This is a genomic window from Veillonella tobetsuensis (assembly GCF_002959935.1).
Classification (GTDB): Bacteria; Bacillota; Negativicutes; order Veillonellales; family Veillonellaceae; genus Veillonella; species Veillonella tobetsuensis.
In genome coordinates, this window is record NZ_PPDF01000014.1 from 1 (window position 1) to 115343 (window position 115343).

Genomic DNA, 115343 nt, shown 5'->3' on the forward strand with positions numbered 1-115343 from the left:
TTGTACGCCGAATAGGCATGACTAAACCCCCAGTTAAACTGGGGGTCGGTAAAAAATTCTTAGAGAAAAGGAAAGAACCTCCTAGTGGTAAAATGAAGTTGGTCTGGCAACCACAACATTTCAACATAGGAGGTTCAATGTCAATGAATGACGTAAAAAGCTTATCACATAGTAAATGGAGATGTAAATATCATATTGTTTTTGCACCAAAGTATAGAAGACAAATAATTTATGGTCGGATAAAAGCTGATGTAGGTAAAATTTTAAGAGATTTATGTAATAGAAAAAATGTAGAGATTATAGAGGCAGAATGCTGTCCGGATCATATTCATATGTTAGTAACGATTCCACCACATTTAAGTGTATCAAGTTTTATGGGATATTTAAAAAGCAAAAGTAGCCTCATGATATTCGATAAACACGCAAATTTAAAATATAAGTATGGAAATAGACATTTCTGGTGTAGAGGATATTATGTGGATACAGTGGGAAGATACGAAGGAGCGATAAAAGAGTATATTCGCAATCAATTACAAGAAGATATAGCACAAGATACATTAAACTTTAAAGAATATACCGACCCGTTTACGGGTGAGCCGGTAAAATAGGCAAAATAAAAGCCCCCGAGTAGGGGGCAGCCAGTGGTAATAGAGTGGTTGTCAGATCATTCAAAGCCCTCTTTAGAGGGCTACCACTAGAGAAAGACCCTTATAGGGTCAGAGCAAACCACCCGTTCTACGGGTGGTTATGATTTATATAAAACTTCATCTAATATTTATGTAAAAATATTGCATTTTGATACATACAGGTGTATAATAATTTTCATCGACAAATAAATATACATAATTTATGAATAAAAATATAAATATGAGGGCAAGACAATGAAAGAATTTAGACAATTAACAGTAGCAGATACAGCAGAATATCATAAGGTTTTAATCGACGGTTATGCAGCTATCAAAGACTTTCCAATTACCTTTGATGCTATAGACTTTACGGAAGAAGAGTCAAAAGAGTGGATAGAAAATTATCCTGTATATGGCTTGTATATCGATGGGCAATTAGTAAGTTCCATTACATTCTGTATGCCTTGGGTTAAATACTCTACACCTGATAAATATCCACATATTGCACATTTTGTAACAGCGCCAGCTTTCAAAGGAAAAGGCTATGCGCGGGAAACACTAGGGTATGCAGAGGAACTATTAAAGAATCAATTTAAGACTCATTCAGTTACGCTTGGTACTGCTAAAGAACATCCGTGGTTGCCTAAGATGTATGAGTCATTTGGTTTCAAAGCATATGATCAAGTTCATTTTAGAGGGAAACAACACACTACAGTATTGTTTAAAAAAGATTTGTTATAGTAACCGTATAGGCTTCTACGTGTATCTATAGGATACCTTAATATTACAACTATACCTTGCATATAAATTTAATTGATATATCAATCTATTTGGTTGAGTATTAAATAGGTTTAATGTGCAAGGTTTTCTTTTTTATTGCTTATGCAGGAGTTTGGCTATCAGATATCTAATATATACTATGTAGTGTATCTATGTGTCAGAAGCAGATCATAGATATTTTTTGAAAGGATGTGACACTATGTTAGTTTTGTCTGGTATTTTGGTGATGGTTATCGGTTTGATGCTTCGCTTTAATGCCTTGTTAGTTGTTGTTGCAGCAGGTTTTGCAACGGGTCTTGCAGCTGGCCTTAGCATAAATGATATCGTTGGTGCTATCGGTGAGGCTTTTATTAAAAATCGTTATATGTCATTATTTATTTTGATTTTGCCTGTAATTGGTATTATGGAACGTCATGGTTTGCGTGAACGAGCAGAAATTTTAATTGGTAAGATTCATGCCGCTACAGCAGGTCGCATTTTCATGATTTACCTATTTGTCCGTCAAGTGACAGTGGCATTAGGGATTAGTATGTCAGGTGTTGTAGCCATGGTTCGGCCACTCATTGCACCAATGAGTGAGGCCGCAGTAGCACAAGGTCGTCCTATCTCTCAACGTACACTTGATAAAATTCGTGGTGTAGCAGCGTCCTCTGATAACATAGGCAATTTCTTTGGTCAAAATTTATTTTTGGCTGCCGGTGGATTACTTTTAATTAAAGGCGTTATGGAGCAACTAGGTTATACTGTAGAACTTACCGATATGGTGCTTTATGGACTGCCAACAGCAATCTGTGCGTATGTGGTTAGTGTCATTCGTTTCTTTATCTTTGACAAAACAATTCAATCCTATATGGCACAGGACGAAGCAGATATGAAAGCTGGTAAACTGGTACCTAATGAGCTAAATATTCTAGTAACACCAGAAGACCTAGAGAAGGAGGGGAAATAAAATGATGGAACTATTAAATCAAATGAAACCCTTAGATTATGTATACCTTCTCGTAGGGATTATTTTATTCATATTCTCGATTCTATCTTTCCTTGATAAAGAGCACAAACATCGTATTGGTACAGGATTATTCTGGCTTATATACAGTGTATCTTTTATTTTTGGCTCCTACTTGTCTAAAGAAATCAATGGCTGGCTCGTAATGGTTATGGCCGGTATTGTTTTAATCAAACAACTGGGTAAAGGTGCTTACTTTGAATCTCCTATCGACTTTAAGAAACTTGAAGCGTTACGCATTGGTAATGTAATTTTCATTCCGGCGTTAATGGTAGGTATCATTACTTTTATTATTGGTTTCTTTACTAAACTCGGTGCTCTTGTAGGTCTTGCTATTGCAGCGATTTTCGCAATGTTCGCAGCCCTTTATATTACAAGAGCCAATGTTAAACAAGGTTTCCATGAAGGCCGTCGTCTTATCGATGCCATCGGTTGGACTGCTATTTTGTCCCAATTGTTAGCCGCTCTTGGCTATTTATTCAACCTTGCAGGGGTAGGCAAGATTATTTCTAGTGCTGTTGCAAGCATTGTGCCTGCAGATAATGTATTCCTTATCGTTGTAGCCTATTGTATCGGTATGGCATTATTTACAATGATTATGGGTAATGCCTTTGCAGCATTTGCGATGATCACAAGTGCTATCGGCGTTCCTATGCTTGTAGTTGCTCATGGCGCTAACCCTGCTATCATTGGACCTATTGCGATGCTTGCTGGTTATTGTGGCACTTTGATGACACCTATGGCTGCGAACTTTAACATCGTTCCTGTAGCGCTTCTTGAAATGAAAGATGCGTACGGCGTTATTAAAGCACAAATTCCTGTTGCTGTAGTTATGCTTGTATTGAACATTTTATTAATGTACTATTTCCTTTAATCCATAAGTGTACACAACATCATTGTATGTTGTTATGAGGTACTAGAATGAAAACAATTTTAATTACAGGTTTTGATCCTTTTGGTGGTGAAAGTGTTAATCCTGCGTGGGAAGCAGTAAAAACAATGGAAGGCTATACAGATGGGGACTACAAGGTGGTCACTCAAATGGTGCCAACCGTACGTTATAAATCTGTAGAAACTGCTATAGCAGCAGCTGAACAATGCAAACCTGAGTATATTCTCTGTGTAGGTCAAGCCGGTGGTCGCCCAGATATTACGATTGAACGTGTTGCTATTAACTGCGATGATTTCCGTATTGCAGATAATGAAGGCAACCAACCAGTTGATGAACCTGTTGTGGCCGATGGTCCAAGTGCATACTTTGCAACACTTCCTATCAAGAACATAGTGAATGCATTGCACCAAGCAGGCGTTCCTGCAAAGGTGTCCAACACAGCGGGTACATTCGTATGTAATCACATTATGTATGGCGTATTGCACTATGCAGCTCAAAAGGGCGGTATCAAGGTGGGTTTTATGCACATTCCGTACTTGCCAGCACAAGTAGTGAATAAGCCAGATCAACCGAGCATGGCCGTTGAAACAGTACGTGCTACACTAGAAACAATCGTTCACGTATTAGCTCATGGTGAAAGCTACGAAGCACAAAACATTACATATACAACTCCACATGAATAAGGTGTTGTAGTTTGTTATATACTAAGAGGCTGTCAAATGACAGCCTCTTTTGCTATGTATGTAATTATTATTGTTTTGGTATATGAGGGTGAGTAAAATTAATATATTTTCCATCCAGTAGGTCTATAAAATAAGCCGCCCTTTGTTGGATATAGGATTCTAATAGATCTAATTTTTTATCTGTTAATATGTCAGATGGAAGGCGATTAAATGTAAAATCCAGTAATGGGGTTAACATAGATCGATGTGAGTCATGAAGATATAATTTTGCTAGTGTATCAAAGGAGAGACCCCAGAAACTTATATCTTTTATAGCGTTTAAATCTGAGTATTCATCGTCAGTTATATTGTAGAATAATGAATTGCCATGATCGAATAAAGGTGCAGGCCCCAGAATACGATTGCTTTTATTATTGATGAGAACACCAAAATTATTGAGGTGCCTATCAGTATTATGTATGAGCGCATCAAACACCATCATATCGGAAAATGGCATAATACCGTATAGGCTAGCTATATCGTATTGTTTATCATACAACATGAGTTCATCCCGAGACATCGCTTCATCTAAGAGCCCAGATATAGGCATATATCCAATCTGTTCTGACGTGAATAGAGGACACGCACTAACTAGTTGGTCGTGGAATGTAGTGAGTTTATATTCCACATGTGCTAATCCCATAGCGGCCGCAATCTGGCTAGCATATACTTCACTGAGTGCCTCAAGTCCACCATTAGCGTAGCGAGGGGTTGACCCTTTGTATAAATAGATGACGTCATTTTCGCGATGCCAACACTTACGGAGCATACCATTCGTAGTGTACTCTGGTGTTGTAACAATTCCTTTTATGTGACTATCTTCGCCGGTGAAAGCAATGCTTGCTACAATTTCGCTAAATGGATTGTTGTATAAATTAACATCTGACCATGAAACTGAAGAACTCATTGGTTTTACCCAGAACGTATCATTTAAGGATAGGCCGTAGGTTATATCTAAATACCGATAGGGATTTTCTGTGTCGGAAATAGCATCTAATAAACTCTCGACGAATGTACGGTTATTTGGTACCTTACGCTGTAATAGCCAGTTTTTTAACCCTTTTACAGTAGGTTGCATATTCAATGGCAATGCCACATTATCTATGATTGTTAAATCGGTAATATTCATGTGAACTAATGCGGTTAAATTGATAATCTCTTCATGCCTCTCAATGCGAAACTGCAACACAGGAACATCCTTGTTGAGTAATATATAGTCCATGAAAACCCTCCTTTCCTTTGTGTCTTATATATGCTCATTATAGCATAAGAAAAAACCTTTCTATGGATGTAGTTACAACTCAGATTATCTGAGTTTATTAGCTTTTAGATTGGATGCTATAATAAACAATATAAAGTTGTTTATGGAGAGTAATGATAATGTATGAAATTGTAAATGAATCTAATTTAACAATAGCATTTGATATGGATACAGAGTTATCTCAATTTGGTGTGTTTGGCATATATATTAAACGGGGTTATAATATCTGTGCTGGGTACATTGACCCTAGTGACTGGTCAGGGATTCGTATTGGTTATAAAGAATTAGTTGACTTGTATGAAAACTGCAAAGGAGAAGCAACCTTTACATATATTCTGACGGGAGAAGGGGATACGCTAAAATTCTCGTTAGACCAAAAGGGTGTTTTGACAATGGATGTTAATATCTGTACCACTTGGAATTACAAATGTAATATGACGATTGAAAGTTTAGATCAAACGTATTTACCAAAATTCATTACATTTTTCAAGGAACTTTTAGAACGAGAGCCAAAATAAAAAGAGTCGCATCTAAGGATGCGACTCTTTTTCTGTACCCAGTTTCTATATACAATTATTTTTTAACAACTTTAAGATCTACAGGGATTTTAGCTTCTACAGCTTCGCCTTTGATAACTTTTTGAGCTGTATCGATAGCAATTTTACCCATTTGGTCTGGTTGTTGAGCAATTGTTGCAGCCAATGTACCGTCTTTAACAGCTTTGTCTGCGTCAGCAGTACCGTCGAAGCCTACGATGAAGATTGTTTTGCCTGCGGATTTAGCTGCTTGGATAGCACCCAATGCCATTTCGTCGTTATGAGCGAAGATAGCTTGTACATCAGGGTTAGCTTGCAAGATATTTGTTGCTACGTTCAAACCTTTTGTACGGTCGAAGTCAGCACTTTGTTTTGCTACTACTGTTAAGTCTTTGTCCGCTACGTTGTGGAAACCTTGGCCACGTTCACGAGTTGCGGAAGCACCAGGGATACCTTCGATTTCAGCTACTTTTGCAGCTTTGCCTACTTTATCAACGATAAGTTGTGCAGCCATTTCGCCGCCTTTTACGTTATCGGAAGCGATGTGAGCAACTACTTTGCCTTTATCAGCAGAACGGTCAACAGTGATTACAGGAATGTTTTTAGCATTTGCTGCTTCTACGGAAGTAGAGATAGCTGCAGAGTCTACAGGGTTAATGATCAATACAGAAACGCCGCTTTCAAGCAAGTCAGAAATATCGTTTGCTTGTTTTGCAGGATCGTTTTGAGCATCAACGATTTTAACTTTAAGACCAAGCGCTTTAGCTTGAGCCTCAACGCCTTCTTTCATAGTTACGAAGAATGGGTTGTTCAATGTGGAAACAGAGAAGCCGATAGTGCCGGATTTTTTGTCGCCGCCGTTATCAGCGCTTTTACCACAGCCTGCTACAAGACCGATAACCATAACGGCCATCGCCAATAGTAACAATAGTTTTTTCATAGGAACCTCCTAGGCTTTCTTACGGTCTGCAAGAACAGCCAGTAAAATAACAATACCTTTTACAACTTGTTGATAGAAACTGGAAACGTCGAGAATATTTAACCCGTTGTTGAGGGTACCAATAATTAGGGCACCAATTAATGTGCCAACGATATGACCACGACCACCAGCAAGGCTTGTACCGCCAAGAACTACGGCTGCGATAGCATCAAGTTCGTAGCCTGCACCTGCTGTAGGTTGTGCAGAGTTAAGACGAGAAGTGATGATTGCACCAGCGATACCACAGAGCATACCAGTTAAGGCATACACGAAGATTTTAACGCGGTCAATCTTGATACCAGCAATGTAACTAACCTTTTCGCTACCACCTACGGCGTATGTTTTACGGCCTAAGGATGTGCGGCTCAATACAAACCAGAGGGCGATGAAAGCTAGGAACATTGTGATGGCTGGAACTGGAAGGCCTGCAATATCCCCTTGGCCAAAGCCGTGGAATAGAGGATCTTGAGTAAGACCGGAGATTGGGTTACCGTCTGTGAATACCAAAGTGGCACCACGGTAGATGGTCATGGTCGCTAAGGTAGCGATAAATGGAGCTACGCGGCCATAGGTAATAACGAGACCGTTAATACCGCCTAATACTAGGCCAGCACCGGCAGCTAATACGATAGCCAATACAGGGTCAGTACCAGTTACGATGAGGTTGGCCATCACTGCACTAGAGAGGGCGAGGATGGAACCAACGGATAAGTCGATACCGCCTGTTAAGATGACGAACGTCATACCAAAGGCGATGATCGCATTGATGGATACTTGGCGTAATAAGTTACGCAAGTTAGAGAATTCAAGGAAACTGTCGTTCATGACAGAGATAATGATAAATAATAGGATGAGGCCGATGAGGGGGCCTAATTTTTTTATATACTGTAGAGCTTTGCTGTCCATTATTGTCCTCCTGTGGCTAATGTCATAATCGATTCTGGTGTTGCATCGCAGCGGTCCAAGATACCTGCTATGCGACCTTCATGAATGACCATAACGCGGTCGCTCATGCCTAGCACTTCAGGTAACTCAGAGGACACCATGATAATGGACACACCATCGTTCGTTAATTCGTTCATTAAATCATAAATATCACGTTTGGCACCGATGTCGATACCGCGTGTCGGTTCGTCCATGATGATAATGGATGGCTTTTTACCTACCCATTTAGCGATAACCACCTTTTGTTGGTTACCACCAGATAGGGACGATGCCGGTTCGTGAATAGATTGTGTTTTAACGCCTAGCTTTTTAGACAATTCGTCAGCAAAGGAATTGAGCTTGCCCTTATCCAGTACATTAGATGGACAAATGTCGCCAAGGTTCGGCAATGTAATATTGGAACCGATGGAGAAATCGAGGATCAAGCCTTCGCTTTTTCTATTTTCTGTGATGAAAGCAATGCCAGCTTTGATGGCATCTTCTGGTTTTTTACAGTTCAGAACGGAGCCGTTAACTGTTACGGTACCGCCATTGTGTTTATCTACACCGAAGATAGCGCGCATAATTTCTGTACGGCCCGCGCCCATGAGACCTGCTACGCCGAGGATTTCGCCTTTGCGTAAGGAGAAGGAAATGTCGTTGTCGAAACCTTCTGGTTTGAGGTTATCAACGCTCATCACAACTTCGCCAGGCGTTGTAGTACGAGCAGGGTAGAACTCGTCGATAGAACGACCTACCATGTGGCGTACCACTTCATCTACAGAAATCTCAGCAGTTGGTTTTGTAATGATGGTGTGACCATCACGCATAACTGTGATCGTGTCGCATTCGCTAAATACCTCTTCCATACGGTGAGAGATATATACAATAGCCACGCCGCGTGCTTTCATTTTGCGCATCATTTTGAACAATGTCGTCGTTTCACGCTCTGTAAGGGCTGCTGTCGGTTCGTCCATGATGACAACCTTGGCATCTAACATCAAGATACGAAGGATTTCTGTCATCTGTTGGTGACCGACGGAGCAAAGGCCTGCTTCCGTTGTAAGCGGCAATTCGATGCCTAGTTCGCGGCACGTATTTTGTGCTTCTTCGAGCATCGCCTTTTTATCGAGCATACCGAATTTATTGCGCTTCGGTCTCATTAAATATAGATTTTCTAACAATGTTAGATTTGGCCAAATGTTGAGCTCTTGGTGGATGAAAGCCACACCGTTTAGCTCGGCCTCTCTCGGGTTCGGGAAGGTGCGCTCTACGCCGTCGATGGTGATTTTACCAGCGTCTGCCTTGTGAATGCCTGTAAGGATATTCATAAGGGTGGACTTGCCGGCGCCGTTTTCGCCCATCAAGGCGTGAACCTCGCCCTCTTTGAGGGTAATACTTACATCGCGCAGTACTTGGTTCGTACCAAATGCCTTTGCAATGCCAGACATAACAATTTCCATAACTACTCCTATATGACTTGTGAAAGTATCTCTTAATCTATTGCTCTAGGGACGATCGCTGAAAATACAATCGGCGCGCAAGATAATGTTCGCATACGGAGATGCTTCACCAGTTCTAATAATGCATTTGCATTGTTTTGTTGCTTCTTTGAAAGCTTCATGGCTCGTTTCAATCCATTCGTATTGATTGGATGGGAAGGTAGACTCCAAGAAGTCATAAGCTTCAGGATTATGTTCCTTAATTTCCTTTGCCACATGAACTGCTTCAGATTTCATATGCTTAGCGATGATGGATACCACTTGCTCGAAGCTTGGTACACCAAAATCTAAGGCTAAGTCAATCTTTTGAACCCCTTCAGGTACTGGTAATCCGCAGTCGGAGATACAAATTGTATCTGTGTGACCTAAATCAGCAAGTACCTTAGCAATATGGCTATTTAAAATGCCGTATCGTTGCATAATAAACTCCTTAATATATTTATGATAAGAATGTGTCGACCTCATCCTTCGTAGGCATACCACCTTGGGCGCCCAAACGTTGGATGGAGAGGGCCGCAGCTGCGTTACCGTAGTACAATGCGTCGGCTAAGCTTTTACCATTGACGATAGCTGTTGCGAAGGCTCCGTTGAAGGTATCGCCTGCGCCTGTTGTATCTACTGGTTCTACCTTGAAACCAGATACGGTGTGGATTTCGCCGTTGTCGGCATAGCCCACGCCTTTACTGCCAAGAGTAACGATGATTTTGTTTTCGTTTGCTAACAATGTTTCCTCTGTAGATTGGTTAGGGTAGAGGGCAGATAACTCATGCTCGTTTGGCGTAATATAGGTTGCCAATTCTAACCATTCAGGATTGAGGTCCGCCGCTGGAGCCGGATTTAAGAGGACCTTCACATTAGCCTGGTGACAACGACGAACGATATATTCGATGGTTGGAATAGGAATCTCATTTTGCACCATTACAAGATCTGCTTGTTCGATAGCGGACCAAGCATTATCTACGACAGATTGGTCCACCTTAGCATTAGCACCTGCAATAACAATAATACTGTTATCGCCTTCAGCCAATGTGATGTGGGCTGTGCCAGTTGTAGTATTTGGAACCGTAACGATGTAGTCTGTATTGATATGATTTTCTTTTAGGTTATCCATAATCATTTGGCCGTATGCATCTTCGCCGGTACAACCTACCATAGTAACCTCTGCGCCTAGACGAGCAGCAGCTACCGCTTGGTTGGCACCTTTGCCGCCGTGAGCGATGTGCAATTCGTTGCCCATAATGGTTTCGCCTGCAGTAGGGCGTTTGTCCGCAAGGACCACAATATCCATGTTGCAACTACCAATAACAACAATGCGATTCATATTAACTCCTTATATACCTATTAGTGTATCTTAATCTTATATTAGTATAGCGTAAATAACGCGGTTTATCTACATAAATAAGGATAAATTATGGGAATTAAAAAACGGTATACACTTTCTGGACATGAAAATGTATACCGAATGTATTTTATAGTTTTATAAACCGTTAAGGATATTAATGTAATCTTGTCGTTGATCCACTATAGAGAGTAAGTAAATAGTTTTAGTTTCTTCTACAACTGTATAGAATATAATGATTTTATTTAAAATTAGCATACGAAAATCATTGTCTTTAAGATTTCTGATTTTAGGGGTAGTACCCATATATGGATGTAATTGAAGATTTAAAATAGCTGTTTGAATATTATCTTTAACTTGTAGTGCCGTCTCTTTAGAGAATTGCATAGCCACATAGAGTATCTGCTGATGTAACTCTTTATTGAATTTTTCTGTATGAATACTGGTGTAAGTTTTTATGGTCATTATCTTACTCCATTTGTTCTAACATTTTATCGATGCTATTAAAAGCTTCTTCTACGGTAGTAGTTCGACCATGAATAATATCATTTTGTCCTTCAATTAGTGATGATAGTAATTCGATTTTTGCTTTTAACATATTATATGTGTTATATCCTAAGCTGACAGTATCACCACGACCATTTACGGTAATTATGGCTGCCTCATCTTTTAGTTGTAAGGTCTTAGATATTTCAGGATACTTATTTCGTAAATCTGATGATGGACGAATTGTTTCACGTAAGATGCCCATATTTATCTCCTTATAATTTACAAGATTTCTATTTCTAATTTACATACTGTAATTATATCATTTAAACATTATAATTACAGTATATTTTTATATTGAAGTATCAATGATAGTACCTCGATATAAAAATAAAAGACTATCTTTCTATTCGGGATAAGAAAAGAAAGATAGTCTTTGCATCCTATAAAAACGATGGTTTATCGTAGTGTGTACCTGGTTCACCAACACCAATGCTAGCACGGCTGAATGGTGTTTCGTCCTCAGCGTGTAGGATATCATAGACGGCTTTTGCCACAGCTTCTCGTGTAACTTGTGCGTCGTTGAAGGGTTCACCTTCAGGGATGAATTCGTAATTTGTGTTTTCCATATCGTTATAGAGCCAAGGAAGACGCAAAATAGTGTAGTTCAAGTTGGATTCACGCAATACATTGCGTGCTTGGCGTTCGCCTTGTACGTAGCTGATTGGTAGTCTGTCGAAGGTCCATTTTTCCAATTCTTTTGGGAATTCACCGGCAAGGCCTGCGATAGATAAGCCGATGATACGGCGTACATTTTGGCGAGAAAGGGCTTTCACAATGGCAGCCACATCGCTACCAGTTTCCATTGCACTGAGGAATACGACCTCTGAATTTTTTACTGCTTCCTCTAATTTTTTAGGGTTTTGAAAGGAGCCTTCGATAACGGTTATGCGATTATGTTCCAAAATTTCTGGATGAATACGGGAGCTCAATTGACGACCATATAAAGTAATGTGCATATCTGTATATGTTAATAACGTCGCCGTTAAGCGTTGTGCGATTTGGCCCGCAGCGCCTAAGATTGTAATGTATTTGTACATATAGACCTCCTATGTCCGAGCGTAAGTAATACATCGCATTATATCACAACTATGTGACGAGAAAGTGAGAATGGTATGTATAGTGAGGTTACAATTTATTCGTTTATATAATGCTGTAAAATTTATTGTTGAATTTACATGATAATTTAACTACAATAATAATAAGATATTTGAAAAATGAGTGTTATATTACTAAAGTTTCTTGGAGGTGATAGTATGCCGAATATAAAACCTATTTCAGATTTACGCAATTATTCAGAAGTGTTACGTGATGTTGCTATAGATAGTCCCGTATTCTTAACTAAAAATGGTAGAGGACGATATGCAATTATGGATATTCAAGATTATGAACGTGTGATGGCTACGATAAAACTTATGGGCGCTTTAGAGGCAGGTCGTAAATCTGGTGAAGAACAAGGATGGATTTCATCAGAGCAACTAAAGCGTGAATTGGGGATTTAATTATGGATAATCAAATTAGCTATGCACCAAAAGCCCGAGAAGATTTACTTGAAATAAAATCTTTTATAGAAGAAGAAACCGGTGATATTGAGTTAGCTAGGAAAACTGTTTCGGATATAGTGACTACGAATGATTCGTTGCGTGTTTTTCCAGAAATGGGACAGCAATTATTGATTAATCTAGGAAGTAAAATTGAATACAGATATTTACTTTGTCATAATTATTTAAGTTTTTACCGTTATTTTGACCAGACTATCTATATTGACAGAATATTAAACAGTAGACGTGATTATCTTAGAATATTATTAGATGAAGTCCATTAGTTCTTAAAAGCACTATCGTTAATAGATGGTGCTTTTTGTTATGGGCTTGATATAACATAAAATGATTTTAATAGTAACATGAAGATGCATGGATATTCTTTATAATTGAGATAAATTATGATTTAATGATATAAAAGCTAGATTTTATTTAATCTTAATTCGTAATTGAAAGAGAGAAGATATTCATTACAAAATTAATTGGAGGAAATTAATATGAAGTTTCTAGATCATTTGAATGATGCTGTAAAAGACGTAAAAGAATTAGCCAAATCTAAGGCTAGTGTTGTAAAAGACCTTACTGCTGATGCAGCACAAGACATTAAAGTGCTTGTAAAAGAGAAAGCAGAAGATGTTAAAGCTAAATCTGCTGATGCGGCGCAAGATATTAAAGTGCTAGTAAAAGAAAAAGCTGGAGATGTTAAGGCCAAATCTGCTGATGCAGCACATGAAGTAAATGAATTAGTAAAGGCTAAGTCTGCTGTTGTAGCAAAAGATCTTGAAGTTACCCTCAAGGAGAAGGCAGAAGAGTTAAAACAAAAGGCTAAAGAAGTAAAAGATATAACTGCTGATGCGGCTAAAGATATTACAGAAACTGTTAAAGAAAAATCCGCAGGGGCAGCCAAAGAAATTAGAGAAAAAGTTGCTGAAACAACAGAAGCTAAAGAAAAGGCTGAAGAGCCTAGCGAAGAATCTGTTACAGAGAGTGAAAAGAAGGCTGAATAATTTTTTATGTTATGAGTTGTAGGAAATTAAATATATCTATAATGCTATTGCTTAAAGAAGAATTTAGTTTTGGTAGATAAGGTGTAATATGGTCCTATGTCTTTATGAGATGTTGGACCATTTATTTTAATTAAATAAAAATGGTTTTTAAAAACCGCTTGACAGATAATTTTTGAAATGGTATTATTAAACCAAGATAAGACTCCTGGATTCCAGGAGTTAAAAAATAATGTTTGTTAGATTGGTATGCTTAAACCAAATTAAGGGCTCCTAGAGAAATGGAGCAAAATTTTTTACAGTAATTTGTAACGGTTTATAAAAACCAGAATGGAGGTTCTCTTGGAACACACAATTACGAATCTAAAAAAAATGTATCTTGATACTCAAGATAAGGTGCAAGAATTTAAACGTGCTTGGAATGATATTCACTTCACAAATAGTCGTGAAAGACATGATATTAATGTTATGGCAGCATTAATTTATTTCTATAAACAAAACGAAAGTGATTTTAATTTGTTAGATGCGTATTTCAGTTCAAATAAAATTAAGAACTGGGACTTTCAAAATATGGTGAAAGCTTATATTGGAGAGACATATGTTCAAAAGTTTATTGCTGATAATGCGTATTTAGATGATACTTTTCTGTTAGGTGTTGCATTATTTTATGATACACATAACTTAATTCGAGATGATGGCGTTAGAGAAGATAATGAATCTCTTAATACTCTATTAGAAGAACTATTAGATTGTAATAGTTTTAAAGAACTCTCTCTTTTACAAGGTAATGCAAACCCAGGTCGTATTTTAATAGATATGGTAAGTAAACCACATTTATTAAACTATATGGCATATGCTGTACAGCCTGATTTAATGGTTATTTTACAATTACGAGCTTTATTACTTGAAAATATTCAAGAAAACTTGAAGTTAAAAGGTATTGTTACCCCACGAGAAATCGCCGAAGAAGAATTATTTGATCGGATTTTAACAATCCCTACTTGGAAGCCTTCTACTAGAGTTATGGAAAGATTTCCAGACAGATCATTCTTGACTGAATTAGGATTATCAGAACCTAAATTTACTGATGGTGAGTGGCATGAAATTCTATTTGCTTTCAGCAAATTAAAGCAAACAGGTAAAATGGTTGTCTTAGTTACTAATTCAGCGTTAGCAAATAATCCTACTGTAAAAATAAGACAATTTCTAGTTGAAAATGGTAATATCGAATCCATTATTGAATTGCCTGATCGCTTACTAGAGAATGTAGGTATTGAACTTTATGCAGTCGTACTATCACACGGCAATAAAGGCATTAAATTCTTAGATGCTAGCCAAGCCTATACAGAACAGCGTCGTAAGAAAAATATAGATGTAGATATTGTATTAGAAAATTTAGGTAATCCAGATATCTGTACATTTGAAAGTATCGAATCTATTGCTAGGGAAGACTACAATTTATTACCTAAACGATATACGTTAAAAACTAATATTATTGATGGTGTACCTTTAGGTGAAATCTGTAGTATTAATCGGGGATTAGTTATTTCTTCTAAAGAATTAGATGATTTTGTTACAGATAAAGATACAGGTGTTCGGTATTTGTACACAAAAGATGCTGATGGTGATGCTGTAGATTATTCACAAAGCCCATTCATTGATGTGGAAAAACTTAAAAGAAAGTTCACACTTTTAGATAATGATACTTGGCTATTGGGGAGAACATCACCATTTAGATCTAACATGCTTTATGTAGAAGGTAATGATAAATTGATTGCAAATGGTAATCAATTCTCTATTACCATCTTACCTAAATATAAAAATCAATATTTGTTACCATACCTAGCACTTTACTTTAACAGTAAAGCTGGTCGTGAACAAATAGAACGTTTTGCAGTAGGGCAATTGATCAAGTCTTTGGCTATTAAAGATTTGAAGTCACTACAAATACCTAAAGTTTCTATTGAACGTCAACGAGAAGTTGTTGAACATATACGAACTATAGAAGATGATATTAAAACTACAAAAGAAAAGCTAGAATCACTAAAACGTGAAAAAGAATTAATTGTAGAGGAGGAATTCAATTGGTAACGCAAGTAAATATGATGAATGATGCATCCTTATTGGGTGATGCGATTAAATACATTACAGAAGAACTTACACAGGCTTTTAAAAACAATAACTTAAAAACTGTTTTAACGAAATATCACTATCCAGATTTAACACGAACTATGGTTGATGATTCGATTGGCTCTCCAGACGGTAAAATTCTTATCATCGGTGAAACGAATTGTAAGGTGAAGGATCTCGAAGGTATCTTTAATGCAATGGGATTAAGAGGCCGCGTAGAATGTCATACTGATTACGAAGATATCCAACGTTATCAGTTTAATAACCTTATGTATAACGATAAGTATAGACTAATCATAGTTGGTCCAATGCCACACTCTACCTATGGCAAGGATGATTTCAGTAGTGTTATTAATCGCATGGAAAATACTGAGGGATTTCCTTTGGTAAGACGTGCTACTGCTAATGGTGGATTGAAAATCACAAAAACCAATATTAAACAAATCCTTCAAGAAGAATTGGAATCTGGATTTTTAGCAGCGTAGATATCAATATGATAGTACTTGGTATAAAGTACGGTATATTTATGAGCTGAGCATATGTAATATGTATAAGATGGTATAATTAAATTGATTAATTTACCTATCTAGATTTTTAGGGGAGATAGTAATATGGCTAAGAAGAAGGCTAGTGAGAAAGTTTTAAATATAGATAATATCCTATTTAATTGTAGGGATATATTGCGTGCTGCACGTAATTCGGGATCATTCTTTGAAAAAAGAGATATGATGTTGACCTTAATATTTTTAAGGTTTATTGGTGAAAAATATGAGGATGGCATTGAAAACCTTCGTAAAGTGTTGATTGATCAAGGTCTTGATCCAGATGATGAGAATATTCGTACTGCTTTTTTTGAGGATGCTACATTTGCGGATGGTACATATAATCTTTCCAAAGAAGCTAGATGGTCTACAATTATTAATACTCCTGCACCAGAACTAAATGTTGCGTTGGATACTGCACTTCATAGTATTGCCTTTGAGTCTAAAGATTTGAAGGGATGCTTTATTGAAGGGACTTTTACTACTAGAAATCTTGCACCTAATGATATAAAAAAATTGGTGGATGAGGTTAATAAAATTAGTCATAAAGTTTTTGGTGAAGAGAAAGATCTAATTGGTCGTGTATATGAGTATTTCCTCAAGGAATTTGCTGTAAATGCAACTAAAGAAGAAGGGGAGTTTTATACTCCACATGATGTGGTACAGTTGATTGCTGCTTTAATAGAACCATACGAAGGGACTTTATATGATCCTGCTTGTGGCTCTGGTGGCATGTTTATCCAGAGTGCTGAACTTGTTAAAGCTCGCCAAGGTGATATAAACCGTATTAATATATATGGTCAAGAGAAAGACGCTGCTACATATCGCTTGGCAAAGATGAATCTAGCTTTGCGAGGGTTGAGTCATCATTTAGGGGATACAAATGACTCTTCCTTTACACATGACTTACATAAAGGATTGTATTTTGACTATATAATGGCAAATCCACCTTTTAATCTTAAGGGTTGGTATGACGAAAACTTAAAAGCTGATGCTCGATGGAGTGATTATGGAATTCCTCCTGAAAGTAATGCTAACTATGCTTGGATTTTACATATACTTTCTCATTTAAAATCTGCAAATGGTGTGGCAGGATTTCTTTTAGCTAATGGTGCGCTTAATGATAGTGATACTTTAGAGATTCGGAAAAAATTAATTCAAAATGATAAAGTGGAAGCGATTATTGTGCTTCCGAGAGAATTATTTATTACTACTGATATTAGTGTTACATTATGGATTTTAAATCAAAATAAAAAAGGTGGAAAATTCCAAGGTCGTATTCTTCGTAATCGTGAACATGAAATACTATTTATGGATTTACGTCAATGGCGAGAAAACTCCGTTAAGGGTGAAAGTAAAAAGAAAGTTCGTCTTGATGAGAGTCAAATCGCTCATGCTACAAATATTTACCATACCTGGCAGGCTGATGGCACAGATGGTATTAATTATGCAGAATCAGAGTTGTATCGTAGTGTAGATATTTCAGAAATTGAAAATAAGAATTGGGCATTAATACCTAGCAAATATATTGAGTTCATTGATCATGATTTAGATATTGATTATGAGACGGAAATGAGACGTATTCAAAATGAGATAAAATTAATTTTAGAGCAAGAAAAAGAATCTCAAAAGATGTTAGAAAATGCATTTAGGGGGATTGGGTATAATGTTAAATAAGCAAAAATTAGGCTCTTTTCTTTCTCTTTGTAATCAAACTAATGAAGAGCTATTGTATGGATTAGGATGTGTGAGAGGGGTATCTGTTAATAAGAATTTTATAACTACAAAAGCTAATATGGTAGGCGTATCTCTAAAGCCATATCTGATTATTAATCCAAATGAGTTTGTTTATGTAGCTGATACATCAAGGCGTGGAGATAAGATTGCAATAGCTAGAAATACTTCTAATGAGGTGTATATTTGCTCATCAGCATATACAGTTTTTAAAGTTTCAGAACCAAGTAAGTTGCTACCTGAATATCTATCTTTATTATTTGAACGTGCGGAATTTGACCGTTATGCAAGATATAATTCTTGGGGAAGTGCACGAGAAACGTTTGACTGGCAAACTTTTTGTGATTATGAAATAGAGTTACCTCCAATTTCCATTCAACAAAAGTATGTTGATATTTATAAGGCAATACATAAGAATCAACAATGTTATGAGAGAGGATTAAACGATCTTAAGTTAACATGTGATGCTTATATAGAAAACTTAAGACATTCAATGGTGTCTGAGGAGATTGGTAATTATATAGTTAGAAAAAATGACAAAAATACTGATAATAAAATAAAAACTGTTTTAGGCTTAAGTACTTCAAAAGAGTTTAGAGTTCCTCAAAGTAGAGTTAACAAAAAAGATCTTGAAGGATATAAGATAGTTAATCCATTTGAATTTGCATTTGTTCCAACTACTGATACATGGAAGGTGTTAGCTTTCGCTATTAATACTTATAATGAACCTATAGTTGTATCACCTATTTATGAAGTGTTTTCGGTTTGTACTGAAAAGTTATTACCTGAGTATTTAGCATTATGGTTAAGTCGAGAGGAGTTTGATAGATATGCTAGATACCACTCTTGGGGGTCTGCTAGAGAAAACTTTTCTTGGGAAGCAATGGGTGAAGTTCAAATTCCAGTTCCTGATATTGATGTGCAGCAGAGTATAGTAGATATTTATAAGGCATATAATATTCGTAAAGAGATTAATGAAAAGCTAAAAGCTCAATTAAAAGACATATGTCCAATTTTGATTAAAGGCTCTATTGAGGAAGCAAAAAATTGAGGAAATAGTTTATGGGTAAATTAAAAGAATTTAATGGGATTTATTGTGAATCAGATTATGAATATACCTTTATTGAATTGCTAAAACGAGAGGGTTGGAAGTATTTAAGTGGCAAGGCGTTAAAACGGCTAAAGAAAACTGATGTTTTAATCGCAGATGATTTTATAGAATTTATATCCTCAACTAATAAAACTTTGGCTGACGATGAGATTCAACAAATTTTTGATACAGTTCGTTTAGTTGGTAGTGAAAGTGATTTTGAAACATTACATAAGGTATATAACTGGCTTGTAGATGGCATACAATTTACTCCTAATGACGGATTGCCTCAAATGGTTAAGTTGATTGATTTTGAACATCCGGAAAGAAATGTTTTTCGCTTAGTTAATCAGCTTGAGATAGAGTATACTAGCCAAGGCGAGAAGCGGCCTAGAATCCCAGATGTTTTGTTATATGTTAATGGCTTTCCAGTATGTATAACAGAATTAAAGAATCCCACAGATGCTAGGGCGACTATTTATAATGCATGGGAGCAAATTAATATTCGTTATTGGCGTGATATTCCGCACCTTCTACATTATTGCCCTTTAGCATGTATTTCAGATGGTGTAAAAACTAGATTAGGGACTGTACGTACTCCATATGAACACTTTTATGCATGGAGACGAGTGAATGATGGAGATGAGATTACTACTTCACCATTTGCAGAGACCGAAGCAATGATAAAGGGGGTTTATTCACCAAAGCGTTTTTTAGAGTTATTCCGAGATTATATATATTTCCAAGATAGTATCTATGATGCTGAAGAAGTTGAAATTGTCTGTCGGTACCCACAATTTTTTGCAACTAGACGTTTGAAGCAAAGTATCGTGAAATCTGTTGAAGAGAAGAGTGGTAAAGGTGGAACATACTTTGGGGCGACTGGCTGTGGAAAAACCTTTACAATGGCTTTTCTAGCGAGACAACTATCATTAAGATGTACAGATATAGAGGCAATTGGATCTCCGACTATCATACTAATTGTTGACCGAGATGAATTACAGAAGCAAGGTGCTAAACTATTTACGAAGAGTAAAGAATTTTTGAACCTGGGGGAGGTATCGGTTGTTAAAGATCGAGCACATCTTAGACAAGAATTAGGTGCTCGTCAGAGTGGCGGATTTTATATTTGCACTATTCAGAAGTTCTGCGATAGAGAAGAGGATAAAATTGGATTAATAAATGATAGACAAAATATTATCTGTTTTTCTGATGAAGCACATCGAACTCAATTAGAACATGCTAAGAAAATTAGGTTTAGTCACGATACTGACGAGAATATGAAGGCGATGCTTTCAAAACCGTATGCAAAAGTTTTAAGAGAAGCTTTCCCACAAGCCACTTTTGTTGGATTTACAGGAACTCCTATTGCTGAGACTTATCAAACATTTGGGGACGAAATTGATCGATATACGATGGACCAAGCTGTAGCCGATGGCTTGACGGTTTCTATTAAGTATCATCCTCGTATCGCTAAAGTGTTATTTGATACTGAAAAAATAAAAGAAATAGAAGAATACTATAAGAAATGTGCTGATGATGGAGCTACTGTAGAAGATATAGTTGCGAGTAAACGTGCTATGAGCTCTATGGAGGTTATATTAGGTGAACCTTCACGATTAGAACGACTTGCAACGGATATACATGATCACTATACTGCAGCATGTAATAGTGATCCAGAAAGAGTCCAAAAAGCAATGATTGTCTGCTCTAATCGTAAAATAGCATATGATTTACTCACTACTTTTAAAAAGCAATATCCAGAGTGGTTTATAGAGAAAAAATCAGCAGACGGAATAGACGTTACAGAAGAAGAACTGAAGTCTTTAACACCAATGCCATTTATAGCTATGGTTGCCAGTGTGGGAAGTAATGACCCAGAGGAAATGTATGATTATCTTGGGGGCGTTAAAAATCATAAGCGCTCTGAAATGTTGGATATGGCATTTAAACAAGATAAGTCAAATTTTAGAATTGCGATTGTTGTAGATATGTGGATTACAGGGTTTGATGTTCCTACACTTACATATTTATATAATGATAAGCCGTTACAAAAACATTTATTAATACAAACTATCAGTCGTGTTAATAGAAAATATCCTGGTAAGGAATTTGGTATGGTTATTGATTATATCGGCATTCGAAAAAATATGCGTGAGGCAATGAAGATATATGGTGGAGATGTATCCGTTGCACCTACTAGTGACGATGTTGAGCAGGCAACGAATGTATTCAGAGATTATTTGGGCATGTTAAAAGCTCTATTTATTGAGTGTGATTTGACAGTGTTTATAAATCCTCAATCTGATAGTGTAGAGCGATATTGGGCGCTTACTAATGCTGCGGAATATGTTTTTAGTTCGACTACATTGCTAAATGTTGATGGGCTTGGTTCTGTTCAAAAGGTTTCTTTTAAAACGTATTTCTTAAAATTAGTTAAGCGAATGAGAACTGCATATGATATCTGTCAGCCTTCTGGGGAACTTGGTGAAGAAGAGTCTTCATTAGCCCAATGCTTTATGGCGATTGCTGGACTTGTACGTAAAATGAGTGGTACTAGTGATATTGATGCGGATATTATGAATCGCACTGTTGAGAAAATGGTTACAGAGGCTCTACAATATAGTAATGTTGAGAGTGTGCTTGATAATGGTGAGGAAGAAGATATATTTTCACCTGAATATTTTGAAAAACTTTCTGATGTGAAGCTCCCAGCTACAAAGTTGGAAGTTTTAATTAAAATGATCCGTAAAGAAATAAAGGAATATGGTAAAACTAATAGAGTAGCGGCTCAAAGTTTCCAAGAAATGTTGGAGAAAACTATTGAAGAGTATCATGAGCGACGTAAAACGTTATCTGCGGAAGAAGCTAGTGATGCACAAAAACATGCTGTAAATGATATTATAGAAAGCATTACAAAGCAGGCTTTAGAGATCTTACAACAGTTAAATGAGAGCCGCGATAGCTTTAGAAAAATGGGCTTAACTTTTGAAGAAAAAGCATTCTATGATATTCTTATAGCTTTACGTGATCAATATAACTTCGAATATGGTGTAGACGAAGAGCACAATGGAGTGGTTATTAATAATAAATGTAAGATTTTAGCCCAAAAGGTTAAAGAGCTTATTGATACAAAATCCTCCTTTGCTGATTGGTTAAACAATGAAAATGTGCGTAATCAATTAAAGCTTGATATTAAAATTTGTTTAGTAAAGAATGGATACCCTCCTCAATATAGTCCTGAAGTATTTTCTAAGGTAATGGAACAAGTAGAGAACTTTGAAGAGAACTCTAACTTATCTAATATTGATAATATCTTACAATTCCATGACAGAAACCTTCGTTATGCTGAATATGACACTGTAAAAAAAGTAGCAGATGAGGTAATAAAGGATTAAATTGACTTAAGCTTTAGCTGTATATAATATAATCAATATATTCATATTCACTATAAAAATAGCAGGATTACCCCTCTGCTATTTTTTATTATGTTCTAAACTTTCACAATACCCATATAAATGTTAAAATAGACAGTATATATTCTATTGAAGAAAAGAGGGTATTATGGAACGAATAAAGAATCTCGTGTACACCCATGATCAGGGTGGACAGTTTAGATGGGTAACGGTGAGCACCTTAATGCTCGCGTTAGGTACAATTTTGCACTTGGTGAGTCCTAGTTTTGCAGGTATTACACCAAACTGGATGATTGCAGCGTATTGCGTAGCGATCTTGCTGACAAAGCCAAGCATCTCCCAAACATTGGGCATTGGTTTAGTAGCAGCCTTGATTGAGGTGTTGACATCAAAATCTGGTTTCCCATATGGTAACTTGATTTCAGAACCTGCTGGTGCATTGATGGTAACGCTTATTGCTCGCACTATGGCTACTATGAAAATTAGCAAAATTGGTTCTTTCGAAATTACGCCAATCGTAACCGCTTTTTTAAGTACTGTTGTATCTGGCGGTATTTTTATTACTCTTTTGTGGCAAATTGCAGGCCTGCCTAACAATGTATATCTCTTTGTGATTTGGCCAGCCGTACTCGCTGTAGCTGCTGTTAATGCGGCCATTACACCGATTTTATATATTCCAGCTCAAAAGATGTTTGCTAAACGCGGTATGTTGCCTACCGGTAATGCAGAATCTAGTGATCATAGTCATTTGGTGATTAATCCTGAACGAGAAGCGAAGATTTCCATTGAGCATATGAACTATTACCATCCTAAGGCGACTACGCCTACATTAAAGAACATCAACCTTGATGTACATGATGGGGATTTCTTAGTTATTACTGGTCCTGCCGGTTGTGGTAAAAGCACGCTTTGTATGGCCATGGTTGGGGCGGTGCCTAAATTCTACGGTGGTCGTCTAGAAGGCATGGTCTTTGTAGATGGCAAAGCTACTACTCAAATGGATATTCCAGATTTGGCAAACTATATTGGCGTCGTTCTTGCAGACTACGATACACAACTCGTAACGATGACTGTTCGTGAAGAAGTGGCCTTTGCTATGGAAAACCGCGGTTATGACCGTGCTGTTATTGAGACTCGTTGTGCAGAGGTGTTTAAGCAAGTTGGCATTGAGGGTTTAGAAGAACGTAAGATTACGAGCTTGTCCGGCGGTCAACGTCAACGCTTGGCAATTGCCTCTGTATTAGCTACTAATCCATCTGTTCTCGTTCTTGATGAACCAACTAGCTCTCTCGACCCAGAGGGGACTGCTGAATTGTATCGCCTCGTTGGTGATTTGAACCGCAATCACGGTATCACCGTTGTGGTTATCGACCATGATTTACACGCTGTATTGCCATATGCGAATCGCATGGCCCTTATGGTAGACGGTGAAGTCGTATGCGACAGCGATGTGGCGACTACGTTGGGCTATATGTATGATCATAATATTTATGTGGATGCATTGCCATCTGTGTTTACTACATATATGGAACTTGAAAAAGCAGGGTACCACAGTGATGCTCCTTGGCTTAGCATCGAGTCCGCTATTGAGGGTCTTCATCAAATCGAGATGGCTAAGGCTATTGAACGTTCTCGTTATGATGAGCCGAACCATACAATTGCTGATGGTGAAAGCATAACTCAAGATACTAATAATGTAGGTGAAAGTACAGGAGGTGGCGCACATGCTTAAGGTAGAAAACTTGCGATTTGGCTATGTGCCTACCGTAGATATTTTTAGAGATGTAAACTTTACCATTCATGAAGGCGAGTTTATTGCTGTTGGTGGTAAGAATGGTTGTGGTAAAACTACTATTACACGCTTGTTAGTGGGCCTTGAAAAGGCTGCTGAAGGTCGTATCCGTTATAATGGCAAGGACATTACATCTATGCCAGCGTCTAAACGTGGTCAATTCATTGGCTATGTATTCCAACAGCCAGATCGACAAATGTTTAGACCTACTGTGGCTACAGAGGTGGCGTTTGGTCCTGAATCCTTGGGCCGCACAAAAGCAGAGGTTGAACGCATTGTAGATGAGGCGTTAGAGCGTTGTGGTATCAGTCATTTGCGTGAAGAATATCCACCGACATTGCGCCGTGGTGAAAAGCAGCGCGTTGCCATTGCGTCTGCATTGGCGATGCAATCTAAAATTCTTATCTTAGATGAACCGACTAGTGGTCAAGATGGTAAGGAAACGAAAGAATTACTAGCATTGCTTCGTCAATTAAACAGCGAAGGTTTAACAATTCTTTTGATTACACATGATATGGAAATCATGGCAGCTGAATGTTCTCGTGCTATTATCATGGGCCATCGTACGGTCGCCTTTGATGGTACACCAGAAACTTTATTTTCAAAATCTACCGATGAATTATATGACTTAGGTCTTACAAAACCGCCGAGTGTGGAACTTTCACAAGCGGTACCGGGACTAGGCTATTGCAAATCGATGGATGAATTACGGACGCGCCTTATTGCGCAGTTAGCAGAGTAGGAGGGAACCATGGAACGATTAGTACCATTAACAAAAATTTTGATGTCCCTCGCTGTATCTGTGTGGGCTATCTTGCTACGCGACTGGATGTCATTGATGGCGTTAGTTGTAGTAGAACTAGTAGCACTCTTGTTGACAGGTTTGTTGTGGAAACAATATAAGGCCGTATTTGCATTGACTGTGTTCGCCGTATTCTTAGGCGTAGTTCAATATTTAGGCAGTGGCGATATCGTATCTGCCGCAGTAGCAGGCCTTCGTATGTTAGCGATGACCCTCGTATTTATCGCTTTGTTGGCCACTACAAAATTACAAGATTTAACGGCAGCCCTCGTAACGCAATGCAAAATTCCTTATGAATATGCATTTATGTTTACCGCAGCACTTCGCTTTGTACCGGATTTCATTGGTGAAAGCAAGGCTGTTCAAGAGGCACAATCTTGCCGTGGCCTTTCCCTTGAAGGTAATATCTTTAAACGCATGAAATCCTATGCCTCTGTTATCCAGCCATTGCTTTTAAAATCCTTAGGCCGCTCTGAAACGATGGCATTGTCCTTGGAACTTAGAGGCTTTGGCAGCAAAAAACATAGCTTTGCCGCATCCGTAGGCCTGAAACTATTAGACTATATAGTCATTGTTACGTTAGTTGTAGTTACGCTTATTCTATTTGGAGTACTATAGAGATATAATTGACTATCCTCTATTACTAGTCAGTGTTATATATTTATGATAGACTACAAATAGGTAGTAAAGCGTACAAAATTACCTACAATATAACAAAAAAGGACGAGTTGCAGCTCGTCCTTTTTCTTGCTTATTTTTTGTCTTATTGTTGAGCCAATAGTTATAGGTAGTTACAACTAAGGTTATTTTTATAAACTGTTTTAGAGGAATATATGAGTGAATTAATAATTCGATCAATTGCAAAAGATGATGTGTTTGCTTGTTTATCTATTTACAACTATGAGGTCGAACACGGCGTAGCCACCTTAGACCTCGAACCACGCACATTAGAAGAGTGGCGTGAATGGTATAATGCTCACAGCGATGAGCATCATCCTATCATTGTGGGAACCATTGATGATGTGGTGGTAGGGTATGCATCGCTTTCACCGTATCGATTAAAGGATGCTTTCAAAAGCACTGTAGAATTATCTATTTATATTCACCAAGATTACCGAGGTCAAGGTGTGGCAACGCGGCTGATGGAACATATTTTGGAGATGGCTAAAGCGGATACGATGATTCATAATGTAGTATCTGTTATCACTGCAGGTAATGAGGGAAGCACAAAATTACACAATCGATTCGGCTTTACCTATTGTGGGCTTACCCCTGAAGTTGGTTTTAAACATGGAAAATATCAGGATACCGAAACTTACGCATTATTGGTATAATAATAGATATTAAATCATTCATATATTCGTGGGGTTGCGGATTATATGTTCCACATAGATAGGGGTTAGGTAGTTATGATAAATATGAAAGCAGAACGGCAGTTCATAGGCAATAGTACGTATCGTAGCCGATTGGTAGATGGTCATTTTCATACTGAATTATGTCCACATGGTAGCGGTGATAGAACGGCATTGATGATTGAAAAAGCCATTGAATTGCGTATCGAAAAGGTGTGTTTAACAGAGCATGCTCCGTTACCAAAGGCCTTTGAGGCTGAGTATGGCGGTGATAAGATTGCCTATGATACGGCGTCTCTTAAACTCAATCAAGTGGATTCTTATCTTGAATTGGGTCGTGAATTACAACGTGCCTATGGTACGCATATCGATATTTCATTAGGTTTTGAGGTAGATTATATTCCTGGCTTTGAAAGTGATATCCAAGACTTTCTTGATCGTTATGGTCCATTGACGGATGATAATATACTATCTGTTCACTTTATGGATGGCATAGGTGGAAAATACTACTGTGTTGATTATAATACAGATGAATTTGCAAAGGGTTTTGCCCCTTGGATGTTTAACCAAAGTGAACTGTACTATAAATACTTTAGTATCATTCGCCAAGCGGTACGTGCTGATTTAGGTGCCTATACGCCTAAGCGGATTGGTCATTTTGATTTAATTAAGAAATACCAACACCATTTCGGTTTTGAACACCATTTAGATAAACGAAATGCTCAATTAGTGAGCGATATATTACATATTATGCGCGTTCAAGGTCGTGAGTTAGACTATAATATGAGCGGGTTCTTTAAACCGGACTGCGGTGAAATGTATCCAAGTCGCTTTATCCAAGGCATGGCCGCTATTATTGGGGTTCCCTTTGTGTTGGGCTCTGATGCACATAGTGTGGCGGATGTAGCAAAGGTTTGGGATTAGATATAATACTCCTCTATTGACAATTCTATAGAGGAGTATTATTATAGTTTTATGCTTTAGCGTGATAAAGTGATAAAATCTAAAAGAGTCTATATATTTAAAATAGTAATATTAGGATAGTTAATAGAAAGGATGATTCTCATGGTACAGAAACAGTTGCCTACAGGTTTTCGTGATGATATAGGGGCTGTAGCGGAGCGCAAGGATGATGTCAGTCAATATTTGCTCAGCCTTTGTCGCAATCGTCAATACACAAAAATCTCTACACCTCTCGTAGAATATAAAGATGTGTTCAATGGTTACACATTAGGCTGTGGTCAACATATGTACGAATTCTTTGGCAGTTCTGATGCATCTGTGGTCATCCGTCCTGATCTGACTATGCCTATCGGTCGCTTCCTAGCAACAACGAATATTGAATTGCCTCGTAAGTTCTACTATCTTGGTGATGTGTTGATGAAAAATAAACAGCACCGCGGTGATATCAACCAAGTTACACAAGGTGGTATCGAAATGGTAGGGTACGAAGGTATTGAGGCCGAGCTAGAATGTTTTAATATCATCAAAGAGGTAAACGAGTCCCAGCTAAATAATACATTGTTGTTAGAGATTGGTGATGCTCGTTTTTCTCGCGCCATTACGGATGCACTAGGATTGACTGATGGTGAAAGATCAGATTTGCTCGATGCGTTATTTACAAAATATTTGCCACGATATAATGAATTAATCAGCGAGTTTAAAAATAATGCACTCTATCCATTCCTTACGATTTGGCCTCGTTTATTCGGTACTGTAAATGACATCAAAAATGAGCTCACTCAAGTCATCTTGCCGGCTGGGGCGCAACGTATTTTAGATAGTCTTATGGATTTAGCTGGTCAAATCGAGGCTACAGGACAACAGGTTCGCATTGATGTCTCTACAGAGCCGCTTCAATCCTACTATACAGGCCTTACCTTCAGAGGTTATGTAGATGGCGTATCTCAATATATCGTCAGCGGTGGTCGCTATGATGGCTTACTATCTGGCTTTGATGGAACGCCAATGCCGTCTGTGGGGATGGCTTTCAACATTGATGTCCTTACAGAGGTTCTTGTACAAGGTGAAAGCAATACAAAAGACAATGGTAAATTGCGTATTGCCTTGACGAAGGGTCGTGTGGAAAAGGATTTCATTCCTCTCTTGGAATCGTGTGGTGTAGATTGTGAGCCGCTACGCAACAAAGCTCGTAAGTTGATTATTCCATTAGGTGATAGCATCGAGGTTATTCTTGCGAAAGGTCCTGATGTAACAACCTATTTGAATAATGGTGTTGTTGATTTAGGCATCGTTGGTAGTGATGTACTGGATGAACAAGATAATACATCTTATGAAATGCTAGATTTGAAAACGGGCCAATGTCAATTTATATTGGCCTCCTTAGAGGGCTATGATCCTAAGGAAGGTAGACGTCATCGGATTGGTACTAAATATCCAACTGTTACAAAGCAATATTTTGGTTCTCAAGACGTAGAAATCATCAAAATTGAAGGCTCCGTTGAATTGGCGCCCCTCGTAGGCCTTGCTGATGCCATCGTAGATATTACAGAAACAGGCACAACCCTTCGAGAAAATAATCTTAAAATTTATGATTGGCTCCAACCAATCTCTACGCGGTTAGTGGCGAATCCATTGGCATTAAAACAAAAAAGAAATACCATCTTTGCGTTGATTGACCAATTACAAGCGGCTATCGATAAGAAATAAATGTACTGTATCGATAAGAAATACATATACTATATCGAGAAAGAAATAGAAATATATTCTATCGTGATATGATGAGAAACGTTTACAATAGAAGTATAGACATACATAGTTTGAAATGAGGACATACGATGAAAATTTACAAAGAATCACTTGATGCAATGCTTAGCATTGTCCGTCAATATACACAACAAACAACAGATATGGAAATCGAGCGCCGTGTATACGACATCATTGAAAATGTACGCACCAATGGAGATGCTGCGCTACGTGAGTATTCTGAACAATTCGATGGTGTAAAGCTAGATGATTTCAAGGTGGATCAATCCATTATTGATGAGGCATGGGATAATTTGCCAGAAGATTTAAAACACGCTTTATTGGTAGCAAAGAAAAATATTACCGAATTTCACAGCCGTGAAATAGAACAAGGCTTTGTAGATATGGATACACCGGGCATTACACGTGGTCAAAAGGTAACGCCATTGGCACGTGTGGGCCTCTATGTTCCGGGCGGTACAGCAGCATATCCATCTACGATTATGATGACTGCGTTGCCGGCAAAAATCGCAGGAGTTAAGGAAATCATCATGGTTACACCACCGCAAAAGGATGGTATTAACCCTGCTGTATTAGGTGCTGCAAAATTAGCTGGCGTTGATGCGGTATACCAAGTAGGTGGTGCTCAAGGTGTAGCAGCTCTTGCATATGGTACGGAACAAATTCCAAAGGTAGATAAAATTGTAGGTCCTGGCAATATTTATGTGGCCACTGCCAAGCGCCAAGTATTTGGTCAAGTTGATATCGACATGATTGCAGGTCCTAGTGAAATCGGTGTCATCGCGGATGATAGTGCCAACCCTGTTCACTTAGCCGCGGATTTATTGTCCCAAGCAGAACATGATCCACGAGCTCGCGCTATTATGGTTACCAATAGTGAAAAACTAGCACAACTCGTATCTGATGAGGTGGAACGTCAACTTTCACAATTACCTCGTGAAAGTATTGCTCGTCCAGCTATCGAAAACAATAGCTATATTGCTGTTATGGATAGCGTAGAAGATATGTTTACTGTGATGAACGAAGTAGCGCCAGAACATTTGGAAATTCAATTACCGGACCCTATGGAATACATGAGCATGGTCGAAAATGCCGGTTCCGTATTTCTTGGCAGATATGCATCTGAACCATTGGGCGACTATGTAGGTGGCACAAATCACGTATTACCTACGAGCGGTACTGCAAAATTCTCGTCCCCACTTGGTGTGTACGATTTCGTAAAACGCATTTCCTTTACTCAATTTAGCCGTGAACGCTTACAAGAGGTGGCGAAGGATATTACTACCTTGGCTCGTACAGAAGGCCTTGAAGCCCATGCTCGTGCTATCGAGGTGCGTTTCGAAGATTAGTTGTGTGAATGGAGCAAACCTTTATGGGAGCTCTTAGGTAATAAAGAGGATAGTATGATGAGAACAAATCGGTCTGCTACGGTAACTCGTAAGACGGGCGAAACAGATATTACAATTACACTTACGTTAGATGGCAATCAAGAGATTCAGGTTGATACAGGCATCGGTTTCCTTGACCATATGCTCCATTTGTTGGCAAAGCATGGCCGTTTTGGTCTTGCTGTAAAAGCCGTAGGCGATACGTACGTGGATGCGCATCATACGGTAGAGGATATTGCATTGACCTTAGGGCAAGCATTGACACAGGCCCTTGGTGACAAGGCGGGTATCGAGCGTTATGGAGACGCGTGGGTGCCTATGGATGAAGCGTTGACACAGGTTGTTATCGACCTTAGTGGCCGTCCATACCTTGTGTTTAATGGCGAGTTTACGACTCCTGTATTGGGTGGTAATTTTGAAACAGAATTGGTAGAGGATTTCTTCCAAGCCTTGGCTGTGAGTGGTGCCATGAACTTACATGTGCGCAACGAATATGGTCGCAATACGCATCATATTATTGAAAGCATGTTTAAGGCTACGGGCCGTGCATTGCGTAAGGCGGTTACCATTAATCCAGATATTCAAGGTGTTAACTCTACAAAGGGCATGATTTAATAGGGGTCTTGTAGATTGTGAAAACAAAGCCTTATGATTGTTGCAAGGTTCGTAAATAAAGGAGATTCTATGATTTTTCCAGCTATAGATTTACAAGATGGTCGCAGCGTTCGCCTTTACAAAGGTGACTTTGCGAAGGAAACCATCATCAATCCAAATCCAGTAGACCAAGCATCACAATACGAATCTGCTGGCGTTGGCGCTTTGCACCTCGTCGACTTAGATGGGGCAAAGGCGGGAAAACCAGTCAATGTAGATATCGTCAAAAATGTACGTGCTGCATTTACAGGAATTCTAGAAATAGGTGGCGGTATTCGCGACAAAGCGGCCGTAGATTTATATTTAGAAATGGGCGTAAACCGTGTAATCCTCGGTTCCGTAGCCCTTAAAAATCCAGAGCTGACAAAAGAGGTTGTTGCTGAATATGGTGCAGAACGCATTGTTATCGGAGTAGATGGCAAAGATGGTAAGGTTGCTGCAGAAGGTTGGCTCGACCAATCTGATGTGCCTATGACCGACCTTATCGGTGCAATGGTGGCCGCAGGAGCGAAGTATTTTATCGTTACCGATGTGGATCGAGATGGTACCATGCAAGGGGCTAATGAAGCATTGCTTGGTTCTTTGCAAGACCAATTTCCAACCGCTCGTATCGTTGCCTCAGGCGGTGTCCGTAATTTGGAAGATATTAAAAACCTTGAAAAATGCGGTGTTGTAGACAGCATCGTAGGCAAAGCATTATACGAAGGTACTATTACATTAGAGGAAATTGCTGCATTTAATAAGGAGAATCCATCATGTTAGCAAAACGGATTATTCCTTGTTTGGATGTAGATAATGGGCGCGTTAAAAAGGGTGTCAACTTTGTAAACCTCGTCGATGTAGGTAGTCCTGTAGATATTTCTGCTACCTATGAGGAACAAGGGGCGGATGAGCTCGTATTCCTAGATATTACGGCAACCGTAGACAGGCGCACGACGATGCGTGATGTGGTGACAGATATTTCAAAACACGTATTCATGCCTCTCACCGTAGGTGGTGGTATTAAAACCGTAGATGATATGAGCGCATTGCTGAAAGCAGGTGCCGATAAGGTGTCTCTTAATTCAGCCGCTTTAGCACGACCAGAACTCATAAGTGAAGGTGCTCAAAAGTTTGGTAATCAATGCATGGTTGTTGCTATTGATGTAAAGACGGATCCTGAGACAGGTAAATGGTATGTGTATACCCATGGTGGTCGCAATCGTAGTGATTGGGAAGCCCTAGCGTGGGCTAAAGAAGCGGTGAGCCGTGGCGCTGGTGAGCTATTGGTTACTAGCATGGATAAGGATGGCACTAAATCCGGCTTTGATATCAAATTATACAAAGCCTTAGAAGAGGTTGTAGATGTACCGATTATCGCCTCTGGTGGTGCTGGTACAGTGGAGGATTTTATCGATGTATTCACCAAAACCGGTGTTACTGGTGCTCTAGCAGCGTCTATATTCCATTTTGGTGAAATCAGTATTCCCGACTTGAAATCACAACTTAAAGCAGCCGGTATTGCTGTTAGATAGATTAGGAGATTGTAGTATACATGAAACCAGATTTTAATAAGGGTGGTGGCTTGCTGCCAACCGTTGTGCAAGATAGTATAACTAAAGAAGTACTTATGGTGGCGTGGATGAACGAAGAGAGCTTTCACAAAACGCTAGAAACCAAGGAAACTTGGTTCTGGTCCCGTTCTCGTCAGGAGTTATGGCACAAGGGTGGTACTAGCGGCAATGTACAGCATGTTGTGGATATGAAGCTCGACTGTGATGGAGATACATTGCTTGTACTCGTTAAGGCAGAAGGTCCAGCGTGTCATACGGGGGCTGTGAGCTGCTTTTTCAATGATGTAGAAGCCTAGGAATATAAAAGAAGCGATATATTTGTTATATGATGTGAAGTGGCGCAAAGGCGTTAGCTTTCACAAAGGAGAATAGATATGGCCCATGAACAAACATTAGAGGAATTATACGCCATCATTAAAGGGCGTAAAGAAACGCCGAAAGAAGGATCCTATACGAATTATTTATTCGATAAAGGGCTCGACAAAATCTTGAAAAAGGTGGGCGAAGAAGCGACAGAGGTTGTCATCGCTGCGAAAAATGAAGACACTCAAGAGCTAGTGTACGAAACGGCGGATGTATTGTATCATTTGCTCGTATTATTGGTGGAAAAGGGCGTTCCTTATGAAGCGATTTTAGAAGAGTTGGCAAGCCGCGAGGGCGTGGTGAGTAAAACAGCGGAGCGCAAAGCGATTACAGATTTGTAAGGAGTATAGTATGAAGAAGATTATTGGCCAATTAAAGCCCTATGTGCCTGAGGAGCCTGCAGAGTCTGTAAAGGCACGCCTCGGCGTAGATCGTCTTGTGCGATTGTCTGCCAATGAGAATCCTTATGGTACATCGCCAAAGGTGCGTGAGGCAGTGCTTGATTATGTAGTTAACAATGATGCTAACTTATATCCAGATGGTAATGCATCAGCTTTGCGGGCTAAATTGGCAAACTATTGGAATGTAGAGGAAAATCAACTGGTTATCGGCGTCGGCCTTGATGAAGTGATTTCCATGGTAAATAAAACATTTATCAATGCCGGTGATTCTATCGTTATCAGTGTGCCCGCTTTTTCTGAGTACGGCCTTAATGGTCTTGTGGAAGGTGCTGTGATTCGCGAAGTGCCTTGTATCGAAGCAACCGGTCAGTATGATTTCGGTGCTATGCGTAAGGCCGTAGATGATACAACACGCCTCGTATGGATTTGTAACCCTAATAATCCAACAGGTACCTATGAATCTGTTGAAGATATTCGTAAATTCATAGGTACATTGCCAGATAATGTGTTAGTTATCATCGACGAAGCATACATAGATTTTGTAACCTCTGTTGAGGTGCCTACCGCACGAGTGTTACTTGATGAATTTCCTAATGTATGTATCATGCGCACCTTCTCTAAGGCTTATGGTCTTGCGAACTACCGCGTAGGCTATATGATGAGTAGCGCTGAATTAGCGAATTATATTCAAACGATTCGCTTGCCGTATAATTTGAATACCTTGTCTCAGGTGGCTGCAGAGGCGGCGTTTGAGGACCAAGAATTCTTGCGTGCTACGGTTAGAAAAAATGCGGTAGAACGCGATTTATGGGAACAGACCTTAGATGAGGTAAAAGCGACTTACTATAAGAGTGGTGCTAACTTTATCTTTATGTCCGTACCTAATGCAGAGGCCCTCGCTGATGAGTGGCTTGCTAAGGGCTATCAAGTGCGACGTGGACAACGAGAAAATTGGCTTCGTGTAACATTGCCACCTGCAGACGATGGTGTTATTATGCGCTCTATTTTGAAAGACTATATGGCACGCCAATAATATAAATCGATTATATAGCGATGTATATTATGATTTTTATAGGCGTAAAAGAAAGGATATCACTATGATCGCCATAATTGATTATGATGCTGGTAATACATTTAATGTACAAAAAGCATTACAACATATCGGACTTGATGCGGTGTTGACTGCTGACCGTGACACCATATTAGCGGCTGATGGTGTGATTCTACCTGGTGTGGGCGCCTATGCATCGGCTGTTTCCGTCCTTCGTGAACGAGGTCTTATCGAGGTCATTCACGAGGTGGTAGACCGCAATATACCTTTATTAGGTATTTGTCTTGGTATGCAGCTCTTATTTGATGAATCTGAGGAATACGGTCCTACACCTGGCTTGGGAATTATTCCGGGCACTGTGAAAGCCATTCCCAGTGATTTAGGCCTGCGCGTTCCTCATATGGGATGGAATCAAAATACATTATGTCGTAAAGACAGCGTTTTTTCTGATGTGGCTGATAAATATACATACTTTGTGCACTCTTATTATGTGGATACCGAATCTCAATATATTACAACAACAGCCGATTATGGCATTCAAGTGCCCGGTATTGTAGAGAAGGGGAATGTGTACGGCATGCAGTTTCATCCTGAAAAAAGCGGTAATGTAGGGCTTGATTTGTTGCGTACGTTTGGAAATATCATATTAAAAAAATAAAATAGTCTTCGATATATGCTTTTAACGAATAATGAGTATCTAGAATGAGAAAGTGTAAATTGACATATCCTTGTTTAGTTATACAATAAGATTGTAAGTACTCATCAATTTATAAGCTACAGTGGCATTGGAGACCTAGTTTTATTAGAAATATTTATTCGGCACCTCCGATGTCACGAACATTGGAGGTGTCTTTATGGTTATGAATGGTATTTACTTTGTTATAGCCTCCGCGTGTATTCTGATTTTAGCATACCGCTTTTATGGGGTTTTCATAGCTGCGAAGGTATTGACGTTGGACCAGTATCGTCCTACGCCGGCTATGATACACAATGATGGTCATGATTATGTGCCAACAAACAAATGGGTTACCTTTGGTCATCACTTTGCTGCTATTGCTGGCGCAGGACCGTTGGTAGGTCCAGTTATCGCTGCACAGTTTGGTTATTTACCTGGCGCATTATGGATTCTAATTGGTTCCGTAGTAGCAGGTGCTGTGCACGATATGGTTATTCTATTTGCATCAGTTCGGTATGATGGTAAATCCATCGCGGATATTGCGCGTGAAGAAATCAGTAAACTCGCTGGCTTTGGTGCTATGCTTGCTACCTTGTTCCTATTGGTTATCACCCTCGCTGGTATGGCCGTAGTAGTAGCCAACGCATTGCATAACTCTCCTTGGGGGTTCTTCTCCGTATTCGCTACCATTCCAATTGCTATTTTTATCGGTATTTATTTGAAATGGTTGCGCCCTGGTAAAATCCAAGAGGCTACAATCATCGGTGTAGCATTAATCTTTGCCGCTATTATTTATGGTCCAAACGTAGCAGCTAGTGAATATGCACACTGGTTCACCTATGATTTGCAAACCATTGAAATTATGCTTGCTGTGTATGGTTTCTTTGCTGCAGCATTACCAGTATGGTTATTGCTTGCTCCTCGTGATTATTTGTCTACATACCTTAAAATCGGTACAATCGGCGCCTTGGCGCTTGGCATTATCGTTGTAATGCCTGAAATCCAAATGCCAGCTGTTACTCCATATATCTGGGGTGGCGGTCCTGTATTGAAAGGTTCTGTATTCCCTTACATCTTCATTACGATTGCATGTGGTGCTTTATCTGGTTTCCATACAGTAATTGCTACAGGTACAACACCTAAAATGCTTACTAATGAAAGAGAAATCTTGCCTATCGGTTATGGTGCGATGTTAACAGAAGGCTTCATCGCTATGATGGCGTTGATCGCAGCGACTGCATTGCATCCAGATGATTACTTTGCTATTAACTCCACAGTTGAATCCTTCAAGGCATTAGGACTTCAAGTTCATGAATTGCCAGCATTGTCTGCAATGGTTGGTGAAGACTTGATGCACCGTCCTGGTGGCGCTGTATCCCTTGCAGTAGGTATGGCTCATATCTTCTCCAGATTGCCTAACATGGATCACTTGATGGGTTACTGGTATCACTTCTGTATTATGTTCGAAGCATTGTTCATCATGACTTTGATCGATGCTGGTACTCGCGTAGGTCGTTACTTACTTCAAGAATTATTAGGTCATTTCCATCCTAAATTCAACGACCAACATTGGGTTCCTGGTGTATATGGTTGTGCAGCTTTGATTTGTATCTTGTGGGGCTACTTAGTTCTACAAGGTAACATCGGTATTATCTGGCCTCTATTCGGCGTATCTAACCAATTATTAGGTACCATGACATTGGCCGTAAGTACTACCGTTATCATGCGACTTGGCCGCAAACGCTATGCGTGGGTTACAGGTGTTCCATGTATCCTAATGGCTATCGTTGCTATCGCTGCAGACTATGAAAATGTATTCTTCAGCTACATTCCTGCTGGTAAATGGATTCTAGTAGCATTTAGTGCTGCTATGTTCCTCATGATTCTTATCGTATTAATCGAAGCTGTACGCAGCTGGATTCGCTTGTCTGATGTTCCTCAAGATTATCGAACACAAGCCGAAATTGAGGCTGAAAGCCTTGTAAAATACGGCAAAGGCGTAAAAGCATAAATCTGATTTGCTATACTAAACGAAAGCGCACTCACATTAGTGGGTGCGTTTTCTATTTGTAAATCTATAGTATGATTGGTTTTGTAAAATTTAATGCTATAATAAACGTATGACTAGACGAATTCGCTCGTATTGGAGCAAATATATACAACTATATAAGCGAGGTATATTAGGCATCATTGCGTTTATTGGCATTACAGTAATCATTATATCTATATTAGCCACTGTTGCTAGTCGCGGTATGGGGGTCATTTTTAATGAGGTAATAGCACGTCAGACGATGATGAAAGGGACCATTACTGTTGCTAGTTTAACTGCAACCCCATGGGGGACTATATCCTTTGAAGATTTACAGTGGAACGATGAAGAGGGGCATCAGTTGATGTCTGTTCCATCAGGTAAGATACGCGTTAATATGTGGGATGTGATTACCCGTAATTTTAAAGCATCTGCTATTCGCGGTATAGAATTAAATGATGCGGTTATTGTAGTAGATTTGGATGATGATAATCGAGTTGATTTTGTGCCAGCATCCCCTGATGTTAATAAGCCTTTAACTGAGGTAGCGCAATGGCCTAAAGCACCTAAGAAAACGACGTTAGAACGTCAAGAGGAACTTGGCAAAAAGGTGCGTAACTTTAACTGGAACGGTCAACATATCGATGCGATTGTTAAGCTTTCAAACTGCCAATTGGAAATATTCCAAAAGAATCGACATTATGTGATGAACGATGTTAATGCGCGGTTTGATATTGACACAAAGCGTGCCATTCGCGTAGACATGAAAACAGGCAAATTCGGTGGTACTGCCATTGGCGATGGTCTTACCTTAGAAGGGCGTATTGATTTAAAGGACGTGCTAAAGCATCGTATGCCTACGCTAAATATGAATCTAAACATATATGGCGTAGATCCTGCATCACTTGGTTTTGGTGATAGTATTCACGATAAGATGACCTTGCTTACACGAGTAAATGGTGATTTTAACAGACCATTTGCCTCTGGTCGGGTTACGATGCCGATTCTTAAAATTCCAGCGTTAACCTTTGAAAATGTAGTAGGCGATGTGATGTACCAAGATGGCATCTTGAAATTTCAAGATGTGTACGCCAATGTATTTGGAGGCAAACTAAAAGCAGAAGGTATATATAATCTAGATACTCGTGCCTATGAGTTGACGGGTGTAGCCACAGATGTAGATAGTAGTATCGCCTTGAAAACACCGGACTTTGCCGTTCCAGTCTCGGCCAATCTTAATTTTTCTAGCAAGGGTCAGCCAAAGGATATGGTCGTATGGGGCGATTTTACATCTGGTGCAGGCCGGTATATTTTAATCCCTATACAGTCGATTACAGGACGCTTTCACAATCAAGGACGACATTTATCCTTTGCAGATGTAAAGGTACATACGTCGATATCTACAATTTCTACGAATGCATTACATATCGATAATGGGGAGTTAACACTGGGGCCATTAAATATTACATCCAATGGGGGAAGTAATTTTGCCATTTACGATGAGGATACCTTCGATGAACTAGGTAATACAATGAATCGCATCAAAAATGATACAACTCAAGTCGGTCAAAATATGAAACGTGTTACAGACAATACGAAATCGATACATCAAGTAGAGTTAAGACCGCCGAGTGATACAAAAGACGTCTTGAATGATGCAAAGGAATCGATTAATGGCATATCAGACAGTTTAAAAGTCATTAAGATACGATGAAGTTTAAAATTTTTCATACGCTATTTATCTCTTAATAATACAATTCGAATTGTTATCAGAATTTTTGATAACAAAGAAAATTTCACCTGTGGAACCTGTAACAACTACGGTGACACCAGCGCCTGCTGCTAAAACTACAGTAACAGCAGAACCTACTAAAACAGCTGGTTCTGTAACAACAGTTAACACAACAAATACAAATTCTACGGACAAAACAGCACAAGACATTCTTAGCTCTTTGCTTTCCTTGCTACAAAACTTGTTCAACGTCTTCTTTAAATAAAATATGATTAACGGAACGGCGACTATTAATATGAAACCGCCGTTTTACATATGCTAAAGCCCTTCGGTTGCGTCCGAAGGGCTTTGTTAGTTGTAGTATTATTTTGTGTTTTTGTCAGTTGTTTGTGTACGTTTAACCTTGATTAAAGGTTCGTCCTTTGTAGTGGCTTTTGTGTTGGATTCTACTTTTGTAGTCGCCTTGTCAGATGGTGGCAAGAATGTATTAATTCCGTTTGTATGCACTACATCTGTATTTGTTGTAGATTGAAGTTGCATGCGTTGTGGAGCAATAAAGATTTCATCCTTCGTGATTTTTACATCATTTAATAATAATTTGAAGACATTAGGGCTAACGAATAATTGACCATCTATCATGCGTGGTGTAGGTAGCATAGATTCGGATGTATCAAGGTTGATAATTTGCAACTTGCCTTTTCTCACGATTTGCGCTTGATCTGGCTGGATAGCTAGTGTGGCAATGCTCATATCTACCAATGCCGTTTTTGTTGGTGTGTCCCACGCTACCTTATAGCCTAATGCTTCCGATACTTGTCGTAATGCTACGAGCGGTTGGCCGTTTACATAGGTTACGTTTTGATGATCCTTCACCGGTTCTAATACCTTGCCATCCACGTTAATATGATGTTGTGTCGTTACGGATGCAGGTTTCTCTAGATTTTGAGCTGGTGCTGGGGATTCCATGCCGATTGCTGCATGTGCTGGTTGTGCCATGCCTACTGTGAAAGCTAATGCACCTAGAGCGATGCTAGATAAAATAAGCTGTTTTAATTTCATAAGGGACCTCCATAAGGTGTTATATTGTTCTGAATGTAGTAATGTTACCAAGTGTATATGAATATTTTATTATAAACTTTAATTTTGTGCAATTAAAATAGAGCGTGCGGTATGTGATATAATTAAGTATTAATTATATTATTTAGTATGATTGTATATAGAAAGAGGTTTCTCATGGCAAGTGGCAGATCCCAAGAAGAGTTACAAGGGGTAACGATGTTAGGTCACAAGACCGATTACCCTACTGATTATGCACCACAGGTGTTAGAGGCGTTTGATAACAAACACCCAGACAATGATTATTTTGTAAAATTTAACTGCCCTGAGTTCACAAGCTTGTGCCCTATGACAGGTCAACCAGATTTTGCAACGATCTATATTTCTTATGTGCCAGATAAGAAAATGGTTGAGTCCAAATCTTTGAAATTATATCTATTTAGTTTCCGCAATCATGGGGACTTTCACGAGGACTGCATTAATATCATCATGAAGGATTTGATTAAGTTGATGAATCCTAAGTACATCGAAGTGTGGGGCAAGTTTACACCGCGTGGTGGTTTATCTATTGATCCATATGCAAACTACGGCAAGCCTGGTACAGACTGGGAAAAGACAGCGAAAGAGCGCCTTCATTTCCACGATATGCAGCCTGAACGCGTAGCGTACCGTTAAGATGAATTACGAATTTATAGCGGCCATCTCGACATTCATATTTTGTTTTGTATTTGGCCTGTTGTTGTCATTACATCCAGCAGCGCTTGTCGTTGGTAGTCATAGTTCACTACATACATACAGCCGATGGACACGGTGGAGCGCTTACATAGCGTTGATACTATTAGTATTGCGTATCGACATGGCTGTTACAGACTGTATGGTGCCATCTAGTTGGCTATTTAGTGAATGGTTTCAACTTGTCACTATTGGTATATTTGCTCTTGTCCTATTACAAACATTAGGATTGGTAGATATTACACATGGGGAACGTTATATTCAGTTCTATTTTTTGCAAATGAAGCAAGGGCATAGTTCAAACTCTTGGATAGAACGATATTTACGTAAGTATCATGGTCAAGTGGCAGGGGCTTTGGTAAATTATGGTTATATTCTATGGATGACATGGCGTTCTATGTGGCCTGCCATCTTGATGCTATTGTGGTATAAATTATGGGCCGTTGAGGTAAATGGCTTGCTTTCACCAATTATATCTAGAAAAGAGCATATGCCAGACGTGGTTTCTTATTTGATATTAGATCCACATATTGTAACGTATACCTTGGCTGGTTTTTTATGGGGATATATTGTATTGCATGAACGAAAGAACATCATCTTATATGGCAATAGTAGGGCTTTCCAGTTTGTGCTCTCTAGGCTTATAGTTATCGTGGGTAGTCTTTTATGGATAGGAATCGCCGTAGCTATTATGACGGTGCCTATTACGTGGGATTCGGTGATTAACACGCTTAGTAAGATACGATAAACTCAGTTATTTCCTGTAAACTGCGGACTTTAAAGGTGTTCAAAATTCTTGACAGATATATTCCTAGGTGTTACAGTAGGAATATATCTATAGAGTGTACAAATGATTATACCCGGTGTATAGTTTGGTGATAGATGAAACCGTGACTTACGCCCTTGGGAGCATCCAAGGGCGTTTTCTTTTTAATGCCTAAGAGAGATAGGCTAGGTAAGTAGATATGGAGTAGTTATAATGCAAGGTTTGCGTGAATTATGGGGGAAAATTCAATATAATATTCAACGTGTAATGGATTCTGACCCAGCCGCATCAAATGTATGGATGGTTTTATGGACCTATCCTCATATTACAGCTTTGTTTTGGCATTTCTTTGCACATCGTCTCTATAAAGCGGGATGGCCTACATTGGCACGCCGTATAGCACTTCATTCTCGTCATGTAACAGGCATTGAAATTCATCCGGGAGCTACCATTGGTCGAGGCTTATTTATTGACCATGGTATGGGTGTTGTTATAGGTGAAACGGCTATTGTAGGGGATAATGTAACATTATTTCATCAAGTAACTTTAGGCGGTATGTCCTCTAAAAAGGTGAAACGCCATCCAACTATAGAAGATGAAGTGCTTATCGGTACAGGTACGAAAATTTTAGGGGATATTACGATTGGGGCACGCACCAAAATTGGATGTAATCTTGTTATTAAACACGATATTCCTAAAGATATGGTCATCTTTGAAACGGATCCTGAAAATATGTATGTGCGCAAACCTCGGAGAAGTGCGAACAATGGGGCGTCTACTGATAGTCCTTATCCAGAAAACTACATAGAGTACTATATATAAATAGACTGGCTTAGACCTCTTGCTGTTAGATGCATATCTGATGGTAAGAGGTTTTTTGTTTCATAAAAGTATTATTGAAATAATCGATAAAGTTATTGACAATAAAAATCATTATTGATATTATAATTATGTAATCAATATTGATTACAAATTACAAAAATAAATAACAAACATAAAAGCCGACTAGATTTATCCTGATGTTAGGATAAATAGTAATTGAGAATTAAATGAAAAAGGAGTAATTATTATGAAAAACGTACAACAAGTAAATCAATATTTAGCAGATCTTTCCGTATGGAATGTAAAATTACACAATCTTCATTTCAACGTAACTGGTCCACAATTCAAATCTATCCATGAATACCTGGAATCCATTTATGATGAAGCGTTTGAATACTTTGATGCCGTAGCTGAACATGTAAAAATGCAAGGTGAATTCCCATTGGTAAACTCTGCTGAATATGCTAAATTGGCAAAAATTGGTGAGTTAGGCCAAGAAGATATTCCTCAACATAAAGTTATTGAAATTTTACTTCACGACTTCAAATATATGAAGGATCAAGCTGCTGCTATTCGTAAGTCCGCTGGTGAAGAAGATAACTTCTTGCTTTCCAACATGATGGAAGACCACATTGCATATTATGTAAAACAAATTTGGTTCATCGAATCTATGTTGAAATAATTCAATTGACAATGCCTTATTGGGTATGATATGATTACCCAGTAAAGCATGGAGGATTACTCAAGAGGCTGAAGAGGACGGTTTGCTAAATCGTTAGGGCGGGTTACCGTCGCTAGGGTTCGAATCCCTAATCCTCCGCCATGCTGAGCCCTCACATCGTCTGATGTGAGGGCTTTTTTTATAGTAAGAAAAGGGATAGAGTTGACGTATTCATATCTGATTGATTATAATAGATTGTATAAAATTTAATTTAAGGAGACTCTTATGAATACAATATATACACATCGCTTAACAATGATTCGCCGTGCTTTAAGTATAGGCGCATTATGTTTTGTGGCAACTTTAGGTACAGTTCATGCTAATAGTGTGGAAATCCCTAGTGCACGACCTGTAGTAGATGGTATTAGCTTTGATACAGATGATGTTAAAGTTTCTTCATCTTCACATCGTGTAAGTCAAGATGTGATAACTCCAAATGATTGGACGTATACAGCGCTGCAAACACTTATAAAACATGGGGCTATTACAGATACACATGGCTTTGTTTTTGATGGCAGTACTAGTTATACAAAAGATGAGTTGATGCCTCTTATTGATGAAGTGGTAGAAAAGCGGGAGCAAATGAACGAAAATGACCGTCAATTTGCATTGCGCATCTATCAGGAGAATATGCGTGAGGTAATGGATTACCGCATTGCACGGGATAAGAAAATTACAGAAGAACGACGCCAAAAATTAGAGGAAAAAAGAGCTAGAAAATCTGGCAAGACAAAAGTATCAGCGGCCCAACAAGAGGCTCTTGATAAAGCTAATGATGAGGTTGCAAAACCTGAAGAGCGCGCGTTAACAGATGAGCAAATCAAAGAAAAAATGAAGAAATTTAAGATTGATGACTCCCGCGTTAAAGTAAAGAATGATGTGCGTATTCGCTATACTGGATCAAAGGATAATAAGTCTAAATCAGATGCTCGTATGCAAACGGAGATAACATTTAAGTTATAAGTCTATAACTCTAGAGTTTGTTTAAGCCATTGCTACTGGTAGATGTTACCAGTAGCAATGGCTTTTTTGTATCTACTTATAAAAGCCCTGATATAGTATATTCTTAGGAATAAAATATGATACAATAAAAGATAGAATTTAATTTGCTAGTATAGCAGTTTATATATGTATTTTAGGAGGCTTTCATGGCAACAGAAAAAGAAACTCATATTTTAAATGCCCCATTACAATCTGATTATAACGAGGTTGTTCGCGATATTGGTGAGGAGTTATTGGCTCGTCTTAATATTGAACCAGATGGCACGATTATCGACATGTTCCAAACAGGTTCTCTCGATCCTTGGCAATTATTTGTGTTCTTCTCTGCGTTGGAACATGCATTAATGGAGTTTAGAACGGATAAACGCAAGAAAACAGTTATCGTTCATGCACAACCAGAGGCTCTCATTGGCACTGGCGCAGTTGTAACACCCGTATCTACCATGTTAGAGCATATTTTGATGGCTCGTGTCAGCGATATGAGTGAAGGCCGTTTGGAAACAGGATTGCTTACTGTTTCTGGTGAAAGCATCGATTACGAAGGGGTTAACCTCAAAGGTCGCCACGTGGTTATCGTGTGTGATGTTCATGATAATGAATCTCCATACTTAGCAGAATGTATTAACTTATGTAAAGAAATGAAGGCTACACATGTTGTGGCAGTTCCTCTTATGTTGTGGAATCCTGATTTAATCGATAACCTAACAGAGGAAACTCTTAAGGCGGAATTGTCCCATGAAAATCGTCCTCTCTCCTAGTAAGACAAAAACGATTTCCTCTGATGTAACGGTCAAGGTTCCATTAGCGGCTGAATTTCAACCAAAAATTACGAAAAAGATTCTAACACATGTGCAGTCTCTTGATGTGGTAGCTCTTGGCAAGGCTCTCAAGCTCAAGGCTGATAAGGCACAGGACCTCTATGACTTCTATCTAGACTTTGAGGCGCAGCCAGTGGGTCATGCTTGTGAAAGCTACGATGGCATTGCCTTTAAATATTTAGACTGGGCAGGGCTATCTAATGAGGCTAGGGCGTTTGGTGAACATCATCTCGCTATCATGTCTGCGTTATATGGCGTTGTAGAGCCTACGATGGGCATCAGAGACTATCGATTAGATATGGTCGATAAGGTAGGGATTAATTTATATGAAACTTGGCGTGAAGCGGTAGATGCATACTTTCACAAGGAAGATTGGATCCTAAACCTAGCATCTAAAGAATACGCCAAAATGGTAAACCATCCTAAGGTGGTAACCGTTGAATTTTGGGAATTACGAGGCGATACATTTAAACAGATGAGTACGTCCTCCAAAATGAGTCGTGGTATGATGGCACACGCATGTTTGACGAACCACGTGAAGCATGTGCGAGATTTACCACGCGAAATTAATGGATTTATCTGCGTTACTGATATTGAATCCATTACGATACCAAGCGAATCGATGACGGTTCGTTACGAAAGGAAGTGATTGTTTGCAAGTGCAAGACATTCTTGCAAAAGACCTCGTCGGCGATGAATGGCTGACCGAGGAGGAACTACGATTTCTCATGTCTGTAACTGATGAAGACGAGTTGCAGTTAATCTATAAAAAAGCTTACGAAGTGAAGGCGAAATATGTAAAGCCTGTAGCTTATTATCGGGGCCTCATCGAGTTCTCGAACCGATGCATTAAGAATTGTAATTACTGCGGTATCCGTCGTGAAAATGACAAGACGGAACGCTTTGATATGAATCGTGAAGATATCATCAAGATGGCACAGTGGGCGTATGACCATGAATATGGTTCTATTACACTACAATCTGGTGAACGCAGTGATGATATATTTGTCGATTATGTGGTAGATCTCATTCGCGATATTAAGGCCATCGGCGATGGTTCTCTTGGCATTACGATGTGCGTAGGGGAACAAAGCGAAGAGGCGTACCGCCGCATGCGTGAAGCCGGTGCGAGCCGTTATTTATTGCGCATTGAAACAACAAATAAAGAACTATACTACAAGATTCATCCTCAAGATGAACTGCACTCCTTTGAAACGCGCGTAGAATGCTTACGTCGTTTGCGCCGCGTAGGCTTCCAAGTAGGTACGGGCGTTATGATCGGCTTGCCTGGTCAAACGGAGGAAGATTTAGTGAATGATATCTTGTTCTATCGCGACATGGATATCGACATGATCGGTATGGGTCCTTATGTAGTGCATCACGACACGCCACTAGGCCAAGAGGCTTTAGCTATGGGCATCGATGACAAAGAAGGCAAGCTCCGCCGCGTTCAACTAGGCCTTAAGATGATTGCGTTGACTCGTTTATTCTTGAAAGACGTAAACATTGCGGCTACCACAGCGTTGCAAGCACTGGATAAACTGGGCCGTGAAAAAGGTTTAGCCGCTGGGGCGAACATTTTGATGCCTATCATTACGATTCCAGAACACCGTGCAAAATATTTGCTATACGATAATAAACCTTGCGTGGACGACAATGCAGAACAATGTAAAGACTGCTTGACGCGTCGCGTTATGTCCATCGGTGACACCGTAGGTTGGAAACAAAATGGGGATTCTAAACATTACGGTAAACGGACAGGATCCTTTTAGTTGTATAATAGTCCTCTTTTTTCGAGAAAAGTTTTTCGGAAAAAGAGGATTTTTATATTCTAGCGTCGAAACAATATAGCAAGAACACCAAATAGTTTCTTATAAGGAGGCGATTCCGATGAAAGAATATAGTAGTGATCAGATTCGTAACGTAGCTGTAGTGTCCCATGATGGGGCAGGGAAAACTGCTCTTGTTGAATCTTTATTATTAACCTCTGGTGCTGTTGATTTTGTAGGTAAAGGCCAAGATAACAAACATATTATGGACTTTGAACCTGAAGAAATTAAACGTAATGTAACAATCCAGTTGGGCATGGCACCATGTGAGTGGCATGACCACAAGGTTAATTTTATTGACACTCCTGGCTACAATGAATTCCATGGTGAAGTTCGTGCTGCATTGCGTGCTTGTGATGGCATGCTTATGGTATTGTCTGCTACAACTGGTGTTGAAACAGATACAGTACGTGCTTGGGATTATGCTGTTGAGTTGCAAATGCCACGTATGGCATTTATTAACAAAATGGACGTTGATGGCGCCGATTTCTTTGGCACTATTGAACGTATGCGTGAACTATTTGGCAAGGCAATTATGCCACTTCAAATTCCAATTGGCGAAGGTGCCAATTTTGAAGGTGTTATAGACGTAGCCAAAATGACTGCGTTTACTTATAAGGACGGCCAACCAACAGAAATCGCTGTACCAGCTCACCTTATCGAAAAGGCTCAAGAAATACGGGAAATGACCGTAGAGGCCGCGGCTGAAGGTAGCGATGAATTGTTGGAAAAATATTTAGAAGGCGAAGAGCTTTCATTAGAAGAAATTCGTCAAGGTCTACGCGAAGGGATGATTAGTGGCCGTGTGTGCCCAATCATGTGTGGTAGTGCCACATCTCGGATTGGCTTAGATCAAGTATTGGACCGAATGATTCGGTATATGCCAGATGCTGCTAAAAAGGTTATGACTGCTGTTGAAGCAGGGTCCGATGAACCAGTTGTGGTACATGTAGATAAACCATTAACAGCATTTGTGTTTAAAACATTGCTTGACCCATTCGCAGGCAAACAAAGTTTTGTACGTATCTTCTCTGGTGAACTTAAGGAAGGCGATAAGCTTTTCAATGTAAATCAAGGTGCCGAAGAAAAATGGAGTAAGATGGTTACCCTTATTGGGAAGCAACAAATTCCAGTATCTGCTGCTAAAGCTGGCGATATCGTAGTGATACCGAAATTAGCTAATGCAAAAACAGGCGATACTTTGACAACTCCTGATTTTAAAGTGAAGTACGACCCAATTCGTTTCCCTCAACCTTTGTATACTGTGGCTTTAGAACCAACGAAAAAAGGTGAGGAGGAAAAATTAGCGGGTGCTGTTTTAAAAGTAGCTGAAGAAGATCCAACTTGTGTAGTTGTGAAAAATCCAGAAGCACGTCAATTACAAATTAACTGCATGGGTGAGGTGCATTTAGAACACATTCTCAACAAGATTGACCGTAAATACGGTGTACAAGCTAAACTTGTAAAACCATATATTCCATATCGTGAAACTATTAAGGGTTCTGCAGAAACAGAATCAAAATATAAAAAGCAAAGTGGCGGTCATGGTCAATATGGTCATGTTAAAATTCAAGTTGACCCATTGTTTGATGGTCAAGAGTTTGCCTTTGTAGATAAGATTTTTGGTGGTGCTGTACCAAAACAATATATACCAGCAGTGGAAAAGGGTGCCAAAGAAACCCTAGATAAAGGCTTAATTGCGGGATATCCTATGATTGGCGTGCAAGTGACACTCTTGGATGGATCTTACCATACTGTAGACTCCTCAGAGTTAGCATTTAAAGTAGCTACGTCACAGGCTATCAAGGATGTAATTCCTAAGGCGAAACCAGTCCTATTAGAACCAATCTATGAAGTTAACGTGTTTGCACCAGATGCTTTCATGGGTGACATTATGGGCGATCTAAATAGCCGTCGAGGTCGTGTATTAGGCATGGAACAAAGTGAAAGAACGGGTATATCTGTTGTTAAAGCACAAGTACCATTGGCAGAAATGTCAGACTATGTAACTGTATTGCGTTCCATGACGCAAGGACAAGGCGTATTTAATCGTCAGTTCTACAGTTATGAAGAGGTTCCTCACAAACAAGCAGATGAAATAATTGCTGCTTTCCAGGAACAAGATTAATGTAAAAACTGTCCACGAAGTTAATTTCATTGAGAATTGACATTTTACTAACAACTTCATATACAACTTAATATAAAACTTAATATGAAACTTAATATACAATTTCATATGTATAACAATCATTGACGTAAGTCATAAATTTGAATAGTACTTTACGAACCCTCCATATATGTAGCGTATGGAGGGTTTGTTTTGCGTAATCCTATATGGAAGCCAAGGCGCATATGTGCTACCATAGAAGTATAAAATCAATACAAATAGATTAATAATTGATCGTATGTATGGTGTTTTATGCACTATGGTTTATATAGAAAGGATGTACCTATGTTTTTTTCAAGTATACATGCAGATTATACAAAAATGGGATACCCTGCAGCCATCGTTCGTGCTCTTGATTTCTTAAAGCACACAGATTTAAAATCCTTATCTGGAGGTCGTCATGCTATCGAGGGCGATATGATGTACGCCAATGTAGATGATGTGGAAACAAAATTATTTGAAACTACAAAGCCAGAGTCTCATAAAAATTATATAGATATTCAGTTTATGGTGAGTGGCGAAGAAAACATGGGCTTTTTTGTAGACCATGGGCGAGTACAACCGATTGAATCTTATCCCGAACGAGATTGCTATTTCTACCCTAACGAATCTGTTGATGAAGGGACTATTCACTGTCCAGAAGGGTATTATACGGTTTTCTTTCCCTCTGATATCCACCGTCCTCTACTAGCCGTTAACGATAAGCCTATTAGTATTCGTAAGGTTGTTGTTAAGGTCCATGTATCTCTACTAGGTGAATAAGTACCATGAAGCGATATGAAGTTATAGGTATTGTCTTAACCTTGCTAGGGGCTATCGTTTGGGGGGTGTCTGGTACATCGGTCCAATTTTTAGGAAACTTCCGCAACATGAATTTAGAGTGGCTTATTACCATGCGATTGATAACGGCTGGACTTTTGACCGTACTCTATGCGTGGTTTAGACAAGGAAACTACGTATTTCATGTGTTTCGTAGCGCTAGAGATACGTTAGGTCTTATAATTTTTGGCGTTTTTGGCATGTCATTATGTCAGTATACATATTTTAGAGCTATTGTTCTTGCTGGGGCAGGCATTGCGACGGTATTACAATATTTAGCACCATCTATGATTATCATTTATATGTTAATGAGGTATGGAAAACGGCCGTCTCGTGGTGAAATTATTTCCGTCATACTCGCATTGGTCGGTATTATTTGTTTAATGGGGAACGATGGATTCTCTTTTGAAAGCTTCCGTGGTGATGTTTTATTCTGGGGCTTATTATCTGCCGTGGGCGTAGCTGTATATAGTGTTTCCCCTGTACGATTACTAGCAACCTATGGGACAATTCCTATTGTAGGTTTTGGTATGCTCATTAGTGGTCTCGTAGCAGCAGTTTTATTTCATCAGCCCCATTCTTACGCAGTATGGGATGTGTGGACTATCGTAGGATGCTTTAATGTAGTATTCCTTGGCACTATCGTATCCTTTAATGCCTACTTAGAAGGGGTTAAGCGGATTGGTGCTGTTTCAGGGGCTATCCTATCATCTGTTGAGCCTATTTCGGCTGCATTTTTGTCTTGGGCATTGCTAGGAAATCAATTTAGTTTATTAGGCATTTTAGGGATGGTACTCATTATTGTAACCGTTATTATCATTGCTCTTGAACGTCGTAAACCGCAGCCTGAAAGGACTGAAAATACTAATACTGTTTAATGTGAAAGGTTTCTGTTCTATGTATTGTAGAATGGGGGCCTTTTTGTTATCATGATACATATTATGAAAGCATTTGTAAGCGGAGGATGTATGGAAGAGAAACAGTGGATAGGCATGGGGCTCGCCATTATGGGAGCGCTCTTTTGGGGGCTTTCAGGTACGTCAGTACAATTCCTTGAGAGTGCAAAACATTTAAATGTAGAGTGGCTATTAGAAGTGCGGTTACTTATAGCAGGTTTATTAACAATTCTACTCGCCTATATGCAGGATGGGATACGCATTTTTGATATATTTAAATATCCAAAAGACTTTGGTAAACTCCTCATATTCGGTTTATTAGGTATTGCGTTGGCACAGTACTCGTATTTTAAAGCTATCGCTATTTCAGGTGTAGGCGTGGCTACTGTATTACAATACGTAGCACCGACGTTGCTCATTATTTATTTATTCTTACGATATTTTAAAAAGCCAACACCAGCTGAATTTTGTTGTGTTCTGCTTGCACTGACTGGTACTATATGTATTGTTTCTCAAGAAGGGTTAGATATATCCACTATTAATAGAGACGCCTTGTTTTGGGGACTTATATCTGCTGCTAGTATTTGTGTATATACGTTGCAACCTATTGAACTATTAAAAAAATATGGCACCACATCTATAGTGGGATTTGCCATGTTTATCTGTGGTATTTTATCTGTAGCTGTTTTCCAACAAATTGAATCGGAAGCAATTTGGGATGGCATGACTTGGCTCGGTTTGTTTACGATTATAATTCTAGGCACCGTTGTATCCTTTAATGCATATATAGAAGGTGTGCGGCGCATAGGAGCAGTGCAAGGTTCTATCTTATCTTCATTAGAGCCAATCTCGGCAGCCATATTTGGATGGGCCTTACTAGGTAATGGATTTACTTTGGTAGGTATATTTGGAATGTTCTGTATCATTGCTACCGTATTTATTATTGCTTGGGATAGACAACGACAAATTAAACGAGATGTATTGAAAAAACTTAATAAAGAAGAAATTGCTTAGATTCAATGAGTCTTAAACATAAATTGATTACTTTTAAAACCTATATAGCTATGATTATCATATTTTGTCATAGTAATATAGGTTTTTGTCATTTTATGTAAGGTGGTATTCGATTTATACTGTATACATAGTTCCGTTTGTTGACTATTCCTACATCTATTCATATAGTAGAAGTAGATAGATTTAGCTTTATTAAGGAGATAATTATGGACATTAAGGAATTTGTACAACAGCGTCGTGATGCGTTTATAGCTATGCGCCGCGATTTTCATATGTATCCAGAGCCAGCGTGGCTTGAGTACCGCTCTGCAGCCAAGGTTGCAGATAAACTCATTTCATTGGGCTATGATGTGGCATTGGGCTTAGAAGTGCTCGATTTAAACTCTCGTATGGGATTACCTAGTGATGAAGTGATGAAAGCCGCTATGGATCGTGCCATTGATGAGGGAGCTAATCCAGAACTTGTAGAAAAGATGGGCTATGGTAAAACTGCTATAGTAGCAACTATGAAGTTCAGTGATGATGGTCCTGTTGTCGCATTTCGTGCTGATATGGACTCTAATGATGTAATTGAGTCCAATGAGGCTTGTCATATTCCTGCAAAAGGTGGCTTCCGTTCTTGTCATGATAAGGCGATGCATGCTTGTGGTCATGATACACATATGACAATGGGACTTGGCTTGGCAGAATATGTGGCAACCCACAAGGATAATTTTAAGGGTACCATTAAGCTCATATTCCAACCAGCTGAAGAAGGTGTACGCGGTGCTAAGGCGATGGCCGAGGCAGGTGTCGTAGATGATGTGGATTTAATGTTCGGTATGCATATTGGATTTAATGAAAAATTATCTAACTGTTTTGCTTGCAGTGATCATGGATTTTTGGCGACTACAAAACTTGATGCCGTATTCCACGGATATTCTGCTCATGCTGGTGGATCTCCTGAGAAAGCACAGAATGCCATGCTTGCAGGGTGTACAGCGGTTTTAAATTTACAAGCCATTGCACGCCATAGCCAAGGTGCATCTCGCATGAATGTTGGTGTGTTTGAAAGTGGTACAGGCCGTAATGTTACACCTGATGTGGCGGTTCTTAAGCTGGAAACGCGCGGAGCTACAACAGAAATCAACAATTATATGATTGAACGCACTAAAACGATTATTAAAGGTGCTGCAGAAATGCATGATTGCACTTTTGAAATTACGAAGCAAGGTGAAACACCGGCTGGACATATCAGTGATGATTTAGCTCGCGAAGTACAATCTATCATTGAACCATTAGGTATTTTTAAAGAGGTTCCGTTTGATTATAGCGGTGGTGGCAGCGAAGACTGTGCGTACTTCTTAAATCGCGTTATCGATCGTGGCGGTCGCGCAACATATATGGTGTTAGGTTCTGCCATTAAGGCGCCTCATCATAATCCATTATTCGATATTGATGAAGAAGACATGCTAAATGGTATTATTGCATTAGGGACAATTGCTACTCACTATTTAAAATAGACTATATTGATTATGATGTATACATTACATTATAGATGTATAACTATATAGATGTATGCATCAAGAATATGTATAGTGGACCTATATATTATGTGTAATATAGGTATTAGATTGTGAGGTGTTATATGATTCAACGAGAGCGATTAGCTAGTGATTTTGAGGCTATGGCACAGTTAACTGCACCTGGTGAAGGCATTAATCGGATTGCTTTCACCGATGCAGACTGGGCAGGCCGCCAATATATTATAAAACGCATGGTTGACGCAGGCTTAACTGTAGAAACAGACGGTTTTGGGAATGTCATTGGCTATAAGGTAGGTAAGAATCCTGATTTACCGTTTGTCATGGTTGGTTCTCATACGGACAGCGTGCCTAATGGGGGCAATTATGATGGTGTTGTGGGTGTATTATCTGCTATCGAAGCGGTTCGCAGTATGATTGATGATGGTTTTGAACATGACCATACCATTGCAGTAGTAGACTTTATGTGTGAAGAGTCTAGCCGCTTTGGAGCAGCCACATTAGGCAGTAAAGCTATGCGTGGTGAATTGACATTGCAAGATTTACATCGCTTAGTAGATAAACAAGGCATTTCCTTGTATGACGCATTAAAAGAGCGTAATTTAAATCCAGATGCTATTGAGCATATGGAATATAAGAGACCTGTAAAGTCTTTCACAGAAATTCATGTTGAACAAGGTAAAGTGTTAGAGCACGAAGCTAAACCCATCGGCATTGTAACAGGGATTGCTGCACCAGAACGGTTCTATGTAACCATTCGTGGTAATGCGGATCATAGTGGGGCCACACCAATGAACTTGCGTCATGATGCGCTCTGTGGGGCTTCTAAAATCATTCTCGGTATTGAAGAGATTGCATCCATGCAAGAAGAGCCTCCAGTAGTGGGCACAGTCGGTGTAGTAGAGGTTGTGCCAGGAGCGATGAACGTTATTCCTGGGGCCGTTAAACTGGGCGTAGATATTCGCAGTATTTCTAAGGTGGCCCGAGATTCTGTAGTTGCCCTCATTAAGGAATTTATTGATGTTATTGCAGAGAAACGAGGCTTATCCTATATGATTGAGCCTGTTGCACAAGATCATCCGGTGGCGATGCATTCAGCAATGATTCGAGAAATTGAAGAGGCTGTTCAGTCTGTAGGCGTAGACTATATGACTATGTCAAGCGGTGCTGGTCATGATGCCATGCATTGGGCTGATGATGTTCCTACAGGAATGATTTTTATTCCATGCCGCGAAGGTATCAGCCATAATCCGGCTGAATTTGCAGATATGGATGACATCGTTACGGGAGCTAAGATATTAGACACGGTGCTAAGAAAGCTTAGCTTAGAAAGTACTAAACTTAACTAGGTTGAGTGCGGTGTAATATTTGATGTACATATAATTTAGTTAGATTTGTGTTAACTATCTAAGATATCATGTTTTACGTGGTTAGAAGGGTGTATTCCGTAATAGAATGGCAAAGAATACTTGCTATTGGTAGGGAATACATGGATTGGAGAGATTATGGTTATTGCTGGTATTGTTATCGTAGTGGCAACGTTTATCGCCATTATTAAACAGTTTGAAACACGGCTCGTGTTGTTATTATCGGGCTTGTTAATGTGCTTTATTGGTGGACAGATTGGTGCTGGTACGACAGCCTTTGTAAAAGAGCTTACAAATCCAGGTCTTGTACCAACTATTTGTACAGTACTTGGTTTTAGTTATGTTATGGAATATACAAAATGTACAGAGCACATGGTATATTTCATCTCTGCAGGCCTAAAAAAAATGACTAAAATCATCATTCCTGGTGCTGTTATTATTACGTTCTTGATCAATATTGCGTTGCCTACAGCGGCAGGCTGTGCAGCTGCAGTAGGTGCTCTATTAATTCCTGCACTTATTCGCTCCGGTGTGCATCCAGCGATGGCAGGCTCTGCTATTTTCTTAGGGACTTGGGGTAGTGCATTGAGTCCTGGTCTTATGTTTAACCCTCAAGTAGCACAACTCGCTGGTGAAGATGTAATGACCGTTATTGCGAGCTTCTCTATGCAAGCCATTATTGGCATTGTCGTAGCAGCTATCTTGCTCAATATCGTAGCTATCGTTAAGAAAGAGCATACAGGATATGTATTGAAAGATGCTAACGAAGAAGAAGGTAAAGAATTTAAAGTAAATTATTTATATGCTATCATCCCAATCATTCCGCTTGTATTACTCGTACTCGGTAGTAAACAAGTAGCAGTGATTCCTGAAATTTCTGTTCCTGTATCTATGCTCATTGGTACAGCTATCGGTATTATTGCCGTACGTCCGAATGTAACGGAAGCAGTTAAGAAATTTTTCCGCGGTACTGGCGATGGCATGTGTGATGTAGTAGGTCTTATGGCTGCTGCTGCAGCCTTTACAGCTGGTATGCAATATATCGGCCTTACAAGTGCACTCATTGATGGCATGAAGAACTCTCAACAAATCGCTCAAATTGGTGCAGCCTTTGGTCCATTCTTATTAGCTGTTATCTCTGGTTCTGGTAATGCAGCAGCCCTTGCATTTAACGGAGCTGTTACACCGCATGCGGCAGACTTTGGCTATGGCATTATGCAACTCGGCTCCATGGCCCAATTGGGTGCTGGCATCGGTCGTAGTATGAGTCCAGTAGCAGGTGCAGGTATCATCATTGCCGGTCTTGCAGGTATTAACCCTATGGAAATGGCAAAACGTAATGCTGTACCATGTATTATTGCTACAGTAGTGATTATGCTGTTGTTATTATAATTATAATTAGATGAAAGTAGTTGTGCAGTTGTAATGCTATAAAGCGCATCTGCTCAACGGCCTTAAATTTAAAATTCACAAGAAAAGAACCCCATTATGAACCGACCCCTTAATGTTAGACCAAAAATCTTAACGTTAAGGAGGTCGGTTTTTCTATGGCAAAATATAGCCTTATATTTAAATTAAAAGTCGTTACCGCATATCTAAATGGCGAGGGTGGATATGAGTATTTAACTAAGAAATATGGTGTAAAGACTACATCGCAGGTTCGTCGTTGGATTAGTGCATTTAAAGAATTTGGTAAAGATGGTTTGTGTCGAAAGCGACATAATACAAGATATACTTCAGAATTTAAGCTAGCTGTGGTAGAGTCATACTTAACTAGTGAATTATCGTATCGGCAAATTGCATTACAATACGGGCTGAATAATCCTTCATTAATAGCTCGCTGGAAATCGGATTTTATGAAATATGGGGCCAATACTTTTGTCGAGCGACCGAAAGGACGAATACCTACCATGAGTCGAACAGATGAAAAAGCAAAGATTAGCACACATACTAAATCTCGTAACCAAAAGAAGAAAAAAGAATTAACACCAGAGCAAGCTCGTATTTTAGAACTGGAAAAACAATTACGCTATGCTCAAATAGAGAATGCCTATTTAAAAGAATTGAGGAGATTGCGCCTCGAGGATGCTCGGAAAATGAAAGAACAGCAAGAATCATTAGCAGTCTCCGAAGAGAATTCAAACTAACTGAGATTCTTGCTGCCTTATGTTTTCCAAAAGCAACATATATGTACTGGCAACAGCGCTTTGACCGAGTAGATCCAGATCTACAAATACGAATAGCTATTGAAGCTATTCGTAAAGACCATCCCAACTATGGATATAGAAGATTGTTACCCTTGTTACAATCACGAGGTATTGTTGTTAATAAGAAACGATTACAACGAATTATGCAAAAGTTCAATTTGCAAGTAATAGCATTTTCTCGTAAGAGCCGAAAATATAACTCATATAAAGGTGTTAAAGGACGGATTGCACCTAATCGCATTAAGCGTAGATTCCATTGTAATCAACCACATCAAAAAATTACTACAGATACAACTGAATTTAAGTATTATGAACTAGATGCAAATGGTGCTTTGAAAGTCAGAAAACTATACTTAGATCCATTTATGGATTTATATAATCTTGAAATTATCAGTTTTAGTATAAGTCCTACACCATCAGCTGAGTCTATACTTTCAGCACAGAAACAGGCAATTAAAAAGACTGCTGATGCTAAGTATAGGCGGACATTTCATTCTGATCGTGGTTGGGGTTACCAAATGAAAGCGTATCAACATAATTTAAAAGTGCATAATATATTCCAAAGTATGTCTAGAAACGGTAATTGTCTCGACAATTCACCAATGGAAAATTTCTTTGCCATCTTAAAACAAGAGCTGTATTATGGCAATACTTTTCATAGCTATGATGAGTTAAAAATGGCGATTGAAAACTATATTATGTATTACAATACTAAACGAATTAAGGAAAGATTGAACTGGCTAAGTCCAATTGACTATCGTTTAGCTACTACTGCAGCATAAAAAATTCCGAGCAACCAGTTTTGGTTACTCGGAATAAAAAGTCTAACTTTTTGGGGTCACTACACATCTGAGTTCTGAGAACAGCTCTTTTTATTTGTTTATATAGTTTCTTTAATGCATTTGCACTATTTTCGTTGTATTACGGCGTTACTTTAGTTTTAACGCAACCCATAGGGCAGCGCCGATAAAGGTAAGGCTACATGCCCAGAAAAGGGTTGTGAAGCCAAATTGAGCGGCTACGATGGAACCACCAAAGGAGCCTAGAAAGTAACCCATAGACAAACAAGACTGATTGTACGAGAATACTTGTCCCGTATATTCCTTAGGTGTTTTTGATGCTAAATAGGTATTGAGCGCAGGTAACATACCACCTAGCCCAAAACCTTGCAAGAAACGGATAAACCCAAGTACATACACAGAGTCCACATAGGCTTGCGGTATATTGAGTAGACCTACATAGATCATCGAGTAGATGAGCACCTTTCTAGGGCCTATACGGTCTACTAATTTCCCGAGTGGAGAGCTACTAAAGAATTGGGCGATACCCATGGCAGAGAACACAGCACCAGATATGAAGGCTATATTTTCCGTATTGCTTGGTAGCATTCCTTTAATGTAAACCGTCATAATGGGGGAGATGGCGGTAACCGAAATGGCATACAGGAAGGAGGTTGCAGATAAAGCGACTAAACTAGAAAACTCAGGTAAGTGAGTTTTTAGATTTCTAAAGGTTTGCTTCTCAACAAGTGGCTTTGGAACATAGTTTTCATGTACCAGCATTGCCGTCAAGCCAAAGGAGATAAGCATAAGGGCCCCGATGATAAAGAAGTCATTTCGAATACCTACTACATCACTGAGATACCCTCCTACAAGCGGACCGGCTAGTGAGCCTGCAAGGCTAAAGGATCCTATAATCCCTAGAGCCCAACCTGTATGGTTTTGCGGTGTTTCTGACGCGATAAGTGTTACCGATGCGGGGTAAAAACCGCTTACTAACCCTTGCAATGTACGAACGAGGAACACACCTTCTGGTGTAGTCTGAAAGCCCAATAATATACTACATATAGCCATACCAAGACTAGAGCGTATGAGGGTAATCTTACGTCCCTTACGGTCTGCTAATCGGCCCCAGAAGGGAGCTGCTAAGCAGACAATGAGGAAGGTGATGCCCATGGAGGCACCGGACCATTGTGCTATCGATCCTGTATCGCTTAAGCCCATTTCATGGAAGTATAGAGGGAGAATAGGGCTTACCTGACTAATCCCGAGGGACATGAAGAATATGCAGAATGCGCAAATGTACACCGTTCGTTTCCACGTTTCCAAAGTATCCCTCCTTTAGTCTTTCTTTTTAACTTCTTCCCAATCGCTTAAGTCCGGAAGTTTATTGCTTGTTATAGATTCTTGAATCCAGTAGTTAATAGAGGTTAAGTTGCTAGATTCCCGTTTAAAGCCATATACGATGTCATCTTCTACGTCATCTTCTATAGTGATATAGAGAGAAATGTGTAAGTTTTTACCTTTTCCGCGCTCGATGAAGTAGCTAATACCCGGATCGTCGAGGTTAGATGGGCGAACCGCAATGATATCATACGTGCCATTGGCTACGCCTTCTAAGGCATCCTTAATCATTTGATTGGAAAGTTCATATTGATTGAGGTAGAAGATATCGTTGTCACAAGTTAATACATATTCTCGAGGAGGCGTAGTATTTTTGTACTGTTTCTCCCAGTTTTCATCAATTACAGGCAATGTAGCATGATCATAGAATTCTTTAATTAAACCGAGACCTTCAGAAATAGACATCTCCTTATAGTCTCTTATTTCATATATCGTAGGCTCCAAGGTTTCATCACATTCCGCAGGATCCTCGCTGTAGCCGTATAGATAGATAGTACAAGAGTTTTTGTCTTCATTGTGGAACATAACGATACTATACACATCGTAAATGATGTTTTCTATGGATTGACGATTATCATAGATGATAAAGCTGAGATATTTTTGTGTATCCCATTCCCGTTGAATGAAATTCCAGTCGTATTTATTCGTGCGCCAACCCGTAGTAGAATTCTCGAAGATTTCTAATACATCTACGGAGTTTTGAGGCCATGCAGGGGGCATAGGATTACATGTTGTAGAAGATTGCGTTATCCCTTCTTTGTACTGATAATGTCCATCAACGAGTTCAAAGGCTTCTAATCGCTCAGATGCTTCGTCAGGAATTGCCAACGGCTCACCAGTGCCTAACCAATTATCGTTTCTTGTGTTGAGACGATTGATGCTTTCACGAGCATGCTCGTAGAACGTAACGGCTTGGTCTAAATCAGGTTCTTTTGTAATGGCACCAATTTCGTAGCAAAAGCCGGCTGCTAGTTGCCATAGATGGTCCGCATAGTCATAACTACCGTATCTATCGAAACATTTGCTAGCCTTATTAACGCACTCTATGGCGGTTCTTATGGCAGGGGTATTACCTTTTTTGAAAGTAAATACATAAGCGAGATACGGCCAAATAGTGTCGAGAGTGTAAATAGCTGGTTGTTGTAATAAGTGAGCGATGCGAGACCAGTCTTGGGACTGACCATCGATATTCAATGTGCGAAGAATGATGGCTTGCATTGTAACATAAGCGTGGTCGTTAAAGTCTAAATAATCTGGGCTTATAGCAGCACGCTCGTAGTATCTGAGAGCCTTTTGAATATCCTGAAGGATTCTTTTGTTAGACTCACATGGTTTTGCATAGTACTCGGCAGCTTCACGCAAACACATGCCATTATTCATGGCGGCACCGCGCTCAAAATATTCGAGAGCTCGTTCATGCTCCTCGCGAGACTTACAAATATCGCCAGCTAAATACATCATGAGTGGCAAACCTGCTGCAGCCCCTTCAAAAATGACTTGTTCTTCCATTGCACTATTATCTTGCTCTATATAGGTAATGCGTAAGTTGCGGTATGCAATAATAAGGCCTGCTTCGGCGGATTTACGCAACCATTTCTGAGCAATGGTAGTTATTTTATTTGCGAACCTACGTTGATCTGCTTGGGCAAACAAGCCTTTTAAGAAACGGACAAAGGTAGATGGTTCACCTTCATTAGCCACCTTTTGAGCCGATGGTAAGATGTGGTAATCCCCCCATTGGAATACATTGGCAATGGCGTAGGCGCAGTAAGAACAACCCTTTTGGGCGCCTTCATAGACGCGCTGGAATGCTTGGTCCTTTGTCATAGGCAACTCTTTTTCAATAGTTGGTGTAAGGGCACCAGAGGTACGCATAGCTTGTAAAATAGCGATGGCACTGCCTTTGCGAATAGCCGTATGTAAATAACTATACGCCTTTGTGTCATCTTCAGGAAAGCCTGCTTCAATTCAGGTGAACTGAGGGCCAGAATAGACGCGCGCTAAAATAGCATACACATCGCCGATACCCGGAATCTTTTGGCCTTCCTCGTCAAGTTTCACAAGGGCATCAAGCTCGGCCTTACCCTCCCAAGCGATATCTTTATTACATTGATGAAATATTTTATTGAAAGACTGCTGTATTTGATCAGTAAAATAAAAACTCATGCTCTCTCCTCCGCATAATAATCAGTAGAAGCTGATAACATATGTAATTTCAGTATACTATTAGTGTTTAGGGGAAAACAATATAAATTATCAATTGCTTGAGGAATAATATATTCAATTTTAATTATTTATATTAGAATAGATAGAAAACTGGGTATGATATAACAATAAAAGGGATGAATATGAGAAATATAAATTTTGATATGATGATTGCCGCATTTTGAGCTTTATATTATTATTTATCTATATGTTTTTGTATTGATTATGTTTACATAGCTTTAATTTGTAGATATCCTTCGGTATGAGAGAGAAGAGAGCTTTATTTTAATGTGGTTACATAATGAAATTTCACTATTTAAACAAAATATAGAAATGTTGCGAGTGAATCAAAGGATAGGCAGACTAGCATATTTGTGGGGGGTACTTGGCTTAATGGTTAGTAAATTTTTAGCCTATCTTATATTTGGTTTATTGGTAGTGCTTATTCAAGGTAGTCCACTGCAAGATAGTCAGTATTTGTCTTATATTTATTTTGGATGTCTACAGATTATACATGTAATTGCATCTATTTTTATCCTCAAACGTAGACTAAATGACTGTGGGTCATCCTTGTGGTATATGATCTTAGTACCCATAGCATACCTAAGTTTGTGGGTGTATTGGGGGATGAGTTTCAGTTGGGAATCTATATCTGAAACCTTTATCAATGCAGGCTTTTATTGGGAAGGATTTTTCTGGCAGTATTTTATCTTGGCTTGTTTTGCGTTGCCTCTTAGTGTGCCTGATTTTAATAAGTATGGCTTAGATGAAGGGCGGGATAGCTATAATAACTATATTATTGCCTACAATAGAAGCTCCACCGTTAGTGAAGATAAAGATATTGGTACATTCGACTATGTGTGTGGTTGTATATGGGATGTTTTATTTGCTAATCCATTTGATATTAAAGGAAGAGCTTCCGTATCAGCTTTTTGGGTTGGTCTTGTAGGATCTCGTCTTTTCATGGATGTCATTATGTATATGGCTATATCCGTAGTATCGTTAATTGTTCAGGTTGGTATACCTCTTTATATACCACAGTGGGGCTTTATGGTTATCCTGATATGGCCAGCTTTAGCAATGATTACATTAGGCATACGTAGACTTCATGATTCCCTGTTAAGTGGGTTATGGATTATTGGTCTTTTCGTTCCGTATATTAATATTTTTGTTAGCTATCATCTTTTGTTTAAAAAATCTTGGCATATTGAAAGTTAAGATTCTCCTTGACTTTCATTCTATAGAAACATTATAATCAGATTATAATTTTATACTCGCCTAAAAGAAACCGATGAGGTGGAGATAAAAATAGGAAATGCACTCACAGAGAGCGGGATTAGCTGAGAACCCGTAGTACGCAGCTTATTAAATGGACCACCGAGGGCGCATGGAAAAGAATGAATTTCATTCCTAGTATGGTGCGACGTCACACGAGCGTTAGTCGTGAGGGATATGTTAGTATCCTGCGAAAGGGGAATGCGTTGCATTCAAACAAGGTGGTACCGCGATTTATAGCATAATACAAGTATTTCTAATACTCTTGTAAAAATAGAACTATAGACTCGTCCTTGACGTTACATTGTCATGGGCGAGTTTTTTTATTGGCAAACGCCAGATGGAGGTTCTCATGATTTTCCCTAGTCTTGACCGTGTGAAAGCTATCGCACCGGGCTACGATATCGTGCCTGTATATATGGAAATTTTATCCGACGTACGCACACCGATTAGTGTGTTGAAAACATTAAAACAAGTGAGCAGTCATACGTACTTGCTTGAAAGTGCGGATAATAGTAATCATTGGGGCCGTTACTCCTTCTTGGGCTACGATCCTAAGATTGAGCTCTTCTGCAAAAATCATAAAATGACTATCAAAGACGGTACAACGCGTACTTTTGAATGCTCTGACCCAGCTGCAGAAATTCGCAATATTTTGAGCCAATATAAAAGCCCTCGCTTAGAAGAGCTACCAACCTTTACAGGTGGCTTTGTAGGGTACTTCGCTTGCGAATACATTCGCTACATCGAGCCAACATTGGACTTCCCAACACCAGATGATGACTCTGCTATGGTCAACGATGTAGACCTTATGCTCTTCGACAAAGTAATCGCATTCGACCATTACAAAAACAAAATCTACTTAATTGCTAATATCAGCACTAGCGATTTGGAACGCAATTATAACAAGGCTGAGCTCGAGTTAAAAGCACTAGCTGATCTCGTAGTAAACGGTAAAGAGGCGGACATTCCAAAAGGCATCCTTAAAACAGAGTTCACTTCTGAATTTACAAAGGACGAATTCGAAGCAGTTGTTAAAAAGACACAGCATTATATTAAGGAAGGGGATATCTTCCAATGTGTTGTATCTAACCGCCGTGAAGCTGAGTTCGATGGCAGCTTGTTAAATGCGTACCGCGTATTGCGTACGTTGAACCCATCTCCATATATGTTCTACCTATCTGGTGGCGATGTAGAGCTTACAGGTGCCTCTCCAGAAACATTGGTAAAATTGACGGATGGTAAAATGTACACCTTCCCAATTGCAGGTACTATGCGCCGCGGTAAAACCGAAGCAGAGGATCTCGCTATTGAGGAAAAACTCATTAATGACGAAAAAGAGTTGGCTGAACATAATATGCTCGTTGACCTTGGCCGTAACGATTTAGGCAAAATTGCTAAATTCGGTTCCGTACAAGTAGAGGCGTTACACATGTTACAACGTTTCTCCCACGTAATTCACATTACATCTACTGTAAGCGGCGACATTCAAGACGGTAAAGATGCTCTCGATGCTATCGGTGCTACATTGCCAGCTGGCACATTGTCCGGGGCTCCTAAAATTCGTGCTATCGAAATTTTACATGAACTTGAAAAAAGCCCGCGCGGTGTATACGGCGGCGCTGTAGGTTACATCGATTTCTCCGGTAACATGGACGTATGTATCGGCATCCGCATGGCTATGAATAAAGGCGGTAAGGTCTATGTTCGCGCTGGCGCTGGTATCGTTCGCGATAGTGTTCCTGCTAGTGAATATAACGAAACCTTGATCAAAGGCCAATCCATGATTTCCGCAATTACAGATGCACAGGAGGTAGAATAATGGTACTCCTTATAGATAATTACGATAGCTTCTCCTTTAACTTATACCAATTAGTAGGTTCTATCGATCCAGATATTAAAGTCATCCGCAGCGATGAATTAACAGTTGAAGAAATTCGTGCGTTGAAACCAGATTACGTGATACTTTCACCAGGACCTGGCAGACCAGCTGATGCGGGCGTGTACGAAGACCTATTGCGCGAATGCAAAGGCGAATTCCCAATCCTTGGCGTATGCCTCGGACACCAAGCCATCGGCGAAGTATTCGGTGGCACCGTTTCCTACGCAAAACAAGTGATGCACGGCAAACAAAGCGTAGCCAAACAAGTACACCCATCCAAAATCCTTAAAGGCATACCTGAACAATTTGAAGTAGCACGCTACCACTCCTTGGCGATCATTGACGAAACTATGCCAAGCGAACTCATTGTTACATCCATTACAGACGACGGCGAAGTAATGAGCGTAGAACACAAAGACTACCCAATCTACGGCGTGCAATTCCATCCGGAATCCATCATGACACCAAATGGGGAACAAATGATTCGCAATTTCTTAAGTCGCTGATGTAGCGGACGATAGGACTTTAGAAATATACGAATCATTTGTTTCCTTAAACGCAAAAGTAAGAAAACGGCATCGCCGTTTTCCTTCCCAGCGCCGCAGAAACATTTTTAAATATTTAATTGTTGTTCATTTTGATAGCGGTTCTAGCAGGTAGTAGGGCATATAGAGGACTAAATGTCGTAGTATTATTGTGGATTCACAGGGTTCTAGTCCCGACTTTGGCCCTGCGAAGGCCGCAGGCCGAAGTCAGACCCGGCCGGTGGAGGGAATAGGTCCCTGTGAATCCACAAGCGATATGAATGAGAGTCTATGCCCTATTACCGTTGAACAGAAGTAAAATGAACAACAAGTAAGGAGTTATAAATGATCCAAGAAGCATTATATAAAGTAACCCATGGTCAAGATTTATCTTATGACCTTGCAAAGGATACAATGAACAAAATTATGAGCGGAGACGTAGCCGAAGTCCCTATGGCTGGTTTCTTATGTGCTCTAGCAGCGAAAGGCCCTACTGTAGATGAGGTTACAGCCTTTGCTGAGGTTATGCGTGAAAAGGCTGGTTCTGTTCCGCACGAGCAAACAGTAGTTGAAATCGTAGGTACTGGTGGCGATGAAGCGAATACATTCAACATTTCTACTACATCTGGCTTTATCATTTCTGCCGCAGGTATTCCTGTAGCGAAACATGGTAACCGCAGTGTATCTAGTAAATGTGGTGCTGCTGATTTGATCGAAGCATTAGGCGCTAAATTAGAGCTTAACGGTGAACAAAACGAGGCAGTTCTCAATAAAGCCAATATGTGCTTCATGTTTGCTCCTGTATACCACCAAGCTATGAAATATGCAGGCCCTGTACGTAAAGCGTTAGGCGTTCGTACGGTATTCAACATCCTTGGGCCGTTGGCGAACCCAGCAGGTGCTACGGTTGAGTTGATGGGCGTTTACGATAAATCCTTGGTAGAGCCATTGGCTCATGTATTGGCTAACCTTGGTGTGAAACGCGGTGCTGTGGTACACGGCTTCGATGGCCTTGATGAAATTACGGCTACCAACAAAACGTACGTATGCGAAATTAATAATGGTACTTTCACAAGCTACGAATTTGATCCTAAGGACTATGGTTTCGAATACGCTGATAAAACTGAGCTTGAAGGTGGCGACGCAACAGTAAATGCTGAGATTACACGCCGCGTTCTCGGTGGTGAGCAAGGCGGTAAACGCACCGCAGTTCTTCTCAATGCTGGCATGGCCATTTACCTTGCAAAAGATGGCCTTACATTAGCAGAGGGCATTGAAGAGGCAAAACATATGATCGATTCTGGCAAGGCTCTTGCCACAATGGAACAATTTGTGAAAGCAACACAAGAGGTATAACCATTGATTTTAGATAAGATTATAGAGGCTACCAAAATTCGGGTAGCCCAAGAAAAACAGATAGAATCACCTGAGGCTGTAAAAGCAGCGGCGTTGGCGTTACCATCTGATACAGGATTTCCTTTTGAAGCAGCCCTTCGTCAGCAAGACTTTAACTTCATTTGTGAAGTAAAGAAGGCCTCTCCATCAAAAGGCATCATAGCAGAGCACTTCCCGTATTTAGATATCGCCAAAGAATATGAAGTGGCTGGTGCTGCGGCTATCTCTGTTTTGACGGAGCCAGACTTCTTTAAAGGTGATAAAAAATATTTGCAAGAAATTGCAAGCACTGTCAAAATCCCTGTACTTCGTAAGGACTTCATCATCGATGAATACCAAATCTACCAAGCAAAGGTATGGGGCGCTAGTGCAATCCTATTAATCTGTGCATGCCTCGATGTACCAACATTGACCAAGTTCCGTGAGTTAGCGGACTCTCTTGGCTTGTCTTCCTTGGTAGAGGCTCATGACGAAAAAGAAGTACAAATGGCTATCGATTGTCGGGCACGCATTATTGGTGTTAATAACCGTAATTTGAAAGACTTTACGGTAGACGTACAAAATAGTGTGCGCTTGCGTAATCTCGTTCAAGACGATGTGATCTTTGTATCTGAAAGTGGTCTTGAAACGCCAGAAGATATCCAAGTATTGCGGGATAATAATATCGGTGTAGCCTTGATGGGGGAAACCTTCATGCGTTCTCCTAACAAGGTTGAAAAATTGGCCTACCTTTATGGCCCAACCTATTACACACCAAAGGTTAAGATGTGTGGCATCTCCAAGGTTGAAACAATCCCTGCTGTAGTAGAAGCAAAACCAGACTATATGGGATTGGTATTTGCACCGAGCAAACGACAAGTTACTGTTGACCAAGCTAAAATATTAGTTGAAGAACTACACAGAGGATATGCCAAAAAATATGGCTCAGATACAGAACATGATAAGAATGATACCATAAAAACTGTTGGTGTTTTTGTAAATGAAACAGTAGACAATCTCGTTACCATTGCTAATGAAGCCAATCTTGATGCAGTGCAATTGCATGGTGATGAAGATGAAGCTTTCATCCAATCCTTAAAAGAACGTACTAATGTAGAGGTTTGGAAGGCGGTCCAAATCCGAAGTGCGGCAGATGTAGAGAAGTGGATCGATAGCAGTGCAGATATGCTTCTCTTTGATGCATATCATAAAGATGAGAGGGGCGGTACAGGAGAAGTATTCGACTGGTCCTCTTTAGGTGCTTTTGAACGTCCATTCATGCTAGCTGGAGGTATCGACAGTACAAATGTGGCTCGTGCGATTCGGACGGTTCGTCCATATGGTATTGATATTAGCAGTGGCATTGAAACAAATGGTGTGAAGGACGATGAGAAGATTACAGCTTTCACCAAGATTGTGAAGAGTATAGGAAGGTAAAGTTATATGAGTGAACAAAGACATGGCTATTTTGGCGCCTTCGGTGGTCAATTTATGCCAGAAACATTGATGAATGCAGTCATCGAATTGGAAGAAGCGTACAATAAGTACAAAGATGATCCAGAGTTCGTGCGCGAACTTGAGGATTTACATAAAAAATATACAGGTCGTCCATCCCTTTTGTATTATGCAGACCGTATGACAAAAGATCTTGGTGGTGCTAAAATTTATCTGAAACGGGAAGATTTAAACCATACTGGTTCTCACAAATTGAATAACGTAATTGGCCAAATGCTATTGGCAAAACGGATGGGTAAAACACGCGTAATCGCTGAAACTGGGGCCGGTCAACACGGTGTAGCAACAGCTACGGTAGCCGCATTGATGGGCATGGAATGTGAAGTATTCATGGGTGCTGAGGACTGTGAACGCCAAGCGCTCAACGTATATCGCATGGAATTGTTGGGCGCAAAGGTACATCCTGTAACAACAGGTACTAGCACATTGAAAGATGCTGTATCCGAAGCTATGCGCGAATGGACAAATCGTATGTCCGATACACACTATGTGTTGGGCTCCGTTATGGGCGCGCATCCATTCCCTATGATCGTTCGCGATTTCCAATCCATCATCAGCCGTGAAGCGCGTGAACAAATTCTCGAAGCGGAAGGTAGATTGCCAACAGCTGTTATGGCCTGTGTTGGTGGCGGCTCCAATGCGATGGGGATGTTTTATAACTTCATTCCTGATGAAGGTGTACGCCTCATTGGTTGTGAAGCAGCTGGACATGGCGTAGATACAGATATGAATGCTGCTACGATGGCAAATGGTACAGTAGGTATTTTCCATGGTATGAAATCCTACTTCTGCCAAGATGAAGATGGTCAAATCGCACCAGTATATTCCATTTCTGCAGGCCTTGATTATCCTGGCATTGGACCTGAACATGCGTACTTGCGCGACAGTGGTCGTGCTGAATACGTACCTGTTACAGATGATGAAGCAGTAGATGCGTTTGAATACCTATCCCGCTTAGAAGGGATTATTCCTGCTATTGAAAGTGCTCATGCGGTGGCACATGCGCGTAAAATTGCTCCTACAATGAGTAAGGACGATATCATTATTATTTGTTTATCTGGTCGTGGCGATAAGGACGTTGCGGCTATGGCGAAATACAGAGGGGTGGATCTTCATGAGTAAAATTAAAGACGCTTTCACAAAGGGCAAGGCATTCATCCCATTTATTAGTGCTGGTGACCATGGTATTGAGAACACGGAACGGTATATTCGCATCATGGTGAAAGCTGGCGCTGATATGGTGGAAATTGGTATTCCGTTCTCGGACCCGACAGCGGAAGGCCCAGTTATCCAAGAGGCAAGCACGCGTGCATTGTCTACAGGTGTAAAAATTCACGATATCTTTGATATGGTACGCCGTTTGCGTACTGGTGATGATGCGGTGACAGTGCCACTCGTATTCATGACCTATTTAAATCCTATCTATGTATTCGGTCGTGAAAAATTCTTTACCCTCTGTGAAGAGGTTGGCATTTCTGGCGTTATTGTGCCGGATATGCCGTTTGAAGAAAAAGGTGAACTTGGAACAATTGCTCATAAGCATGGTGTTGAAGTAGTATCCTTGATTGCCCCAACATCTGAAAATCGCATCGAAATGATCGCAAAAGAAGCGGAAGGTTTCGTGTATTGTGTATCGTCCTTGGGCGTTACCGGCATGCGTAGCGAAATCAAGACGGATATTAAATCCATCGTTGAAACCATTCGCAAATACACAGATATTCCTGTAGCCGTTGGCTTCGGTATTTCCAAGCCTGAACAAGCGGAAGCTATGGCGCGTGTATCCGATGGTGCTATCGTAGGTTCCGCTATTGTTAAAATCATTGCTGAACATGGGGAAAATGCAGATCAAGCATTGTTTGATTACGTACAATCTATGAAACAAGCGGTGTTAAAGGCTGGCGCATAATAGTTGATTTATAGCATACGGATAATAAGGACCTATCGATGGATAGGTCCTATTTGTATATAGTGCTACAAGTATTTCAATACATATGGGGGGTGTGTAGTTTTTTACTCATTGAGAAATAATTAATATATTTGGTATGATTATTCTAGATATATTGTTTGAGAAAAGGAATTTTCATGATACGACAGTTAGTGATTGATACGATAAAAGAGAATATAATGGATCGCTATTGTGAGTTTTCTGGTACTATTTCTCGTAGTGCCTTTTGGAAATTCATGCTAGTAGAACATTTGCTGTTTGGTTTCATTATAGCTGTTTTAGGGCTATTATCAGAAAATAGTGCGCTTTATGTGTACATGGTTGCCATCGCATTTGCAGTATGGGTGGTAGCTTTTATGGCACTTACGCTGCCTAATTTGGGCGCTATGGTATGTCGACTTCGCGATACTAATACGAGCGAATGGCTGCTACTATTGGTATTTATTCCGTATATAGGTATTCTGATTGTCATTGTTTTGCTATTGCGTGATTCTAAGGTGTCTTCTGTTGCTAGTGAAAGTCCGAATCTACTAGAATCTGATCTTGAAATGGACCAATTTAGCAATACCTATGAGTCTGTGCTAAATGTTGATGCTGAAGAGGGGCAAGAAGCGCCTAAGTCCTATGGTAAACAGAGCGTTATTTTAGCGACTTTGATTACTATTTTGTTTTGGTCCATAGGATTATATAGTTTTCACTCTGCCACACACAAGGAAATCAAAGCGTATTTACGGATGGAACCGGGCGCTTTTATGACCTTAGCAGCAAAAACACTTGATAGTGATACAGCTGTCAGTTCTGCTAAACAGGTCATGACTGAGTATTATACAAATCTTAATAAGGAGCAATACCAAGCTGCGTATCGTTTGCTTGCTCATAGAGAGCGTGAAAGATATGGCACCTATGATCAATGGGTTAAGTCCGTGAAAGCAAATCATGGACGAGAAATCAGTATTTTCTTTCTTGATGGTGTATATGTAGATGACGATGATATTAAACATATTGATTTTGATATGACTTTCAAAGAAAAAGACTATCCAAACAATGTGGCTGTACATATGATATATGAGTATGAAACATGGCGTATTGAATCCATTACACCATATGAGCGTAGATAGGGGGACCCATGGAACAAAATATGATATATGATGTTAGCTATATGGAAGCCCTTAAACGCGGATTTAAGCAATATGCTACTTTTTCAGGACGCGCTAGTCGGAGTGAATTTTGGCGATTCATGGTGAGTCGAGAGATTATCATAAATAGCTTAGGTGTTCTTAGTATTATAGTGGATATGATATTTGGAGAAAATTCTGATATAAGTGATTATACGATCTGGCTATTTATTATAATGCATTTGATCTATTTAATGCCTACCATCGCTTATTCCTGTCGGCGATTGCATGATATTGGGCGGAGTGGAATGACATTGTTTATGGTATTAATACCTATTGTTGGTTTTTTTGTACTGCTATCTGATTTTGTTAAACAAGGAGATGTTTCATCAAATGCGTATGGAGAAAGAACTTCATATGTTGTAGTTACTCCTACCGAAGAAGAGCAAATTGGAATAGAGCGTACTGCATCATTGCGTGAAGACGTAACGATGGGAGCTCTTGCAATCATTTTATACATTTGGGTATTTGTATATGATTTTATTCCAGCTGCGTGGATAGCTTATAACACAAGTGGCTTGCAATAACTATAAAACCTCGTTTTATCATTTGGTAAAACGAGGTTTTATTACTATACCCTAGAAAGTTTATAAAAGTTTAACCTAGGTTTTATTGACTATATTGAAAAATCCTGTAAAATGAATGATAGATGAAGATAATTAGTTTGATTAGATAATAATTATTGATGTTAAGTTATATCGTTGAAAGAGGTTATGTATGTTGGCTTGTTCTAAATGTGGACAAAGGATACCGGATTCAGAGCGGTATTGTCCATATTGTAGACATATGAAGAATGTTCCACTACCCATTGATTCCTATGAATTAGGGTTTATAGAAAACTTTATACATTGTGCAGTTCGTAAATATGCAGATTTTGAAGGCCGAGCCAGTCGTGGTGAATATTGGCGATTTATCCTTATGTATCTGCTAATTGTATCTATTATATTGTTTGTCTGTGCTTTTCTTAGTAGTTTTACAACCGTATCAGGCACTACAGGTGTTGGTCTAGGTTTAGTTGCACTTGTCGTATTATCTATTGGTTTTGTTATACCTGGTATTGCTGTTGCAGTACGTCGTTTACATGATATAGGTTGGGCTGGTTGGTTTGTTTTAGTAGGACTTATTCCTTTTGTAGGAGTGCCTATTATGCTTATTCTTATGGCTCTGCCCGGAAAGAGCGCTGCTAATCGATTTGGAGCGCCAACGGGAACCACAATTATTACGAAACAAATGGCACATAAATATGGTTTCTTTGATACGACTCCGTCTAATGTACTGACCATGAGCCTTATTATATCTCTCATTGTCTTATGGATATTAGTGGATTATATGTTAGTAACATAAATAAATTTATATAAACAATTTTGGTACCAATCATATGTATGGTTGGTGCCATTTTTTTTGTACGCCGAATAGGCATGACTAAAACCCCAGTTAAACTGGGGTCAGTAAAATTTCTTAGAGAAAAGGAAAGAACCTCCTAGTGGTAAAATGAAGTTGGTCTGGCAACCACAACATTTCAACATAGGAGGTTCAATGTCAATAAATGACGTAAAAAGCGTATCACATAGTAAATGGAAATGATAGAGGTAGAATGCTGTTCAGGTCATATCTATATGCTAGTAACGATTCCACCACATTTATTATAGAATCTTTATTGAACTGTAATACCGTGGATTTCTTGTGCTAAGCGTTTTAAAGCATCTACAGTACGAACGCCAGGTGTGATTTCAGACAATTTTACACGGATAAAGTGATTTTCTTTAATCGCTGTAATATCTTGTAATTGAGGATTAGCTTTCAATTTAGCGATTTTTTCTTGGAAATCATCATCGTTGCGGATGGAATTGCCGTAGTCAGCGATAATAATATAGTCAGGATTTTGGGCGATTACTGTTTCCCAAGAGCCTTTAGCCCAAGTTTTATCTACACCGAGACCGCTCATAACATTATCAGCACCGATTAAACGAAGGATATTTGTAGTATAACCTTCAAATGCTGTGAACGGTTGACCATCCTCAGAATCATAGATAAATACGCGTTTTCTAGGGACATCTTTCAATTGGTTTTGTACTTTTGTAAGAGTATCTCGTTGAGCCTTAACCCATTCATTTGCTTTAGACTCTACACCGAAGATTTTACCTAACATAATCATATCTTTAAAGTTAGTTTCTAAATCAGCCTTAGTAGAAAGCATAGATTCTGGTAACCAAATATTAACTTTATTAGCAATCATTTTGTCTGCTGGGATGGCACGTTTGCTGAAGGAATCAGGCCAGCCAGTAGCAAAGTCAGGTTTTACGCTCATGAATACTTCGTAAGAAGGCCATTTTTCAGCTAATACTTTTACCTTGTCGTACTCACCTTGTAATGGCTCGTAGATTTCTTCCTCTTTGAATGCTGTACCTGCCATTTTGTCAGCAAGACCAAGTTGAAGCATCATTTCAGTTGTTGCCTGGGACATGGATACAGCATGTGTTGGAGGTGCACTTACGGAGAAGTTTGTAGTAGCGCCATCAAATGTTTCGCTCCAGCTAGCGATTGCTTGTGCTGTTTGCGTGTTTTGTTGGGATGTAGTGCCGCAGCCAGTGAAAGCTAGTGTTGTGCCTGCCACCAATAGTCCTAGAAGGGTAAAGCGTTTTACTTTGTTTAACATTATAATGTCCTTTCTGTAAAAACAGTAAGTGAGGAAGTCCTCAACATAAGTAGATTAGCTATATACCTGCATATAGCTATATATTTTTTAGCGTTGAACGCTATAAAATCTAATATTGAATACGATATATGCCGCCTTCTGTCTTTGTGGTAAAGGGGATTTCAAATACAGGTTCCAATAGCTCTGGTGTTAACACCTCTTGTGGAGAACCTGTTTTTACAATGCGTCCCTTATTCATTAATACGATATTATCACAATAGGTGGCTGCCAATTGAATGTCGTGAAGAACAACAATAACCGTTCCTTTGAATGTTTGCAATTCTTTCATTAAAGCCAACTTATATTTTAGGTCTAGATGGTTTGTAGGCTCATCTAGCAATAATATGGTAGGTTCCTGTGTTAGGGCTTTTGCAATAAATGCACGTTGTAATTCACCACCTGAAAGGTGTTGCACTTCTTCGTTGGCAAGATGTGAAATACCTATATGCTCCATATAGGATTCGGCAATGGCTACATCTCGCTTTGTATAGTTCCCAAAGCGTGTCTTATGAGGATAGCGCCCCATGAGAACTATATCTTTCACAAGAAAATCGTCAATCATAGCATCATGCATTTGAGATAAGATGGCTACAAATTTTGCAAATCGTGACGAATCGATTGACTCTAAAGGTTCATCATTAAGTGTGATGGTCCCCTTAGAATAGATTGATTTTGATAAGTGCTTTAACAATGTTGATTTCCCGCACCCGTTAGGGCCAATGATGGCTGTGATTTTATTAGTGGGAAACTCTACCGATATATCATGTAATACGGATCGAGTAGGATAGTCAAAGCTTAAGTGATTAACTGTATACATAAATTTCCTTTGTCCTAGAAATAGGATTAACTAATCCTTGTATTGTACTTAGCCGATATTTTTATATCGTTTCATAATAATCCAGATAAATAATGGGGCCCCTAATAAAGAGGTAAGGACACCGATAGGAATTTCTTCTGGGCTATATAGTGCTCTAGATAGTACATCAGACCAAATCATGACGATGCTGCCTATGAGCATGCTAAATATCAAAGTATTTTTATGTTTAGGACCACCTGTAATACGAGCGAGGTGGGGGATAATAAGACCGATAAAACCAACGACACCTACCTTAGATACTAAGGTAGCAATCACTATGGATGATGTTATAACGATGGATAATTGTAATGTTTTAACTGAAAGTCCCATGTTGGCAGCCTCTTGGTTGCCGAGGAGTAAGACATCTAAATCTTGCTTGTAAATGTAGATGAATAAACAAAATAGAGCGACAATGATGGCTGATAATGGTAAATCTTGCCATTGGATGCCTGCGAAACTACCTAATAACCAAAACATGGCACTTCGCACCTGTGCTTCGTGTTTAGCACCATAAATAATTATCATTGTTAACGCTGAGAAAATGCCTGTCATACCCATGCCAATAAGGATGAGTTTTACGGGACTGTTACTTTTACCAACACATAATAAAACTAATATGATAGAAAGCATGGCACCAAAGGAGGCAAAGAAAGGCGTATTGTATGCCCCTAGTAGCGGTAGACCTCCACAAATGATAGCGAACACTGCGCCTGTACTAGCTCCTGATGATACACCTAATACGTAAGGATCTGCTAGTGCATTGCGTGTTACCGTTTGCATTAAAAGACCTACAGCAGATAAGCCGATGCCAGTTAAGATTGAATATAATAGGCGAGGTAAGCGAATATCCCACAAGATTGTGTCGGTCATATGAGGGATAGAAAGGTTTTGTCCTCCTAAGTGTGAGGAGAGACTATTTAGTACATCTGTTAAGGGGATAAAGGTAGATCCAAACTGAAGAGATGTGACGAGGGATACAATGAGTATTGCTCCTAAAATTAAAGTCTTAATAGTATTTTGCATGATGCCTCAAAATGATATTTATAATTACAAAAACTTATACTAATATTAGTATAGATAATGCTCGATGTAATTACAATAGAAGTACTGGTATACGTATATAGGGTTTCGTATTAAATCATAAAAAATCTGATAGTGGTCTATTTTATACATGAAACTAAAAGTTATGGCTACTCATTCAAAATACATATGACTTAAAAGGCCTTATTACGCTTTGTGAGAAGCTCTTTTAATTGACTAAGTATAGAGACCTTTTTATAATAGTTATATTACTATACTATAGTTTGATAGTGGGTATATTAATTCCTAGCTAATAGTAGGAAATTAGAGTGGCTTTATAGTATGTTCTATAAAATGATATACCTTACCATATACAAGGAGATGTTACGATGAAGTTTAATACAAAATGTGTCCATGGTGGTGGCAAATCAGATAATACAGGTGCAATTTCTCCTGCTATTTATATGTCTAGTACGTTTTCTCATCCTGGTTTAGGTGAAACTACAGGCTTTCAATATACCCGTGAGTCTAATCCTACTCGGGATCGTTTGGAAAAATTGATAGCTGGTTTAGAAGACGGTTTTGATGCAATCGTATTTTCTTCTGGTATGGCTGCCATCGATGCGGTATTTCATTTATTTTCTCCTGGAGATCATGTTATTTTAGGGGATGACCTTTATGGGGGCTCTATCCGCTTGTTCACCAATATATATGAAAAAAATGGCGTTGAATTTACCTATGTTGGTACCTCTGATTTAGCGGCGGTACAAGCGGTATTCAAACCTAATACAAAGGCTGTATATATTGAAACTCCTACAAACCCAATGATGGAAATTACAGATGTTCGTGCGGTGAGTAATATGGCTCATGATCGTAATGCTTTGGTTATTGTGGATAATACATTTTTAAGTCCCTATTTCCAAAAACCATTAAATCTAGGAGCCGACATTGTTGTACATAGTGGTACAAAATTTATTGGAGGCCATCATGATGTTATTTCTGGCTTTACTATTGTGAATGATGAATCCTTAGCAGCTCAACTGCGCCTCGTTTATAAGACTGTGGGGGCTTGTTTATCTGCCTTTGATAGCTGGCTCGTTATTCGAGGAATCAAAACATTAGCACTCCGTATGGAGCAACATCAAAAGAATGCTATTGCTATTGCAGAATGGCTTAAACAGGAACCAAAGGTAACAAAGGTGTTGTTCCCCGGGTTACCAGAACATCCTGGTTATGAGGTAAATAAAGCTCAGTCAACGGGATTTGGTGGCATGTTGTCCTTTGAAGTGGATAGCGAAGAAACGGCTAAACAGGTGTTGGAAGGTATTGAGTTGATTCAATTTGCTGAAAGTCTTGGTGGTACAGAATCCTTGTTGACATATCCTGTTACACAAACACATCCAGATTTAAAACCTGAAGATGCGGAACGCAAAGGGATTACTCGTCGCTTGTTGCGCTTGTCCGTTGGCATTGAAGATACAGATGATTTGATTGCTGATTTAGCACAAGCTTTCAATAAATAAAAGGAGGCTATTATGGGTCGATATAATTTTGACAAAATCGTAGATCGTAAGCATACAAAGTCTCTAAAATATGATTTTGCTGTACAACGTGGTAAACCAGCAGATGTGTTGCCGTTTTGGGTGGCAGACATGGATTTTGAAATCCCTAGTGAATTAAAGCAAATTCTGTTGGATCGCGTTAATCATGGTGTTTTTGGATACACTGAATCCGATGATGAGTATGTTAATGTATTAAAAAACTGGTTCTCTTCTCGATTTAACTGGTCCATTGAACAAGATTGGCTAGTAAAAACGCCTGGCGTTGTGTTCGCACTCGCTATGGCGGTGCGAGCTTTCACCAATGAAGGTGAAGGAGTGCTTATTAATCAACCTGTATACTATCCGTTTAGTTTAGTTATTGATGACAATAACAGAAATCTCATTAATGTACCGTTGATTCAAGGTGAAGATGCATATACCATTGATTTTGATGGCATTGAGCGTGCGATTGTAGAGCATAATGTGACATTGTTCCTTCTCTGTAATCCTCACAATCCGGTGGGGCGCGTTTGGACTGAGGATGAACTAAAACGCCTCGGCGATATTTGTATTAAACATAATGTGATTATCATTAGCGATGAAATTCATGCCGATTTTGTGTGGGACGGTCATACACATACGGTTTTTGCTAATCTTGGTGAAAGTTATGCGGAACACTGCATTGTTTGTACGGCCCCTAGCAAAACCTTTAATATTGCAGGTCTGCAAGTATCGAATGTGTTTATTCCTAATGAAACCTTGCGTAAACGATTTGTTAAGGAAATTGATAAAGCCGGTTATAGCCAGCTAAATACGATGGGACTTGTGGGCTGCCAAGGTGCTTATGAAGTCGGTGGCCCGTGGCTCGATGAATTGAAAGTATATATTCAAGATAATATTCAATTTACCCTTGATTATTTCAAGCAATACTTACCGAAGCTTCGCATGTATCGTCCAGAAGGGACGTACCTCATGTGGTTTGACTGTTCTCAGTTACCATTAACTGCAGATGAGCGTGAACAATGGTTATTATATGATGCGAAATTATGGCTTGATAGTGGCTCTATGTTTGGTAAAGATGGAGAAACTTTTGAACGCATTAATGTAGCGTGTCCTCGTGCTACTTTGGTGGAAGGTTTAGATTCCCTTCGTCGTGCGTATGAGTCGAAAGGGTATTAGGAGGTTATATAATGCCTATTAAAGTAATTAAAAATTTACCGGCTATAACAAAGTTAGCACAAGAGAATATATTTGTAATGGATACAGAGCGTGCGGAAACACAGGAAATTCGTCCGCTTCAAATTTTACTTGTCAATTTGATGCCTACGAAAGAGGTTACAGAAACTCAAATTCTGCGAGCCCTTAGTAATAGCCCGTTACAAGTTAATTTAACCTTGCTTCATACTGCATCTCGTAAATCTAAGAATGTAGATGAAGAATATTTGGAAACCTTTTATCGAACCTTTGATGAGGTTAAAGGGGAATTCTTTGATGGCTTAATTATTACTGGTGCACCAGTTGAATTGATGCCTTTTGAAGAGGTGGATTACTGGGATGAACTTGTAGAGATTATGGATTGGAGCGAGGAACACGTATATTCCACATTCTATATTTGTTGGGGTGCACAAGCTGGTCTTTACCATCATTTCGGCATTAATAAACGCATTATGGATAATAAGTTATTTGGCGTTTACGAACATGACATTTATAATGATCGGCCATTATTATTGCGTGGATTTGATGAAAGATTCTGGATGCCCCATTCCCGTCATACAACCGTATCCTTAGAGCAAATTAAAGAAAATAAAGAGTTAGAGTTGTTGGCTGGTTCTGAGCCGACAGGTGCAGCCATTGTACGCAGTTTAGATAATAAACATATCTTTATTTTTGGGCATGCTGAATACGATTGGGATACGCTAAATCGTGAGTATGAACGGGATGTTGCAAAAGGCGATGATATTGCAGTTCCAGAAAATTATTTCCCTAATAATGATCCAAAGCAACGTCCTATCGTAAGATGGAGATCCGTAAGTACCTTATTGTTCACTAATTGGTTGAACTACTATGTATACCAAGAAACTCCTTACATCATTGAACAAATCCAGAAGATGAAGTTTGAACGAGATAAAAATTTAGGTGCTTATATTTAAATACAGAGTATATTAGTGAACCGAATGAGTTCCCAACGGCTCCACCGGCCGGGTCTGACTCCGGCCTGCGGCCTACGCAGGGCCAAAGTCGCCTTTGGAAACTCATTCGGTTCTTTCTATATCCATTTGTTTTAAGATACGCCAAAATTTTTGCTATAGCTTATAGTTATGGAGAATGTATTATAAAAAGTGGTAGACATATTTTTTAATGCATAGTAATATAATAGGCATAAGAAATGAAGTTTATTCCTTTAGATGAACAGGAGTTGAAATTAATGAGCAAACAATATAGATTTGAAACAGTACAATTACATGGTGGCCATACAGTAGATCCAACAGGTTCTCGTGCAGTGCCTATTTACCAAACTACATCTTACGTATTCAAAGACGCAGAAGAAGCAGCTGGTCGATTTGCATTAACTAATCCTGGCGGCATTTATTCTCGCCTTGGTAATCCTACGACTGACGTGTTAGATGCTCGCGTAGCACAACTTGAGGGTGGTGCTGGTGGTATTGCTGTAGCATCTGGTTCTGCAGCGATTACATATTCCATCTTGAACGTAGCTGGTGCAGGCGACAACATCGTTGCCGCATCTACATTGTACGGTGGTACTTATAACTTGTTCACTGCTACATTGCCACGTTTGGGTATTCACACTAAATTTGTAAATCCAGATAATTTAGAAGAATTCGAAGCAGCTATTGATGAAAACACTAAAGCTGTTTATATCGAGTCCATTGGTAACCCTGGTATTAACCTTATCGATGTGCAAGCAGTGGCGGATATTGCACATAAACATAATATCATCTTGATCGTAGATAACACATTTGCATCTCCATACTTGTTCCGTCCATTAGAACATGGTGCTGACGTAGTTGTTCATTCTGCTACAAAATATCTTGGTGGTCACGGCACAACATTAGCGGGTGTAGTTGTAGAGTCTGGTAAATTTGACTATAAAGCATCCGGTAAGTATCCTGATTTTGTGGCAGGTGATGAACACTATAATGGTTTGGTATATGGTGATTTACCAATTCCTTTTACTGTAAAGATTCGTGCTCAATTGCTTCGTGATACAGGCGCTTGCATTACACCACTTGCATCTTGGCAAATCTTGCAAGGCATTGAAACATTGTCCTTGCGCGTAGAACGTCATGTTGAAAACACTCGTAAAGTCGTAGATTTCTTGAGCAAACATCCTAAAGTGGCATGGGTAAATTATCCAGAATTAGCAGATAGCAAATATAAAGCATTAGCTGATAAATACTTCTCTAAAGGCATTGGTGCTGTATTTACATTCGGCGTAAAAGGCGGTAAAGAAGCAGGCATTAAATTCGTTGATGCTTTGGAAATCTTCTCCAACCTTGCTAATGTAGCCGATGCTAAATCACTTGTTATTCATCCCGCATCTACAACACATGCACAACTTAACGAAGAACAACAAAAATCTGCTGGCGTAACACCAGATATGATCCGTTTATCCATCGGTCTTGAAAATGCTGATGATATTATTGAAGATCTTGCACAAGCATTGGATAAAGCTTAATCTTAACATAACTCCTTCAAGCGTTTAGCTTGGAACAACCTATAGAACATAAAAGAAAACCTTATAACAATCGCGAGCCTTTGTGCTCGCGATTATTTTGTATATAGCACAAGAAAAAGACCTTGAATTCAACGATTCAAGGTCTTTTAGTGTGTGTATATGTGTGTGTATTAAAAGGGTTTGTTTTATGTGTGTATAGTTTTATGAGTTTTTAGTATATGAGTGTGTTAAGAATTTGGAGAGAAACATATATTATAAAGTGGTTAGGTGAGTCTATATAATATATGCAATGGGTGCTTAGTATTTAGTAGTTTTTACTCTTGCACTGAGAACTTTGCCGGAAAGGGCGTCGATCTTAACATCAGCTTTTTTGTCGCCACCATTAGTCATTTCTAAATCGTAGACAACTTTATTGCCTTCCATTTCTAATTCCCATTCCATTGTTTGGAAATCACTACCTACACGTTCGATAGCTCTTGTTTCAGCAGCTTCAGGAGTGATTGTGTTTTGTGGATTGAAGCTATGAGCCTTCTTCATGCGATTCCAGTAGCCAAGGGATTTAGCTTCGTTGGAGACAACTTGACCAGTAGCTTCATCAATTTTCATTTCTACTTTTTGTGTCTTAGTATACGCTTCTACTTCATATGTAGGATGATGTTTTGCATCATAGGAAATAGAAGTGATCATAGCATCTGGATAGTAGCGATGTAATGTAGTAACGGCACCAACGTAGTCGATTTCGCTACTTTGCATTGGAGATGCCACACTACCAACACCGTCCCAACTGCTAGGAACTGGATATGTTGCAGCTGTTGCTACACCTGCAAATAACACAGTACTTACACCTAGGGCGCATAATACTTTAGATAACTTATTTACTTTTTTCATGTTGATTACCTCCATAAAAGGATTTTGCCTAATAGCAATTGTAAAAGTAGATTTCATCAAATCTACTTACATATAATTTAATATGATAAAATGAATATAAAATGAAGAACTAGAAATATATACGGAAAAATTTCAATATATATTATATATTCGACAGAAATATTGTATTTTCCTTTAAATTAAATAGAAAATGTAAACTTTTAAAATATATATGGTTGACATAAATTAATGAGAATGGTATTTTAAATTTAAATACAAATGTAGTTTGTTTAGATAGGTTTCTATTGTGTATTTGATGGAGGGGTGTACCATGAGTGCCATACCAAAACAACATTTAAGTACAAAAGAGTTAACAATGACCGCATTGTTTGTTACGTTAATTACAGCAGGTGCATTTATACGTGTGCCATTGCCGAATTGTCCGTTTACGCTGCAGATTTTATTCACTACATTAGCCGGTATTATATTAGGTAGTCGCCTTGGTGCCATCAGCGTAGGTATTTATATTATATTAGGACTTATTGGGGTGCCTGTGTTTACATCCGGTGGTGGACCAGGCTATGTACTTCAACCAACCTTTGGTTATTTAATCGGATTTATGGTTGGTGCTTATGTGGTAGGTCGTTTTAGTGAAACTTCACAAACCTATTCGGTAAAGAGATTGTTAATAGGTGCTATTATTAATCTACTCATCGTTTATGGATTTGGTATGGTCTATTTATATATGATTATGAATCTATATTTAGGTACACCTATTGGGTGGTGGCCTGTAATTTGGTCATGCTTTCTAATTCCTGTTGGTCCTGATGTATTCTTGTGTGCTGTAGCAGCTGTTATGGGCAAACGAATTATTTCACAATTAAGATAAAAATAGTATATACAATAAAGGGCTATCACCTATTGTGGTAGCCCTTCACTATTTTATGGATACACATAACCTAAGATTTCTTGTGCATCTTTTGTCTTATTAATTTCTATATATGGTTGTTTACGGCCGTGAAAGTCTCTAGTAGATACGGTGCCTTCTACAGTTACCCATTTTTGATTGCTAAAGGAATCGCCGTCGTTTTTGTGCATTGTTAAGCCTATTGGCGCAACATCTGCAATACAACAAGCCATGGACATGCGGGATAGAGTAAATTCATTAGCTTTCAATGTATTGTCATCGCGATTCACATAGCCAGTCATGTAAATTTTGTAGCCTACATATTGATCAGGGTTAGATCCAAGGGCCACAATTGTACGATAATAGTTGTCTGAGTTTAAAACGATTTCTTTCTTTGATTTAGAAATCCCCGGTTCTTTAGCCGCATTATTAATGGTAATTACTTCACCAATATCATCTTGGGAAAAATCAAAATCATTTTTGTCCTCTGTAGATGCAGTGTTTCCTGCAACCTGTACTGTAGTTGGTGCTAGGATAGGAGGTACCACTAGTAATACAAGGGGAATAATGATAGGGATAATAGAGCGCCAATTGTGCTTATACTGTTTAGTAGGTGACCATAGTATAGAGATGATGCCACCACATAAAAAGGCGATGCCTGCTAGTAATAGAAATAATTCATATCGAGGCGCTACATAGAATTTATATTGCCCTGTAATAAGTAAATATAAAATACTGATGCCTAAAGCTGTGTACAGTGAGCCTTTCACAATACTTAATATATCTTTATTCTGTAGTTCTGATAACATATGATGTTCTCCTTATATAACAAATAAGAATTGAGCTAGTACTGTCATAATATACGTAACGATGCTGATTGTAATAACTAGACGTAGTATAAAGGATAGTGACATGTACTGACGAAGTATGTATACATTTTTTATGTCAATCATGGGTCCTAACCATAAGAATCCAAGTACTGCGGATATAGGGAATAGACCGCTTAATGTACGTCCTATAATGGCGTCTGATGTAGAACAAAGTGAGAATATAAATGCTAAGATTAGTAATAATGCATTAGCAATTGGTGTAGCTACATTAAATGATGTAGCAAAGAATACTGGTTTAATCCAAACCTGGAATAAGGCCAATGTGAATGCTGCTGCTCCAAAATATAGCAGTAATTGGCTGAATTCTTTTTCCACATGAAGTAAAAAGATTTTCTTTTTATCACGTTCTGGTATGGGTAGTGTATATTCGTAGTCTCTTGGTTGGGGTAGTTTATTTTGGGTTTCTTTTAATTTGTGAGGGAACCATTTAAACGTGAGTGCTACTATAAGAGCTATTAATATGCCGCCGATGATTCTCGCCAAGATGATTTTTGGCTCCTCTGGAAAGGCATAATAGGTTGCCAATAATGCGATGGGATTCATGATAGGGCTAGCTAACATAAATAGTAGACCTAAATGTTGTGGTATGCCTCGTTGCAATAGGGCATTAAACATTGGGATAGTAGCACAGTCGCAAACCGGTAAGCAGAGGCCGCTGCCGAGGGCAATACCATAGCTTTTTAGAGAGTCTTCTTTCATATAACGCAATAGCCAACGATCTGGTATGAATAGCGTTATAATTGTAGAAATGACCGTGCCTAACAATAAGAAAGGCATGCCTTCTAATATGATGCCTGACGTAATAGCAAGGACCTGATGAATAGAATAGGAAATGTTGTGGCGGAATACGGTTACAAGCAATAGATATAATGTCAATATGGCTACAATACCATACAGTGTCCAAGGCCATTTTGGCCTCGATAATCGATTGTGTATATCCTGAGGTGATGGTGATACTAGTATAGTACATTCTGTATTATAGGCGTGTAATAGTTGTGTAATACTATGTATTTGTGTACTATCAGTAGGATATAAAATAATATAATCTGCACTATATATTTGTGATAAAATCCTAGGCCCCAAGGCTTGTATCATAGAACGTATTGTATTTTCCTTTGCCATATAGATCACTCGTTCTATATGGCATAATTCTTTTAAATTTTGACTAAAGAAAATCGATTCTAATTGCTGAAATGGAAACATACCATTCCATTCAATCCATATTTCTTTTGGTCGAGTTTTAACAATATGATTTTCTATTTGTAGTATAACATGGGCGGGACTCATCTCTATGTCATCTGGCTCGATGGTGAGTGGTTCCTTTATATGCACTATATTACCTAATTCAAAGGTAATGATTTCTGTGGAACCTAGTTTTTTTCGTTCTCGCAGTTCTTGGTTGATTAAGGTACTTTTACCAGTGCCTAATAAGCCAGTTACGATATATACAGGAATCATAATGGGTTACACACATTTCTAGAAATGGATGCTATATCTATTTCTGTACCTATGATGACTAGGTGAAAGCTGTCTAAGTTTGTAGCGCTCATGGAGCAGTTTTGAGGTGTATATTGTAATTCCATCGGACCTGCTGATGTTGGTACAATCCCTTTGGCTCTAATAATAGTAGATGGGAGTATATTACATAGTTCCATCCATCGTTGTTCTTCTAGTGTTTGTAAATTGTAGAAGGTATGACTTATAAATGGTTGGTGTTCATGTTCGTGCTGATGGTGATTACAATCGTGAGTGTGGCCGTGGCAATTACAGTCATGATAATTGTGCGCATGTGCTATTTGGTGGATTTGGGCCACATCTTGTTGGAGAGACTCTATATCGGTGTAAACCGGTGTATTAGGAACTAATTCTGTAATGAGTTCCTTTGTTTTTGCTGTTTGTTTAGTATCTTCTATATGGGAGAGTAAAATAGCATGGCAATGCTTGATCTGATCTTTAAAGAAAGGTCCGAAGTTCTTGATTGCCATTGGGGCTTGCATAGCATCTACAATTGTTATAATCATATCGATATAGGCTTTTTCACAGATTTCTTTGTCCATGCAGGTGCTGATAATTTCACTTAATTTGCTAACTCCAGATGGCTCTATGTAGATTTGGTCTATGTCCTGTGTGGATAAGATATCGACTAAGACATCCTTAAAATTACCTTGTAGACTACAGCAGATGCAACCTGATGTTACCTCTCTCACTACAGCACCAGAAGTGGATAGTTGTTGTGCATCTAAGCTGGTTTCGCCAAAATCATTTTCTATGATTAATATACGTTCATTCGTATTTCGTTGATTTAAAATGTATTGTAAATAGGTAGTTTTTCCGGCTCCTAAGAAACCGGATATGATAGTAATTGGTATCATAATACACCTCCCTTGTAAATATAAACATAGTATACTACTCTTAGTTTACATAAAAAAATACCCATATGGGTATACAGAAATCCCTTTAAATACAGTAGGAAAGCATATCATAAGAAATTTTGATAATATTATACTAATATGAGTATATGTGAACGTGTTTATACGATGAAAATAATGTTTTTACATAAAAAGCGTATGCCTCATCTTAGATATATGAGTGCATACGCTTATATGAATAAATATTATTTTACAAAGTTTTGAGAAATTATTGCAATTTTTCTAGTAAAGCTTTGAAGTATACATATACACGTTCAACGGAAGGAAGGTGTACGCGTTCCATATTTGTGTGTGGACTAACGATTGTTGGACCAAAGCTGATCATTTCTGTATTAGGTAATACCTTTTTCAATAGACCACATTCGAGGCCTGCGTGAACCGCACATACCTTAGCTGGTGTATCGGACATGCTATTGTAAAGAGAAATAGCTTGTTCCTCTAATTTAGAGCCTTTGTCGTATTCCCATGCTGGATAGCCGCCTGTACGAACTGCAGATACGCCCAATGTGTCAGCGAGAAGTAATAATTTTTTTGTTAAGTATTCTAAGCTGTTTTCATTAGAACTACGAACGGATACGAGAATATCGATAGTGTGGTTTGTTTCAGCGACAATCGCTAGATTGTTTGAGGTTTCCACGAGATTTTCAATAGTTTGGCTCATGGAATGAACGCCGTCTTCTGCGATATAGAGGTAGGAAATCAATGCTTCAGATGTATCATCTGCATAGACTACTTCCGGTGTAGCAATATCTTCAACAACCAATGTAAGACCTGGATCTTTTACACCGAATTCATGTTGATATTGTTTTTCGTAGTATTTAAGTAATGTTTTGATTGCCCCTACATCTTCACTGCGTGCAGATAGTGTAACAACTGCGTTAGATGGGATAGCATTGTGTTTTACACCGCCTGCAAAAGAAGCAATATTAATAGAGTATTGTTTTTCTAAATCATATAAAACGCGTGCTAACACTTGGTTTGCATTAGCTCGTTGTTCAATGATTTCAATACCAGAATGGCCGCCTTTTAATCCTTGAACAGTAATGGAGAGACCTGCATCATAACCAGGTAAATTGTTTTCACGTAACAATGGAATAGATACGTGAACATGGCAACCACCAGCACAGCTTACGCAGAATTCATGTTCGACCTCTGTATCAAGGTTGATGAGGTAATCGCCTGTCACTTGGCCTTCTTGGATTGCTGCCGCACCGTCCATACCAGTTTCTTCGTTTGTGGTGAATAGTACTTGTAGAGGACCATGTTGTTGGTTTTTATCTTCTAGTACCGCTAAAATCATGGCACCACCCATACCATTATCTGCACCAAGGGTAGTGTCATCAGCATGCATCCATTCACCTTCAATGATATTGGCAATAGGATCTTTTTCAAAATCATGATTTGAATCGTGACCTTTCACGCATACCATGTCAATGTGACCTTGTAATATAACAGTAGGACGATTTTCGTATCCTGGTGTAGCTGGTTTTTTGATGACTACATTAAACTCACTGTCTTGTGTAGCTTCAAGACCGAGGTTGTGAGCAAAATTAACGATATAATCGCTAATACCTTTTTCATTGCCAGATCCGCGTGGAATTTGGCTCATTTCTTTGAAAATTTCTAATACGCGTTTTGCTTGAACGATTGTGTCCATTTTGTGCCTCTCATTCTGAAACGACTCCCATATGATTTTATTGTCCAATATGGGATGGCTCATGTTTATTCATTAATTAATAAGTAAATATTATCTATAATATAGTTATATCATATGTAGTGTGAATAGAAAAGAAGCTGTATATGGTTTATAATAGTATCATGCGTAATGAATAACGAACGCGCTGTATTATATCCCTTTTATTTATGTAGGATGGTGAAAGTATGCAACATGAACGTCGCAACATCAGTATGCTCATGGATCTCTATGAGATGACCATGGCTCATGGGTACTTTACGAAACAAGACAATACAGATCGCGTTGCCTTCGACGTATTTTACCGTCGTAATCCAGATCAAGGTGGCTTTGCTATCTTTGGTGGATTAGAACAAGTAGTAGAGTATATTTTGAATCTTCATTTTGATGATGAGGACATCGGGTATTTTAAATCGCTCAATCTATTTAGCGATGAGTTTTTAGAGTATTTACGTAATTTTAAATTTACTGGCGATGTATATGCTTTCAAAGAAGGCACTATTATATATCCTAACGAGCCGATTATGACCATTGTAGCTCCGCTTATTGATGCACAAATCGTTGAAACGGCGGTGCTGACGATGATTAATCATCAGTCGCTTATTGCTACAAAGGCAAATCGTATTGTACGTGCTGCAGATGGACGTATTGTATCTGACTTTGGTGCCCGTCGTGCTCATAATGTAGACGCTGCTGTGTATGGTGCTCGTGCCGCTTATATTGGTGGTGTTCATGGTACCGCCACTGTATTAGCAGGTCAACAATTCGGAATTCCTGTTAACGGCACCATGGCCCACAGTTGGGTTATGTACCATGATACAGAGTATGAAGCCTTTAAAGCCTATGCTGAGGTATATCCGGATAATCCCGTGTTTTTAGTGGATACCTACGATGTGTTAAACTCAGGTATTCCTAATGCCATTAAGGTGGCCAAAGAGGTGTTGGAACCTCAAGGATATCGGTTGAAGGGTATTCGTTTAGATTCTGGTGACTTAGCATACCTTGCAAAGCATGCTCGTCATATGCTCGATGGAGCAGGCATGGAAGATTGTAAAATTATGGCTTCTAATAGTCTCGATGAATATACGATTACATCCATCCTATATCAAGGTGGACCTATCGACATTTTCGGTGTTGGAGAACGTTTGATTACGTCAAAAACAGATCCTGTTTTTGGGGCTGTTTATAAAATTGCAGGCATACAAAAGCAAGGTGAGTGGGAGCCGCGTATTAAGATTTCTGAGTCCGTTACAAAAATCACGAACCCAGGCCTAAAAAAGGTGTATCGCGTATATAGTGAAGAAGGAAAGGCCATTGCAGAATTGTTGACCTTACCTCATGAGGTTCCGTCTACGAACTCACCATATCGCTATATAGATCCTGAAAAGCCTTGGAAGGAATTATACTTTGAAAATTGTACATTTAAAGATATGCAGGAATTAGTTATTAAAGATGGTGAACAAGTTGTGGCGTCGCCATCCTTAGAAGCCATTCGTAGCTATGTACAATATCAATTAGAGAATGAAATTTGGGAAGAAGAACAACGATTTGAAAACCCACATAGACACTATCTAGATATGAGCCCTGAGTATTATCACATGAAGATGGACTTGTTAAATCGTATTGGCCGTAAAAAATAGGAGGCTTTATGCTTACAAATCCAGAGAAAACAAGAGCGGAATTAGTAACTTGGATTCGAGATTATTTTGCTGAAAATGGACCAATCTGTTCGGCTGTTATAGGTATCTCCGGCGGCAAAGACTCCACTATTGTGGCTGCTCTTTGTAAAGAGGCTCTCGGCGCTGAACGTGTCGTTGGGGTTCTTATGCCCAATGATGTACAATCGGATATAGATGATGCAAAGGCTGTTGTAAAGCATCTTGGTATTCCTTATATGATTGTTAATATTGGCAATGCCTATTGCGCATTGACAGAAGCTATTGTACAAGGGGAGGGGTTCTTCCGTGTGACTGGTCGAAACGATTTGGCTCGTGATGCAGAGATTAATACGCCGCCACGCCTTCGGATGGCAACCTTGTATGCAGTGGGGCAAAACTTGCCAAATGGTGCGCGTGTTGCGAATACTTGTAATGGATCTGAAGATTATGTAGGTTACTCTACAAAGTTTGGCGATGCAGCAGGCGATTTCAGTCCATTAGCACAACTCGTGGTGGAAGAGGTCCGTCAAATTGGACGTCTACTAGATATTCCACGTCATTTAGTGGAAAAGATTCCCAGTGATGGTCTCAGTGGTCAATCGGATGAGGACAAATTAGGATTTACTTATGCCGTTCTCGATCGTTACATTCGGACGGGCGAAATTGATGATGTAAAAACGAAGGAACGCATTGATTACTTGCAACGTATTAATCGTCATAAATTAGAATTGATGCCTTCTTTTACACCATCTAAATTATAATTATTATGTGGAGGATATGATGACAAAAAAAATTGCAATTATCGGTACTGGTGGCACTATTGCGGGACAAGGTGCTTCCGATACAGATTTGACAGGCTACACAGCAGGCGTATTACCCTTGGAAGACATCATCTCCTCTGTGCCTGGTGTTAGAGAATATGGCCCGTTTGTATGTAATCAGTTCGCTAATATTGAAAGCTCTGATATTTCCCTATTTCAATGGGTGAGATTATCTAAATTAGTACAAAAATGTGTAGATAATGATGATATTGAAGGCGTTGTAATTACACATGGTACAGATAGCATGGAGGAAACTGCATATTTCTTACATCTTACGGTACATACAGATAAGCCAATTGTTATTACTGGCTCCATGCGTCCCGCCGGTGCGGTGAGCGCAGATGGTCCTATTAATTTGTTGCAAGCAATCCAAGTAGCCCGTACACCAGCCTCTTATAATAAGGGGGTACTAGTCGTTCTCAATGGCTATATCGATGGTGCTCGGGACGTGACAAAGATGAATACTACTAATGTGGCGACCTTCGGTAGTCCTAATTCTGGACATCTTGGTATCGTACAAGATGGTGTGGCCCATTATTACACAAGCCCATTGCGCAAGCATACCATGGCATCAGAGTTTGGATTACCAGCGGATGACGATTTGCCGCGTGTAGAAATCTTGACCTGTTATGCGGGCATAGAAGAAATTGTGGGGCTTGCTATTGTAGCCACAAACCCGGCAGGCTTAGTTTTAACTGGTCTAGGTCATGGTACAATTCCACAAACTATTCGTAAGGTAACATCTAATTTGCCAATACCGGTTGTGAGAGCATCACGTACGGGAAGCGGTATTGTTTCTAAAGTTCCACAAGATAAGGACGCAGGTTATTTTGTGAGTGATAGTTTATCACCACAAAAAGCACGTATCTTATTGATGCTAGCATTACAAAAAGAACGTACATGTAAAGATTTGGAGAGAATTTTCCAAGAGTATTAAGCCTAATAGAACATTTCTGAGCATATTAAGATAATAGAGCATTTCTGCATAATAATGTAACTATGTAGGCTGAATAAAAAAGAACCTTTGTTGTAAGTTTTCACGCAAAGGTTCTTTCGTTATTTTGGGCAATTAATCAACATAGGTAATTAATCATCAAATTCTATAGCTAGTGTTAACGCACGTTGTACGCCGATGTATACGGCCTTGGCTAATGTGTCGCCAAATAGGGAATAGGATCCAGCGTCTGTTAATAGGTCGCCATTTGTATCAATGGTTAATACAATGCCATCTGTAGCTGTACCGGTAGCAGAAGTATGCACTTCTTTAGCTAAACTATGGTCTACGTTTATATTGTATTTTTGAACTTCATCTGTACTTTCCACTTGCCAATTTTGTAGCGCTGCCGTTTTAGCTTCAGTAATCGTCATGATGGCCTTTACCATAGCACTATCTGTTAAGGCCTTGTTAGTAAACACGAGGATGTTAATCGTACCAGGTGTATGGAATTCTCCATTTCTTTCCTCGTAGCAATAACCAGTACCTGCACGATGAGCCGTTTTATTATATCCACCAGTAATGATGGTTTCAACAATCGTATCGCTTTCTTGTACTATGGTGTAGGCGTGAAGGGAAATGGTAGCAGATGTTAACAGAGCTGTGCTGAAATGAACGGGCACATCGATATGTTCAAATTCTTGAGCTAAATAATTTGCCACAGAACCACCAGGCAAATCTTTTTCCGTTTCGATATGATAGGTTAATTGTTGGTTGCGAACCCCTAAGGTATGGTGAAAGCCTCCATTGAGCTGACCACTGCTCAAGGAATAGTGAATATCGTCAAAGAGTACTGTCACAGAAGATGTTTCTTTTATAATATGACCGCCAGTTACCAGTTCATCTGGCGCTGTATATGGATTGTTAGGCATATAGGACTCCCTAGTTTTTCATTGTTAGATATAGCATATAAAGTTATAATAAAAGGTAACAATTTATTATCTTCATATGTGATGTTTATAATATGTAATATTTATATGTGAAATTATATCATATGTTTACCATAGAATTGAGTAAATTACTTTAAGAAAGATGGAGGCTTATATGTACGAGTTTTTAGCATCTGCTTCAGAGCTATTATTTAAAGATGCGAATGTACTATTAAAATTACGGGAATGGTTTTTTAGCCAAGCCGGCAATATTTTGCTTGCTCTTATTATATTTTTGGTAGGCCGCTATATTATTCGGTGGATTAAAAACGTTGCTGTTCGTGTTATGACACGGGCCAACTATGATACTGCTGCAATGGGCTTTGTATCTCAAATTATTAATTATGTATTGCTTGTAGGTTTATTATTAATCTGTCTTAATCAAGTTGGTGTTCCTACAACATCCTTTGTAGCAGCTTTCGGTGCTTTTGGTTTAGGTATTGGCTTAGCATTACAAAATAATCTAGCGAACTTAGCATCAGGATTATTGATCTTAATATTCAAACCATTTCGTGCTGGACACTATATTGAGGTTGGGGACATTATAGGTAGCGTTACATCCATACAGTTTATGAATACCATTATCACTACAAAGGATCAGAAACGGGTGTACATACCAAATTCGATTCTTACATCTCAATCAGTAACGAATTATTCCTATATGACTGAACGAATGATTCCGTTTGTTTTTGATATTGGCTATAACAATGATCATCATGAAGCGATTAGAATTTTAAAGGACGTTTTTGCCAAGGATAAACGTATTCTAAATGCTAAATATATGGAGATTGGTATTTCTGAATTTGGTGATAACTCTGTGCGTATTTCTGCGTTTGCAGAAGTTAAAACTAGTCAGTTTCTTGATGTTCGATATAGTATTATGTCCGATGTGAAAGATGCCTTTGATAAGCATGGTATAGATATTCCATATCCACAACGTGTTGTATATATACAAAACGCAGATACTTCTACAGGTGAAATTAAAGGTACTAAGAAAAAAGTAACTACCACGAATCAAGAAAGCTGATAAATCATGAAATTACAAGTTAATAATATGTAGAAAGAGATTGATATGAGAGATTTAATAATGCATAGGCACTTAGTGTGGCAACGATTTATATTGGCGTTAGCTTTCATAGGTGCTATGATTCTAGGTACTGTTGCTCATGGTGCTGCACCTACGCCACCATCTACCATTGGTGAAGCAGTGGTACTCATTGATGCAGATAATAAGGAGATTTTATTCGCCAAGAATCCCGATAAATGGATGCATCCTGCCAGTACAACTAAGATGGTAACGTTGCTAACCGCTCTAGAATTGAAGGGAACGCAATTAGATGAACTGGCTACGATTAGCCCATATGCGACGAGCATGGAGGAATCTAATTTAGGTATACAAGTGGGGGACCAAATTACCTTAGAAGGTGTTCTAGAAGGTATGATGGTGGCCAGTGGTAATGATGCGGCTGTGGTAATTGCTGAAAATGTAAGTGGTTCTGTAGCTAATTTTTCTAAAGATATGAATCGCGTAGCCGCAAAGGCGGGTGCTAAAAATAGTGTGTTTTTAAATCCTCATGGATTAACACAAATGGGGCATCATTCAACGGCACGTGATTTGGCATTGATTGCTGCCTATGGTATGAAGTACCAAATGTTCCGCGATAAGGTAGCCAATGATTACTATAAGGTGCCTTATCAAAATCGAAAGCCTGAAACAATTCGCACAACAAATCACTTTATTCGAAACAAATACCCTGGTGCTAATGGTTTGAAAACAGGTTTTACCAATGCGGCAGGGGAGTGTTTAATTGCATCGGCAACGCGTAAAGGGCATACCATGATTATCGTTATGCTCAATGATGATAATCGTTGGGAAGAGGCGGTGCAATTCTTAGATTATGGATTTAAGCTACGCGGTGTTATTTAATATAACTATAATTTGACTATACAAATAATATAAAAGGTCCTACCTGGTGGTGGGACCTTCAGTGTAAGGGGGATATGTATGAGTTCATTTTTTGCTTTTTTAAAACGGATGCGATTTATCAATCGTTGGAGTTTGATGCGCAATACAGAAACAGAAAATATTCAGGAGCACAGCCTTGAAGTAGCCATGGTAGCTCATAATTTGGCGGCTCTAAAAAATGAATATTTTGGTGGGAATCTTGATGTTAATAAGGTGGCTGTTATCGCTATGTATCACGAAGTCAGTGAAATTTTTACGGGAGATATGCCAACGCCTATTAAATATTTTGATCCAAAGCTGCGTTCTTTATATGGTGAGGTAGAAACCTTAGCACAAGAAAAAATGCTAAGTACCTTACCAAAACGATTGCAAGCCGTATACAAGCCGTATATTGTGGATGCTGAAACGTTGCCTGAATGGCCCATTGTGAAAGCAGCTGATACATTATCTGCGTATATGAAATGTGTCAATGAATTACATGCGGGCAATGATGAATTCAAGGAGGCCCACGATACGATTTTAGCTAAATTAGAATCCCTCAATATGCCAGAGGTAGATATGTTTATCGAAGAATATGTGCCAGCGCTCAGTCAATCATTAGATCAATTGAACTATTACAAAATATAATATAAGTTGAGCGATTATTTTTGCTGTAGAGTTTTTGAGTCAATATATTTATTGTTTCGTATTAATATCTTTTTTCCTCTCCACGAAAAGGCACGATGACCATATTTGGCTTTGAACTCTCTATTACTTATCGATTCCAATTCCTCGATGTCTACATAAGGCTCAATGGATTGGAACTCAACAATTGGTGTTGTAGGTAGATCTTTATTATGTGGACATACCTCTTGGCACATATCGCAACCAAATATTAAAGGTGATTTCCCGACAATCGATTGCTCATCATCGGTGAGGTCACCTTTTTTTTGTGTTAAATAGCTTTTACAGGTGTCATATTTAAACTCGTTGTGGTCTAAACATTTTCCAAGACATGCTAAGATGCAGCGGTTACAGCCTAGACAGGTTTCTGTCATAGGCGTGTTTGGCTCAAATTCAAGGGTGGTAAGTACGGTGCCGATGACAATGTAGGAGCCCCAGATTGGGTTGATAAAACACTTATTTTTCCCATAAAACCCCAGTCCAGCTAGATATGCCATGTATCGGTCGGCTAAGGGGCTTGTATCGCAATGAATGGAAAATAATTCACTAGGATTTGTAGAGGACAGTTCGTCCACGAGGCGTTGTAAATAGTCTGTCACCACGAGATGATAATCGGTAGCCCACGTATAGCGTGCAAGATTTGTGGCACCGCTGTAAGGTACATGGTATGGAAATAAACATACGATAGCACTGCGAGGCATAAAATCAGGCGTTCCCATTAGTCGCTCATCTAAGTCTGCAGCCGTAAATGGGCATGGATTGGATTCACACAGAATTTGCCGTGCCTCGTTCGGGAGTGGCCAAGAGGTGGTACCCACTACGGGTATATGTAATTGTTTGCAAACTTCTTGTAATTTTATATTGTTTGTCATAGATTTACGATGTAATAGTTGTTACAATTAAAGTATATAAGTATATGAATTAATAGGTCTTGAAATAGGACCATATATAGTTGATGTATTAAGATAATTATTGTTTTTAGTATACCATTGTGAGGATAGAATATGTTAGCCTTTTTGAAAGTATTACAACCGAAGACGGTGGAAGAGGCCTATGAATTAGCCATAAAAAATAAAACAGCGCCTATGCTTGCGGGGGGGTGCTGGTTGCGCTTAGGTCGTCGCACTTGGCCTGCTGTAATCGACATGGCAGGATTAAATTTAAGATATGTTCGTGAAGAAGATAATGAATTTGTCATCGGTGCTATGGCTACTCAGGGCGATGTGGAACGCTTTGAACCATTACAAACATTTTGCGGTGGTGCGGTTGTGCGAGGCATCAAGGAAATTCTAGGCGTACAGTTTAGAAATATGGCGACTATGGGGGGATCTGTAGCTAGTAAGTTTGGTTTTTCAGATATAATCCCTGCTTTGCTTGCGGTTCATGCAGACATCGTAACTTATAAGGGTGGTCGTATGTCTATGCAAGAGTATATGAATTATCGAGAAAAGGATATTTTAGTAGAAATCCGTATACCAAATCATGAGGTACCGGTTGCTATTGAAGCATTGCGTATTTCTCGCGGAGATTTCCCGTATTTAACTGGTTCTATTCGTCATGATGACACGGGGTATAAAATCTATATTGGGACTCGTCCTGGGGCACCACAACTGGCGGTGAAAGCAAGTGCTTTGCTTTCAGAAAAAGGATTAGCAGCATTGGATGAAGCGGCCCAAATCGCATCAGAGGAATTGGTGTTCCAAAAAAATTCTCATGCATCCAAGGAATATCGCGTGGAGATGGCTAAATCTATGGTTCGTCGGTTAGTTAAGGAGGTGGCACAATAATGGAAGTTCTCTTGAATATCAATAATAAAAATGTCACTGTTAATGTGCCAGCTGACGAAATGTTGATGACCACACTTCGTAATTTAGGTTATTACAGTGTCCGTTGTGGTTGCGATACAACGAACTGTGGTTTATGTACGGTGTGGGTGGATGATGAAATTACCTTATCCTGTGCATATCCTACATTCCGTGCACCAGGGCATACAATTACAACCCTTGAGGGTCTTCAAGAGGATGCATCTTTATTAACAGATTGCCTTGCCTCTGAAGGGGCTGATCAATGTGGTTTTTGCACTACGGGCATGATGATGAGTGCTATTGCATTGAAACGAAGAAATCCCAATGCTAGTGATGATGAAATCAGAGAATATTTAATTGGTAATCTCTGCCGTTGTACAGGCTATGAGTCACAACTTCGAGGCGTTCGCAAATATCTACAAGGAGGTTTATGATGAAACACGTTGGTAAGTCTTATGACAAAGTCGATGCCAAGGGGATTCTAAGCGGTAAACCTTCTTATACGGGCGATTTTGTACCTAAAGATGCCCTTATTATCAAGGTGTTGCGTAGCCCTCATGCACAGGCGCGCATCAAATCCATCGATACGTCAAAAGCTAAATTAATCCCTGGCGTAGAAGCCATTTTTACATATGAAGATGTACCGAATACGCGTTTTACCTTGGCAGGGCAAACCTATCCAGAGCCTTCTGCCTATGATGCGTTGATTCTCGATTCTGTAGTTCGCTATGTAGGTGATGAAGTGGCCCTCGTTGTGGCTAAAGATGAAGCTACTGCATTGAAGGCGATGCCTCTCATTAAGGTTGAATACGAGGTGCAAAAACCAGTACTTGATTTACGCACGGCTATGGACCATGAAACAGTAGTCCATCCAGAAGACGATATTCTCAATCACATTCCGGTAGGACAAGACTATAAACGCAATATTTGTGTATCCTACCATAAGTGCGTTGGCGATATTGAAGGGGAACTTGCTAAATGCGATTACGTCGTAGAAGGTACATATTTCGACCAAGCTACGCGTCAATCTGCAATGGAACCATTCCAAAGCTTTGGATATATCGATCATTTGGGCCGTATTGTTATCGTTAGCTCTACGCAAATCGTGTTCCATGTACGTCGACATATTGCGCGTGCACTGGGTATTCCGGCCTCAAAAATTCGCGTTATTAAACCTCGTATTGGCGGTGGCTTTGGGTCTAAACAAACGGCTTGTACAGAATTGATGACCGCCTTTGCAACCTGGAAATTACAAAAGCCTTGCTATCTCCTCTATGATAGAACAGAAGCGCAAACCTGTTCTACTACGCGTCATGCTCGTGAATGGTATATTCGCTTAGGTGCTACCAAGGATGGTATTATCCAAGTTATTGATATGGATTCCATTACCGCTGCAGGAGCACATGCTACACATTGCTTTACAACAACTACGGCAGGGGAACATAAATCGGTACCTTTGTACAATAAGGGTAAAGCTGTTCATTATGGTACAGAAGGGGTCTATACAAATCATACTCCAGGTGGTGCTTTCCGTGGATATGGTGCTACAGAGGCATTGTGGACATTAGAATGTGCAGTCAATCGCTTGGCGGATGAAATGGGTATAGATCCGGCAGAACTTCGTCAAAAGAATTTGATTGCTGCTGGTGAACGCAGTTTGGTATATGATCCAGATGAAATTATGGAGTCTGGTTTATTCCAAGAAACAGTAAATAAGGTTAAAGAAATGGCGCGTTGGGACGAACGACCTCATAGCTGGGATATTGATGAACGATATCGCGGTGGTCTCGGTATGGCGCTTGCCTTACAAGGTTCTGGCGTTGCTAATATAGATGTGGCATCTGTAGAAATTCGCCTTGGTGATGACGGTAACTACACATTATATACGGGTTCATCCGATATGGGGATGGGGGCCAATACAGTTCTTACCCAAATGGCCTGTGAAGTGCTTGGCTGTCCTATGGAGTCTATGACTGTTGTTGAATCCGATACGGATATTGTGCCATTTGATCCTGGATCCTATGCATCGAGTACAACCTATGTAACCGGTACAGCTGCTAAGATGGCGGCCGAAGAATTGCGCGCAAAAATCATTAATAAATTGGCTCAATTCATGGATGTAAGCCCTGAAGAAATTGATTTCGATGGTTTAATGGGCATGACTAAAGATGGCACAAAACAGATGTCTGTTCAGGAATTAGCCCCTAAGCTATTGGTAGGGACTACATCTGAACAATTGAATGGTTTTGCTACTTGGGGCAGTCATATTTCGCCACCACCATTCATGGCTTCTATTGCAGAGGTTAAGGTGGATAAACAAACAGGTCAAATCATACCTCTTCATATGTATACTTGTGTGGACTGTGGTACCGTTGTCAATCCTAAACTCGCTCGCGTTCAAGTTGAGGGGGGCGTAGTACAAGCTATTGGTATGGCTTTATATGAAGATGTTAGATATACAAGTACAGGTCGCTTGGAAACGGCTAATTTCATGACCTATAAAATTCCTACACGCCAAGATATTGGTGAGTTGCATACCGCCTTTGTCGAATCATACGAGGAAAGTGGTGCGTATGGTGTTAAATCTATAGGTGAAGTTGTTATTAATACAGGTTGTCCAGCTATACAACATGCTGTAAAAAATGCAGTTGGTGCTGACCTTCGTACATTACCTATGACGCCTGAGAAGGTATTTATGGCAATGGACGCGAAATATAAAGTATAACCATTTTACATTCCTAAAGGGGGCCTCACGCTATGACATCACAAACGCAGTATTGGAATCGCCTTATTCAACCCGGAATTGTCGCATTGGTTGGTGCAGGCGGCAAAACAACAGTTTTATCTAAGCTAGTAGAGTATGGCAGGTTGCAAGGGCGACCTATCGTGGTGACCACTACGACACAATTGTACGAATCACAAGTGGCTCAGTACGAACCTATTTATACAAAGGATATCAACGAAGTTGATGAATATTGCACTAAACGCATTCAACAAGGCTATTGTGGTGCTTGGTTTAGTGGCATTACAAGAACTAAGGTAGATTCTGTAGAGTGTGAAGGCATCGATAATCTTAGTGCCTTGCATCCAAACTGGCAAATCGTTGTAGAGGCAGATGGAGCAAAAGAAAAATGGCTTAAAGCGCCAAAACATACAGAACCTGTTATTCCTAGTCAAACAAAGACTACAATAGGTGTTATAAACCTTCAAATGTTGGGGGCCTCTTTAGACGAGGATCATGTACACAACTTGGAACTCGTTCAGTCTATCGTTAATCGTGAAGAAGGCGCTATTGTAACACCGAGCATGCTCGCTCAAATCGTGCTTCATAAGCAAGGCCTGTTCCAATATAGCAAGGGTAAAAAGGTGTTGTTCTGTACAGGATATGATACGGTACAACATAGAATTATTGATGATTTTATTAGCCATGTATTAGATAGTGATATTACAGCTATCGTATTGGCCGATGGATATAAGGCTAGTTGTGAAATTCGCCGCATTATTCAATGCCGATAGGTAGCAAAATGGAATATAAGGCCTGTGAAAGCGCTCCCGTAGGGGGCGCCCTTTTACGAGAGTTTCCCCGCATTGGGATTGTTCTATTAGCGGCTGGGCAATCGCGTAGAATGGGGACTAATAAACAATTACTGCCGTGGAGAGGAAAAACTGTTCTTGATGCGGTTTGTCATGCTTTACAAACAGGCTGGGTACAATCTGCGAACGGTAGTAGTTTAGTGAATTATCCATTTGTAGCAGTTACAAATGATAATAGAAATATAGACGAGATTGTAAAGAATTATGGCTTTAGTGTTGTTCATAATGAGAATCCTGAGTTAGGTCAGGGTGCATCTATCGCTTTAGGGATACAGTATCTATTAAGTACATACGGTAGAAATTATTTTGATGGTATCATTTGTTCTGTATCGGACCAACCTTTATTATGCCCTAAGGTTATTGAAACGCTTATACAGTACTTTCAGCAGAGACATGATGCAGATAATCGAATAATTGTAGTGCCAAAATATGGATTTACACAACATGCTGGAAACCCTGTTATGTTTGGGAATCATTGGTTTGATGCATTACAGACTATAGAGGGAGACCAGGGTGGTCGAACCATTATTTGTGGCGAGGGACAAGATTTTATAAAACATGTATATATAGCCTCTGATTGGGGGGATGATGTAGATACGCCAGAGGATTATAACGATTTGTTAAATCGTGAAAGTGAGGGTGTATGAAACCATTAATATTAGTGCGCGGAGGTGGGGATATCGCATCCGGCGCTATTTATAGATTAAGACGTGCAGGCTATCCTGTAGTTGTTAATGAAATTGCCATACCAACTATGATTCGTAGAGAGGTTAGTTATGGTAATGCTGTTCATATAGGTGAAATGGTTCTTGAAAGGCTGGTAGCACGTCATGTGTCCATCAGTGAAGTTCAAGATACATTAGCCCAAGGTGTTATTCCTGTTGTGACCTCCTCTTATGAGGACTTACTTGACCGATTGCATCCAGATATCGTAGTAGATGCCATTCTATCCAAAAAAAATTTAGGAACAACAAGGTTAGATGCGCCTTTTGTTATTGGTGTAGGTCCTGGATTTAGTGCAGGGCGTGATGTGAATGTAGTAATCGAAACTATGCGAGGACATAATTTAGGTCGCTGTATTTACGATGGTGAGGCAGAGTCTAATACCGGCGTTCCTGGTAATGTAGGTGGATATACTCATGAGCGCGTTGTACATTCACCGAAGTCAGGTTTGTTTACTGCCAAGCGTCATATTGGGGATGAGGTGCAGGCTAACGAAGTGATTGGCTTCGTTGATGATACACCGATAAGAGCCAAGATTACAGGCTTGTTACGGGGCATTTTGCATAGTGGTCTTATCGTATCAGATCATTTTAAATTGGCAGATATAGACGCACGCTGCGAGGAGTCTCATTGTTATAGTATTTCTGACAAATCTCTAGCAGTTGGTGGTGGTGTTTTAGAGGCTGTTACCGCTTGGGACTATGAAAGGAATCAAGATGGAATGCATTTATGATATTATGAAAGACCGATTACAAGTAACGGAACCAACATTCTTGGTAACCATTGTATCGGGACCGCGTCAAGGGGATAGAGCGATTTATAACGAAGCGGGCCACGTATTATATGGTGATGCTATAGAAGGTTTTACACCAAATGCCATAAAACCCAATGCATTATGTGTATTTGGCACTACAGAGTGTTTTGTAGAGCCCGTCGAAAAGGATCCGTCTGTACTCGTTTTAGGGGCTGGACATGTAAGCCGTGCAATCACTGATTTGTTATTGTTTATCGGTTGTCGAGTTACCGTTGTAGATGATAGACCGGAATATGTAGTGCCCGAATTCTTTGATGATCGAGTGACGCGCAAATGTTTACCTTTAGATAATTTTGGAGAGTTTTTATCTCTTGATGAATATAATGGATTTATCGTAGTTACAAGAGCACATGAGTTTGATAATGCCTGTCTAAAACAATTACGGGAACAATTGCCAACCTATATGGGGGTTATGGGCAGTCAAAAACGCGTTCATTATGCACTGGAAAATTTGAAAGCTCATGGATGGACGCAAGAGGAAATCGATATGATTTATGCGCCTATTGGATTAGATTTAGGTGCTCAAACACCAGAAGAAATTGCATTGTCTATTGTTAGTGAATATTTGGCTGTTACGCGAGGTAAAAAAGGACAATTTTTGCGTAGAAAGAGAGTGGTAGAACATGAATCGTGAGTTTGTAGAGTATTTAAGTCAACGAACAAATGAAACATTAGCGGTGGCCACAATTCTTCATACTGCAGGATCTACGCCACGAAAAGCAGGGACTTCGATGGTGGTATTTCCCGATGGATCCATATTTGGCACTATTGGTGGTGGTCGCGCAGAAAATGAGATTCGTTTGAGTGCTATCGACTCCATAGAGAAAAGAGAAAATTATCGACGTATAGAAGTAAAGTTAGATGATGACGTGGCCGTAAAAGAAGGTATGGTCTGTGGTGGTTGTATGGATGTGTGGATTAGAACACAAAATGTGTAAAATGGATATACTATGTATAGTAAGCACTAAATGGTGAATCCTATGATAGAGGTATATCTGTCGTTTTAAATTTACAGTGACCATAAAATACGTTAAAATATAAGGTACAGCTAAAAGTATTAGTTGTACCTTATTATTTTGTGTAAGGAGTAACGAATATGCAGTTTGAAGCTCTCATACATACCTTTAGAATCCTAGATGTTATCGACATTTTAACGGTTGCTATCGGTATTTACTATATGTATAAACTTTTAAAAGATACACGTGCTGTAGCTTTGTTAAAGGGTTTATTGTTTTTGGCTATTTTGAATGTGCTTAGCCATGTACTCAATTTATATGTTATCAATTGGATTTTACAACAAGGGATGACGGTTATTCTTTTTGCTTTGCCGGTCGTATTCCAACCGGAATTGCGCCGTGCATTGGAACAACTTGGTCGAGGTCGAATTTTTAGTAAAGCTCAAAATGTTAACGAAGAAGAGATGGATATGGCTATTGATGAAGTAATGGCTGCCGCTCGTGTTATGTCCCGTGAACATACGGGTGCCCTCATCGTATTTGAACGTGAGGTGGGCCTGAATGATTTTATCGATACAGGGATTATCGTTGATGCTGTATTGAGTCGTGAATTAATTAAAAATATATTCGTTCCAAGTACACCACTCCACGATGGAGCTATGATTATTCGTAATGGTCGGATTCAAGCTGCTGGCTGTTTATTGCCACTTACGGAAGACCGTACATTGAGTACTGAACTAGGTACTCGTCACCGTGCAGCGATTGGCTTATCTGAACAAACTGATGCAGTAGTTGTTGTTGTCAGCGAAGAAACCGGTGTTATTTCTTACACGTATGGTGGTCACATTTATCGTCACTTGCCAGAAGACCAAATTAAAGAGGCTCTTCGCACATTTATGGAACGACCTCGTCAAAATATTACGAGCATGTGGAAATGGGGTGGCAAGAAATGATGATTCATTTAAAACGCAACTGGCCTGCGAAAATACTTTCATTATTAGTGGCCATCGTCATGTGGTTTTTTATTATGCGTGATCAAAATCCTGTGATGGAGGTTTCTTATGTGGTACCTGTGCAGGTACAAAATTTAGCAGCGAATTATATTGTAGAGGATGCACCTCAAAGTGTACGTGTTGTTCTGAGTGGACCGCGCGATACGATTATTAATTTGAAGTCTGAAAATCTTAAAGCTTATATTGATGCATCTGGTGTATCGCCAGGGCAAAATAATGTAACCATTCATTTTAATTCACCATCTGGGATGAGTTTAATGGAGGTTAAACCGGATACTATAACTCTTACGGTCGATGAATATGCAGAAAAGAAATTACCTGTAGAAATCGTACCATTAGGACAAATTTCAGATAATGTAGCATTAAAGTCTGTTACAGTAATTCCGAAGGAGGTTACTGTATCTGGTCGTAAGCAACAAGTGATGGCGGCAACCCGTGTAGTAATGAAGGTCAATGTTTCGGGACAAACCAAAAACTTTAGTTCCGTTGCTGATTTAGAAGCTTGGGACAATGCAGGAAACGTACTCAATGTGAATATTAATCCTGCACAAGGTCAAGCACAGTACGAATTAAATTTACTTAGAAAAGATAAAGCCGTACCAGTTTCGGCGATTACTGTTGGTCAAGTAGCAGAGGGTTATGAGGTTAAAGGTATTACGATTAAACCTGTACAAGTAACCATTACAGGTCGTGAAGAAATGGTCGATATGATTTCTGAGCTTAAGACAGAGGTTATTGATATTAGTGGTGCCACAGCGCCTGTTGAGGCTACCTATAATCTCATAATCCCAGATGGAATTACCAGTAAGGTGACTACGGTGCGTGTAACTGTAGATATACAAAGAAAAGCATAGATATGATTAGAATAATAAATCTTCGTGTAGCCGTTACTGTGAAGGCTACGATTGAAGAAATTGTAGAAAAGAAATATCCTCAAATGAAAGGGCATATACAGAAAATTCATGTGGTGAGACGTGCTGTAGATGCGCGTAAGAAACCGAATATCGTATTTGTATATACCCTCTTTGTAGAGGCAAATAATGAAGAACAAATCCTTAAAAAATTAGGCAAACAAAAGGATGTAACCTTGTTTACTCCGGAGGATCCCGAGCTTGTTATCATCGGTGAAAGGCCTTTAGCACACAGACCTATTGTTATGGGCTTTGGCCCAGCAGGTATGATGGCAGCCTTTTACCTGGCACGAGAAGGTTATCGTCCTATCGTGTTAGAACGCGGTCAAGATGTAGATACGCGTGCAAAGGATGTAGAAACATTCTGGAAAACAGGTTCTTTTAAACCTGAATCAAATGTTCAATTTGGTGAAGGGGGAGCGGGTACTTTTTCCGATGGTAAGCTGACCACTCGTGTAACGCATCCACGATTATATGAAATCTCCAAGTATTTTGTGGAGTTCGGTGCACCAGAAGAAATCTTATACAAACATAAACCTCATGTGGGAACAGATAAATTGCGTAATATGGTGAAAGCCATGCGTGAACGCATTATCGAATGGGGTGGTGAAGTTCGCTTTGGTGCTAAGGTGACAGATGTATTTATTGAAAACGGTCAGGTTGTAGGCGTTGAAGTAAATCAAGCCGAGCGCATTGATACGACCCTGATTTTGTCTGGCGTAGGTCATAGTGCACGAGATACCTATGAAATGCTATATAAACGAGGCGTTGATATGGTGGCAAAACCATTTGCCATTGGTGTTCGTATTGAACATCCTCAAGATGTCATCGACCATTCCCAGTATGGTGTAGATCCAAAGAGTTTAGGTTTGGGCGCCGCAGAATATTCCTTGGTATATCATGATAAGGAATCTGGTCGTACTGCATATAGCTTCTGCATGTGTCCAGGTGGACAGGTAGTAGCATCTGCATCTGAATCGGGTGGCGTTGTAACTAATGGCATGAGCTTGTATGCTCGTGATAGCGGTGTTGCTAATAGTGCTATCGTTGTTAATGTAGGTCCTGATGATTTCGGTTCACATCCATTAGATGGTGTAGAATTTCAACGTGAATGGGAACGGAAAGCGTATGAGTTAGGTGGCTCTAATTTTAACGCACCGGCGCAAACAGTAGGCTCCTTTTTAGGGCAAGAGCACGCACCTTCTATTGATGCTGGTAGGCATAGTTATGAACCTCATATTGTAGAATGTGATTTGCATCAATGCTTACCTGATTATGTATCATCGGTATTAGAGCGTGCACTACCGTATTGGGGGCGACGCATTCATGGTTTTGATGCTCCTGAAATATGTATGACTGGTGTTGAAACGCGTACATCTTCACCTCTTCGTATGGAGCGTGATGATAATCGCGTATCTAATACTATTGGTGGCTTTTACCCAATGGGGGAAGGTGCCGGTTATGCAGGTGGTATCATGAGTGCTGCCTTAGATGGTGCGGAAACGGCGATTGCATGTATGAGCATATATGCAAAACCTAGTAACTAGTACTTTCACAAATCAGTGCATAACATGCTCTTGTGAAAGGTTCACTGTGATTTTATAAATAATACAGATTCGTGTGATATAATACACACAATATAGAAAGAGTAAACACATTCGTTTATAGACGGAGGAAAATATGGCTCGATTATTTGGTACTGATGGTGTACGTGGCGTTGTTAATGAATTTTTAACACCTGAATTGGCATACCATTTGGGGCGTGCAGCGGCAACACATTTTGGTAAAGAAAAAGAACATCCTACATTTTTAATTGGTAGAGATACACGTATTTCTGGATCCATGTTAGAATGTGCCTTGGCTTCTGGTATTTGTTCTGTAGGGGGCAATGTAGTAATGGCTGGCGTTGTACCGACACCTGCAGTAGCATATCTTGTAAAGCAACAAGGTTTTGATGCGGGCGCTGTTATTTCTGCATCTCATAACCCATTCCCAGATAATGGTATTAAATTCTTTGATGGTAGTGGTTTTAAATTACCAGATGAAGTAGAAGATCAATTAGAAGTATATGTACGTCAAAGTGCAGATAACGAATTACCTCGTCCTACAGGTGCTGGCATTGGTCGTGTAGAGTATAATGCAAATCTTGCACATCACTATGCTCACTTTGTTCGTCATACAATCGATACATCCCTTGAAGGTTTAACGATTGTCTATGATGGCGCAAATGGTGCCGCTTCTAGCGTAGGTCCTGAAATTTTGTCTGGTCTTGGTGCAAAGGTTATCAATATCAATGTCAATCCAGATGGTTTGAACATCAATCATCATTGCGGTTCTACCCATATCGAAGGCTTGCAAGTAGCTGTTCAACAACACCATGCTGATTTAGGCATTGCCAATGATGGTGATGCAGACCGTTGCTTGTTAGTAGACGAAAAAGGTCAAGTCCTCGATGGTGATCAAATCATGTTGTTATGTGCTCTTAAATTGAAAGAAGAGGGCAAACTCAAAGATGACACTGTAGTTGGTACCGTTATGAGCAATATTGGTTTCCATAAAGCAGCTAAGGATTTAGGTATGAAAACTTTTGCTACTGCTGTTGGTGACCGTTATGTACTGGAATACATGCGTGAACATGATCTTTCCGTTGGTGGTGAACAATCTGGTCACGTAATTTTCCTTGATCACAATACTACTGGTGACGGCATGTTGACAGCTGTTCAAGTGGCAGCTCTTGTAAAAGAAAAAGACCAACCACTTTCTGAATTGGCTGGCATTATGACAAAATACCCACAAGTTCTTATAAACGTTCGTGTTGCTACAAAGACTGGTTGGGAAGAAAATGATATCATCAAAGCTGCTATCGTAACAGCTGAAGGTGAGCTTGGTGCAGAAGGTCGAGTGTTGGTACGTGCCTCTGGTACAGAACCTCTCATCCGTGTTATGGCAGAAGGCCCTAACTTAGAAGAATTACAATCCTTGTGCCAAGAAATTGCTGATATTATCGGCAGAGAACAAGGACTTGCGAATTAACATCTCCTTCGTTTGAATCCATTCTACAAATTTATATAGGCGTATGCCCACCAATATATGTCCCTTTGCTCCGTCCTACGTAAAGTCGCTACAGGAACATATATTGGCGGGCATTTTCTTTATATGTACTTTAGATGACTGCCGAATGGATTCGTCACTAGTACGCTGATGATAATGTGCTGTAATTGGGTTTATAGGTGATATTAAATTATTTTGTGAATATTCTTTTTAGGGTGTTGAAATGTAATAATTATTATTGATTTCATTGATTAAATATTTTATTAAGAGTAGCATAAAATGTTCTGTCTATATGGAGTGTTCATAGTTGTTTTAAGAAATATAATATAATTCTTATTATAGTTTAATTGACGAGGCCAAAAGAGAGAATTATAATTGATTCATCCAGTTCTCATGAGAAATAGGTGAAAGAATAAGGAAGCGTGATTCATATTGATAATAGAGTCTATTACTCATGTCTATCACACATCTATAAGGAGGCGCAGTACATGGATAGATCCATATTCATTCAGGATGATGATTTAAAAATAGAATTTACTAGAACAGATTTATTTGATATTTTACCTGAAGACATAGAACGTAGAGGTAGAATAATATCCGCCTTAAATAAATTAGAAATACAACAGGATACATTGTTGCATGAACTTGATAAATATAAAGCTGAGATTGAAAGATTGACCAATAATGCTGATACTATTGATTATATTATTGCGGTCAGTAGTGGTGTTATAGCGGCTTTAATTGATAGTCTATGGGTAGGAGAGTTTTCCTTCGAAAGAGGTAAAGCATGGAGTAACCAAAAAGTCAATGAAGTTGTAATGAAGGTAGCAAAGTCTCAAGGATATAAAGGTAATAGACTAAAAGGAGCTATAGATAGGTTAGAAGAAACTTTTGAGATTCCTAGTGATAATGTTTGGAAGGGAAGCGATATTGGAGTTTCTGCTAAGAGCCATCATTTAGATGATTTTGCGCATCATCCTACGATAATAGGTTTATTTTTTTCTATCCTTACACAATTTACAAAAGAGGCTTATTTTAGTAACTCTAAGGGTGAGTTTATTCCTATTACAATTTCTAATGGTGAACTTATAGGTCACGATATTGTTCATAAATTTTATGCTGGGACAATTAATTGGTTTTTCCATCTTATTAGTGATATGTCTGGTAGTAGTAAGAATGCCGGGGCTGGGATGGGAATTCCTGGACCATTAGTTTCTATGTTAAAGGAAATATCGGGATTGCCAATTATAAGAAATACGAATTTGTCTGAATTCTTACATAAAATATATAGAGAAGATAGATTTGATTTAAGGGGGGAATTGGCGGTTTTGCATGAAATTGGGAGACAAGCACTACCAGTAATAATTAATGAGGTAATAGTTAGAGCTTCATATTTTATACGTCGACTATACAGTGAGTTAAAACAACATGACTCTATACGTGAGTTGAATTGGAAAAAAATATTTCCCTATAACAATAGGACAATTAATAGAATGTTAACTATTGCAACAGGAACATTTATCGCAGTTGATTTGTTTGATGCAGGAGTTAGAAGTGCGATTAAGACCGGTGGAGCAATAAATCCTGCATTTTGGGGAAGTTTTGTATTACGAGTTAATTTTGTAGGTATAGGACGTTTTGCAATAGCTTGTTATTCAGATATTAAAATGGGACTAAAATTAAAATCGACAAAAACTAGTTTCTTGGCAACACAGATGGAGTATATCTATAATTTGAATGCAATTGTACTTTATAAACAAGCTGATATGTTTATAGAGGCAAGGTCTGTTGAGAAAGCAATTAGTGAGTTGGAAAATAAAGCGGTTGAAATTGAATGTTATTATAAAAATCAGTTAGAGTTAATAGCTGGCTCCCTGAATAATATTTCGGAGTATTCACAATTGATAGAAAACCGTAATCCAGGATTAAAGAATCAACTATTAGAGATTTTAGATTAGGTGTTATTAATGAAAAAGAATAAAAAGGAAACAATTGATATTAAAGCAAAAGTTTATGATGCTGAACCTGGAATGGATCAACTAGTAAATATTGATACTTCAGAATATACAGAAGAAAATCTATCAGATTTAATTACTACAAGGATAGATGCATTAAATGATTTAGAAAAACATATTCTTGAAGCAGAAGAAGCTGCGGATGCAGCTATAAAGGAAGCGGATGATGTAAAGAACGGAATAATTGATTATGGCATTTTTTGGGATAGTATAGATACAGACAGAGCAATAGAAAAATTACAAAATGCAGTTATTTCTACGGCTAAGGCTTTAGAAGAATCTAGTGATGCCCATAAAAAAACATTTGAATATCAAAAAAGATTAACGAATATTTCATATGGGTTATTTCGATTGGGTGCCACTAATATTGCTTATAATAGAAGTTTAGTAAGAGAAATAGAATTAAGGCTAAAAGGGGCCTCTGAAAAGGAAATTTCTGAATTAGCCAGAAATGAGTTAGTGCGTGTTGTAACCCAATTAAAAGAACAAGAAGACTTACAAAAAAAGTTGGCTAGATTAAAAGAAGAGGTTAAGACCTTAAAGAAAAGTCAAAATGATATAAATGATAGTTTGACTGTAATAGATGCTGATAAAGATATACTAGATCAAAAGACTGAGGGGTTAATTAAGCAACTTTTAGATTATAGGGCGCTATTAGAAGATAATATTGAACGGACAGAGAAAATACTCTGTCAGGTCGATTTAAATGAAACTAATTTTAAAAATATATTAGCTGAGTTAGATTCTAAAATAGATGATCAGAATAATGCAAATAAGGCTAGTATTGAGAATAATAGAGCTATGATTCTAGGTTTGAAAGGTGACCTAGATAAGTATCAAGCACAATTTACATTGTTGGTTGAAGCGGACAATGCTAATAAAGCTAGTAATGAGAAAAATAGGTCTATGATTCTTGAGTTAGAAAATAACTTAAATAAGTGTCAGGAGCTACTATCATCATTAATTGAAAAGAATAATACGAATAAAGAAAGTCATGAGCGTAATAAATCTATGATTCTTGAGTTAAAAGACGAATTGAATAGACATCAAGAATTATTTTCAACACAGAGTTTAAGTGTTAATAATAATATTACTTCTAAAGCATCGAAGAGTAGTTTTTATATTTTAGCTGTACTTTTAATATTAAATATCCTAGTAAATATTATAGTTTTTTATAAGTAAAATAATTATGCAAAAAGGCAACGTCAATTGATCTTGCCTTTTCTGTTGTTTATATTATTTATTACTCACCGTGAGTTTATATCCATTCGAATGAATATTACTGCCTGTAGTGTCTTCGTTAGTTAAGGATTTTACATAGCTGTCGCCGGTAAGTGCCCATGTGGAGTCTTTGCTGAGTTTTATCATAATTAGTCTATAATTTCAATATGAAGTAGTATGTTCTCTATATAATTTAGCGTAGTTGAAATTAACTCTATAGTTTAGATATGTGGAAGAATTAACTCATTTAAATAGGTGGACATTGACTAAGATATTAATGTAACTTATAATTTATTCATGAGGAATTCATGAATTATTCATGAATTGTTAAGAGAGAACCGATTGTTAAAGTAAAAGGAGCTCTTATAGATCGAAATATTGAATTTATGGCCCGAATGCCTGAGGAACAATTAGAATTGTTTGTTGATACGTTAATTGAAAAGGGTGGAATTACAGAAACATTATCTGTATCAGAAGATTATAAGGAATATGGAAAAAACTATTCTAAATATTGGCATAGAATTGAAAAAGAATATCGAGATTTTGGTAGTAATACCGTTAATAGTATTTTTTCTGGTCCAAATACATATAGATAAACCCTAGAAAAAGTATTGAAACAATGTAAGGTTGATTTCCATTCTTCTGATTCGGTAGAGGTTATGGAAGAATTACTATTAGAATCTATAATAAAGGACATGTGGGAAAAATTATCTCAATCTGAACGAATTGCACTATTATCGGATTTGAAGGATGATATTGATAATATTGATTTTAACTCAATTGGTGGGATAACATCATCTATGTTAATTCAAGTGTTTAGCGCCGGTGGCTTTGCATCATATAGAATTACACTAATTATTGTAAATGCAATTGCAAAAACAATTTTAGGTCGGGGATTAAGTATAGCTGTTAATGCAAGTATTGCTAGAGGTTTGTCTGTTATAGTTGGTCCAATAGGGATAATTTTAACTGCATTATGGTCAGTTTATGATATAGCTGGACCAGCATATAGAGTTATCATTCCTTGTACAATTCTTATTGCAGCATACAGAAAAATGGATAGTAGCAATTGTTAGTTATTAGTTATGTGGAGTGAGAAAAATAAAAAATGGCTAAAAAAATAACATATAAAAGAAAATTTATCAAAAAACATACTTCTAATAATATTGAAAATGATAAAATACCAGGCGTGATTTTTGCGAATGTAAGCAATGCATCTACACTATATGGGGAAGTAAAGTTTAATGCATCTCGTGGACATGGTTTTGCTGCTGAGAGAGCTAATCATCAGTACGATATAATTTCTGGTAAAGATGCAAAAATTGTAGGTGATGATAATATAAAAAATGGTGCAGATAGATTAGTTGATAATCAATATATACAAACTAAGTATTGTAGTAGTGCATCAAAGAGTATAGCCGAGTGCTTTGAAAATAAAACCTTTAGATACTTTGATGCAGAAGGGAAACCGATGCAAATTGAGGTTCCTTCTGATCAGTATGATAGTGCTGTACAAGCTATGCAAGATCGAATTAAAAATGGACAAGTACCGGGTGTAACAGATCCCAAAGAGGCGGCAAATATAGTTCGAAAGGGGCATTATACATATGAACAGGCTAAAAATATAGCGAAAGCCGGTACAGTAGATTCATTAAAATATGATGCGGTTAATGGCAGTATTATAGCAGTAAAAACACTTTGTATAACATCTGCGATAACTTTTGCGGTATCTGTTTGGGATGGAAAAGATGTTGATGAAGCTTTAGAACAAGCCTTACTTAGTGGCTTAGATGTGGGTGCAAAAAGTTTTGTTACTGCGGTATTAGCTGGCCAAATTGTAAAGGCGGGAGGATATTCCTTAGCTTATGGAATGTCACAGAGCATTATTGATTTTATTGGGCCAAAAGCATCGGCACATTTAGTGAATGCATTTAGAAGTGGAAGTAATATTTATGGAGCTGCAGCAATGAAAAGTGCACAAAAGATGTTAGGTAATAATATTGTTACTGGTGTTGCTTCAGTCGTTGTTCTTTCTAGCGTAGATGTTGTAAATATTTTCCGTGGTCGTATCTCTGGGGCTCAATTGGTTAAAAATCTTGTGAATACTAGTGCATCTGTAGCTGGTGGTGTTGCCGGATGGAGTGGTGGTGCAGCCGCAGGTGCAGCTATAGGCTCTGTGGTGCCTGGAGTTGGAACTGCCATAGGTGGCTTAGTTGGTGGTTTGCTTGGGTCTTTTGTAGGTGGTAGTGCGGCTAATAAAGTTAGTTCTAGTATAACAGACATTATCATAGAAGATGATGCTAAAGAAATGATTGTAATAATTGAAAATGTATTTAAAAATTTAGCGTATGATTATTTATTAAATGAAGATGAATGTAAAGAGTTAGCAGATTCCTTACACGATATAATTGATAGTAGCCTGCTTAAGGATATGTATGCTGAGTCCGATAGAGCTGCATTTGCTTATGAGTTTATGGAGCCTATAGTTGATGAGATTGTTACTATGCGTAAAGTCATCACTCTACCTACTGAGGAAGAGCAAGCTAATAAAATGATTACTATTTTAGAGAATCTTGAACCAGCTGTTTAGGGTCGCTATTAATAAAAAAGAAAGTATGAGATTTTGATTAACTCATGCTTTCTTTTTATTTATTTAGATGAATTAAATAAATTTCTATTTGCTTAATTAATTTATTATTATTTATCAGCTACAACGAGTTTGTATCCATTCAAGTGGATGTTTTCACCTGTTGTGTTTTCGTTAGTTAAGGTTTTTACATAGCTATCGCCTGTAAGTGTCCAGCTAGAGTCTTTGCTGAGTTTTACTGTGATTTCTTTAGCTGTGTTGTCGGTATTGATAGCTCCCACGAGGCTAGAACCATTTGTCATATCTAGTGCAACAGTACTGATGGAGTCAGCCACGATGTTACCACTTAGTGCTTGGTTAGATGCACGAAGTGTGAGGTGACCGCCGTTTTCGCCAGCATTACCCCAACGAGAGTCAGCCGCTGCTTTCACGAGGGTAGTGGTATTAGGCATGGAAATAGCATTGTTAGACAAATCTACATCAGCCGTAGTGTTGTTTACATAGATAAATGCACCTGTAGAGTGTGTTGTGAGCGTGTTATTGTCTGCTTTAAGTCGTGCAATACCGCTTTCAGCATCACCGGAGAAGCTTTGGTATAGCATAAAGCCATTGTCTTTGTAGCCAGTTACGTTTGAGTTCGTAAGGGTAATGGAGTTTTTGCCTTCTGCAACGCCAATTTCACTGTTATTAGCTACGCCGTTGATATTGTTAGCTGTAATATTACCAGTTGAATAGATAATAGGGCTACCTGCGCCAGAGGTTGTCAATTTAGTGGCTTCTGCAGTAATCGTACCTTCGCCACGGTCTGTAGCTAATGTAGCAGAGTGAGCACCTTCGGTTGTAATAGTAAGATTTTTGCCGTTTACAGTGCCTTTATAAGTGGCATCTAAACCGCGGGAGGAATCGCTCTTTGTGTGAATGTTAGTATTTTCTACATTGATGACAGAACCTTCACTAGTGGCAAATACTGCATTCGAGCCATTGGAATTGGATGTAATATTGCTGCCTTTGATGTTGATTTGACTACCGTCGGTACCGAGTATTACAGCGTTTTGACCACGGAAATTACTATTGTCATCGCTTGTCGTATTGCCTGTTTTATCGAATACGCTGTTTTCGATGGTTACGACTGCTTTATCTTTGCCGATGAACGCATTTTGATCTGATGTTGTATTAGATATCAATTCATGCGCAATGGCTTTATTTTCGGTTACTACCGTAGTACCTGTGAAAGTATTAGGATTAGCTTCAGCTTTTGGAACTGGCCCATTAGGTGCACTCATAGGTGGATTTCCAGCTGGTGGTGCACTTGGTATGTCTTCTGCAAAGGTTGGAAGGAATGCCAATGTAGAAAGGGCGGCACTTAATACGGCAGGAAGTACCTAACGGCGTAATTTTCTATATGAGTGTTTATGGTTTAGAGATGTTGTCTTTTTATGTGTTTTATTATTTTGTGTATTCATTGTAATCTCTCCTGTTAGACAATAAATATGCATCATGTAAGTTTTGAAAAATATGATTGTATAAAATTTTTATAATAAGTAGTATAATGATGGTGTATGAGTGATTTATGAAATCGTTTGGCTTTATGTACCCCTATGAAAATAAGCGTTATATCTCGTGTTTAATGCTTTCATAAGGTCTAGATTCTTTACATTTATTACATCGATTTAGTATAATATAATTTAGTATGATTACAATTGTACTAGTTCTGCCACATATTATTGAAAGGAATTCCAAATTCGTAAAGGCGAATAGCGCAAGTACCCGCGAAGGCAGTCGTTAGGGTAGACGAGGTGAAGAGTGATCGAATCATCAGCGGATGCTCTTCCGGCACATTCATGTCGTAACAGATACTAAAAAGCCCATTGGTAACAATGGAGACAAAGTGTATCTGAATGAATTGTATTAAAGTAATAATTAATACATAATTGAAACATTAATCTAGAACATTTATCTAGAACATTAATTAGCCTTAGTTGTTGGCTGGGGCTAGAATGCCCCCAGTTATAGGAGGATATACTTATGTGCGGTATCGTAGGATACATTGGCTTTAATCAAGCATCTGATTTCTTATTGGACGGTATGGCGAAATTAGAATACCGTGGTTATGACTCTGC

Annotated in this window: 109 protein-coding genes, 1 tRNA gene and 1 pseudogene (1 of these 111 running past the window's edge); 86 read left to right on the forward strand and 25 right to left on the reverse strand. The window is 39.0% G+C overall.

Annotated elements, in window-relative coordinates:
* Positions 1-143: 143 nt before the first annotated feature.
* The 5 genes from tnpA to pcp all read left to right on the forward strand — a co-directional run bounded on the left by tnpA (position 144) and on the right by pcp (position 3987).
* Complete coding sequence (gene tnpA, locus VTHSUH11_RS08805) at positions 144-608, forward strand: IS200/IS605 family transposase (protein WP_005375295.1); 465 nt, start codon at positions 144-146, stop codon at positions 606-608.
* 273 nt (positions 609-881) lie between these two features.
* On the forward strand, positions 882-1367 hold the full coding sequence (locus VTHSUH11_RS08810) for a GNAT family N-acetyltransferase (RefSeq protein ID WP_105093400.1): 486 nt from the start codon (positions 882-884) through the stop codon (positions 1365-1367).
* Positions 1368-1605: 238 nt separating this feature from the next.
* Positions 1606-2355 carry a DUF969 domain-containing protein gene (locus VTHSUH11_RS08815; RefSeq protein ID WP_105093401.1) on the forward strand — a complete coding sequence of 250 codons (750 nt, stop codon included), beginning with the start codon at positions 1606-1608 and terminating at the stop codon, positions 2353-2355.
* A gap of 1 nt (position 2356) precedes the next feature.
* Positions 2357-3286 (forward strand): DUF979 domain-containing protein, encoded by a 930-nt coding sequence (locus tag VTHSUH11_RS08820; protein WP_105093402.1) that lies wholly within the window; start codon positions 2357-2359, stop codon positions 3284-3286.
* Between the two features lie 47 nt (positions 3287-3333).
* A complete protein-coding gene (gene pcp / locus VTHSUH11_RS08825; RefSeq protein ID WP_105093403.1) occupies positions 3334-3987 on the forward strand; it encodes a pyroglutamyl-peptidase I in 654 nt (217 codons plus the stop codon).
* Between the two features lie 67 nt (positions 3988-4054).
* On the opposite strand, the gene VTHSUH11_RS08830 is transcribed toward pcp, so the two are convergent.
* Positions 4055-5248, reverse strand: coding sequence for a HipA domain-containing protein (locus VTHSUH11_RS08830; RefSeq protein ID WP_105093404.1), 1194 nt, complete (start codon positions 5246-5248; stop codon positions 4055-4057).
* 158 nt (positions 5249-5406) lie between these two features.
* On the opposite strand from VTHSUH11_RS08830, the gene VTHSUH11_RS08835 reads away from it, so the two are divergent.
* Positions 5407-5805 carry a hypothetical protein gene (locus VTHSUH11_RS08835; RefSeq protein WP_105093405.1) on the forward strand — a complete coding sequence of 133 codons (399 nt, stop codon included), beginning with the start codon at positions 5407-5409 and terminating at the stop codon, positions 5803-5805.
* Positions 5806-5860: 55 nt separating this feature from the next.
* On the opposite strand, the gene rbsB is transcribed toward VTHSUH11_RS08835, so the two are convergent.
* From rbsB to VTHSUH11_RS08875, 8 genes are all read right to left on the reverse strand, one after another.
* Entirely contained in the window at positions 5861-6763 is a 903-nt protein-coding gene (gene rbsB / locus VTHSUH11_RS08840) for a ribose ABC transporter substrate-binding protein RbsB (protein ID WP_105093406.1), read from the reverse strand.
* Between the two features lie 9 nt (positions 6764-6772).
* Positions 6773-7708, reverse strand: coding sequence for an ABC transporter permease (locus tag VTHSUH11_RS08845; RefSeq protein ID WP_060925007.1), 936 nt, complete (start codon positions 7706-7708; stop codon positions 6773-6775).
* On the reverse strand, positions 7708-9189 hold the full coding sequence (locus VTHSUH11_RS08850) for a sugar ABC transporter ATP-binding protein (protein WP_105093407.1): 1482 nt from the start codon (positions 9187-9189) through the stop codon (positions 7708-7710). The genes VTHSUH11_RS08845 and VTHSUH11_RS08850 overlap by 1 nt, the downstream gene beginning before the upstream one ends.
* Positions 9190-9234: 45 nt before the next feature.
* The gene (rbsD, locus tag VTHSUH11_RS08855; RefSeq protein WP_105093408.1) at positions 9235-9648 is read right to left on the reverse strand and encodes a D-ribose pyranase; all 414 of its coding nucleotides are present in this window, start codon (positions 9646-9648) and stop codon (positions 9235-9237) included.
* A gap of 19 nt (positions 9649-9667) precedes the next feature.
* Positions 9668-10549: a ribokinase gene (gene rbsK, locus VTHSUH11_RS08860; protein WP_105093409.1), complete on the reverse strand. Its 882-nt coding sequence runs from the start codon at positions 10547-10549 to the stop codon at positions 9668-9670.
* A 156-nt stretch (positions 10550-10705) separates the two neighbouring features.
* On the reverse strand, positions 10706-11032 hold the full coding sequence (locus VTHSUH11_RS08865) for a type II toxin-antitoxin system RelE/ParE family toxin (RefSeq protein ID WP_105093410.1): 327 nt from the start codon (positions 11030-11032) through the stop codon (positions 10706-10708).
* A gap of 4 nt (positions 11033-11036) precedes the next feature.
* Positions 11037-11318: a type II toxin-antitoxin system Phd/YefM family antitoxin gene (locus VTHSUH11_RS08870; RefSeq protein WP_059361318.1), complete on the reverse strand. Its 282-nt coding sequence runs from the start codon at positions 11316-11318 to the stop codon at positions 11037-11039.
* A gap of 178 nt (positions 11319-11496) precedes the next feature.
* Entirely contained in the window at positions 11497-12153 is a 657-nt protein-coding gene (locus VTHSUH11_RS08875) for an NAD(P)H-binding protein (protein ID WP_105093411.1), read from the reverse strand.
* Positions 12154-12369: 216 nt separating this feature from the next.
* On the opposite strand from VTHSUH11_RS08875, the gene VTHSUH11_RS08880 reads away from it, so the two are divergent.
* From VTHSUH11_RS08880 to VTHSUH11_RS08995, 24 genes are all read left to right on the forward strand, one after another.
* Positions 12370-12615: a type II toxin-antitoxin system prevent-host-death family antitoxin gene (locus tag VTHSUH11_RS08880; protein ID WP_105093412.1), complete on the forward strand. Its 246-nt coding sequence runs from the start codon at positions 12370-12372 to the stop codon at positions 12613-12615.
* Between the two features lie 2 nt (positions 12616-12617).
* Positions 12618-12938: a type II toxin-antitoxin system RelE/ParE family toxin gene (locus VTHSUH11_RS08885; RefSeq protein WP_105093413.1), complete on the forward strand. Its 321-nt coding sequence runs from the start codon at positions 12618-12620 to the stop codon at positions 12936-12938.
* A 213-nt stretch (positions 12939-13151) separates the two neighbouring features.
* Positions 13152-13661, forward strand: a complete 510-nt coding sequence (locus VTHSUH11_RS08890) for a surface exclusion protein (protein WP_105093414.1) — start codon at positions 13152-13154, stop codon at positions 13659-13661.
* Positions 13662-14000: 339 nt separating this feature from the next.
* A complete protein-coding gene (locus tag VTHSUH11_RS08895) occupies positions 14001-15749 on the forward strand; it encodes an N-6 DNA methylase (protein WP_181143924.1) in 1749 nt (582 codons plus the stop codon).
* Positions 15743-16273, forward strand: coding sequence for a basic helix-loop-helix domain-containing protein (locus VTHSUH11_RS08900; RefSeq protein ID WP_244900011.1), 531 nt, complete (start codon positions 15743-15745; stop codon positions 16271-16273). The genes VTHSUH11_RS08895 and VTHSUH11_RS08900 overlap by 7 nt, the downstream gene beginning before the upstream one ends.
* A 126-nt stretch (positions 16274-16399) precedes the next feature.
* On the forward strand, positions 16400-18007 hold the full coding sequence (locus VTHSUH11_RS08905) for a class I SAM-dependent DNA methyltransferase (protein WP_105093416.1): 1608 nt from the start codon (positions 16400-16402) through the stop codon (positions 18005-18007).
* Entirely contained in the window at positions 17997-19115 is a 1119-nt protein-coding gene (locus VTHSUH11_RS08910) for a restriction endonuclease subunit S (RefSeq protein WP_244900012.1), read from the forward strand. The genes VTHSUH11_RS08905 and VTHSUH11_RS08910 overlap by 11 nt, the downstream gene beginning before the upstream one ends.
* Before the next feature lie 11 nt (positions 19116-19126).
* Positions 19127-22552 carry a type I restriction endonuclease subunit R gene (locus VTHSUH11_RS08915; RefSeq protein WP_105093417.1) on the forward strand — a complete coding sequence of 1142 codons (3426 nt, stop codon included), beginning with the start codon at positions 19127-19129 and terminating at the stop codon, positions 22550-22552.
* A 166-nt stretch (positions 22553-22718) separates the two neighbouring features.
* The gene (locus VTHSUH11_RS08920; RefSeq protein ID WP_105093418.1) at positions 22719-24302 is read left to right on the forward strand and encodes a tryptophan transporter; all 1584 of its coding nucleotides are present in this window, start codon (positions 22719-22721) and stop codon (positions 24300-24302) included.
* Positions 24295-25104 (forward strand): energy-coupling factor ABC transporter ATP-binding protein, encoded by an 810-nt coding sequence (locus VTHSUH11_RS08925; RefSeq protein ID WP_105093419.1) that lies wholly within the window; start codon positions 24295-24297, stop codon positions 25102-25104. The genes VTHSUH11_RS08920 and VTHSUH11_RS08925 overlap by 8 nt, the downstream gene beginning before the upstream one ends.
* Positions 25105-25113: 9 nt before the next feature.
* The gene (locus VTHSUH11_RS08930) at positions 25114-25782 is read left to right on the forward strand and encodes an energy-coupling factor transporter transmembrane component T (protein WP_105093420.1); all 669 of its coding nucleotides are present in this window, start codon (positions 25114-25116) and stop codon (positions 25780-25782) included.
* Positions 25783-25997: 215 nt separating this feature from the next.
* Positions 25998-26498 (forward strand): GNAT family N-acetyltransferase, encoded by a 501-nt coding sequence (locus VTHSUH11_RS08935; RefSeq protein ID WP_105093421.1) that lies wholly within the window; start codon positions 25998-26000, stop codon positions 26496-26498.
* Between the two features lie 75 nt (positions 26499-26573).
* Positions 26574-27440 carry a histidinol-phosphatase HisJ gene (gene hisJ / locus VTHSUH11_RS08940; RefSeq protein WP_105093422.1) on the forward strand — a complete coding sequence of 289 codons (867 nt, stop codon included), beginning with the start codon at positions 26574-26576 and terminating at the stop codon, positions 27438-27440.
* A 141-nt stretch (positions 27441-27581) separates the two neighbouring features.
* Complete coding sequence (gene hisG / locus VTHSUH11_RS08945; RefSeq protein WP_105093423.1) at positions 27582-29186, forward strand: ATP phosphoribosyltransferase; 1605 nt, start codon at positions 27582-27584, stop codon at positions 29184-29186.
* 128 nt (positions 29187-29314) lie between these two features.
* Positions 29315-30592, forward strand: coding sequence for a histidinol dehydrogenase (hisD, locus tag VTHSUH11_RS08950; protein ID WP_105093424.1), 1278 nt, complete (start codon positions 29315-29317; stop codon positions 30590-30592).
* Positions 30593-30646: 54 nt separating this feature from the next.
* On the forward strand, positions 30647-31246 hold the full coding sequence (gene hisB / locus VTHSUH11_RS08955) for an imidazoleglycerol-phosphate dehydratase HisB (RefSeq protein ID WP_059361344.1): 600 nt from the start codon (positions 30647-30649) through the stop codon (positions 31244-31246).
* A gap of 69 nt (positions 31247-31315) precedes the next feature.
* Positions 31316-32047 carry a 1-(5-phosphoribosyl)-5-[(5-phosphoribosylamino)methylideneamino]imidazole-4-carboxamide isomerase gene (gene hisA, locus VTHSUH11_RS08960; RefSeq protein ID WP_105093425.1) on the forward strand — a complete coding sequence of 244 codons (732 nt, stop codon included), beginning with the start codon at positions 31316-31318 and terminating at the stop codon, positions 32045-32047.
* Entirely contained in the window at positions 32041-32799 is a 759-nt protein-coding gene (gene hisF, locus VTHSUH11_RS08965; protein WP_105093426.1) for an imidazole glycerol phosphate synthase subunit HisF, read from the forward strand. The genes hisA and hisF overlap by 7 nt, the downstream gene beginning before the upstream one ends.
* A gap of 20 nt (positions 32800-32819) precedes the next feature.
* Entirely contained in the window at positions 32820-33134 is a 315-nt protein-coding gene (gene hisI / locus VTHSUH11_RS08970; protein ID WP_059361350.1) for a phosphoribosyl-AMP cyclohydrolase, read from the forward strand.
* Between the two features lie 78 nt (positions 33135-33212).
* Entirely contained in the window at positions 33213-33542 is a 330-nt protein-coding gene (gene hisE, locus VTHSUH11_RS08975; protein ID WP_059361352.1) for a phosphoribosyl-ATP diphosphatase, read from the forward strand.
* A gap of 10 nt (positions 33543-33552) precedes the next feature.
* Positions 33553-34635: a histidinol-phosphate transaminase gene (gene hisC / locus VTHSUH11_RS08980; RefSeq protein WP_105093427.1), complete on the forward strand. Its 1083-nt coding sequence runs from the start codon at positions 33553-33555 to the stop codon at positions 34633-34635.
* A gap of 64 nt (positions 34636-34699) precedes the next feature.
* Entirely contained in the window at positions 34700-35311 is a 612-nt protein-coding gene (gene hisH, locus VTHSUH11_RS08985; protein ID WP_105093428.1) for an imidazole glycerol phosphate synthase subunit HisH, read from the forward strand.
* Between the two features lie 196 nt (positions 35312-35507).
* Positions 35508-37340 carry a carbon starvation CstA family protein gene (locus VTHSUH11_RS08990; RefSeq protein ID WP_105093429.1) on the forward strand — a complete coding sequence of 611 codons (1833 nt, stop codon included), beginning with the start codon at positions 35508-35510 and terminating at the stop codon, positions 37338-37340.
* 109 nt (positions 37341-37449) lie between these two features.
* The gene (locus VTHSUH11_RS08995) at positions 37450-39072 is read left to right on the forward strand and encodes a translocation/assembly module TamB domain-containing protein (protein ID WP_105093430.1); all 1623 of its coding nucleotides are present in this window, start codon (positions 37450-37452) and stop codon (positions 39070-39072) included.
* A 24-nt stretch (positions 39073-39096) separates the two neighbouring features.
* Here the strand turns inward: VTHSUH11_RS08995 and VTHSUH11_RS09580 are convergent, their stop codons facing one another.
* The gene (locus VTHSUH11_RS09580; protein WP_181143925.1) at positions 39097-39300 is read right to left on the reverse strand and encodes a hypothetical protein; all 204 of its coding nucleotides are present in this window, start codon (positions 39298-39300) and stop codon (positions 39097-39099) included.
* Between the two features lie 153 nt (positions 39301-39453).
* Entirely contained in the window at positions 39454-40149 is a 696-nt protein-coding gene (locus tag VTHSUH11_RS09005; protein ID WP_105093431.1) for a stalk domain-containing protein, read from the reverse strand.
* Between the two features lie 174 nt (positions 40150-40323).
* Between VTHSUH11_RS09005 and queF the strand changes: the two genes are divergently transcribed.
* The 17 genes from queF (at position 40324) to VTHSUH11_RS09090 (ending at position 57611) form a co-directional block, all read left to right on the forward strand.
* Positions 40324-40821 carry a preQ(1) synthase gene (queF, locus tag VTHSUH11_RS09010; protein WP_105093432.1) on the forward strand — a complete coding sequence of 166 codons (498 nt, stop codon included), beginning with the start codon at positions 40324-40326 and terminating at the stop codon, positions 40819-40821.
* Position 40822: 1 nt separating this feature from the next.
* Positions 40823-41626 carry a hypothetical protein gene (locus VTHSUH11_RS09015; RefSeq protein ID WP_105093433.1) on the forward strand — a complete coding sequence of 268 codons (804 nt, stop codon included), beginning with the start codon at positions 40823-40825 and terminating at the stop codon, positions 41624-41626.
* Between the two features lie 228 nt (positions 41627-41854).
* On the forward strand, positions 41855-42466 hold the full coding sequence (gene epsC / locus VTHSUH11_RS09020) for a serine O-acetyltransferase EpsC (RefSeq protein ID WP_059361374.1): 612 nt from the start codon (positions 41855-41857) through the stop codon (positions 42464-42466).
* Between the two features lie 247 nt (positions 42467-42713).
* Positions 42714-43148 carry a Dps family protein gene (locus VTHSUH11_RS09025; protein WP_105093434.1) on the forward strand — a complete coding sequence of 145 codons (435 nt, stop codon included), beginning with the start codon at positions 42714-42716 and terminating at the stop codon, positions 43146-43148.
* Positions 43149-43198: 50 nt separating this feature from the next.
* Positions 43199-43289, forward strand: a tRNA-Ser gene (locus VTHSUH11_RS09030).
* Between the two features lie 123 nt (positions 43290-43412).
* Positions 43413-44150 (forward strand): hypothetical protein, encoded by a 738-nt coding sequence (locus VTHSUH11_RS09035; RefSeq protein WP_105093435.1) that lies wholly within the window; start codon positions 43413-43415, stop codon positions 44148-44150.
* 185 nt (positions 44151-44335) lie between these two features.
* Positions 44336-44947 (forward strand): hypothetical protein, encoded by a 612-nt coding sequence (locus VTHSUH11_RS09040; protein WP_105093436.1) that lies wholly within the window; start codon positions 44336-44338, stop codon positions 44945-44947.
* A complete protein-coding gene (locus VTHSUH11_RS09045) occupies positions 44925-45656 on the forward strand; it encodes a YaaA family protein (protein ID WP_105093437.1) in 732 nt (243 codons plus the stop codon). Before VTHSUH11_RS09040 ends, VTHSUH11_RS09045 begins: the two co-directional genes overlap by 23 nt.
* A gap of 4 nt (positions 45657-45660) precedes the next feature.
* Positions 45661-46779 carry a [FeFe] hydrogenase H-cluster radical SAM maturase HydE gene (hydE, locus tag VTHSUH11_RS09050; RefSeq protein ID WP_105093438.1) on the forward strand — a complete coding sequence of 373 codons (1119 nt, stop codon included), beginning with the start codon at positions 45661-45663 and terminating at the stop codon, positions 46777-46779.
* Between the two features lie 118 nt (positions 46780-46897).
* Positions 46898-48964 (forward strand): elongation factor G, encoded by a 2067-nt coding sequence (fusA, locus tag VTHSUH11_RS09055; protein WP_105093439.1) that lies wholly within the window; start codon positions 46898-46900, stop codon positions 48962-48964.
* A 324-nt stretch (positions 48965-49288) separates the two neighbouring features.
* Complete coding sequence (locus VTHSUH11_RS09060; protein ID WP_105093440.1) at positions 49289-49765, forward strand: NanQ anomerase/TabA/YiaL family protein; 477 nt, start codon at positions 49289-49291, stop codon at positions 49763-49765.
* 5 nt (positions 49766-49770) lie between these two features.
* Positions 49771-50700, forward strand: coding sequence for a DMT family transporter (locus tag VTHSUH11_RS09065; RefSeq protein ID WP_105093441.1), 930 nt, complete (start codon positions 49771-49773; stop codon positions 50698-50700).
* A gap of 90 nt (positions 50701-50790) precedes the next feature.
* On the forward strand, positions 50791-51732 hold the full coding sequence (locus VTHSUH11_RS09070) for a DMT family transporter (protein ID WP_105093442.1): 942 nt from the start codon (positions 50791-50793) through the stop codon (positions 51730-51732).
* Between the two features lie 206 nt (positions 51733-51938).
* Complete coding sequence (locus VTHSUH11_RS09075) at positions 51939-53234, forward strand: amidohydrolase (protein ID WP_105093443.1); 1296 nt, start codon at positions 51939-51941, stop codon at positions 53232-53234.
* A 125-nt stretch (positions 53235-53359) separates the two neighbouring features.
* Positions 53360-54604, forward strand: coding sequence for a M20 family metallo-hydrolase (locus tag VTHSUH11_RS09080; protein WP_105093444.1), 1245 nt, complete (start codon positions 53360-53362; stop codon positions 54602-54604).
* A 156-nt stretch (positions 54605-54760) separates the two neighbouring features.
* Positions 54761-56014 (forward strand): C4-dicarboxylate transporter DcuC, encoded by a 1254-nt coding sequence (dcuC, locus tag VTHSUH11_RS09085; protein WP_105086387.1) that lies wholly within the window; start codon positions 54761-54763, stop codon positions 56012-56014.
* A gap of 155 nt (positions 56015-56169) precedes the next feature.
* Positions 56170-57611, forward strand: a protein-coding gene (locus tag VTHSUH11_RS09090) for an IS3 family transposase (RefSeq protein WP_105093445.1) whose coding sequence is annotated in 2 segments (ribosomal slippage) — positions 56170-56758 and positions 56758-57611 — 1443 coding nt in all. Because the reading frame shifts where the segments join, the coding sequence is not laid out codon by codon here.
* A 147-nt stretch (positions 57612-57758) separates the two neighbouring features.
* Here VTHSUH11_RS09090 and VTHSUH11_RS09095 read toward each other — a convergent pair.
* From VTHSUH11_RS09095 to VTHSUH11_RS09635, 3 genes are all read right to left on the reverse strand, one after another.
* Positions 57759-58937 (reverse strand): MFS transporter, encoded by a 1179-nt coding sequence (locus VTHSUH11_RS09095; protein ID WP_008603175.1) that lies wholly within the window; start codon positions 58935-58937, stop codon positions 57759-57761.
* Positions 58938-58949: 12 nt separating this feature from the next.
* Positions 58950-60887, reverse strand: coding sequence for an SEL1-like repeat protein (locus VTHSUH11_RS09100; RefSeq protein ID WP_244900013.1), 1938 nt, complete (start codon positions 60885-60887; stop codon positions 58950-58952).
* 93 nt (positions 60888-60980) lie between these two features.
* A complete protein-coding gene (locus VTHSUH11_RS09635) occupies positions 60981-61178 on the reverse strand; it encodes a hypothetical protein (protein WP_244900014.1) in 198 nt (65 codons plus the stop codon).
* A gap of 327 nt (positions 61179-61505) precedes the next feature.
* Here VTHSUH11_RS09635 and VTHSUH11_RS09105 point away from each other — a divergent pair, with 327 nt between their 5' ends.
* The 10 genes from VTHSUH11_RS09105 (at position 61506) to VTHSUH11_RS09150 (ending at position 72251) form a co-directional block, all read left to right on the forward strand.
* Positions 61506-62435, forward strand: a complete 930-nt coding sequence (locus VTHSUH11_RS09105; RefSeq protein WP_105093446.1) for a DUF805 domain-containing protein — start codon at positions 61506-61508, stop codon at positions 62433-62435.
* Positions 62436-62844: 409 nt separating this feature from the next.
* Positions 62845-64314 carry an anthranilate synthase component I family protein gene (locus tag VTHSUH11_RS09110; protein WP_105093447.1) on the forward strand — a complete coding sequence of 490 codons (1470 nt, stop codon included), beginning with the start codon at positions 62845-62847 and terminating at the stop codon, positions 64312-64314.
* On the forward strand, positions 64314-64880 hold the full coding sequence (locus VTHSUH11_RS09115; RefSeq protein WP_009661771.1) for an anthranilate synthase component II: 567 nt from the start codon (positions 64314-64316) through the stop codon (positions 64878-64880). The genes VTHSUH11_RS09110 and VTHSUH11_RS09115 overlap by 1 nt, the downstream gene beginning before the upstream one ends.
* Positions 64881-65243: 363 nt before the next feature.
* Positions 65244-66254, forward strand: coding sequence for an anthranilate phosphoribosyltransferase (trpD, locus tag VTHSUH11_RS09120; protein ID WP_105093448.1), 1011 nt, complete (start codon positions 65244-65246; stop codon positions 66252-66254).
* 3 nt (positions 66255-66257) lie between these two features.
* Positions 66258-67709, forward strand: a complete 1452-nt coding sequence (gene trpCF, locus VTHSUH11_RS09125; protein WP_105093449.1) for a bifunctional indole-3-glycerol-phosphate synthase TrpC/phosphoribosylanthranilate isomerase TrpF — start codon at positions 66258-66260, stop codon at positions 67707-67709.
* A gap of 6 nt (positions 67710-67715) precedes the next feature.
* Positions 67716-68909 carry a tryptophan synthase subunit beta gene (gene trpB / locus VTHSUH11_RS09130; RefSeq protein ID WP_105093450.1) on the forward strand — a complete coding sequence of 398 codons (1194 nt, stop codon included), beginning with the start codon at positions 67716-67718 and terminating at the stop codon, positions 68907-68909.
* Complete coding sequence (gene trpA / locus VTHSUH11_RS09135; RefSeq protein WP_005382019.1) at positions 68902-69693, forward strand: tryptophan synthase subunit alpha; 792 nt, start codon at positions 68902-68904, stop codon at positions 69691-69693. Before trpB ends, trpA begins: the two co-directional genes overlap by 8 nt.
* Positions 69694-69869: 176 nt before the next feature.
* On the forward strand, positions 69870-70850 hold the full coding sequence (locus VTHSUH11_RS09140) for a DUF805 domain-containing protein (RefSeq protein WP_105093451.1): 981 nt from the start codon (positions 69870-69872) through the stop codon (positions 70848-70850).
* 8 nt (positions 70851-70858) lie between these two features.
* Positions 70859-71434 (forward strand): DUF805 domain-containing protein, encoded by a 576-nt coding sequence (locus VTHSUH11_RS09145; RefSeq protein ID WP_105093452.1) that lies wholly within the window; start codon positions 70859-70861, stop codon positions 71432-71434.
* 190 nt (positions 71435-71624) lie between these two features.
* Entirely contained in the window at positions 71625-72251 is a 627-nt protein-coding gene (locus tag VTHSUH11_RS09150; RefSeq protein WP_105093453.1) for a DUF805 domain-containing protein, read from the forward strand.
* A gap of 310 nt (positions 72252-72561) precedes the next feature.
* On the opposite strand, the gene VTHSUH11_RS09155 is transcribed toward VTHSUH11_RS09150, so the two are convergent.
* From VTHSUH11_RS09155 to VTHSUH11_RS09165, 3 genes are all read right to left on the reverse strand, one after another.
* Entirely contained in the window at positions 72562-73563 is a 1002-nt protein-coding gene (locus VTHSUH11_RS09155; protein ID WP_105093454.1) for an ABC transporter substrate-binding protein, read from the reverse strand.
* A gap of 109 nt (positions 73564-73672) precedes the next feature.
* Positions 73673-74419, reverse strand: a complete 747-nt coding sequence (locus VTHSUH11_RS09160; RefSeq protein WP_105093455.1) for an ABC transporter ATP-binding protein — start codon at positions 74417-74419, stop codon at positions 73673-73675.
* A 48-nt stretch (positions 74420-74467) separates the two neighbouring features.
* Positions 74468-75481, reverse strand: a complete 1014-nt coding sequence (locus tag VTHSUH11_RS09165) for a FecCD family ABC transporter permease (protein ID WP_105093456.1) — start codon at positions 75479-75481, stop codon at positions 74468-74470.
* Between the two features lie 386 nt (positions 75482-75867).
* On the opposite strand from VTHSUH11_RS09165, the gene VTHSUH11_RS09170 reads away from it, so the two are divergent.
* The 4 genes from VTHSUH11_RS09170 to VTHSUH11_RS09185 all read left to right on the forward strand — a co-directional run bounded on the left by VTHSUH11_RS09170 (position 75868) and on the right by VTHSUH11_RS09185 (position 80716).
* Positions 75868-77001, forward strand: a complete 1134-nt coding sequence (locus VTHSUH11_RS09170; RefSeq protein ID WP_105093457.1) for a trans-sulfuration enzyme family protein — start codon at positions 75868-75870, stop codon at positions 76999-77001.
* 12 nt (positions 77002-77013) lie between these two features.
* Complete coding sequence (locus VTHSUH11_RS09175; RefSeq protein ID WP_105093458.1) at positions 77014-78198, forward strand: MalY/PatB family protein; 1185 nt, start codon at positions 77014-77016, stop codon at positions 78196-78198.
* Positions 78199-78209: 11 nt separating this feature from the next.
* Positions 78210-79169 (forward strand): homoserine O-acetyltransferase MetA, encoded by a 960-nt coding sequence (gene metA / locus VTHSUH11_RS09180; RefSeq protein WP_105093459.1) that lies wholly within the window; start codon positions 78210-78212, stop codon positions 79167-79169.
* Between the two features lie 275 nt (positions 79170-79444).
* Entirely contained in the window at positions 79445-80716 is a 1272-nt protein-coding gene (locus VTHSUH11_RS09185) for an O-acetylhomoserine aminocarboxypropyltransferase/cysteine synthase family protein (protein ID WP_105093460.1), read from the forward strand.
* A 297-nt stretch (positions 80717-81013) separates the two neighbouring features.
* Here VTHSUH11_RS09185 and VTHSUH11_RS09190 read toward each other — a convergent pair whose 3' ends face one another.
* Positions 81014-81604: a PepSY domain-containing protein gene (locus VTHSUH11_RS09190; RefSeq protein WP_105093461.1), complete on the reverse strand. Its 591-nt coding sequence runs from the start codon at positions 81602-81604 to the stop codon at positions 81014-81016.
* A 310-nt stretch (positions 81605-81914) separates the two neighbouring features.
* Here VTHSUH11_RS09190 and VTHSUH11_RS09195 point away from each other — a divergent pair, with 310 nt between their 5' ends.
* Positions 81915-82472 carry a biotin transporter BioY gene (locus tag VTHSUH11_RS09195; protein WP_059361457.1) on the forward strand — a complete coding sequence of 186 codons (558 nt, stop codon included), beginning with the start codon at positions 81915-81917 and terminating at the stop codon, positions 82470-82472.
* 53 nt (positions 82473-82525) lie between these two features.
* Here the strand turns inward: VTHSUH11_RS09195 and VTHSUH11_RS09200 are convergent, their stop codons facing one another.
* The 4 genes from VTHSUH11_RS09200 to VTHSUH11_RS09215 form a co-directional block, all read right to left on the reverse strand.
* On the reverse strand, positions 82526-83299 hold the full coding sequence (locus tag VTHSUH11_RS09200) for a TIGR03943 family putative permease subunit (RefSeq protein ID WP_059361459.1): 774 nt from the start codon (positions 83297-83299) through the stop codon (positions 82526-82528).
* 12 nt (positions 83300-83311) lie between these two features.
* Complete coding sequence (locus VTHSUH11_RS09205; protein WP_105093462.1) at positions 83312-84838, reverse strand: permease; 1527 nt, start codon at positions 84836-84838, stop codon at positions 83312-83314.
* Positions 84835-85752, reverse strand: coding sequence for a CobW family GTP-binding protein (locus tag VTHSUH11_RS09210; RefSeq protein ID WP_105093463.1), 918 nt, complete (start codon positions 85750-85752; stop codon positions 84835-84837). The genes VTHSUH11_RS09205 and VTHSUH11_RS09210 overlap by 4 nt, the downstream gene beginning before the upstream one ends.
* A 265-nt stretch (positions 85753-86017) precedes the next feature.
* Positions 86018-87466: an aminoacyl-histidine dipeptidase gene (locus VTHSUH11_RS09215; RefSeq protein ID WP_105093464.1), complete on the reverse strand. Its 1449-nt coding sequence runs from the start codon at positions 87464-87466 to the stop codon at positions 86018-86020.
* A 224-nt stretch (positions 87467-87690) separates the two neighbouring features.
* Between VTHSUH11_RS09215 and VTHSUH11_RS09220 the strand changes: the two genes are divergently transcribed.
* Genes VTHSUH11_RS09220 through VTHSUH11_RS09230 form a run of 3 tightly spaced genes read left to right on the forward strand, consistent with a single transcriptional unit; the run spans position 87691 to position 90918 of the window.
* Positions 87691-89142 carry a nicotinate phosphoribosyltransferase gene (locus tag VTHSUH11_RS09220; RefSeq protein WP_105093465.1) on the forward strand — a complete coding sequence of 484 codons (1452 nt, stop codon included), beginning with the start codon at positions 87691-87693 and terminating at the stop codon, positions 89140-89142.
* A gap of 8 nt (positions 89143-89150) precedes the next feature.
* Positions 89151-89921: an NAD(+) synthase gene (gene nadE, locus VTHSUH11_RS09225; RefSeq protein ID WP_059361470.1), complete on the forward strand. Its 771-nt coding sequence runs from the start codon at positions 89151-89153 to the stop codon at positions 89919-89921.
* Positions 89922-89940: 19 nt separating this feature from the next.
* Positions 89941-90918 (forward strand): asparaginase, encoded by a 978-nt coding sequence (locus VTHSUH11_RS09230; protein ID WP_105093466.1) that lies wholly within the window; start codon positions 89941-89943, stop codon positions 90916-90918.
* A 149-nt stretch (positions 90919-91067) separates the two neighbouring features.
* On the opposite strand, the gene VTHSUH11_RS09235 is transcribed toward VTHSUH11_RS09230, so the two are convergent.
* On the reverse strand, positions 91068-91847 hold the full coding sequence (locus VTHSUH11_RS09235; RefSeq protein ID WP_059361474.1) for an adenosylcobinamide amidohydrolase: 780 nt from the start codon (positions 91845-91847) through the stop codon (positions 91068-91070).
* A 172-nt stretch (positions 91848-92019) separates the two neighbouring features.
* Here VTHSUH11_RS09235 and VTHSUH11_RS09240 point away from each other — a divergent pair, with 172 nt between their 5' ends.
* The 3 genes from VTHSUH11_RS09240 (at position 92020) to yfbR (ending at position 94497) form a co-directional block, all read left to right on the forward strand.
* The gene (locus VTHSUH11_RS09240; protein ID WP_105093467.1) at positions 92020-92931 is read left to right on the forward strand and encodes a mechanosensitive ion channel family protein; all 912 of its coding nucleotides are present in this window, start codon (positions 92020-92022) and stop codon (positions 92929-92931) included.
* 60 nt (positions 92932-92991) lie between these two features.
* A complete protein-coding gene (locus tag VTHSUH11_RS09245) occupies positions 92992-93831 on the forward strand; it encodes a D-alanyl-D-alanine carboxypeptidase family protein (RefSeq protein ID WP_244900015.1) in 840 nt (279 codons plus the stop codon).
* Positions 93832-93909: 78 nt separating this feature from the next.
* Entirely contained in the window at positions 93910-94497 is a 588-nt protein-coding gene (gene yfbR / locus VTHSUH11_RS09250) for a 5'-deoxynucleotidase (protein ID WP_105093469.1), read from the forward strand.
* A gap of 14 nt (positions 94498-94511) precedes the next feature.
* Here the strand turns inward: yfbR and VTHSUH11_RS09255 are convergent, their stop codons facing one another.
* Positions 94512-95405, reverse strand: coding sequence for an epoxyqueuosine reductase (locus VTHSUH11_RS09255; RefSeq protein WP_105093470.1), 894 nt, complete (start codon positions 95403-95405; stop codon positions 94512-94514).
* Positions 95406-95537: 132 nt separating this feature from the next.
* Between VTHSUH11_RS09255 and VTHSUH11_RS09260 the strand changes: the two genes are divergently transcribed.
* From VTHSUH11_RS09260 to VTHSUH11_RS09340, 17 genes are all read left to right on the forward strand, one after another.
* Positions 95538-96320: an FAD binding domain-containing protein gene (locus tag VTHSUH11_RS09260; protein WP_105093471.1), complete on the forward strand. Its 783-nt coding sequence runs from the start codon at positions 95538-95540 to the stop codon at positions 96318-96320.
* The gene (locus tag VTHSUH11_RS09265; protein ID WP_105093472.1) at positions 96320-96772 is read left to right on the forward strand and encodes a (2Fe-2S)-binding protein; all 453 of its coding nucleotides are present in this window, start codon (positions 96320-96322) and stop codon (positions 96770-96772) included. Before VTHSUH11_RS09260 ends, VTHSUH11_RS09265 begins: the two co-directional genes overlap by 1 nt.
* Positions 96772-99063, forward strand: coding sequence for a xanthine dehydrogenase family protein molybdopterin-binding subunit (locus VTHSUH11_RS09270; RefSeq protein WP_105093473.1), 2292 nt, complete (start codon positions 96772-96774; stop codon positions 99061-99063). Before VTHSUH11_RS09265 ends, VTHSUH11_RS09270 begins: the two co-directional genes overlap by 1 nt.
* A gap of 32 nt (positions 99064-99095) precedes the next feature.
* Complete coding sequence (gene yqeC, locus VTHSUH11_RS09275; protein WP_105093474.1) at positions 99096-99854, forward strand: selenium cofactor biosynthesis protein YqeC; 759 nt, start codon at positions 99096-99098, stop codon at positions 99852-99854.
* An 8-nt stretch (positions 99855-99862) separates the two neighbouring features.
* Positions 99863-100579 (forward strand): nucleotidyltransferase family protein, encoded by a 717-nt coding sequence (locus tag VTHSUH11_RS09280; protein WP_105093509.1) that lies wholly within the window; start codon positions 99863-99865, stop codon positions 100577-100579.
* Positions 100576-101388: a selenium-dependent molybdenum cofactor biosynthesis protein YqeB gene (gene yqeB, locus VTHSUH11_RS09285; protein WP_105093475.1), complete on the forward strand. Its 813-nt coding sequence runs from the start codon at positions 100576-100578 to the stop codon at positions 101386-101388. The genes VTHSUH11_RS09280 and yqeB overlap by 4 nt, the downstream gene beginning before the upstream one ends.
* Positions 101372-102103 (forward strand): XdhC family protein, encoded by a 732-nt coding sequence (locus VTHSUH11_RS09290; protein ID WP_059361500.1) that lies wholly within the window; start codon positions 101372-101374, stop codon positions 102101-102103. Before yqeB ends, VTHSUH11_RS09290 begins: the two co-directional genes overlap by 17 nt.
* The gene (locus tag VTHSUH11_RS09295) at positions 102093-102407 is read left to right on the forward strand and encodes an XdhC family protein (RefSeq protein ID WP_059361502.1); all 315 of its coding nucleotides are present in this window, start codon (positions 102093-102095) and stop codon (positions 102405-102407) included. Before VTHSUH11_RS09290 ends, VTHSUH11_RS09295 begins: the two co-directional genes overlap by 11 nt.
* 158 nt (positions 102408-102565) lie before the next feature.
* Positions 102566-103378: a diadenylate cyclase CdaA gene (gene cdaA, locus VTHSUH11_RS09300; protein ID WP_059361503.1), complete on the forward strand. Its 813-nt coding sequence runs from the start codon at positions 102566-102568 to the stop codon at positions 103376-103378.
* Positions 103375-104292: a CdaR family protein gene (locus tag VTHSUH11_RS09305; RefSeq protein WP_059361504.1), complete on the forward strand. Its 918-nt coding sequence runs from the start codon at positions 103375-103377 to the stop codon at positions 104290-104292. Before cdaA ends, VTHSUH11_RS09305 begins: the two co-directional genes overlap by 4 nt.
* A gap of 2 nt (positions 104293-104294) precedes the next feature.
* Entirely contained in the window at positions 104295-105896 is a 1602-nt protein-coding gene (locus VTHSUH11_RS09310) for an NAD(P)/FAD-dependent oxidoreductase (RefSeq protein WP_105093476.1), read from the forward strand.
* 133 nt (positions 105897-106029) lie between these two features.
* Positions 106030-107382, forward strand: coding sequence for a phosphoglucosamine mutase (gene glmM, locus VTHSUH11_RS09315; protein WP_105093477.1), 1353 nt, complete (start codon positions 106030-106032; stop codon positions 107380-107382).
* 506 nt (positions 107383-107888) lie between these two features.
* Positions 107889-109358, forward strand: a complete 1470-nt coding sequence (locus VTHSUH11_RS09320) for a hypothetical protein (protein ID WP_105093478.1) — start codon at positions 107889-107891, stop codon at positions 109356-109358.
* Between the two features lie 9 nt (positions 109359-109367).
* The gene (locus VTHSUH11_RS09325) at positions 109368-110597 is read left to right on the forward strand and encodes a coiled-coil domain-containing protein (RefSeq protein WP_105093479.1); all 1230 of its coding nucleotides are present in this window, start codon (positions 109368-109370) and stop codon (positions 110595-110597) included.
* A gap of 434 nt (positions 110598-111031) precedes the next feature.
* Positions 111032-111232, forward strand: a complete 201-nt coding sequence (locus tag VTHSUH11_RS09330; RefSeq protein ID WP_146104615.1) for a hypothetical protein — start codon at positions 111032-111034, stop codon at positions 111230-111232.
* Positions 111233-111295: 63 nt separating this feature from the next.
* The gene (locus tag VTHSUH11_RS09335) at positions 111296-111712 is read left to right on the forward strand and encodes a ubiquinol-cytochrome C chaperone family protein (protein ID WP_244900017.1); all 417 of its coding nucleotides are present in this window, start codon (positions 111296-111298) and stop codon (positions 111710-111712) included.
* A gap of 32 nt (positions 111713-111744) precedes the next feature.
* Positions 111745-113226: a hypothetical protein gene (locus tag VTHSUH11_RS09340; RefSeq protein ID WP_105093482.1), complete on the forward strand. Its 1482-nt coding sequence runs from the start codon at positions 111745-111747 to the stop codon at positions 113224-113226.
* Positions 113227-113333: 107 nt separating this feature from the next.
* Here VTHSUH11_RS09340 and VTHSUH11_RS09345 read toward each other — a convergent pair.
* Positions 113334-114686: pseudogene (locus tag VTHSUH11_RS09345) on the reverse strand (hypothetical protein).
* 562 nt (positions 114687-115248) lie between these two features.
* Here VTHSUH11_RS09345 and glmS point away from each other — a divergent pair.
* Positions 115249-115343: the beginning of a glutamine--fructose-6-phosphate transaminase (isomerizing) gene (gene glmS / locus VTHSUH11_RS09350; RefSeq protein WP_105093483.1), read on the forward strand. 1738 nt of this gene lie beyond the right edge of the window; 95 of the gene's 1833 nt are visible here — the first part of the coding sequence; it begins with the start codon at positions 115249-115251; its stop codon lies beyond the right edge, outside the window.

Excerpts from the sequence above, each read along its gene's own strand:
- VTHSUH11_RS09145 (WP_105093452.1), top strand. The coding sequence starts at position 70,859 with ATGGAACAAAATATGATATATGATGTTAGCTATATGGAAGCCCTTAAA.
- VTHSUH11_RS09320 (WP_105093478.1), top strand. The coding sequence starts at position 107,889 with ATGGATAGATCCATATTCATTCAGGATGATGATTTAAAAATAGAATTT.
- hisI (WP_059361350.1), top strand. The coding sequence starts at position 32,820 with ATGAAACCAGATTTTAATAAGGGTGGTGGCTTGCTGCCAACCGTTGTG.
- VTHSUH11_RS08835 (WP_105093405.1), top strand. The coding sequence starts at position 5,407 with ATGTATGAAATTGTAAATGAATCTAATTTAACAATAGCATTTGATATG.
- tnpA (WP_005375295.1), top strand. The coding sequence starts at position 144 with ATGAATGACGTAAAAAGCTTATCACATAGTAAATGGAGATGTAAATAT.
- VTHSUH11_RS09255 (WP_105093470.1), bottom strand. The coding sequence starts at position 95,405 with ATGACAAACAATATAAAATTACAAGAAGTTTGCAAACAATTACATATA.
- metA (WP_105093459.1), top strand. The coding sequence starts at position 78,210 with ATGCCTATTAAAGTAATTAAAAATTTACCGGCTATAACAAAGTTAGCA.
- VTHSUH11_RS09195 (WP_059361457.1), top strand. The coding sequence starts at position 81,915 with ATGAGTGCCATACCAAAACAACATTTAAGTACAAAAGAGTTAACAATG.
- VTHSUH11_RS09580 (WP_181143925.1), bottom strand. The coding sequence starts at position 39,300 with ATGTCTTGTGCTGTTTTGTCCGTAGAATTTGTATTTGTTGTGTTAACT.
- VTHSUH11_RS09325 (WP_105093479.1), top strand. The coding sequence starts at position 109,368 with ATGAAAAAGAATAAAAAGGAAACAATTGATATTAAAGCAAAAGTTTAT.
- VTHSUH11_RS09305 (WP_059361504.1), top strand. The coding sequence starts at position 103,375 with ATGATGATTCATTTAAAACGCAACTGGCCTGCGAAAATACTTTCATTA.
- VTHSUH11_RS08820 (WP_105093402.1), top strand. The coding sequence starts at position 2,357 with ATGATGGAACTATTAAATCAAATGAAACCCTTAGATTATGTATACCTT.
- VTHSUH11_RS09230 (WP_105093466.1), top strand. The coding sequence starts at position 89,941 with ATGACAAAAAAAATTGCAATTATCGGTACTGGTGGCACTATTGCGGGA.
- hisA (WP_105093425.1), top strand. The coding sequence starts at position 31,316 with ATGATTTTTCCAGCTATAGATTTACAAGATGGTCGCAGCGTTCGCCTT.
- VTHSUH11_RS09280 (WP_105093509.1), top strand. The coding sequence starts at position 99,863 with ATGGAATATAAGGCCTGTGAAAGCGCTCCCGTAGGGGGCGCCCTTTTA.
- VTHSUH11_RS08990 (WP_105093429.1), top strand. The coding sequence starts at position 35,508 with ATGGTTATGAATGGTATTTACTTTGTTATAGCCTCCGCGTGTATTCTG.
- VTHSUH11_RS09140 (WP_105093451.1), top strand. The coding sequence starts at position 69,870 with ATGATACGACAGTTAGTGATTGATACGATAAAAGAGAATATAATGGAT.
- VTHSUH11_RS08865 (WP_105093410.1), bottom strand. The coding sequence starts at position 11,032 with ATGACCATAAAAACTTACACCAGTATTCATACAGAAAAATTCAATAAA.
- queF (WP_105093432.1), top strand. The coding sequence starts at position 40,324 with ATGGCAAGTGGCAGATCCCAAGAAGAGTTACAAGGGGTAACGATGTTA.
- VTHSUH11_RS09150 (WP_105093453.1), top strand. The coding sequence starts at position 71,625 with ATGTTGGCTTGTTCTAAATGTGGACAAAGGATACCGGATTCAGAGCGG.
- VTHSUH11_RS08830 (WP_105093404.1), bottom strand. The coding sequence starts at position 5,248 with ATGGACTATATATTACTCAACAAGGATGTTCCTGTGTTGCAGTTTCGC.
- VTHSUH11_RS08930 (WP_105093420.1), top strand. The coding sequence starts at position 25,114 with ATGGAACGATTAGTACCATTAACAAAAATTTTGATGTCCCTCGCTGTA.
- VTHSUH11_RS09065 (WP_105093441.1), top strand. The coding sequence starts at position 49,771 with ATGAAGCGATATGAAGTTATAGGTATTGTCTTAACCTTGCTAGGGGCT.
- pcp (WP_105093403.1), top strand. The coding sequence starts at position 3,334 with ATGAAAACAATTTTAATTACAGGTTTTGATCCTTTTGGTGGTGAAAGT.
- VTHSUH11_RS09245 (WP_244900015.1), top strand. The coding sequence starts at position 92,992 with ATGCATAGGCACTTAGTGTGGCAACGATTTATATTGGCGTTAGCTTTC.
- VTHSUH11_RS09115 (WP_009661771.1), top strand. The coding sequence starts at position 64,314 with ATGGTACTCCTTATAGATAATTACGATAGCTTCTCCTTTAACTTATAC.
- hisC (WP_105093427.1), top strand. The coding sequence starts at position 33,553 with ATGAAGAAGATTATTGGCCAATTAAAGCCCTATGTGCCTGAGGAGCCT.
- VTHSUH11_RS09035 (WP_105093435.1), top strand. The coding sequence starts at position 43,413 with ATGAATACAATATATACACATCGCTTAACAATGATTCGCCGTGCTTTA.
- VTHSUH11_RS09635 (WP_244900014.1), bottom strand. The coding sequence starts at position 61,178 with ATGAGTTTTTATTTTACTGATCAAATACAGCAGTCTTTCAATAAAATA.
- VTHSUH11_RS09220 (WP_105093465.1), top strand. The coding sequence starts at position 87,691 with ATGCAACATGAACGTCGCAACATCAGTATGCTCATGGATCTCTATGAG.
- VTHSUH11_RS09105 (WP_105093446.1), top strand. The coding sequence starts at position 61,506 with ATGTGGTTACATAATGAAATTTCACTATTTAAACAAAATATAGAAATG.
- VTHSUH11_RS08875 (WP_105093411.1), bottom strand. The coding sequence starts at position 12,153 with ATGTACAAATACATTACAATCTTAGGCGCTGCGGGCCAAATCGCACAA.
- hisG (WP_105093423.1), top strand. The coding sequence starts at position 27,582 with ATGGTACAGAAACAGTTGCCTACAGGTTTTCGTGATGATATAGGGGCT.
- hisF (WP_105093426.1), top strand. The coding sequence starts at position 32,041 with ATGTTAGCAAAACGGATTATTCCTTGTTTGGATGTAGATAATGGGCGC.
- VTHSUH11_RS09260 (WP_105093471.1), top strand. The coding sequence starts at position 95,538 with ATGTTAGCCTTTTTGAAAGTATTACAACCGAAGACGGTGGAAGAGGCC.
- VTHSUH11_RS09165 (WP_105093456.1), bottom strand. The coding sequence starts at position 75,481 with ATGCAAAATACTATTAAGACTTTAATTTTAGGAGCAATACTCATTGTA.
- VTHSUH11_RS08870 (WP_059361318.1), bottom strand. The coding sequence starts at position 11,318 with ATGGGCATCTTACGTGAAACAATTCGTCCATCATCAGATTTACGAAAT.
- VTHSUH11_RS09190 (WP_105093461.1), bottom strand. The coding sequence starts at position 81,604 with ATGAAAAAAGTAAATAAGTTATCTAAAGTATTATGCGCCCTAGGTGTA.
- VTHSUH11_RS08920 (WP_105093418.1), top strand. The coding sequence starts at position 22,719 with ATGGAACGAATAAAGAATCTCGTGTACACCCATGATCAGGGTGGACAG.
- VTHSUH11_RS09015 (WP_105093433.1), top strand. The coding sequence starts at position 40,823 with ATGAATTACGAATTTATAGCGGCCATCTCGACATTCATATTTTGTTTT.
- VTHSUH11_RS09265 (WP_105093472.1), top strand. The coding sequence starts at position 96,320 with ATGGAAGTTCTCTTGAATATCAATAATAAAAATGTCACTGTTAATGTG.
- VTHSUH11_RS09080 (WP_105093444.1), top strand. The coding sequence starts at position 53,360 with ATGATTCAACGAGAGCGATTAGCTAGTGATTTTGAGGCTATGGCACAG.
- hisH (WP_105093428.1), top strand. The coding sequence starts at position 34,700 with ATGATCGCCATAATTGATTATGATGCTGGTAATACATTTAATGTACAA.
- VTHSUH11_RS08845 (WP_060925007.1), bottom strand. The coding sequence starts at position 7,708 with ATGGACAGCAAAGCTCTACAGTATATAAAAAAATTAGGCCCCCTCATC.
- VTHSUH11_RS08815 (WP_105093401.1), top strand. The coding sequence starts at position 1,606 with ATGTTAGTTTTGTCTGGTATTTTGGTGATGGTTATCGGTTTGATGCTT.
- fusA (WP_105093439.1), top strand. The coding sequence starts at position 46,898 with ATGAAAGAATATAGTAGTGATCAGATTCGTAACGTAGCTGTAGTGTCC.
- VTHSUH11_RS09175 (WP_105093458.1), top strand. The coding sequence starts at position 77,014 with ATGGGTCGATATAATTTTGACAAAATCGTAGATCGTAAGCATACAAAG.
- VTHSUH11_RS09235 (WP_059361474.1), bottom strand. The coding sequence starts at position 91,847 with ATGCCTAACAATCCATATACAGCGCCAGATGAACTGGTAACTGGCGGT.
- VTHSUH11_RS09025 (WP_105093434.1), top strand. The coding sequence starts at position 42,714 with ATGAAAAACGTACAACAAGTAAATCAATATTTAGCAGATCTTTCCGTA.
- VTHSUH11_RS09155 (WP_105093454.1), bottom strand. The coding sequence starts at position 73,563 with ATGTTAAACAAAGTAAAACGCTTTACCCTTCTAGGACTATTGGTGGCA.
- VTHSUH11_RS09335 (WP_244900017.1), top strand. The coding sequence starts at position 111,296 with ATGGAAGAATTACTATTAGAATCTATAATAAAGGACATGTGGGAAAAA.
- VTHSUH11_RS09185 (WP_105093460.1), top strand. The coding sequence starts at position 79,445 with ATGAGCAAACAATATAGATTTGAAACAGTACAATTACATGGTGGCCAT.
- VTHSUH11_RS08905 (WP_105093416.1), top strand. The coding sequence starts at position 16,400 with ATGGCTAAGAAGAAGGCTAGTGAGAAAGTTTTAAATATAGATAATATC.
- glmM (WP_105093477.1), top strand. The coding sequence starts at position 106,030 with ATGGCTCGATTATTTGGTACTGATGGTGTACGTGGCGTTGTTAATGAA.
- VTHSUH11_RS09060 (WP_105093440.1), top strand. The coding sequence starts at position 49,289 with ATGTTTTTTTCAAGTATACATGCAGATTATACAAAAATGGGATACCCT.
- trpB (WP_105093450.1), top strand. The coding sequence starts at position 67,716 with ATGAGTGAACAAAGACATGGCTATTTTGGCGCCTTCGGTGGTCAATTT.
- hisD (WP_105093424.1), top strand. The coding sequence starts at position 29,315 with ATGAAAATTTACAAAGAATCACTTGATGCAATGCTTAGCATTGTCCGT.
- VTHSUH11_RS08925 (WP_105093419.1), top strand. The coding sequence starts at position 24,295 with ATGCTTAAGGTAGAAAACTTGCGATTTGGCTATGTGCCTACCGTAGAT.
- hisB (WP_059361344.1), top strand. The coding sequence starts at position 30,647 with ATGATGAGAACAAATCGGTCTGCTACGGTAACTCGTAAGACGGGCGAA.
- yqeB (WP_105093475.1), top strand. The coding sequence starts at position 100,576 with ATGAAACCATTAATATTAGTGCGCGGAGGTGGGGATATCGCATCCGGC.
- VTHSUH11_RS08910 (WP_244900012.1), top strand. The coding sequence starts at position 17,997 with ATGTTAAATAAGCAAAAATTAGGCTCTTTTCTTTCTCTTTGTAATCAA.
- VTHSUH11_RS09200 (WP_059361459.1), bottom strand. The coding sequence starts at position 83,299 with ATGTTATCAGAACTACAGAATAAAGATATATTAAGTATTGTGAAAGGC.
- VTHSUH11_RS09100 (WP_244900013.1), bottom strand. The coding sequence starts at position 60,887 with ATGCGTACCTCTGGTGCCCTTACACCAACTATTGAAAAAGAGTTGCCT.
- rbsK (WP_105093409.1), bottom strand. The coding sequence starts at position 10,549 with ATGAATCGCATTGTTGTTATTGGTAGTTGCAACATGGATATTGTGGTC.
- dcuC (WP_105086387.1), top strand. The coding sequence starts at position 54,761 with ATGGTTATTGCTGGTATTGTTATCGTAGTGGCAACGTTTATCGCCATT.
- VTHSUH11_RS08810 (WP_105093400.1), top strand. The coding sequence starts at position 882 with ATGAAAGAATTTAGACAATTAACAGTAGCAGATACAGCAGAATATCAT.
- VTHSUH11_RS09210 (WP_105093463.1), bottom strand. The coding sequence starts at position 85,752 with ATGATACCAATTACTATCATATCCGGTTTCTTAGGAGCCGGAAAAACT.
- yqeC (WP_105093474.1), top strand. The coding sequence starts at position 99,096 with ATGACATCACAAACGCAGTATTGGAATCGCCTTATTCAACCCGGAATT.
- VTHSUH11_RS09040 (WP_105093436.1), top strand. The coding sequence starts at position 44,336 with ATGGCAACAGAAAAAGAAACTCATATTTTAAATGCCCCATTACAATCT.
- VTHSUH11_RS08915 (WP_105093417.1), top strand. The coding sequence starts at position 19,127 with ATGGGTAAATTAAAAGAATTTAATGGGATTTATTGTGAATCAGATTAT.
- VTHSUH11_RS08850 (WP_105093407.1), bottom strand. The coding sequence starts at position 9,189 with ATGGAAATTGTTATGTCTGGCATTGCAAAGGCATTTGGTACGAACCAA.
- VTHSUH11_RS09070 (WP_105093442.1), top strand. The coding sequence starts at position 50,791 with ATGGAAGAGAAACAGTGGATAGGCATGGGGCTCGCCATTATGGGAGCG.
- hisJ (WP_105093422.1), top strand. The coding sequence starts at position 26,574 with ATGATAAATATGAAAGCAGAACGGCAGTTCATAGGCAATAGTACGTAT.
- VTHSUH11_RS09005 (WP_105093431.1), bottom strand. The coding sequence starts at position 40,149 with ATGAAATTAAAACAGCTTATTTTATCTAGCATCGCTCTAGGTGCATTA.
- nadE (WP_059361470.1), top strand. The coding sequence starts at position 89,151 with ATGCTTACAAATCCAGAGAAAACAAGAGCGGAATTAGTAACTTGGATT.
- VTHSUH11_RS08885 (WP_105093413.1), top strand. The coding sequence starts at position 12,618 with ATGGATAATCAAATTAGCTATGCACCAAAAGCCCGAGAAGATTTACTT.
- trpD (WP_105093448.1), top strand. The coding sequence starts at position 65,244 with ATGATCCAAGAAGCATTATATAAAGTAACCCATGGTCAAGATTTATCT.
- VTHSUH11_RS09170 (WP_105093457.1), top strand. The coding sequence starts at position 75,868 with ATGAAGTTTAATACAAAATGTGTCCATGGTGGTGGCAAATCAGATAAT.
- yfbR (WP_105093469.1), top strand. The coding sequence starts at position 93,910 with ATGAGTTCATTTTTTGCTTTTTTAAAACGGATGCGATTTATCAATCGT.
- VTHSUH11_RS09110 (WP_105093447.1), top strand. The coding sequence starts at position 62,845 with ATGATTTTCCCTAGTCTTGACCGTGTGAAAGCTATCGCACCGGGCTAC.
- VTHSUH11_RS09270 (WP_105093473.1), top strand. The coding sequence starts at position 96,772 with ATGAAACACGTTGGTAAGTCTTATGACAAAGTCGATGCCAAGGGGATT.
- VTHSUH11_RS09295 (WP_059361502.1), top strand. The coding sequence starts at position 102,093 with ATGAATCGTGAGTTTGTAGAGTATTTAAGTCAACGAACAAATGAAACA.
- trpA (WP_005382019.1), top strand. The coding sequence starts at position 68,902 with ATGAGTAAAATTAAAGACGCTTTCACAAAGGGCAAGGCATTCATCCCA.
- VTHSUH11_RS08880 (WP_105093412.1), top strand. The coding sequence starts at position 12,370 with ATGCCGAATATAAAACCTATTTCAGATTTACGCAATTATTCAGAAGTG.
- VTHSUH11_RS09330 (WP_146104615.1), top strand. The coding sequence starts at position 111,032 with ATGCCTGAGGAACAATTAGAATTGTTTGTTGATACGTTAATTGAAAAG.
- VTHSUH11_RS09160 (WP_105093455.1), bottom strand. The coding sequence starts at position 74,419 with ATGTATACAGTTAATCACTTAAGCTTTGACTATCCTACTCGATCCGTA.
- cdaA (WP_059361503.1), top strand. The coding sequence starts at position 102,566 with ATGCAGTTTGAAGCTCTCATACATACCTTTAGAATCCTAGATGTTATC.
- VTHSUH11_RS09045 (WP_105093437.1), top strand. The coding sequence starts at position 44,925 with ATGAAAATCGTCCTCTCTCCTAGTAAGACAAAAACGATTTCCTCTGAT.
- VTHSUH11_RS09290 (WP_059361500.1), top strand. The coding sequence starts at position 101,372 with ATGGAATGCATTTATGATATTATGAAAGACCGATTACAAGTAACGGAA.
- VTHSUH11_RS09075 (WP_105093443.1), top strand. The coding sequence starts at position 51,939 with ATGGACATTAAGGAATTTGTACAACAGCGTCGTGATGCGTTTATAGCT.
- VTHSUH11_RS09205 (WP_105093462.1), bottom strand. The coding sequence starts at position 84,838 with ATGATTCCTGTATATATCGTAACTGGCTTATTAGGCACTGGTAAAAGT.
- rbsD (WP_105093408.1), bottom strand. The coding sequence starts at position 9,648 with ATGCAACGATACGGCATTTTAAATAGCCATATTGCTAAGGTACTTGCT.
- rbsB (WP_105093406.1), bottom strand. The coding sequence starts at position 6,763 with ATGAAAAAACTATTGTTACTATTGGCGATGGCCGTTATGGTTATCGGT.
- VTHSUH11_RS09340 (WP_105093482.1), top strand. The coding sequence starts at position 111,745 with ATGGCTAAAAAAATAACATATAAAAGAAAATTTATCAAAAAACATACT.
- VTHSUH11_RS08890 (WP_105093414.1), top strand. The coding sequence starts at position 13,152 with ATGAAGTTTCTAGATCATTTGAATGATGCTGTAAAAGACGTAAAAGAA.
- VTHSUH11_RS08935 (WP_105093421.1), top strand. The coding sequence starts at position 25,998 with ATGAGTGAATTAATAATTCGATCAATTGCAAAAGATGATGTGTTTGCT.
- VTHSUH11_RS09215 (WP_105093464.1), bottom strand. The coding sequence starts at position 87,466 with ATGGACACAATCGTTCAAGCAAAACGCGTATTAGAAATTTTCAAAGAA.
- hisE (WP_059361352.1), top strand. The coding sequence starts at position 33,213 with ATGGCCCATGAACAAACATTAGAGGAATTATACGCCATCATTAAAGGG.
- VTHSUH11_RS09240 (WP_105093467.1), top strand. The coding sequence starts at position 92,020 with ATGTACGAGTTTTTAGCATCTGCTTCAGAGCTATTATTTAAAGATGCG.
- VTHSUH11_RS08995 (WP_105093430.1), top strand. The coding sequence starts at position 37,450 with ATGACTAGACGAATTCGCTCGTATTGGAGCAAATATATACAACTATAT.
- VTHSUH11_RS09310 (WP_105093476.1), top strand. The coding sequence starts at position 104,295 with ATGATTAGAATAATAAATCTTCGTGTAGCCGTTACTGTGAAGGCTACG.